We start from the raw sequence: 115,343 nt of genomic DNA on the forward strand, positions 1-115,343 counted from the left end.
CCGTGGCCGAACGCGAGATAGGAGCCAGGCTTCAGGTTCGGGGCAATATCCTGCCGATAGATGGCCGCTTGCGCTTCGTCCGGCGCGAGAATCATGACAACATCGGACGCCTTGACGGCATCGGCCACCGGCATGACTTTCAGCCCGCTCTGCTCCGCCTTCTTCCAGGAGGCGCCTTCGCGCAACCCGATGACCACGCTCACGCCGCTCTCCTTCATGTTGAGCGCATGGGCATGCCCCTGGCTGCCGTAGCCGATGACTGCGACCTTCTTATTCTTGATCTGCTGAATATCGGCGTCTTTATCGTAGTAAATCTTCATCGCTCACTCCTTGGGTAATAGCCGTAACAAAAAACTGTTGAGACGTTGCGTCCGGGATGACGCCTATTCGCGGACAGCCTTTTTCGCCGGCACGCTCGTCGCGCGAATCGACTCGCGGGCGACCGCAACACGTCCGGTCCGCGTGAGTTCTTTGATGCCGAGTGGCTGCAGCAGGTTGATGATCGCTTCGATCTTATGGGGATCGCCGGTCACCTCAATAGTATAGGTCGCCGGCGTGGAGTCGATGACATTGGCCCGGAAAATATCGGCAATCCGCAACGCTTCCGCACGATCCTCCGGCCTCGTATGCACTTTGATCAGGGCCGTCTCCCGCGAGACAAAATCGCTCTCGTTCAAATCCACAACCTTGATGACATCGATCAGCTTATTGAGCTGCTTCACGATCTGTTCAATGATCCGGTCGTCTCCGGACGTGACGATGGTCATCTGCGACATGGAGGGATCCAGCGTCGGCGCCACCGAGAGACTTTCAATATTGAATCCGCGTCCGCTGAACAAGCCGGCGACGCGAGACAGGGACCCGAATTTATTCTCGACGGTCACCGAAATAATATGTTCCATACCCAATCTGTACTCCTGCCACCGAAAGTTAGGCCGTGAGAATCGTGTCCGAATCCTTCGGAGTCACCTGCCCCGATCCAGCCTGTTTCGTTTTCAAATGCGGCGGATCTTCCAAAATCATCTCATGATTGCTGCCGCCGGCAGGAATCATCGGATAGACGTTTTCATAGCGATAGGTCGGCACATCGACGATCACCGGCCGGTTCACCGCAATCGCTTCCTTGAGGACATCGTCGATCTCCGACGGCTTGCTAGCCCGGAGCCCGACCGCTCCATAGGCCTCAGCCAACTTCACAAAGTCCGGCGTCGTCTCCAGATCGCTCGAGGCATACCGTCCTTCGTAGAAGAGATCCTGCCATTGCCGGACCATCCCGTGGAATCGGTTATTGAGCACGATGATCTTGACCGGCAGCTTATGCACCACCGCCGTCGCCATTTCCTGCATATTCATCTGAATACTGCCGTCACCGGCAATGCAAAGGACCAGCCGGCCTGGAAAGGCCGCTTGCGCCCCCATGGCGGCGGGGAATCCAAAGCCCATGGTTCCGAGCCCGCCAGAGGTCAACCAGCGATTGGGCTTCGCCAATTTAAAGTACTGGGCGGCCCACATCTGGTGTTGTCCGACATCGGTCGAGACGATCGGGTCCATATCCTTCGTCAGTTCATAGAGCCGCTTGATGACATGCTGCGGCTTAATCGGCCCCTCCGCTGCCTGCTGATAGGCCAGCGGATTCGCCTGCTGCCATTCGCGGATCTGATTCCACCAGGGCTTGCGCAATTCCCGTTGATCGCCGTTCACTGTAGCGCGCAAAATCTGGATCAGCTCGCGCAACACCGTTTTGCAGTCGCCGACGATGGGAATGTCGACATTGACATTCTTCCTGATCGAAGTCGGATCGATATCGATATGAATGACCTTGGCATGAGGACAAAACTCGGAGACCTTGCCGGTGACGCGATCGTCAAACCGCGCGCCAATCGCCACAACCAGGTCGGAGTAATGCATGACCATGTTCGCCCAATAGGTACCATGCATGCCCAGCATGCCCATGGACTGGGGATGTTCGCCGGGGAAGGCCCCCAGCCCCATCAAGGTCATGTCGACCGGCATATGAGTCAGTTCGGCCAACTCCATCAACTCTTGCGAGGCACCGGAGAAGACGACGCCGCCGCCGACATACAACACCGGCTTCTTCGCCTTCGTCATGGCCTCAGCCGCCTGCTTAATCTGCCACTTATTGCCTTCATACACAGGATTGTAGCTGCGGATGGAGACGGAGCTCGGATAGGTAAATTCCGCCTTGTCCATGGAGACGTCTTTCGGAATGTCCACTAACACAGGACCGGGCCGCCCCGTCGTCGCAATGTAGAAGGCTTCCTTGATCGTCGTCGCCAAATCGGCCACGTCTTTTACGAGAAAATTGTACTTGGTGCAGGGGCGGCTCAAACCGATATTATCCGCCTCTTGGAACGCATCGTTCCCGATCAGGCTGGTCGGAACTTGGCCCGTAAAACAGACCAGCGGCACAGAGTCCATATAGGCATCGGCCAACGCCGTAATCACGTTCGTCATGCCTGGTCCTGAGGTCACCAGGCAGACTCCGGCTTTCCCGGTCGCCTTGGCATAACCTTCCGCCATATGGCCGGCGCCCTGCTCATGGCGCGTCAGGACCACCTCAATATCCTTTTGCTGGTGCAGCATATCGAAAATCTTCAGCACGACACCGCCAGGAAGCGCGAAAATCGTCTTCACGCCTTCCCGTTTGAGACATTCGATGAGGATTTCAGCGCCTGTGAGCTTCATGACAGAACCTCCATCCATCCCGCCCGTGAAAATCAGGCGGAGGAATCGATACAATAGGCAACGAAACGGCTTGGCCTAACAGACCAGACACGAGTCCCTCGATATCTCAGAACGTTCTGAAAAATCAGGGATAAAGATCCATAATCCTATCACCACATATTTCACCGCGTCAATAGTGCCGCGGCTTTGGCCCCTCTCCTGACAGTCTCCCTCTTAGCATGATATCCTTCGTGCCCACCCTCATCCGTTGGTCTGAGTCGCGACAATATGAGCCTGCCAGTCCATATCACCATCCTGTCCCGCGACGAATGCCATCTCTGCGATGTCATCTACCGGATTGCGACCCATCTCCAGTCCGAAATGAACATCACGACGAGCAAAGTGAGAATTGAGGGAGATCAGGCCCTGACGGAACGGTACGGGGCAAGGATTCCCGTCGTGCTACTCGATGAGATCGAGTATTGCTCGGGGAAAGTGACAGAAGGGGAACTGCGCCGAGCGATAAAAAAAGCGCGGTGGAGAAGACCTATAAGCCGGATTCTGTCCCGCATGGGATATGGTCCCACACGGGGGTGATCATTTCTCTGGGATTCGAGTCACCTCGAACCTCAAGCGACCTACCCGAAGACCTCGGCCGGGCCAGCCGGTCGCCGACTTTCCGAAGAAAGCCGACAGGTGTCTTCCTATTTGGCCTTGCATCAGGCGACGCTTACCGTGCCAGTGATGTTACCACCACCGCGGTGGGCTCTTACCCCGCCGTTTCACCCTTACCTGATCCGCAGCGACAAGACTTGCATCTCATCGCCTCGGCCATCGGCGGTTTGTTCTCTGTGGTGCTGGTGTCGGATCGCTCCGCCTGGGAATTACCCAGCGCCCTGCCCATGAAGTCCGGACTTTCCTCTAAGAGCGTTGCCGCCCCAAGCGATCACCCGGTCCTCTCCCTCGCGCAGCTTGAGTATAGAAAGGAACGGGAGCCGGTTGCAACCGGCCCCGCGGAATTAGTGCAGCGCCGGCAAGGCCGCAGTTGGCACCGCCTGCTTGGATTGATATAGGCCCATCGCCTCCGGCATCCACTGTTTCAGCTGGTCGATTCTGGTCTCATGGCTCGGGTGAGTCGAGAGAAACTCGGCCGGACCGCCGCCTTTGGACATCTGCCCCATCCGTTCCCAGAGTGAGACGGACTCCCGGGGATCATATCCTGCATCGGCCGCCAGGAGGATGCCGATATAGTCTGCTTCCGATTCATGCTTCCGGCTGAAGGGCAGCAACACCCCGACCTGCGCCCCCGCACCGAGCGCCGCCATCGCAGCCTGGGACACCATCCCTCCGCCGCCTGATACCCCCGCCGCAGCCTCTGCCACCTGCAAGGCCGCATTCGTCAATTGCCCCTGACTCATCCGTTCCGCGCCATGACGGGCCAGCGCATGGACGACTTCATGGCCTAACACCGCCGCCAAGCCTGCTTCGGTCCTGGCCACGGGGAAGATCCCGGTATAGACCGCAATCTTCCCTCCAGGCAGGGCAAAGGCATTCATGGTTTTATCGTCCTTGATCACAATCACTTCCCACTGAAACTGCTTCGCCATCTCGGCATATTTCGATCGCTTTGCCGCCTCGATAATCCGCGCCGCCACCCGCTTGACCGGTTCGATCTCGTGGGGATCTTGCGACTGCCGCAGCTTCGGGTCGTTCTTTACTTGGGCATAGGCCTGGGCGCCCAGTTGCATTTCCTGCGACAGGGACGTCATCAACAACTGTGACCGTCCGGTATAGGGATTCGTTTCACACCCGCTGACCGCCGACAGACCGAGCCCAGCGGCCACCAGCAGCACTCCACGTGAGAACGACATCCATCTCTGCATCGCCCACCCTCCTTGATGAAGGCCCCTGCCCACGATCTGAGAAATTGACCGCCTATTCAGCCTCTGTTAGATTACCGCGGCTCCGTGAAAATCTCCACCAGAGCCTCGAGCCTGTGACCAAGACAACAGCCAAAACACCGATCGAACGAATCGGCATCGATGAATCAGGCAAGGGGGACTACTTCGGCCCTCTGGTCATCGCCGCCGTCTTCGTCGACGCCACGACGCAGGGCGAACTGGCCCTCATGAATGTCCGGGACAGCAAGAAAATCTCGGACGGTCGCATCCTCGAAATGGCGCCGGACATTCGAATGCTGTGTCCCCACAGCATTATCGCGATCGGCCCGCAACGATACAACGAACTCTATCTCAAGATCCGGAACTTGAATCGCCTGCTGGCCTGGGGGCATGCCAAAGCATTGGAGACCCTCCTTGAAAAGGTCTCGTGCGGGCGCGCCATCGCGGACCAGTTCGGCGACGAGCGGTTGATCCTGAACGCCTTACAAGAAAAAGGACGCACGATCGTCCTGGAACAGCGGCATAAGGCTGAATCCGACATCGCCGTGGCTGCCGCGTCGATCCTGGCCCGCGCGGAATTCCTCCTCCGCATGAAGCGCCTCTCGGATGAAATCGGCACGACGCTGCCCAAGGGGGCCTCGCCTGCCGTCGAACTGGCCGGACGTATGATCGTGAGAAAGCACGGGGAGGAACGGTTGGGATCGGTCGCGAAGCTGCACTTCAAAACGACGCAGGCAGTGCTGGGAAAAACGAAAAAAACGGACTAGAACGATTCGCCGATCTCAAGGACCGACGTCTTATCAAGCTCGAGCACTGACCCTGTTTCGACAGGAATTTGCCCATCCCAGTAAAGCATCCGACGGCAGTAGGGACAGGTCAGGAGATCTTCCCCGCGCTTCACCTCGGAAATCAATTGCGGCGGGAGCTGTAGCCGGCAGCCGGAGCAGGTCCCCTCTTTGATCTCCGCAAGCGCTTGATCCTTCCGCGCCGCCTTGATCGAGTTATAACGGACGAGCAGCCCCTTCTCGACATGAGCCGAATGGGCTTGCTGCTGCGATTCGAGATCGGCCAGCTCGGCCGCGAGCTTCTTCTCCAGTTCGTCCAGCACCAGCTTTTCCTGCGCAAAGGCCTTTTCGACAACACTCACCTTGGCTTGCGCCTCTTTTGCGGTCTGCTGGAGCTGCTCCATCTTCTCCATGCACAAGAGAATCTTTTCCTCGAAGTCGCCCTTCTTCTTGTTGGCCACCTCGATCTCGAACAGATGCGCCTGGTACTCCTTGTTGGACTTCAACTCGGACAGCCGCGACTTCATCTTTTCCGTGTGGGCTTCGTGCGCCTCAAGATCTTTTTCGTGCGACCGCCGCTCTTTGACCAGGGCCTCCATGGCGGCACTGGTCTGCTGGAGGAGCTGCTGGGCTTCTCGGAGGGGCGCTTCAACTGCTTGGAGTCGTTCCGGGATTTTCCGGCGTTGAGTGTTAATCTCCATGACGCGGAGATCCAACTTTTGCAGCGCAATGAGGGGGGAAAGATTATGCTTCAACGAACTCCTCTAGCTGTTGTTCTACACAACGTTCTCAATCGATGAGTTCTGCGGCCGTGCTGGTGGGCCCACTAGGACTTGAACCTAGGACCAGCTGATTATGAGTCAGCCGCTCTAACCACCTGAGCTATGGGCCCGATCAGGCGGATGACTCCCTCGCGCCTGTTCCGCAGACACGAACAATCAATTCTAGGCTGCCCCAGGGAACGGAGTCAAATCTCAGGCAGCACCTCTCCGCGTTAGAGCGTTTCCACGAAGCTCCGAAGCTTCTTGCTCCGGCTCGGATGGCGCAATTTCCGCAAGGCTTTGGCTTCGATCTGTCTGATACGTTCGCGGGTCACCTCGAAATCCTGACCGACTTCTTCGAGGGTATGGTCGGTGGCTTCGCCGATGCCGAACCGTTTCCGCAGAACCTTCTCTTCTCTCGGCGTGAGCGTTTCCAATGCGCTGTTGATCTGGCGCTGGAGATCGTACCGGATCGCCGCCTCCAGAGGAGAGACCGCTTTCTTGTCTTCGATAAAGTCGCCCAAGTGGCTATCTTCTTCTTCGCCGATCGGAGTCTCTAGCGAGATCGGCTCGCGCGCGATCTTCAAGATCTTCCGCACTTTGTCCAGCGGCAGGTCCATGCGCTCGGCGATTTCTTCCGGCGTCGGTTCGCGACCGAGCTTCTGCACCAGATGACGGGACGTCCGGATCAGCTTATTGATCGTCTCGATCATATGCACCGGAATCCGGATCGTCCTGGCCTGGTCGGCGATCGCGCGGGTAATGGCCTGGCGGATCCACCAAGTGGCATAGGTGCTGAACTTGTAGCCGCGCTTATACTCGAACTTATCCACGGCCTTCATCAAGCCGATATTGCCTTCCTGGATCAAATCCAGGAACTGAAGACCGCGGTTCGTATACTTCTTAGCGATGCTGACGACGAGACGAAGGTTCGCCTCGACCAGCTCGGCTTTCCCGCGCTTGACCTTTTCCTCCGCCACATCCAGATGCTTGACCGCATCCTTGATCTCTTCCGCAGACACCAGCGCTTCTTCGGTTTCAAGGGTTCGAATCCGGCCCTTCGCCGCCTGGGACACTTTCTTAATCTCGTTGAGCGCCTCTTCCGTGCAGCTCGTCTTGCGCTTAACGGCGAGAAAATCTTTCCTGTCACCACGGGCGAGCTTCTTGAGGGCCTCCGCACCGGCTTCGCCGCTGATCCCCATCCGACGCTGGCAACTGATGATCTCCCGCTCTGCCGTGCGAATCTGAATGGCCAACTCCCGCACCCGCTGCACCATCCGGTCCTTCAGGACGCCATGCAGGTTGACGGACTCCATCTTCTCCACGACCTGGTCGCGAATCGTGTCGATCTGCTTCTTGATCTTCTTCTGTTTCGCAGGATCGCTGTTGGCATGCCGCGCCACTTCGTACAGGCTCTTGAGCGAGGTCGAGATTTTCCGGACGGAGTTCAACCCTTCGAGCGTCTTGACCCGCAGCTCTTCATAGTCCCGCTGAATCTGTTCTTCCTCGAACTCTTCCTCGGTCTCGACGATCGGCACGATCTCACGCACATCAATCGTCCCGTTTTTGAGCTGATCACGCAGGGCGAGGACGAACTCGATCGTCATCGGCATCCCGTAGATGACCGCGGAGATGTCCTTCTTCCCCTCTTCGATGCGTTTTGCGATCTCGATTTCCCCCTCGCGGCTCAACAGCGCCACGCTCCCCATCTCCTTGAGATAGAGGCGAACCGGGTCATCGGTCCGGCTGAGCGCCCCGGGAGTTAAATCGATTTCCTTTTCTTCTTTTTCTTCTTTCTCGCTCTCATCTCCGGCGCCGGAATCGGACCCCTCGGCGTCCTCGCTCAATTCCTCGGCATCCCGGGCCTTCTTGATCCGCTCCCCCTCGGGCGCATCGACGATCTCGATATCCATTTCGCCGAACATCGTCATGATGCTGCCGAACTGTTCGGACGACACCACTTCCGCGGGCAAAGTGCTATTCAACTCGTCATAAGTCAAAAAGCCCTTCTCTTTGCCGATCGCAATCAGCTTCTTGACTTCGCCGAGCAACTCTTGTTTCGCCATGACTACTCCTTCACTAAAGACAACATCCCGGCAGCAGGCCGACCGGCCTTTTGCATTCGCAATTCATTCACTTGTGCGTTCAACACCTGCGCATCCTCCACTCGGCCTTCCCGTTCGGCGGCCTTGAGTTGCGCGATCAAATCCCGAAACAGGGCCTCGGCCCGCTTCCGCTCTAACGTGTCCAAACAGCCAGCGACATGGGCCGGCACGTCGTCGAAATGGTCTTCCCGCATGGAGAGCTCGGTCGCCAACGACCCGCAATCCGGATGATCGACCACCGCATCCAACAACAATCTGAGTCCAACCCGGCCATCGTGATCGAGATGGGTCAGCGCCGCCTCGACGAGGATCCGGCAGGCCGGAACCGAGAAGGCCGCGGGCTTCAATCGCTGCACATCGGCGGGCATCAAATGCCCGTGCAGCAGCAAATACACCAGATCCCGCTCTTCGTTCGCACCCTTGAACATCGCCGGGGTCACACCAGCCGATTGTACGGCCACCGAGCGCCGCCCCTCGGTTTGCACCAACGCCGGATACCGCTCGATCAATCGCTGCTGGCTAATCCCCAGCCGTTCGGCTACCACACGAATCCGCTCTTCCCGCTCGATCGGATGCTCGCTCTTTTGTAAGATCCGCAACACATCGTCCACGCTACGGATACGGCCTTCGATCGTACTGGATTCCGCCGTGCTCAAACTATGCTCGAGGGAAAAGTCCAAAAGACTCGGCGCCTGTTCTTCCAACCGCGCAAAGGCCTCCGGCCCTTCCTTCCGCACATAGGTATCGGGATCCTCGCCAGTCGGCAACGTGACCACTTTCACGCCAAGCCCGCTGTTCACGAATAGATCGAGCCCTCGCAATGCGGCACGAACCCCGGCCTGATCCGGATCGAACAAGAGCACGACCTTCGAGGCAAACCGCCTCAACACCTGAATATGCTCCGCCGTCAGCGCGGTCCCCAACGTCGCAACCGTATGGGCCAGACCGGCCTGATGCAGGGCAACCGCATCGAAATACCCTTCCACCACAATCACGGTCTTCAGCCTGGCGACGGCTTCCCGCGCCAGATCCAACGCATAGAGCGTCTGCCCCTTCTTGAATAGGGGAGTATCCGGGGAATTCAGGTACTTGGGATTCCCCTCGCCAAGGATACGCCCGCCAAAACCGACGACCCGCTTGCGCAAGTCCGTAATGGGGAACATCACGCGTGCGCGAAAACGGTCGTAGGACCCGGAGGCCTGCTCCCGCGCGATCGTCAATCCCGCAACGGCTAAATCATCCGGAGAAAAACCCTGCTTGCTCAGCGCCCTGACGAGCCCGTCCCATTCAGCCGGCGCACAACCGATTTCAAACCGTTCGATCGTCCCGGCCTGAATACCACGGCTGGCCAAATAGTCCCGCGCCGTCGCGCCGGTCGCACTGTCCCGCAAATTCTGCTGAAACCAAGCCGTCACCGCACGATTAAGCGGTTCCAGGCGGCTCGCCTGCGCCGCCTGAGGCCCAGAACTAGGCCCGCTGTCCGGCACATCGATCCCGAGTTTCTGCCCGAGCTCACGAACCGTCTCAGGAAAGTTCGCGCCGGTAATCCGCATCAAAAACGTAAACACGTTGCCGCCCGCGCCGCAGCCAAAACAATGAAAAATCTGGCGGGAAGGACTGACGGTAAAGGAGGGCGACTTTTCCTGATGGAAGGGACAGAGACCTTTCAGGTTCTGGCCTGCCCTGGTCAGACTCACATGATGTCCGACCACCTCGGCAATATCGGCCCGATCTCTGACCTGATTGATCACATTTTCAGAAATCAAACCTCGGCCCACGGGAGTCGCGGCTCCTATTCCCCCACCTGCACCGGCGAGGAAGGTAAACGTAAGTGGTCGAAAAATTGAACGTTCAGGGTAACAGACGGGGAAGAAACCTGTCAATGTGGTGAAACTACGTTAGCCGGGAGGCCAGGCGAGATGGCGCCCGCCCAAGACATGAAGATGGAGATGAAATACGCTTTGGCCTCCGTGAGACCCGGTGTTAACGACGACCCGGTACCCGGACTCGGCAATCCCCTTCAGTTTCGCGACCTTACTGCCAACCAGCAGCAGCCGTCCGAGCAGCTCAGCATCAGAATCTTGCAGCTCAGCCAGCGAGACCACATGTTTTCGGGGAATGACCAGCGTATGGATCGGCGCCTGAGGATTGATATCGTCAAATGCGACCACCAGATCGTCCTCATAGACGAGGGGTGCCGGAATAGTCCTCGCGACGATTTTGCAAAAGAGACAGTCGCTCACGGGGCAGTTTCTTTTCTCAAGCCGGACTTCCCGAACCGGGTCGCCAACTCCTGATAAATTTCTTGCGGCGTGATGCCATGGTATCCCAGCGCCACCAGGGTATGGAACAGGAGATCCGCCGTTTCATAGACGATCTCCTCCTTCTTCCCACCCTTCCCGGCAATCGCCACCTCTCCTGCTTCCTCGACGACCTTTTTCAAGATGCGATCGACCCCGCCTTCCAGCAACTTGGAGGTGTAGGACTCGCTCGACGGCTGCTGTTTCCGTTCTTGGATCATCTGATAGAGGCGCTCAAGAATTCCACCCCAGGACTCTGACGTCTTCGTCTCAGGCGAATCCAGCCGGGAGAAGAAGCAGGACCGTTCTCCCGTATGGCAGGTCGGACCGACCGGCTCGACCTTCACGAGGAGGGCATCGCCATCACAATCGAAAAACAAGTCCTTGAGCTGCAGCTTATGGCCGGAGGTCTCGCCCTTCTCCCATAATGCCTTGCGCGAACGGCTCCAGAAATGCACCGACTTGGTCTCGATGGTCTTCTGCAAGGCCTCCTGGTTCATGAAGGCGACCATCAGCACCGTGCCATCCCGCCAGTCCTGCACGACGGCCGGAATCAGCCCCTGCCCATCGAATTTCAATTTCCCTATATCCATCATCGAACCGCCACTCCCTTCTGACGAAGATAGGCTTTCGCCTCAGGAATCGTGTGAGTCCGGAAGTGGAAAATCGACGCGGCCAGGACCGCATCCGCCTTGCCCCTGACGAATCCGTCATAGAGATGGTCCAAATTCCCCACGCCTCCGGATGCAATCACCGGAATCGAGACGGCTTCCGACACGGTAGCCGTCAGCGCAAGGTCATAGCCCTGCTGTTGCCCGTCTTGATCCATGCTCGTGAGCAAGATCTCGCCTGCTCCATACTGGGCCATCTGCTTCGCCCATTCGACGACATCCAGACCGGTCGCCTTGCGGCCTCCGTGGGTGAAAACTTCCCACCCGGTTGCCGGAGCAGGGCGATGCTTGGCATCGATCGCCACGACGATACATTGCGTCCCGAATCGCTCCGCCGCTTCCTTCACAAATTCAGGCCGCTGAACCGCCGCCGTATTGATGCTCACCTTATCGGCTCCCGCGTTCAAGAGAGCCCTGATGTCCTCAAGCGTCCGCACGCCCCCTCCAACGGTCAAAGGCATAAACACCCGTGCCGCTGTCTGCTCGACCACATCCAAAATGGTCTTGCGATTTTCATGGGAGGCCGTGATGTCCAGGAAACAGAGCTCATCGGCTCCTTCGCGGTCGTAGGCCGTGGCCACTTCGACCGGGTCTCCCGCATCGCGCAAATTCACAAAGCTCACGCCCTTCACGACGCGGCCGTCTTTGACATCGAGACAGGGAATAATACGTTTGGTCAACATGGCAGCTCGTGAAACGTGAAAGGCAAAACGTAAAATCAGCCTGGGATCCCTTACGCCAGACCCTTACTGAGGGCCAAGAGCCGCGACTGCGGTCCGATAGTCTAACTTGCCATCGTAAAGGGCCTTCCCGACAATCGCACCTTCGACCCTTGGACCGAGCGCCTGCACGGCCAGCAAATCTTCGACGCGAGAGATTCCGCCGGAAGCGATCACGGGGAAGGACGACAACTCGACCATCTCCCGCAAGGCCGCCAGATTCGGCCCGCCCAACATGCCATCGCACGCAATGTCCGTATAGATCACGGCGCCCAAGGCATGGCCCGCCAGCTCCTGGAGCAGATCGGTCGCCTTGGTCTCCGAGACCGAGGTCCAGCCCTTGACCGCCACCTTCCCGTCCCTCGCATCCAATCCCAACAAAATCTGACGAGGAAACTCCAAACAGGCCTTCTCCAGAAACGACCGATCGGTCAAGACAACGGTGCCAAGCACAACCCGGCTCACACCGGCGCCGAGATAACGGCGCACGGTTTCGATCGACCGGATTCCTCCCCCCACCTGCACCTTCACGCTCACGGTGCGGATGATCGCTTCGATCTGGGGAAGATTGCGCGGCTCACCCTCCACCGCTCCGTTCAGATCCACCACATGGATCAACGTTGCGCCGCCCTGCTGCCATTGCCTCGCCATAGCCGGCACGTCATCGGAATAGACCGTTTCGGCCGCCATATCGCCCTGCCGCAACCGCACACAGCGGCCATCTTTTAAATCAATCGCAGGAATCACGAGCATAGAAAAAACCGTCCCTGTTAACGTTCCCCTGCCGTGCCAAACGGAAACTCGAGGAGCATATGGTCAACCCCGTAGCCCGCCAGCTCATCTGCTGTGACGAACATGCCCCAACGCTCAAAAAATCCCAGCATGTCTTCAATCATCGGCCTCTGCCGCTCGTAGTAGTTCCCTTCCCAGAGCACTTGCCCGTCCGCCGCGACCAGCTTGGCTTCAAACCCCACTGTAGCCGGGGGATTGGCGCCAAAGCGACCACCGACTCGTTCCTGATAGACCAGTACCTGACCGATCAGCGCAGCATCTGCCTTAAGTTGTTTCGCCACCGTCACGGCCTGTGCCGGACCAGCGGGAGATTGCACCGCCTGGGATGCCAAGACTTTCGCTGCCTCGCCAGGCGACAGCACCGTCACGCCCTGCCGGGACTTCAACCGGCTCCAAAGCAACTGTGTGACCGTGCCCCCCGCGCCGATCGGCACGATGGAGGTCTGACTCCGAAGCTGTTCCATTTGCGGCGGCACCGCGAGCGCCATATCAGACCGACGGGCCCCGGGCGGGGCCGAGAAGGTCTGAGCGACGACATCCCTCACCTGTGGCGTCGTCAGCGTCGTAAACGGGACCAGCGCAATGGTGCGCACCTGATAGCGCGGCAATTCCGCAGACGACTTCGAGGTCACCTTGGACCCGCTACAGCCGGCCGTTGCCAACAGAGCCAATCCCACCAAGGCCATCGACCATCCCTTGTTGTTCATCATGCTCATTTCCATGATCCAAAATTGTTGATCAACTGTAACCCGACGGCCTGACTCTTTTCAGGATGGAACTGACAGGCCACCACATTATCCCGCCAGATGCTCGACACAAACGTTGTCCCGTAATCCGTCGTGGTTGCCGCCACGGTCTTATCAGAGGGATCGACATAAAAGGAATGGACAAAGTACCAGTAGGACCCGTCAGAAATTCCGTCGAACAAGGGACAGGGCTTCTCCATCGTCACGTTGTTCCAGCCCATATGCGGCACCTTCAACCCCTGGCCCGCAGGAAAACGCCTGACCTTGCCGGGAATAATGCCGAGCCCCTTATGAGTTCCGAACTCCTCGCTCTCCTCAAATAACAATTGGAGTCCCAGGCAGATTCCCAGAAATGGTTTCCCCGATTGAATCGCGGCGCGAATCGGCTCTGCCAGCCCATACCGTTCAACATTGGCCATGCAGTCGCCGAAAGCTCCAACCCCAGGCAACACCACATGACTCGCATTCCCGATCATGAGCGGGTCACGAGTCACGACCGCCTGATGCCCCACCGCCTCAAAGGCCTTGGAGACACTGCGGAGGTTGCCCATGCCATAATCGATAATCGCAATCATAGCCGCTCTCTAGCAGGTTGCTGAAAAAGTCCGCCAGCTTCGTTCTCGCATCGTTCAGACCCTCAACGTACCCTGAAGGGTACGCCTCGGATCTTCACTCGCTGCAGCCTTGCTGGACGGCATTTTTGAGCAGCCTGCGGAACATTCTCCGATGTGGAGCAAGACCGGACCGTCGAAATACCGGGCTCTAAGCCCTTACGCTCCTAGTCTGGCCGTAAGACCGTAACCATACCGCAACTGCTGCCGTCCTGCCACTGTCAATCTACAGAGCCTACCTGCGCCCCACAGTCTCAGACCGCTCGTAAAACAAAAGGGGCAGGCTCCTTTTCAGAAACCTGCCCCTGTAGACCAACATATGTCGACCGCTCGCTTCGACTTACAGCAGCCCCTTCGTCGAGAGAACCTTTCCTGCCAACCGCTCTTCCGGCGTCGTAGCCTGATCGAGCGCCTTGGCTAAGGCCTTGAAGATAGCTTCCATGATGTGGTGCGGATTGCGGCCATACATCAGATTCACATGCAAGTTGAGCCCGGCATGGGTGACGAAGGCCTGAAAAAAGTCTTCGAACAAACCGAGGTCGAAGGCTTTGATCTTCCGGTCCGGCAACACCACGTTATAGACGAGGTAGGGCCGGCCGCTGAGATCGACCGTGACCTGCGCAAGGGTTTCGTCAAGCGGAGCCGAGGCAAACCCGAACCGCTTGATCCCCGCTTTTTCACCCAAGGCCTGATGTAGAGCCTTGCCCATAACGATTCCGACGTCCTCCACCGTGTGGTGTTCGTCGATATCGATATCGCCCTTGGCCTTGACCGTCAGATCGAAGAATCCATGCTTGGCCAACAACTCCAGCATGTGGTCGAAGAACCGGATACCGCTGTCGATCTTCCCTTGGCCGCTGCCGTCCAGCGCCCAGGAAACCTGGATATCGGTTTCCTTCGTGGCCCGATGGATCGTCGCCTGCCGATGAGTCACAGTTTTCTTCATGAGAACCTGCTTTGGGCTGATTTTGCGTGGGCGTCGAACCCTTCCATGTGGGCCAATCGAACGAGATGATCTTTCACCTTGCTCAGCTCCTCTTTCGTATAGTGCACGATGTTGCTGACTTTGAGGTAGTCGTGAACGGACAAAGCCGAAAAGAAGCGCGCGGTCCCGCCGGTCGGCAAGACGTGATTCGGACCTGCCACATAATCGGCCACAGAGGGGGGCGTATACCGGCCCAGGAACAGAGCCCCGGCATGGCGGATCTTCTCTAAATAATCGAAGGGCTCGTCCACCGAGAGGGTCAAATGTTCCGGGGCAATCTCGTTGGCCACATCGATGGCTTCGTCCATCGTCGTCACCACGAAGGCCACCGCATGGCGCGCAATGGACTTGGCGGCAATCTTTTCCCGCGTCAGTCCCTTCAACTGGCTGCCGATGAGCTTCACGACATCCTTCGCCAACTGCGCCGAAGTAGTGACGAGATAAACCTGGGCATCTTCGTCATGCTCCGCTTCGCAGAGGAGATCTGCCGCGACATGAGCAGGCTTGGCGTCGCCATCTGCCACCACGAGCAACTCGCTCGGGCCTGCCACCATGTCGATCCCGACCGTGCCGTAGAGCAGCCGCTTGGCCGTCGCAACATAGATATTGCCGGGGCCCACGATTTTATCGACCCGCTGGATCGTCTTGGTCCCGTAGGCCATCGCACCGACGGCTTGCACGCCCCCGACACGATAGATCTCAGTGACGCCGGCAATGTCGGCTGCAACCAGCAAATAGGGATTGATCGGACCTTTTTGCGGCGGCGTACACATCACCACGCGGGAGACGCCCGCCACCTTGGCCGGGATCGCGCACATCAAGACCGACGAGGGATAGACCGCCTTGCCGCCCGGCACATAGACTCCGACCGCATCGACCGGCGTAACCACTTGCCCCAGAGTCGCCTCATTGTCCTGATACATCCAGGTCTTGATGCGCTGACGCTCGTGGAACGACGTAATCCGCTTGGCGGCAAACCGGAGGGCGTCGCCCTCCTCTTTTCTGATATGGAAATAGGCTTCTTTGATTTCTTCGGGGGTGACGCGCAGCTCCGTCGCTTTCATGGAGACGCGGTCGAACTGTTTCGTATAGCGGAGGACGGCCTTGTCGCCGCCCCGTTCCACGGCTTGCAGAATCGACTTCACCGTCTTCTCGACGGCAGCCCCTTGCACGCGGGCACGCGATGCGACTTTCTTGAGTGCAGGGAGAAAGGCTCGCTCACTGGAGGACACAATCTTCATGTGCGCGTCCGCTTGACCGTTCGACGTACCCCGCGCGAAGATGTGCGCGGAGCGGTTGCTCGAGACCCGGTTGCTGGGCGGCTGACGGCCCGGAGCTTTTTGATCAGCTCTGTGACCACCGCATACTTCAGCTTCAAACTCGCCCGATTGACGACCAGCCGGGCCGTGGACTGCGCGATGCACTCCACTTCGACGAGGTTATGCGCCTTCAACGTGTTGCCGGTCTCGACCAGATCCACGATCCGATCGGCCAACCCGACCAACGGCGCCAGCTCGATCGAGCCGTACAGCTTAATGATCTCGACCGCCACGCCGCGCTGATTGAAATACCGCTCGGTAATCTTCGGATACTTGGTCGCGACCCGAATTTTCGAGGACAGCCGGTCCCGTGAGGCCTGGCCCTTGAGCGCAGCGACGGCGATTCTACACGCTCCGAACCCTAAATCCAATGGCTCATAGACGTCGCTATCCTGCTCCATCAAGACGTCTTTTCCGACGATCCCGACGTCCGCTGCGCCATATTCGACATAGGTCGGCACATCGGTCGGCCTCACGATCAGGAAGGTCATGCCGATCTCCGGACAAGGGAACACCAGCCGTCGGCTCTCCGTCGAGAGGCTGCCCATGGCATAGCCGGCCCGGCGAAAAACCTCTAGCGTGAGGTCCAACATTTTCCCCTTCGACAAGGCAATCGTCAGCATGGTGTCAGCGAGTCCCGGCCGGAGCCGCTCCCTCTTTATGGCGGGTGATCGTCGCGCCCAACCCGCGCAGTTTTTCTTCCATCCGCTCATAGCCGCGATCCAGATGGTAGACCCGGAGGATCTCCGTCGTGCCTTCCGCCGCAAGACCGGCCAGCACCAATCCGGCGCTCGCGCGAAGGTCGGAGGCCATCACAGGAGCCCCAGTCAACTTGGTCGGCCCGGTCACCACAGCCCGAGTGCCTTCGATCTTAATCTCAGCCCCCATCCGCCGCAGCTCTTCGACATGCATGAACCGGCTTTCAAACACCGTTTCCGTAATCACGCTCGTGCCCTCAGCCGCCGTCATCAAGGCCACCATCTGCGCCTGCATGTCGGTGGGGAAACCCGGATAGGGTAACGTCCGGATATCGATCCCCTTGAGCCGCGAGGCCGCATTGAGGTGAATCCGGTCCTGCTCCACCTTGATCTCGGCGCCGGCTTCCCGCAGCTTCATCAGCAACGCATCCAAGTGATTCGGACGGCAGCGGTTGAGCGTCACCGCTCCCCTCGTAATGGCCCCGGCCACCAGATAGGTTCCCGTTTCAATGCGATCCGGAATCACATCGTGATCGCTCCCGTGCAACTCACGGACCCCTTCGATCGTGATGACATCCGTCCCGGCGCCCGAGATGCGAGCCCCCCGCTTCACGAGAAAATCCGCGAGGTCCACGATCTCCGGTTCCTTCGCGGCATTTTCAATGACCGTGGTCCCCTCGGCGAGCGACGCAGCCATCATCAAATTTTCCGTTCCCGTGACCGTCGGCGTATCGCAATAGATCTGGGCGCCCTTCAACCGCTTCGCCTTGGCGCGAATATACCCATGTTCCATCGAAACTTCTGCACCCATTTTCGCCAGTCCGGCCAGATGGAGATTGACGGGCCGCGACCCGATCGCGCAGCCGCCCGGCATCGACACCGTCGCTTCTCCCCATCGCGCCAACAGCGGCCCCAACACCAGCACGGAGGCCCGCATGGTTTTCACCAGGTCATAGGGGGCTTGGGTCGAGCTGATCGTGTCGGCATTGATGACCGCGCGATTCCCCTCATGCTGCACCTTCGCGCCCAGAATCCCCAAGAGCTTACCCATCGTGAGGACATCTACCACGCGGGGCAGATTGATAATCACGCATTCGCCGCCGCCCAGAATGGTAGAGGCCAAGATCGGCAGCGCGGCATTCTTTGCCCCGCTGATCTCAACCTCTCCTCGAAGTGGTATCCCGCCGGTGATAACCGTACGATCCATCGTCTATACCCCTACTCGCTCGACGATCACCACCCGTTCAAGTCCCGCTTCATCGTAGACCAGCCGGTGAAATTTATAACCAGGCATCTGCTCGACAATCCGGCGCATCCCACGAGCCTGGCCTGCGCCAATTTCCATGATCACGGCTCCGCCGGGAGCCAGGTAGCAAGCGGCCTCTTGCAGCAACCGTTCGTGCAGTTCCGTCCCCTGAGCTCCTGCCACCAGCGCGCCTCGCGGCTCGAACAGTTTCACTTCCGGCTGAAGCGTCGCCCAATCAGCTTCAGGAATATAGGGGGGATTCGAGACGATGATATCCACCAGCCCCTCTAACCCCTGCTCCGCCAATGGCCCCAGTAAATCGCCTTCCAACCAGATAATCCGCTCGCCCACCCCATGACGGGCGGCATTGCGCCTGGCAACATGGAGCGAGGGACCAGACAGATCGATCGCCATCACCCGCGCATTGGGTCTCAATCGCGCAGTTGCCACGGCAATGCAGCCGGATCCAGTACAGACATCGACAATCGTAGCCCGGCGCTCGGTGGAAATCCGCTGCGTAACATATTCCACCAGCAACTCGGTCTCCGGCCTCGGAATTAGCACCGCCGGACTCACCTCAAACTCCAGCCCGCAAAACTCCTGGGTCCCCAAAATATATTGCAAGGGCTCTCGCCTAACCCGCCTCGCAATCAGTCCTCGCGCTGCTGCCAGTTCGGAAGAAGACAGCAATCGGTCCCGGTCGGTGATCACATGATGCGCGGGAAGACGGAGCACATGCTCCACAATCCACAGGGCTTCCTGCTCCGCGCTCTCGATACCGGCTTGCTCCAGCAGCCGGCGCGCCTCGGCAATCAGCTCGCCGAGCGTGGCCTGGCCTGTCGACTGAGGGATCGGAGCCACTGCATCCATGTTACGCCGCCCCCACTTCCTGCTGACGCTGCGCCTTCAAAGCCTGAACGAGTTCATCCAGGTCGCCCTGAAGCACCTGCTCTAACTTATGCAAGGTCACACCGACACGATGGTCGGTCACCCGATTCTGCGGGAAATTGTAGGTGCGGATCTTCTCGCTCCGCTCGCCCGTGCCCACCTGCGCCTTGCGATTCTGCGCGGTTTCCGCATCCTGCCGTTCCCGCTCCGCCTCGACGATTCTGGCCCGCAGGGTCCGCATCGCCTTGGTACGATTCTTCAGCTGCGACCGTTCGTCCTGGCAACTCACCACTACACCGGTCGGAATATGGGTAATCCGCACCGCCGATTTGGTCGTATTGACGCTCTGGCCGCCGGCGCCGGACGAACAAAATGTGTCGATGCGAAGATCCATCGGATCGATATGCACATCCACCTCGTCCACTTCCGGCATGACGGCCACGGTGACAGTCGAGGTATGAATCCGTCCGCTAGCTTCCGTCACAGGGACCCGCTGCACCCGATGGACCCCTGCCTCGAACTTGAAGTGGCTATAGGCGCCCTTGCCTTCGATCAGCGCCACAACCCCTTTATAGCCCCCGCCCGTCGTTTCCGTCGCTTCGACCACATCGACCTTGAAGCCTTTGGCCTCCGCATACTTGCTATACATACGAAACAGATCTCCGGCAAAAAGCGCCGCCTCATCTCCGCCGGTTCCGGCGCGAATTTCGAAAAGCAGACTCTTTTCGTCCCGCGGATCCTTGGGAATCAGCAGCTCCTGGGCCTGCTGTTCGATCTCCTGCTGCTGGCGTGTGAGCTGGGCGCTCTCCTCCGCCGCCATCTTATGCATCTCGCCCCCGGCCGTGGGATCGGCAAGAATTTGCGCGGCTTCGTCCAACTGCTTGGCATTGTCGCGATAAGTGGCCAGCAGCTTGGCCGCCGGCTCGATATCCGTCCGCTCTTTATTGACTTTGTGCAACTGCGAGGGCTGGCTCATCAGAGAGGGGTCCATGAGTTGATTGGTCAACTCGTCGTAACGAGTGGCCAAGACTTCCCATTTTTTCAGTAAGACGGCTTCCATGACCCCGTTTCCTCTGCGGCGCGTTCACCCGTTACCGCACAAAAACAAAGGGACCCTGCCCCTCAGCGAAGCAGGGTCCCTTGTATGACCTCTTCTCGAACTACTTTTCTTTCTTCGCGTACTTCTTCTTGAATCGCTCAACGCGACCTTCGGTATCAATGATTTTCTGCGTCCCCGTGAAAAACGGATGGCAATTTGAACAGATATCAACATTGATATCGCCGCCCGTTGACCGGGTCTTATATTTATTGCCGCAGGCGCAATGCACCCCGACTTCCCGATACACGGGATGAATACCCTTCTTCATAGTTCCCACTCCCCTGACGTCAAAATCATCGACCTTCGCCCATTCGAAGGCCCGCTACTCTACCCTGTCTCTACAACCAGATACAAGTCTGGCGTTACCGGTTCATCGACTGGAGAAATTCCTGGTTGGTCTTGGTGCCGTGCAGCTTGTCCATCAGGAACTCCATCGCTTCCATCGTCCCGAGCGGACTCAGCACCTTGCGCAGGATCCACATCTTGTTGAGACGATCCTTGTCCACCAACAATTCTTCTTTTCTCGTTCCGGACTGGCTGATATCGATCGCCGGAAAGAGCCGCTTGTCGGCCAAACGGCGGTCCAGATGGACTTCCATGTTACCGGTTCCTTTGAATTCTTCAAAGATCACATCGTCCATGCGGCTGCCGGTATCGACCAGCGCCGTCGCCATAATGGTCAGACTGCCGCCATGTTCGATGTTGCGGGCCGCCCCGAAGAACCGCTTCGGGCGCTGGAGCGCGTTCGAGTCCAACCCTCCCGACAAGACCTTACCGCTAGGCGGGGCAATCGTATTGTAGGCGCGGGCCAAACGGGTAATGCTGTCCAACAGCACCACGACATCTTTTTTGTGTTCGACCAGCCGCTTCGCCTTCTCCAGCACCATTTCCGCAACTTGCGCATGGCGCTGGGGCGGTTCATCGAAGGTGGAGCTGATGACTTCAGCCTTCACCTGCCGTTGCCAGTCGGTGACTTCTTCCGGCCGCTCATCGATGAGCAGCACGATCAAGGTCACTTCTTTATGGTTTTTGATAATGGCCCGGGCGATGGCCTGCAACATCATCGTCTTTCCGGTCCGGGGGGCCGCAACGATCAGCCCGCGCTGGCCCTTGCCGATCGGGGTCGTGAGCTCCATGACGCGGGTGCAATATTCTTCACGGTCGAACTCGAGATTGAGCCGCTCTTCGGGATAGAGCGGGGTCAGGTTGTCGAAGAGGATCTTGTCGCGGGACACTTCTGGATCTTCGAAATTGACCTTCTCGACCTTGAGCAACGCGAAATACCGCTCACTCTCCTTCGGGGGCCGGATCTGCCCGGAGATCGTGTCGCCGGTGCGCAGATTGAACCGCCGGATTTGCGAGGGGGAGATATAGATGTCGTCGGGGCCCGGGAGATAGTTCGAATCGGGAGCGCGTAAAAAGCCGAATCCGTCGGGGAGCGTTTCCAGCACGCCCTCGCCGAAGACCACGCCGTTATTTGCGGTCTGCGCCTGCAGGATCGCAAAAATCAATTCCTGCTTCCGCAGGTTCGGTGCGCCGTCGATCTTCAGATCGCGCGCCACCTCATTGAGATCGGCGATAGATTTCTGCTTCAGCTCCGCGAGATGCATAACCTCCCCCTTTGTTTGCGTCATGAGTATCCTCTCAAGCCCTCAGCTGCATCATCGTTGGCAGCGCTCGCACGTGGTGAACCATGGGAAATTGTCCTGAAACTCAATGAATAGCGAATAGCAATACAGTTGATGATCTCTGTCGTGTGTGTCAGCTAAAGAGGGTGACCTGTGAAGGACTTACTGGTTTGCGCCTGGTATTAATCAGGATACGACTCTGTCTCATAACTGCGGATATTGTCGCAAGCAGGAATTCATGCCGAGCTGATTCATCTCTATCACTTGAGCAGTTGTGGCTTGTTTCGAGATGCGTCCAGAGAGTCTTGTGTGTGGAGAGAACACTGAACCGAGCTGAGATGTTAGCCAGAGGATAACGCGGGCGGCGCGCCTTGTCAACAGGAATCACGCTCTTTTTCGCCAGCCTCCGGTTCTTCCTCTTTCCCCTCGTCCAGCCGGCGGCGCGGTTGCAGCAGAAAAGACTGGTGTGCTACATGAGGAGATCCTTCATCGAGGCCCACGGTCTTATGGAACACGACAACGAACAAGAACAACACGAGCGCATGTTCACGCTGTCCGAGGCGAACCGCCTGATCCCCCAGCTGAACGCCAAACTGATCTCGATCCAACAAGCCAAGGCCGTCCTGGCCCGCACGAAGGAAGAGATCAAGAAGGCCAGCGCGAGGTCCGAGTATGGCGGCGGCAGCACCGTGGGGCATCTCTATATCTCAGGCCTGCAACAGGTCAGCACCAATCTTCAAGCGATTCAGGAGCTCGGCATCCTGGTGAAGGATCTGGATCTCGGCCTCTGCGACTTCCCCCATCTGCATGACGGCCGGGTCGTCTATCTCTGCTGGAAGCTCGGCGAACAGGAAGTGCGCTGGTGGCATGAAACGACCACCGGCTATAAAGATCGCTCCCCGATCGAAGACCTGGCCTGAGCGCAACGGCACACCCCACCCGCGAGACATCCATGAAATTCGTCATTCTCGGATTCGACGGTCCCGACGGAGAGGCCAAGCGAAAAATCTATCGCCCGGCGCATCTCGCCAATATGGAACCCCTCGACGCGCAAGGCCGCGTCGTGCTGGCAGGTCCGCTCACAGATAAAACCGGAAGCCTGATCATCATTGAGGCAGACTCGCTAGAAGAGGCGCAACGGTTCGCGAACGAAGACCCCTATACAGTCCATGGCGTGTTTGAACGGGTCGAGGTCCACCCCTTCACGCAAGTCTTCCCCAAAGAACGATAGGCCAACGGCCCACCGTTACTTGCCAGATAGAGCCCATGTACAGCGTGAGCTCCTTTCACTGACCCCCTCGCACGGCACACGATTGCGCAAGCCCCGTAACATGCTGAATACAGGCCAACAATCAGCCAGATATCACAGAATCCTGTGGCAGACTGCGGCCTCACGCCTGGTTTGACAGGACAAAAGAGCCAATCTTATAATAACCGACGCTTTGCTGCCGTGATTGGCACCTGCCGCCAGCGCCCGCATTGTTAGGACGAAAGGCCTAAGCCTTCTTAGTTCGATAGCCCAAAATTTCGCATCGGTGGGCCTTCTGCGAGGTTGCGGGTGACTTGGAAAAAGCTTAGAGTAAAGAAAGTCTAGATCATCAGAAAACCTGTATTTCTCGTTCCTTAACCCCTTGCCGGAGAGTAAGCCGCAATGACTCAGTATCGCGTCCTTCCAGGCCCGGAACATTTCCTTCCTCCATCGGCTGCAAGCATGGGGATCTGCTTGCCAAACCCTGGGGAAGCTCATATCAACGGTGTCATCGTCCCAGAGGAAAAGGCATACGAAGAAGCGGCGAAGCAATTCCTCATGGCCAAAGTGCCGACCATTTTCCCGGGCCCTTTGGTCCTGTGGGCGTGGAACGAGAAGGCGGCCAAGAAGGCCACCGCCGTCCGGCACCTCTACAACACGCTCAAAGAATGCATGCAGCCTGGGCAAACGCCTATGCTGATCCCGATGCCGGACTACCGCCCCAAATACCCCAAAATCAATCCCGAAGTCGAAATCAATCCCAACCACCCGAACCTGACTATCTGGCACAATAAAATCGATTGCTGCATGTTCATCGGGGTCCATTGCCACCAGGCAAACCTGGCGCTCAAAATCATTCGTGGCGGCACCTCCTGCTACACGATTGCCATGTGCGCGCAAGCCGGCCATGAAGACGCCATGCTGTCGTTCCGCGACGCATCGGTCGAAAAGATCATGAAATTGGCCGAGTGGGTGAAGAAGTTGAAAGGGACAGTCCAACCACGGCTGACGTCAGCAAAGAGCGGAGCTTCAAACTAACACGTTTGAAGCTCTGAAGAGAGTGAAAGGAGCTGAACCATGGCAGACACACATTCGGTCATCGGCACAAAGAATAAAAAAGGGCAGACCTTTACCGACACCTGGAAGATGATGAACGAGGCGCCACGCACGCCGTCGTTCTATACGGGCAGCGAAGTCATTAAAGAAGCCCTCCGGCGGGCCAGCTGCGACGTCATGATCGCCTACCCGATTACCCCGCAGAGCGAAGCGGCCGCCTTGATTGGCGAACTCTTTGCCGAGGGCTACATCGGCGACTACTTCCGCGGCGAGAGCGAATTCGCCGTCATGTCACAATGCGCGGGAGCGGCCTTCGGCGGCGCGCGCGTATTTACGACGACCGCGGGCCCCGGCACGATGCGCGCGATGGAGAACTTCCCGATGTGGTCCGGCGCACGGTTGCCGATCCAGATGATCGTCACCTGCCGCGGCATCAATTCACCGCTCTCGATTCAGCCCGACACACTCGAAATCGCCTATCTATTGAATACCGGCATGCTCGTCTGGCATGCGGAAACCGCGCAGGACTTCTTCGATTGGATCCTCATGGGGTACATGGTCTCGGAAGAGCCGGATGTGCACCTTCCCTTGGCGCTCTGCTGCGACGGGTTCTTCGTGACGCACACCAAGGACGTGGTCAACCTGACCCCGGCCGACATGTGCCTGCCTCCCTATGACCCCTACCGCTCGCCCGTGCCCTGCATGGACATGGAATGTCCGCCGGTCCGGATGATGCGCGATCCCTTCGTCATGAAGAGCAACTACATCAGCTACGCCACCCACGCGTCCTGGCAGCAAGAAGTCTGGGCGGCAGTGGAACGGTCCCGCAAACACACGATCAAGTGGTTGAACGGGCTGATCGAAACGGAAAATACCGACGCCGACGTCATCATCGTCGCCTCCGGCACGGCCGTGTCACAGGGCCGCGAAGCCATCCGCCTCCTCGAAGATGAAGGCATCCGTTGCGGGCTGGTCAAGGTCAAAGTCTTGCGGCCATGGCCGGGCGAAGAAATCCGCGAAGCCACGAAGAACGCCAAACACATCATCGTCCCGGAATTCAATGTGACCGGCTGGCTGGCCAAGGAAATCAAAGCCACCATCCCCAACAGCGAACGGGTGCACGCAGGCCCGCGCGTCTGCGGCGGCATGACGATGCCACCGGAAATCATCGTCTCAGAAATCAAGACCCTGCTTGGGATGACCACCGTGTCGATGGCCAGTCGAGGCTGATCGGACCGAGGCAAACAAGCACTACACGCCCTGAATAAGACGCACGTATTGAGGAGGCCATCATGAGCAAGGAACGTATCAAGATTTCTGAAGACCTGTACGACATCATGCCGTCCGACTATCAAGACCTGGTCAAGAGCGCGACCTACGGCAAAGAAGACCGGGGCTGGAAGGATATCGGCAACAGCAAGGAACTGATCGAGCAGCATTCTCTCTGCGCCGGCTGCCCGGAATCCATGGCCTTCCGCTACATCCTGGCCTCCTTGCCTAACCCCGAAGACACCGTCATGGTCGGCTCCACCGGCTGCACCAGCCTGGTGTTCCCCATGGTGGCCGTGCACAACATCCACTCCCTCTTCGGCAACCAGAACGCCATCGCCTCCGGCTTGAAGCGCGCCTTGAGCGTCCGCTTCCCGGGCCGGACGAAAGACGTGGTCGTGCTGGCCGGCGACGGCGCCACCGTCGATATCGGCCTCGACATGACGTTGCAGGCCTGGTTCCGCCAGGAGAAGTTCACCACGATTTGCTTCGACAACGAACTGTACGCCAACACGGGCGGCCAGGAGAGCGGTCTGATGCAGAAGGGCTTCGTGGCCAAGATGGCACCGGTCGGGAAGCTCTTCGACAAGGTTCGCCTGCCGGAAATCGCCCGCGAATCGGGCTGTCATTACGTGGTGCAATGCACCGTCAGCAAACCGTCCCTCATTGAGAAGGTGATCAAGAACGCGGTCATGATCGCGCGCGAAATCGGCCCGACTTATCTCCAGCTCTACACACCCTGCATTCTCGAAATCGGGAAGAACAGCATGGAAGGGCTTCAGGAGATGCGGGATTCTGAGAAGCCGACCGAGCGCTTCGCCTACAAAGAGTACATCAGCGAACCGGCCAAGCAGCTCCTGGCAGAGATGGCCGCCAAGGACAAAGAAAAGAAGGCCGCGGCCAAGCAGCTCGCCGCTCAGGGCGCCTAATCCGATTCTGAAGGAGAGACGATTATGATCAAGAAAAGACTGAACATCCGGATGTCGGGATTAGGCGGGCAGGGCGCCGTCACTGCCGCGCATGTCATGGCCATGGCCGCCAACCGCGACGGCAAGTTTTCGATCTCCAATCCCTTCTTCGGCGCCGAAAAGCGCATGGCGCCGGCGGAGAGCTATTGCCGGATCGGCATTGAGCGGATCTACGACCGCGGCGAGCTGGTATTCCCCGACGTCATCCAGGTGTTCCATCCGCAGGTCATCACGATGGGGAAGAGCTACACGATGCCCTTCTACTCCGGCGTGAAGGAAGGCGGCCTCGTCATCATCAACTCCGACCAGGAGTTGCTGTCGGCCGATGACATTGAACGGCTCAAGAGCCTGAACGTCGCCTTGTTTTACATCGCGGGCACCGAGCTCGCGATCGAGGTGGCCGGCACCGAATTATCGACGAATATGGCGATGATCGGAGCGGTCGCGGGCATCACCAAGTGCGTCTCCATGGAATCCCTGGACGGCGCCTTGCAGGAACGGTTCGGGAAGAAGTTCGTCGCCTCGGGCGGAACCGCGTCCCTGGACGAAGCAATCAAGAAGAAGTTTGCCAAGAAGGAAATGTTGCTGGCCAAGAATCTGGCAACCGTGAAGGCGGCCTATGATATCGCCAGTAAATGGGCCGAAGAGAATAAGTATGAGCTGCGAGTCGGCAATCCTGCCGTCGCCGCTTAACGAGAGAGAAGGAACCGCATGTATAACGTAGCGCAAGTCATCGATGAAAAATGCGTGGCCAAAAAGGGATGCCGCCTCTGCATCATGTATTGTCCCGAGGCCAACTGCCTGGATCTCAATTCGACCAAGATGGTGGCCGAAGTAACGATTGACCGCTGCAAGGGCTGTGAGCTCTGCGTGGTCGTCTGCGACGCGGCGAAGCACAATGCCATCAGCATGCAAGCCGTCAGCGCCACCGGGCAGCTGATTGCTCATAAGGGCGAGTCCGCCGCCATTGGGCAAGCCTACCAAGGATAATTGTTTCGTGTAGCGGGCTTCCCGCGCAAGACCCCATGGCGCCTGCGCTATGGGTTTTTTTGTTGGTGCCGCTGGGGAGGGAACAGATGGAAGCTGAAGACAACGTCATTCATGAGCTCCTGCAAGAGATTGCCGGACTGATCAACGAGTACCCCAAGGTGCTCGAACGGCGCGCCGCCGATATCCATGCCAGCGGGAAGGACCCGGACTTGGCGCAGGCGCTCGTCAAGGCTGCCGACACCATGCGCGACAGCGGCAATCTCTACCTGACCTGGGCGAAACACTACGCCTCCGTCGCCGCAGGTAATACGGATGCAAGTTCGGATGAAGACGAAACTCAGGATTTCGACGTCTAACGGAATAGCGTCCAGCAAAACAAGTTCTGCGCCGATCGAAAAAAGTCTCCCCCCCGCCGAAATCTTTTGCTAGAATGCGCAGTCCGATATGGCGGTCTCGTTCCCCGGTAGCTCAGTGGTAGAGCAGCCGGCTGTTAACCGGCTGGTCGCAGGTTCGACTCCTGCCCGGGGAGCCACCATCGCAAGGCCTTCGAGACCTCTCTCGAAGGCCTTTGTCGTTTTCGCAGACGCACTACCCGCTTCGCCGCTGGGTCACCATTCATACTGCGGAGCCATAGAAGATTCTTTATGATGACGTCTAGGGCACCTGACTGGCGCGAGTTCACACCGGCAACCCTGCTCCGCAACCAGCACCTCATGACGATCGTTCCAGGCTATTGGCCGCGCCGGGCCCTGCTATCCGGCATACCGGCCGAATCACGACTCTTCACCACCGATCCCAAGACCCAGTTGCTCGGCTTCTGCCATTGGCAGCCAAACCGGACAGGCTGCCAGACCCTGTTGCTCGTGCACGGGCTTGAAGGCTCCAGCGAGTCCCACTACATGCAGGGGATTGCCACGAAAGCCTATCGCGCAGGGATGAACGTCATCCGCCTGAACCAGCGGACCTGTGGCGGAACCGAACGGCTGACGCCGACCCTCTATAACAGCGGCCTGAGTCAGGACTATCGAGCCATCGTCCAGGAATTGGCGAGCCTGGATAAACTCACCCGTATCTGGCTGGTCGGCTATTCAATGGGGGGGAATCTCGTCCTGAAAGCAGCAGGCGAACTCGGCTCGTCAGAGGCGGCTCTGGCCGGGGTGATCGCAGTCTGTCCGAATATCGATCCCACCCAATGCGCCAAAGCCTTGGAAGAGCCTCGCAACTGGCTCTACCACTATCACTTTTTGACCAAGCTCAAATCGCGCATGAAGCGCAAGGCAGCGCTCTTTCCAGAGAGATGGGACCTCACAGGGCTGGACCGCATCCACATCATCAGCGAGTTCGACGACCGATACACGGCCCCGGACGGCGGCTACGCCAGCGGGCCAGACTACTACGATCGCGCAGGGTCGCGGCACGTACTGGAAAAGATTGCCGTGCCGACCACCGTCGTCACAGCGCAGGACGATCCCTTTATTCCCTATTCGATGTTTGCCCTTGCGGCCATCAAGCGGAACCCCCTCATCAGGCTGATGGCCCCCCACCATGGAGGCCACTGCGGGTTCCTTCAGGGGGCACGGAACAATGAAGACAGGTTTTGGGTGGAAAACCGAATCGTCGAATCGATCAGAACAGCAGGAGAGAGCGATCAGGCAGTCTGAAGATGGGTCCGTACTTCTTTCGCGTAGGTCTTAAACGGATCCGGCATGGGGAAGGGTTCCTGCCCGCGCAATTGGAAGATCGACCAGTTGATCACATAGGAGGGAGAAAACCGCGCGTCCAGCGAAGACCCAGCCGCCTCAACCGGAAGTCCCGAAGCCAATAAATGCCGTACGAGTTCACCGCGCCCAAAGGCCCTGGTATTGCGGGGTGGATGGTCCATGGCTAAGGTAATCGCCTTGTCGGTCGTGAGCCGAGGAACCCGCCCCTCTTCCATCAGACCGTAATAGAGCCCCTTGCCTTGATGGAGATTGTGATACTCCAGGTCGAGGCTCTTCAGCGCCGGATCTGCCCAGGTTAGTTGTTCCGCCTCGCGAAAGGTTTCCAGCAGCCAGAGTTTCGAGGCCCAATCCACCCGGCCCACCAGATTCGTATAGTCCCCGCGAAGGTCACGCAACACCGCTTCCCATTGATCGAGGACCCAATCGGTTTCGTCGTCCTGCCCCCGATAATGTTCCTGCGCCGCTGCGAGAAAGGCTTCCTGAATATCGATCGCCGAGATCGACTTCCCCGATTGCAGCCTGACGATCCATTGCCGCTCCTGATCCTGCGACAGTTCCTGCATCGTTTCGACCGGCTCATGGAGCTCCAGGCCGCGCGGCGCATGGCCCTCTTCGATCAATTGCAGGACCAGGCCCGTCGTGCCCAACTTCAAGGCCGTCGCCACCTCGGCCATATTCGAATCGCCGAGTAACAGATGAATGCGGCGGTATTGATTCGGGTCTGCCAGCGGCTCATCTCTGGTATTCACGATGGCGCGATTCTGCTGCACCCATTCGAAGAAGTCGTTCACGATGTAGTCGGCCCGCTGAGAAATCTGGAACGGCATGGCAGGCTGCTGCCCATGGCGCATGTTTGCTCCACGCGGCACGATGAGCCGATCCATCTGGATCCAGGCATCCTGGGGACCGGCCATACCGACACGTCCTGCCCCGGTAAAGATCTGTCTGGTGACCAGGAACGTCACGAAAGGCCCGAGGCCGCGCCTGGTAAAGGGGAAACCGCGCGTCACGAGATAGTTCTCGTGCGACCCGAAGGTCGCATCGGTTTCATGGTCCACATTGTTCTTGATCAAGGACACCTGGTCGGCCAAACCGAGCTCGTGAACGGCGTCCTGTAGCAACTGATCGCCGGCCCGGTCGGCAGCCACCACATCGCTCAGCGATTCACATTCCGGCGAAGCCCATTCCAGATGGCCCATGTCGAGATACATACGCCCGGCGTTGGTGAGAAATCCTCCGTTGCCGGGCGGTTCATCATGGCCCCGATGGTGCAGATCCAGGACGCCACGCCGTTGCACGTGAAAGAGATGGTCGCGAATCTTGTGGGCAAACCAGGTGGGAGAATGGTCCGGCGGGTCTTCATTCACCAAGAGTCCGTATTCGGTTTCCAATCCGAAAATACGGTTCAACATTTTAGTTCGCCACGACTGATTGAAGCGCCTTCGGCAGGAGCCGTGACAGATCGGCTGGCTTGAGCGAGCGGTACTTGGAGGTGCCGGGAGCCTGCCGCTCAAGGACCGCACATTCAAGCGTCCGGCCTCCCGCAATGCTCCGCACATGTTCCATCAGCACGTCGGCACTCGGAATCGCAGCGGCCGCTGAAGCGGTTCCGCTTGCCTGTGGCTCGGTTGCAGCCTGCTGCTCCGCCTCTTCCTGTTGATGCGCGAGGGAACCAATCGCCCAGGCACGCAAGGTCAGATCCAACGCCTGCTCCAATGACAGAGTGGCAGGCATCTGCGCCTTGAGATAGGCCGTCATTTTCGTCTGGGCAGCGGGAGTAGCAGCCAAAACCGCGCACCCGGTCATTTCCTCGAACGTGCCATCGTAGTTGATCGTCAGAAGCGCATCCTTCTCCGGCTTCTGCCCCAACTCCGCCACCAGAATACGTACGATGAACGGCGCCTTATAGACTTCCTCAAAGGCCTGTTTGATGACGGGGGCAATGCCGTATTTCACCAACCGCGAGCCAGTGACATCAGAGGGCGAACGGTTGAACCCTTCGACATGCGCCATTTCGAGCAGGCTGAAGCGCAGTTTTTCCAAATCGGTGGGGTGCCCCATTCCGCCCAATGCCAGCCGATCATAGATCTCGTAGAGCTTCGGAGTCCCTTTGCTCACCGTGGCCAGAAGGATGCCGCCCTCATAAGTCAGAGCCACAACCGGGCTCCCCTGCTTGAACTGCTCATCCAGATACTGGCGGCGATTGCCGACTGCTTCTACCCAGCGATAGGGTTCTTCATACATAACGCACCACCTGTGATTCATAGAGGGGTTTCAAAGTCGCATCCGGCACCGTCTGCACACCGGCTCCTGTAATCAGCTTGATCACGGGATAGAGGCTCGCCTCCCGGTTCACGCCGCCGGTCGCCGAGTCGAATTCCGCCGCGCTGGTGAGCAATCGCAAGGCCTGCACCATCGCCTGCTCTTCCGGCAGCTGATTGAGGGGCTGATCGCCCCAGGTATTCAAATAATGCAGGATGCCCCTGATCGTGGGAGAACCGGACCCGGACACGGCATATTCCACCCCTTCGAACTCCGCCCCGAGGATGTCGTAGAAATAGATCTTAGCCGAACCCTGCTCCAGATCGTAGCCGGCAAACACCGGGACGACCGCGCCGGTCCCGGCCAAGGCAGCCGGCACATTGTCCTTCAAGAGCTTGGAGATAGCGCGCAGCTTGCCGTCGAAACTCAATTCCTGGAGCTGCGTTCTCCGGTAATATTTGAAGGAATGTTCCAGGACCCGCACCATTTCATAGGCTGTGGCAGGAACTCCGGCAATGGCCATCACACTGTGCCGATCGATCTCCAGCACCTTGTCCGTGCGATCGTACATCACCATATTGCCGGCGGTCGCGCGACGGTCGCCTGCCACCAGCACACCATCGCGATACTTGAAAGCCAGAATCGTCGTGGCATTCGTCAATGCATGGCCGGCCCCCATCGCCGCCGGCACACTGAGCGTATAGCCCTGCTCTTTCAACAGCTGAAGAAAATCCCCTTGCATCCCCATTTTTCCCCCTTCTCCCCTATTGAGCGACGGCCTTACCTTCCATGAGGGGTGGGCGGGCGGTCCTCCACTGCGCGCGTCCAACGAGGGCCTTCCCAGGCCGCGCGTTGCGCGAGCACAGAGGACAGCCCTCCTACCCCTCTCAGATCTTATTCTCCCGTCCGTTGCCGATACCGCTCCGCCTGCTTCGGATCCACCTTCCGCATACGCTTGAGCAAGTTATCTTTGTCCGGAGACCCGGTCTCAGGCCTCTTCGGCCCCCCGCCCTCCTCGGACGGACTCGGAGCCTTCGGCATCGGATTGCCAGGCCCTTCCCGGCGTTCCGGCATTGAGCTGTAGTTCATGATCGGGACTCCTTTTCTCTATTCCATGCAGTCAGCGCATCCATCGGGGAGGCCGCTCGTTCAAAAATCTGCGCACAGGCTTGTACATCCTCCGGTTTAAAGAGGTCGCCCATCTCCAACGTTCTCGATAGCAGCCCCCCGCTGAACTGAATCCGCTCCCACTGCATCGATTTGATCTGATCAGGGAACCGCCTGATACAGAGGCCGCGAATACCCGCCCTGGTATCGGCCGGACCAGCCACCAAGGCCGATTCAATGTCCTGCTCCAAGGTCATCCGCCAGGCCTTCCCCTCTGCCTCCAGCCCCAGAAAGAGCCCGCGCTCCGGATTCACATTATGGTACTCCAAATCCAAACTGGCCAGCCAGGGGTCCTCCCAGCCGAGCTTCTCTTCCTGCATAAACGTTTCCAACAGCCAGAGCTTGGTGACCCAATCGAGCTTCCCGACCAGCTGCTGTCGATCACCGGCCAGCAATCGCAACGTGGCAGCCCATTCGCGCAGGATCCAATCGGTCTCTGCATCAGCCCCGGCCAAATGTTTCTGAGCCGCGAGATAATACTGTTCTTGAATGTCGAGGCCCGTGATGGTACTGCCGTTTCTCTGACGAACCGTGGCCTTCAAGTTCTGATCGCGAGAAAGCTGCTTCACTGCGGTAACAGAATGTTCCAATTCAAGCACCGGGGCAGCCCCTCGCGCGATCAACTCCAGGGCCAACTGCGTCGTCCCAACTTTCAGGGCCGTGGCGTATTCGCACATATTGGCATCGCCGATGATGAGATGGAGCCGCCGATATTTTTCCCGCACCGCGTGCGGCTCGTCCCTCGTATTCAGAATTGGCCGGTTATGCATCGTATCGACGCTCAGATCCGTCTCCATGAAATCGGCCCGTTGGGAGAGCTGATAGGAGCCTGGCACGAATCCGCTCTCCTGCCCCTCCACCCCGACTTTGCCGGCTCCGGCAATGATTTGCCTGCTGACCAGGAACGGCAGCAGCCCAGCGGTCAGCGCAGGGAAGGGAATCGAACGTGAGAGGAGATAGTTATCGTGGCAACCGTAACTATGGCCGTGGAAGTCCGTATTGTTCTTGTAGAGCTGCACCGGAGATCCGCCGAGCACCTGGTTGCGACGCTCCGCCGCCCGCTGAGCGATCCGCTCCCCGGCCCGGTCATGGGCGAGAAGATCTTTCAACGTCCGACATTCCGGCGTGGAATATTCAGGGTGCGTATGGTCGTTGTAGAAGCGGGCTCCGTTCGGAAGGACCAGGTCGCTCTTCATCTCATGAAACGAAAAAGGCCGATGGGCATCGACCTTGGCGAACTCGTCTTCTTCTTTGTCCTGTTGCAGACCTAAGACCCGGAACCCCCGCGCATCCTCATGAGGGTCTTCCCCCCCATAGTCCCAGCGCCTCTCGAACGAAGCAGTCAGATGGGCCCGCACCAGCTCCATCGACTCCACGACCGGATCGACCGCCTCCTGGTCTTCCCTCGTGATCCCATACTCTGTTTCGATCCCGAACAGCCGCATCTTCGTTCCCGTACTCCTCGCCCCCCAGGGACAGAATCACGACAAGGTGGCTGGGGTGCTCTCAACTGCGCCCATCGAGCGAGCACATTCTGATCGTGCGCGCTCTGGGAGCAAAGAGAGCCCCCAGCCACCTGTCCCTTTAGATAATCTGTCCTATCAATTTTTCTTCTGTCTGCCGCCCTCTCCGGAACGAGGAGACTCCGACGACCTGCTCCGGATGGTGATCGAGGAGCTTAAGCCATTCTTCCGCTGCATCGTCGGGCGGCAACATCTCGCCCTCCCGGAACTCTGCATGTACGGAGCTGACCAGATCGTCCAGGGTCATGCCGCCTGGCTCGCCCGCGCCTGACGCAATCATCCGGTCAATCGCCCGTTCCTTCGCCCGTTGCACAATAGAAGACAAGATCGCGCCGCTGATCAGATCACCCCGATAGAGCACCTTATTCTGTCCGCTACGGAGCCTGATCGAGAGGAGCCGGTTTTCATCGACGCGCGAGAAGATCGCAGAAAGCGCATGGTCGATGAGGTCGGCGCAGGACTTCTTCCGGTCCCCGCCGTGCTGGTCGATCCATTGCCGGTCCAGAGGCAGGTCCTCCGTCAGATACACATTCAAAATCGCGGCAGCCGAGTCACGATTGGGACGGCTCACTTTGATCTTGCGATCGATGCGGCCTGGCCTGAGCACAGCCGGGTCGATTAAATCAGGCCTGTTCGAAGCCAGAATGATCACCACATCCTGCAGCGATTCGATTCCGTCCATCTCGGAACAGAACATCGGCACGAGGGTGCTGGAAATATTGAAGGACCGAGAGGCCCGTCTCGTGCCGAGCACCGACTCCGCTTCGTCGATGAAAATAAATGGCAGAGCCCCTTCCTTCCGACGAGCGCGGGCCTGGGCGAAGAGATCACGGACCATCCGCTCCGATTCTCCCAGCCACATATTCAAAATTTCCGGCCCCTTGATATGGAGGAAGGCTCCGCGAGTCACCGGCGGTTTATCGCCCTTCGCGCCGACCGTAGCCTTGCTCGCCTCCCCCACCAGCTTGGCGAGGCTGGCGGCAGCCGCCTGTCCGATCAAAGTCTTGCCGCAGCCGGGAGGACCATACAATAAAAAACCCTTCGGCTGAGTAAACTTAAAGCGCTGAAACGTGTCCGCATGGAGCAGGGGATACTCGATCGCCTTCTTAATGGCGGCGATCGCCTCCGTTTGCCCGCCGATCTGCTCCCACGTGACGGTAGGAACCTCGTCCAGGAGGTGGGACTTGGACTTTTTATCTTCAAGTTTTTCAATCGCCACATGGAGGCTTGGCTCGATCCGCACCTCATCGCCCGCTTTCAGGTCCACCCCGAGCAGATCGCTCGACCGTTGGAGGATCAAGACCTGCCGACCCATCTCCTGCTCGAACCGAAGTCGCCCATCCGGCAAGGCTTCCGCGACTTTCAACACGGGGCCATTCCGGTCATAGCCCAGAATCTTAATGACGGCGAAGGCTTCGTTGACGAGAATCTGCGCGCCGATCTTCAGCTCCGTAGCCTGCACCCTGGGATCGACGCTGGCATAATACTCAGCGCCCCCCACCAGGATCCTGGCAAGGCCATCGCCCGGCACCTCAAGCAAGGTGCCGATCCGGTTGGCCGGCGCGATAAGCTTCGCGATGACGTCAGCGGCTTTTTTGAATTCGACTTCTCGCTGCAGTTGCGCCGCTTGGCCAAGAGTCACGGCATGGCGCAGCTTGTAGAGGATCTTCTGCCGGGGGTCACTGTCGGGAAATGAGGCGAGACATTCTTCTATCAGCTCAAGCGGGTCGGACCCCATGCGCATCGACGGATTCGCAACGTCCTCCGGCTTCCTGTTGAGTTCTGGGTCCTGTGGTTCAGTGGGTCGGCGATCACTCATCAATGGTCCTCCATGCGGAACAGATAAGTAATCCTAGCATAGCGACATCATGGATTGCCGCTACTCACGCCACCGCTTAATTGACGGCTTGCAGGGTCACGGAGACCCGTTCCCGGCTGGTTCCCCGTAGGATTTCGACCGTGACCCGGTCGTTGACCTTGTGCCGTTCCATCACATCCATCAGTTCGTCCAGCGTCCCAACCTGCTTGCCGTCGACCGAAAGGATGATGTCGCCCAATTCCACCCGACCGGTGGCGGTTTCACGCGCGCCCTTCAACCCTGCCTGCTCCGCCCCGCTGCCAGGCGACACCTTGCCGATAATCAGCCCCTTGATCCCCCACCGCTTGGCCATCGCATCTGGCACGAGCGAGACCCCGAGCCCAGGACGGATAAGCTTGCCGTACCTGATCAGCTCCGGCACGATGCGGTTGACCGTATCCACCGGCACAGCAAAACCAATTCCCGCGAAGGCCCCGCTGGGGCTCATGATCTGCGTGTTCACTCCGATCAAGCGTCCGGCGCTATCCAGCAGCGGCCCGCCTGAGTTTCCCGGATTGATGGCGGCATCGGTCTGGATGACCCCTTCAATCGTCCGGTTCGTCAAGGACTTGATCGTCCGCCCCAAGGCGCTCACCACGCCGGTCGTCAGCGTATGGTCGAGGCCGAAGGGATTCCCGATCGCCAAGACCTTCTGCCCGACTCGCAGATCCCGCGAGGTCCCGACTGCGAGGGGCGAGAGCGCTTCTTCCGACGCGCGGACCTGCAGCACCGCCACATCGTGATCGGGATCGGCGCCGATGAGCGTGGCCTTATGCTCCGTCCGATCCGCCAGCGTGACGGTGATCGAATTCGCCCCGTAGACGACATGAAAATTGGTGACGATATGCCCCTGCTTGTTCCAGACGAATCCCGATCCGGACCCCTGCGGGACTTCAAAGAGATTGAACGACCAGGGATCCCGTTGAATTGCGGTGTTTGAGATAAAGACGACGGATTTCGTGGCCCGCTCGAAGACAGCCATCGTGGCCCGCTCGTCCTCACCCAACTCGGCTGGCGGGGGCGCTACGACGCGCGGCTTCCCTTCAGGACCATCATAGGTTCCACCTAGCGGCTTCCCCCATTCTCCTGTCGACAAACCAGGCCAGAGACTGAGACCCAAGAGTCCCGCCGCCACGAGAGCTCTGCCTGCCACATGCCCCTTCGCCATCATTCACCCATGATTTGGATAATCAATTCCCTGGTCCTGGCTCTGGTATCGAAATCGATGACGACAATCTGTTGCCAGGTCCCCAACAGGAGCGCGCCGTCCTGAAAGGGAATGGTGACCGACGGCCCTTGCAGCTGACCACGCAAGTGGCTGTGGCCATTGTCTTCACCGGCATTTCTCGTATTGTGCTGCCAGGCAGGATCGCCCGGCACAGTCCGGTCCCAGAAGGCTTTGGTATCGGCCCTGATGCCTGGCTCATCTTCGATGATCATCACCGAGGCAGTCGTATGTTTGATGAAGACCGTCACGATCCCTGCCGCCAGCTTGGCTCCGGTCAGGGCCTCGGCCACGGACTTCGTCACGTTTTCGATCTGCGCGTCTCCCTGCATAGCGAGATGCAATGACACAGTCTTGACCGTCATCGTTATGACTCCATCGCCCGGAGGGCACGGCGTTCGGCGCCCGTCAAAGCACCGCCGCGAGCCTCCTCCAGAATGACATCGAACTCGCCCTGCGCCGTCAACCGTCGCAAGGCCCCCATCACCGTACTACTCAAGATGCCGTCCCGCTGCAGGGTCTCCAAATAGGCAAAGGCATCGACCAAGGTTTCCTTTTTCCGCACATAGTAGTCCCTGCCGCGGCGCTGGTTGCTATAGGCCTCGAACTGCTCGCAGGCAACAAGGATCTCCGCCAACTGCTTGACCCAGGGCTGGGCGGAGGCCAGCTTCTCCGGATAGTAATAATAGAGCATCACCTGCTGCATCCAGGGTTTCCAGGTCACGCCCATCTTCTTGATGGTGGGCCTGACCGCGCGCAGCCGGCGGGCCAGCCTGCGCGCATAGCCCAGCCTCATCTCGACCTGTTCCTTGGCCCAGGCCGTCATGGCAATGCCGTCTGCCTCAAGATCTTTTCTGTAGCAGCGGAGGAAGGCTTCCGTCTCACGTCCGTAGGTCGTGTATTGATGAACAGCTCTCCATTCCCGCGGCCTCGTCGGAATCCCTCGCTCCTTGGCCCAGGACCAAATCTTTCCGAAGAGTTGTCGCTCCAATCCGGCACGACCCAGGTCATGGAGCAGACAGGCGATCTGATATTGGCGGACCAGCTCGGCCCCATGACCCAGCTCTGCCGCCACAGCCGCGCACATACGGGCCGTCCGCACCGCATGGGGCCGGTCGTAACCGCGAATAATCCGGCCCGAATGATCCGGGTGCGGATAATCGTAGAGTTTCATGAGCTGAGAGAGGAGCGCACGGGGGACCAGCAGCGGAGCATCTGTATGGGAAGATGGCATCATGAATGAGACTGCCTGCAAGCCTAGGGGTGACAGATCAAGCCGCGAGGAGAATACGTTCGCCGACAGACCCTGTCAAGACGCGGCAAGGCTCGATGAAAGTCCTGATCTCTGCTATGCTCCGACAAAAGCGGAGGTCCCCTCGACCATGACCAATCCAACCTGCAAAGCCTGCTCGACCAACTGGCCCGACAAAGACCGTTTCATCGCAGACCTCAGCCTCACCAGGGTCTATCTGCATGAAGATCAATTCTTCCCCGGCTGGACCGTCCTCTTCCTCAAACGCCATGCGACCGAACTGTTTCAACTGACCAAAGACGAACGGTCGCAATTGATCGAGGACGTCAGTCTCGTTGCCCAGACTCTGGCCCAGGTCTATGGGGCCAGGAAGATCAATTACGAGCTCCTCGGCAACCAGCTCCCTCACATCCACTGGCATATCATTCCACGGCTGGCCACAGACCCAGCCCCTCTGGAACCAGTCTGGCGGGTCGAGCACGAACCGGTGCAGCTGGCACCATCAGACTTACAGACACAGATTCAACTGATTCAAAAACAGCTCCGGTCCTGAATGGTCACTTCGGCAGGAACCACGATTCCCGCGACTCCCCGCTACCATCCAGATCAATCCCGTGTATAATGCGCCCGACACTCAGAGGCTGGAGCATCCTATGTCTCCGATCACACATCGAGTCACGCTCCCCATCCTCCTCTCTACCTGCCTCCTCCTGTTCCCCTCCGTCCCTTCGTCGCTCGCAGAGACAGCCGCCGAGCCTGACGATGCCGTCAGGGCTCTGAGTCACTTGCGTGAACAGGTCCGCGCCGCGCCCCAAAGCCTCGACCATCGGCTCAAACTGGCGGACGCCCTCTATCGGATCGGCGATCTCGACACAGCCATCGACGAATGTCGCGTGGCCCTCGCGCTGAAACCGGATCACGCCCTGGCCCATCTCCAGCTCGGCATCGCCCTCATGGCCAAACAGGACTGGCGGCCCGCGCTGACGGAGTTGCGAGACGCGGCCCGGCTCAATCCTGCATTGACTCAGGCCCACTACAATCTCGGCACCGCCTACTACACGACCGGCAATCTCAAGGGAGCGATTGAGTCCTATCGGCAGGCGCTGGCCTTACAGCCCTCCCTGCTCGACGCCCGCTACCGCCTGGCTCTGGCATTGAAATTCAACCATCGCGACCAGGAATCCATCCAGTTCATGAAAGAAGCGGCAGCGGGCGGCGTCCCGCAAGCGCAATATGCTCTGGGTCAGGCCTACCGCACGGGCCAGGGAATCGAAAAGAACGGAGCCCTCACCATCTATTGGTGGAGCAAATCGGTCGAGTTCGGCCATCAGCCGGCCGCCTCCTCCCTCTCTCTGCTCCGCCAGCTGGCCCTCTCCAAGGTCCAACCGGAACAGAGCCGCCTCGAAGCCCTGAAGGCCTTTCAAGGCTATCGCGAAACATTATGGGAGAACGTTCCAGACCTTGCCCGCAGCGGCAACGAGACCCTGGGGACCACGTTGCTGAAACAGAACCACGCCAACAAGGCCGTCTCCGTGCTGCTGCAAGAATGCTACGCCCTCAGCGACGTGGCGCTGGCCGAGCTGGCCAGGATCTATGAGACTGGCTGGGAGCCCCAGCTTCCTCCCTTCGACAAGAACATCCTGGCCTGTATTGAAACCACCGCGGGCGACAGCTTCATGCCGGCCAAGAAAATTCTCGCCCGCATCTACGGCAAGGGTCTCGGCGTAAAACAGGATAAACAGAAGATGGAACTGACTCTCAAGGGGTTACCGAAGGATGAGATCAAAAAAGTCCTCAACCAGCTGACTCCCGCCCCCTAAACACTTCTTCACATGACTGACCCAACATCTCTACCCAGCTCCAGACCAGTACGATGGAATTGGGAGCGAGGCTCAGTCTCCGCATGAGGCCTGAACGGATTCCCAGAAATGTGTGGGTGGCCGGATGGGTCAGCTTCCTCATGGACGTCAGCTCCGAGATGGTCTATCCCCTCGTGCCCCTGTTTCTCTCGTCCGCGTTCGGCGCGAACAAATCGGTCATCGGGCTGATCGAAGGGATCGCGGAAGCCTCGGCCAGTGTCCTGAAACTTTTTTCCGGCGTCCTGGCAGATCGGTTCGGCCGGCACAAACTCTTGATGGGGCTTGGCTATGGGATCTCGACCCTCTCCCGCCCCGCCTTGGCCCTGGCGGGCGGGTGGGGACTCGTGCTGGCCTCCCGGTTTGTCGACCGGGTCGGGAAGGGCATCCGCACCGCGCCCCGCGACGCCATCATCGCGGCCTCTACGCCGGCGACGCAGCTTGGCGCATCCTTCGGCTTGCATCGAGCCATGGACGCGGCAGGAGCGGTCGTGGGGCCTGCCATCGCCATCCTCATCCTGGCCCTCTGGGAAGCCAACTATCGGCTGGTGTTCTGGCTCTCCATCCTGCCAGGAATCGCGGCGGTCCTCTTAATCGTTCTGTGCATCAAGCCAGATAACCGGGAGCAGAAAGTCGCGAAGCCCATCTCCTGGTCTCTGGAAGGATTCGACCGGCGCTTCGTGCAATTCCTCTTCGTCATCGGCCTCTTCTCGCTCGGCAATTCCAGCAACGCCTTCTTGATCCTCAAGGCTCAAGCGGGGGGCATGAGTCCCGCCTGGATCTCCGTCGTCTATCTCCTGTTCAACGTATCCTATGCCCTCCTTTCGATTCCAGGCGGCCTGCTCAGCGATCGGTTCGGCAGACCCTGGGTCATCATCGGAGGGTTCAGCCTCTCCGCCCTGGTCTATGCAGGATTCGCCATGGCAGACAACCCCTGGCCCATCGCGGCCCTCTTCATACTCTACGGCTGTTATATGGGCGTGACGGATGGAGTACAGCGGGCCTACCTGGCCACGCTGGTCTCGGAGCAGCGTATGGCCACAGGGTTCGGCCTCTATCACATGGTGGTGGGACTCGCGATTCTCCCGGCCAGTCTGCTGGCAGGGTTGCTCTGGGACCATATCAGTCCCGCAGCCCCCTTCTGGTTCGGCTCAGGGATGGCGGCCCTCGCGCTGCTATTGTTCGTCAAATTTTCCTGGCAGGATCTGAGAACAGGAAGGGAAGCGTAAAGGGTCTGAGCGCTCCGACTATGCAGCGGTGCGTTTACGCACCACTCTCTTGAGAGAGGCATTTCCTCTGCGCGGACGTTTGGATACCCCTGCCGCAGGACCAACAGCATTAAGCAATGCACGGAGCGCCCGGTTCACGGAGTTCGCATCAGGAAAGGCCTTCGTCAAGTCTGGCTCAACAAGCACAAGATTCGTCCCGGCCTGTGCCCGCTGATAATACTTACCCCGGACACCACCCTTGAGCTTCGTCAAATCATATTCAGGCCGAAGATCATCCTTCATCGATTTAGCTGAAATCTTCCGCATATTGTCTCCTTTCTTTCGGTGTCGCCCTTCTGGCGCTTATGATCCGAATCCCATTTCCACGAGCACAGTGCGAGAGAAACAATACCCGGCCTCTTGCCGAGAGCCCGATAGTAATTTCGCGGAGCTCTCTATCCGAATGGTCCGGATCATCGAATGTAAGCGCCACTGTATCCTGAAACACCGAAGCCGCTTCTTCAAATGAAACACCGTGCTTCCGGCGGTTGGCTTGAGCTTTCTTCGAATCCCACTCGTATATCACGCTACTACGATAGCATGGCTCGGCACCCTAAGGTCAACCCGCGACACACCGCATGAGCGCGCCCGCACTCAACTCACGTCAGCAGCAAGTCGGATCGGCGGAGGCGGGGTCGAACGATTCCGCTCGGACGTCCAAGATCAGTTCATAGGGGGCCATAGGCGAAAAATTCGAGCGGAGATTCACGCACTTCCCGACCACATTGGCTTGCACGCTCCGCTCGATGAACGTCGCGAGGCGGAGCAAGTCCGCCAAGGGACCGCCGATCCATTGCTCGGTGATTTCCGTTTGATGCGAGGTGCCGATTTCGAGATTCATGGCCGGTCCAAGCTGGGTATATTCCGACAGCCGATCGTTCGCCGGATTAGACGCATACGAACGGATCTCAGCCGCAAACTTCCGCAAGCCCGTCACCGATCCGACAATGCGCCATTCCTTCGCAACATCGCTCTTACCGCAATAAAAACCCAACTCGCGCCAAGCCCGACGCGTTGATTCTTTCGCTGCATCACTAGCCATTCCATAACTCCTTTGGTCGGATGCTGAAAAAGCCCGCCAGCTTCGTTCTCAGCTCATCGAAATCCTCAACGTACCCCTGAGGGTACGCCTCCGGTTTCGACTCGCCTACGGCCTCGCTGGACGACCTTTTTGAGCATCCTCCGAATCAAGAAAAGATTCCCCTTTTAATGTCCCACATCGAAAAACAATTGGAGCATTAAGAATTTGGTGCATCGTGATTTTCCTCGAAAAATAATTCCCCATCACGATCGCCGAATTTATAAGAGCATCTTTTAGGCCGATAAAGAGTCCTGCCGACAATCAAAACCTTCAACAAGAACTCGGACCCCTTCAAAGCCCTACTCTCTCCTTTATATGGAAGCGTCACTTCTATTTGCTTAGAGAGAATTGTACCTTGATCACTCTTGTCGATAGTCTCGCGAATAATTCCCTGCCTAAACGGCTCGCCAGGACATAAGTGGATCGCTCGAAAATCTCCAGCGGGTAATAGTGAATATGCTTCAGGACTCTTCTGCACAACACTAATCTCCTCGCAATAAATTTCCACATTATCTATTTGATTCGCACTGGTATTTTCAATCACGATACAGATCTGCCGGAAGAACCTCCCTGACTGAACCATCTGGGGATACATAACGGCTGCGGCTGCAGACTGGAGAGTAGTTGGCTCATGCGTCACATCTGGCGCGCAGCGCGCATCATTTATATCAAACAAGATACTGATGTCTGATTTTTTAAGTATCTGAAGCTCGCTCGAAAGATCCTCTACTAGCTCACACTTCTTACGATACAGCGAATACGGAGCCACCAGAAACACAAAGAATATTGTGGCAAAAATACCAATTGCCGTAATCGGAAATACTTGTGTCATGACCGTAGGCCATATCCATTCAGACGCCTTCGCTCTCCCGTAATTTGAATAAATAAGGTAATCCGCAATAGGGAGACAGAAATATGAAATAGCAATGGTAAGCCAATGCGCCTTAAAGGCAGACCACATGAGACAAAAAACTTCCTCGCAAAACAATCGATAGGTGATCTTTCCTCTCATCACTTAATGGCCCTTGCAAGCAAGCTTAAGGGGGCCGACTCCTTTGTTTCTCATGTACCGTTCCATGCGCTAACTAGGAGCCTCCACGTAACTTGACGCGTGCTAGCGTTTCCGATGACTCAAGCACCTCAATCAGAGACTCCGTTGAAGGCGAGTCAGAGGATTCGCGCAAGCTGGAGACAACGTGAGTGAACTCCTGAATGAAAATCTCACGCTGTTGTCCGTCCTCAATGGTGAATTGAACGAACGTTCCACTACGAGTCTTCACTTGGATGAGAAATGCCGCCTGTTTGACATCCGTTACCTTCTTCCGCTTTTTGATCAGGTGTTCATAAGCAGCCCACAACATGCCTCCAACCTCGATGAGGTCTGCTGTTATACCAAGAACAGCAACCCAGTCGAACGCCGCGCCCGCAATAACGCCAGGCCTAGGCCTCCACTCGTAGACCGGAAGATCTGGAGATTGCTCCGCAAGGAATCGCGGCAGTTCATTCAACTGAACATCGGCACGAATTGATGCACCAACAAGACTCAGCTCTTGCGGCATTGAGACTCCCAACTGTTGAATATGCTAACCAGCATAAAACGCCGAGTCAGGCTACACATTGCGCGAGATTGTCGCGTGACTTCACCAACTTGTCAACGCACGCCAGCACGGTCAACATACTGCATGAGCTATCCCTTGCTGTGCGCATCCACTGAACACACCGTCCCCGCAGGAGAAATCACCTCAGGCTTGTTCATTTTCTCTTCACGGGGGCGGCCTGTTGATCTCCCACTGCGCGCGTCCAACGAGGGCCTTCTGAGGCCGCGCGTTGCGCGAGCACAGGAGATCAACAGGCTGCCCTCCCAATCTTTCTGAGCGTACGCGTTCCGCGAGCAAGAAGGATGGCCTGGCGGCGCCCCTCTCTCTTGGAGAGGCCGCTCACTCCGAACCAGACACTAGATGGTGATAACAGGGGAAAAGGTGACGGGATGGAACTTGCGAGGTGTGGAGCCGGCGATCCGGATTGAACGGACGACCTGCTGTTTACGAAACAGCTGCTCTACCAACTGAGCTACGCCGGCCCTCGCGAAGGAACCCACAACTTACACGGGTTTTTTCTCAGCCTCAAGAGGTTTTTCGTTCCATGGCGGAACAGAGGCCGGAACCCGTTGCTTTGATGACGATTATTTAAGCTTGGCGACCGGTTGCAGCCTGGCCAGAGACCCCTGGCCCGCCCCTGGGAGACAAAGAGGCTCCTGCTCCTTGCCGTACTGCTCACGAGCCACCTTCAACACCTGCCCCCTCGTATAGGTACAGAGTTCGCCAGCCAGGATCGTTCCGTTTTTATCCAGGTCTGCCGCCCCCCCCATCCCTTTGAGCAATTGATAGGCAAACAGGCCATGCTGGCCCGGATCGTAACTATAAGACTCCTGGATCGACCGGTTGCCGACCATCCAGAGAATCCTTTCCTTCCCGCCCCCCTGCTGCTCCCACAAAGGCCCGATCGCGCTGGCCACCTCCTTGCCAGGCGCCAATTCAAGCGTGAGGTCGAGCATCACGATGGCCTGCTGAATCGGCAAACTCAGCAAAGATTCCTGCAACCGGCGTAGCGAATAGAGTCTCGCGCTGGAGGTCGGCGTGCTGTCGAACAGCAACAACGACACGGCCCCGGTCGTGGGGTCCACGACTCCCCGGCCCGTGACCGAGACATAAACCACGGTGGTCGGGTCCAGATGCATCGGCAGCCACTCGTCCAAGACCTCGACCAGGTCGCTCTTGAGGGCATGGGCATCCAGAAGGGTGCGCACTCGCTCGTGAGGAATGCCTCCGACCGATTTGAGATAGCTGGCCATGACCTCCGCATCCCTCGTGGCATACTTGACCCGGGCCAGGCCGCTCTCCCGAAACTGCCCCACGCCAATGACAATACCCACGGCCTTCGGCTGTTTGAGCAGGCCCGTCCACTTCGGAAGTTGATCGACATCCACCGGCTGCGCCTGAGCCTCCTTCGCGGATTCAGGCTTCATGGCCACCAGAAACTTCTTGGCGTTGGGCAACTGGACGGACGAGGACCCGGCACGCAGGATCAGCGTCAATTCCGCCTGCACCGCCTCTTTGACCAGGCCGACCTTGCCATCCACCGTCACGCGCTTGACCTCGCCTGGCTGGAGATCGCCGATGGAGACCAGGCTGGGAATCCGCTCGATCAAGGGAGGCATGGCGGTCACAGACAATTCGACCGCCTTGGCAATTCCCGGCCCTTCATTTTTGACTTCCAGTTCGATCGCGATGGCTTCCCCGCTATGGACCACCTGATTGCGGTTCTCGTCTCGGACGATCGCCCGGAAGATCACCTTGGCAGACTCGTCCAATGGAACCGGCGCAGATCCTGATGCAGCCGATTGCGGCGCGACTGGCTTGGGTGCAGGAACGGAAATCCCGCTGCCTGCCACAGGAGAGGGAGGAGGAACAGCCGCCGCAGTAGCCTGGGCGCGTCCGGCCTTCCGTGCATCTGCTGCATTGAGGATCTTGCTCGATGTCCCCAGTTGCTTGGCCATGCCGTCCGTCACAAGGCCGAAGGCCTCTTGAGCAATCTTGTCCAGGCCCTTCACTTCGCAGGAAACGGCAGTGACCTCAACCTCGCCTCGGCCGATGCTTTGAATTTTCTTACTGTGCAGGACCGTGCCATCGGCAGCCGTATAGGCGAAATCCAATCCCACTATGACGGTGGCGGGATAGCTTCTATTGGCCTGTCGCACGACCGCCAGATCGAGATGGATGATGCCCAGCGCCACATCGACATAGCCGTCCGGCACAGACGAGGGGCCCGCCTCGCCGGTCAGGACCTTTTCAAAGACGCGGCCGGTTTTATGTTTGAGTGCATCCTGCAATGGAGCGGCGAGCAACAAGGATTGCGGCTGGCCGCAGGCATCCTGATAGGAGAGCTGCGCCCCGGCGATGCTGGCATCCGCGCGAAGCTGGACGGTGAGCGGAAGATAATAGCCGATGGTCGCGCCATTCCGATTTGAAAAGAGCGAGCAGCTCGTCAACGTCGCAATACAGAGCCCGGCCCCAACCCATGAGGCGGCACGAAATAGAAGAGATGGTCGCGTTGAATCAATCACATGCACCACATTCTTATACAGAAAATCACTCAACTAGCACAACCAGCACAGTTATTTCCTATAGGCCACAACGAGCGGCTAACGAGATAGCCGCCACGTTCCTCAGCCTCTTTCCAGAAAGGGCCAGGGCCTTTCCCTCTCAACACCTCTCCTCAAGGGAGTGGCCAAGGTTGCCCTTTACTGCGCGCATCGAACGAGCACCTTCCCAGCGTGCGCGTTCTGCGAGCAAGAAGGGCACCTGGCCGCGCCCTCCGCAATTGACAGCCCCTCACCCCTCGGCTAAGTTCAGGCCCATGATTGAATCTTCTTCACCGGCGCAGGGGCCGAAACTGTCCTGGTCTGCCATCAGCCGACTCATCCGCCTACAGAGCCAGACCGGAACCTGGCTGCTCCTGCTCCCGACCCTCTGGTCCCTGGTCTTGGCGGCGCGCGGCCTGCCGCCCCTCCACTTGCTGGCCATCTTCGTCGCAGGGTCTTTCGTGATGCGGAGCGCCGGGGTCGTGTTGAACGATTTGGCGGACCGCTCGTTCGACCGGCATGTGACCCGCACGCTGGTGCGGCCCCTCGCCTCCGGCGAACTCAGCGTCCCTCATGCCCTGCTGGTCCTCGGCTTCTTTCTCGCTCTGGCTGGCCTGCTCGTGCTGCTGCTGGACCCTCTGACGATCCTCCTGAGCCCGATCGCCATCCTCCTGGCTGCCCTCTATCCCTTTGCAAAACGGGTCATCCATATTCCGCAAGCCATGCTGGGCATCGCCTTCGGCTGGGGCACCATCATGGCCTGGGCCGCCTCGCGGGGTGCCATCGACGCGCCTGCCTGGTGCCTCTTTGCTGCGACGGTCTGCTGGGCGATCGGATACGACACGATCTACGCCCTGCAAGACAGGGAGGACGATCGCAGGATCGGCGTGAAATCATCGGCCCTGCTGTTCGGCCCATCCACCTGGATCGCCGTCGGCACGGTCCTCTGCGCGATGCTGTTGCTGCTGGGACTGGCTGGCTGGCTGGCCCAGATCGGCTGGGTCTACTATGCAGTGCTTGCTGCTGTGGGAGGTTGGTGTCTGAGGCAAGCAGGACAGATCAGGGGAGTTGTCTCGGCCCCTACCGCCTTCCACATGTTTCAACAACATGTGTGGGTAGGAGCCGTAATCTTGATTGGAATGATCGCGGGATTTCTGTTCTAGCAAGAATGCTGAAAAAGTCCGCTAGCGTCGTTCTCGCTTCGCTCAGCCCCTCAACGTACCCTACGGGTACGCCTCAGAGCTTCACTCGCTGCGGCCTTGCTAGACGGCCTTTTTGAGCATCTTGCGGTTGCGGCGATCAGCCAGCCGGCTTTTCGATCGGGGCATCCGGCTTCGGCGCGCGCAACGTACCCAAGTACATCGTTACGGCCTTGGCATCGGCATCGCTGAGCCCGAGCGCCGGCATTCTGGTTTCTGGCTTCATCGCCTGAGGATTCTTCACCCAGCGATAAATCCAGGTCCCGTTCAAACGAAATCCTGCCCGGTCGAGCGCCGGTCCGACTTTGCCGCCTTCTGTGCCGATGCTGTGGCAACCGTTGCAGCCGTACTTGTTCGAATAGAGACGTTTGCCGTGCTCCACCATCTCCGCCACCTGCTCCGCCTTCACGGTCAGATCGGGACGGGCGACGTTCGCGCCTTTCCCAGGTCTGGTGGTGAAATTGGTCACAGCCGCCTGAGCCACGTCGAGTTCTTTTTTCGCCTGCACCATGGTAGCCAGTTCTTTGGCATAGGTGGACTCGTCTGCCTCAACGTCCTTCTTCAACTCTTCGCTCTTCTTTTCTGCTTCGTCGCTCGCCTTCTTTTCGGCCGCTTCGTAGGCCTGCTTGGCCTGGTCTGACTTGCTCTGAGCCGCTTGGAGCGCTGTCGCCAGCTCTTTCTTCCGTTCCTCGACTTTAAACTCCAGCTTCATGCCGTGGAGGCCGCGGACATAGCCGACGATCGCCCAGATTTCGTCTTCCGACAGGGTGTACTTGAAGGTCGGCATGGTGGGCACGGCGAAATCGTCGTCGCCGATCTTGTCGCCACCGGGACTCGTGTCCTTCATGTCGCGGGAAATCGTATTGAAAATGTCTTCGTCCTTGAAGGTGCCCATCTCCGACTTGTTCGAGAGATCTTTGGGCTTCGGATCCGGCATCGACGACCAATTGAATCCTTCGTTCTGGCGTCCGTTCTCTCCGTGACAATGCATGCAGTAGTGGCTGTAGAGTTCATGCCCCTTCTGCTGTTGCTCGCTGGCGCAGCCGCCTGCCACCATGGCCCACAGGCCGATCAGTCCACCTACCGTTCCTAGTGCAAAGAGCCGAGCCGCCTTCATGCTGATTGCCCTTTCTTTAGCTTGCGGATCAGAATGAACTGAAATCCGAGAGCCAGGCCCACGGCGAGAGCCGCGTAATAATAGCCGGAGTAGTCCGGTGGCGCTTCTGCGCGGAAATACCACCAGGAAGAGACCGCCTTTTGCGATCCCTTCTCTTTCAGCTCGCCGCTTGCGTCCTTCTTCCCGTCCCAGACGGCGAAGGCGATGTTGATGAAGCCGCCGGTCGTGATCTGCGTATCTTCCTCCGGATGTCCGGTGGCGAGTGGCCTGGTGAAGACCACTTTCCAGGTGCCGTTGGCATAGGCGCCCTTGGCTTTCACGTCCTGGTGCTGCTGCACGCTGAGCGTGCCGAAGCCCTTGGCATTCATATCCACGCCTTTGGCGTCTTTATTCTTCCAATACCAGATGTTGACCGGGCCGCCTTCCACCTGCGCCATGGGCTGGCCATGCGCGAAGTGGGCTTTCTTGTCGCCCACCATGAATTCAATGGCGGCGGCATCGTCCGGATCTTCCGAGGGATCGGCATATTCCAAGAGAATGGCGACGTTCGTCCCGTCATGCAGGGCGCGCACGCTCAGGTCCCGGACCGTCGCTTCCAGAATGCGGTTCGGCCAATGGACTTGCGGCGACATCGGGAAGGTGGCCGGAATCGCGCTGCTCCAGACCGCGGCATTCGGGTCATCGGCCGGCAAGGAGCCCTTCACCATCGGGGCGCGAACCGCGATGCCCTCTTGAGCTGCAACAGGTTCCGCAACGAGGGATCCCATGGCCAGCAATACACCGGCAACAACGCCCGTGGCGATTTTACTCAGTCCATGCTTCATAAGTTTCGTCCTCTCTCTACTCACTTCTCAGAGGGTGGGGCTTTGTGCCTTCCACTGGCGTCCACCGAGCGCCTTCCGAGCCTGCGCGGTGCGCGAACACAGAAAGCCTAGAGGCCTACCCTCGTCTACTCCCACGTTCTGGGAGATTGATGCGCGCCATCATACTCGCCCATGATGATTTTCCAGATCCACTCGTCGGGCAATTCGACTTCCCAGCGCGGCATCGCAGACTTCCACGGCATGCCCTCGATCGGGAGGCCGACGCCGCCCTTCTTGATGCGCCAGAAGAGATAGCTTTCCTGGAGCATGGCGATCGTCGTGGGATCGGAGAAGTTGGCCGGAGGAGGATTGAATCCTCTGGCGGCCGGGCCCTTCCCGTCGAAATTTCCGCCGTGGCAGGGGGAACAGAATGCGGCATAGAAGCCCTTCCCCTGCTGGATGGTGTCTGGTGTCTTGGCGACAGGATTTGAGAGGCCGGTATATTCGCCTGGCGGAGCCGGATGGATCGTCCGGTTTTCGGCAGGCGGCGCATCGCTGGTCGCCGTGCTGTTATAGGTCTGCCAGCCGACGATCAGGGGGAACAGCAAGAGCACTCCGTACCGGAGCACTTGCAAGCTGCCGATGTTCTCTCCGGTCAGGAACCGCTGGATCGGACCCCAGAAGGCGTCTTTGGACTCTCCGCTCAAGGTGGCGAAGATCACAATGCCCGACGTCGTCAGCATCAGATACAGGAAGATCAGACTGGCTGGCAGCGGCGCCGAGCCAGGGATATTCGGCACAACGAACTTCAAGATCGTGTAGACGATCCCGATCAAGATGACCGGCTTGAGCAACGAGCCCCCCATACGTTCCTCCTAGTGCGCTTGCGCCACGTCTACTGGACCGGACTGAGCGACCTTCACCGGGGCGGCAGACGCCTGTCCCGGCACTTCGAGTTCAGCGACATTGACGGAAATCGGTTCCCCGCTCATTTGCTGCAGGAAGGCGATGACCGACAGAATTTCATTCTTGGACAGCCCGATCGGGTTCTTATTGATGTAGGGCATCCGGGCCGGATATTCCTTCGGCTGGCCTTCGTGGCGGTAGTCGAGATAGATGTAGGCCTGCGGTTGCGTCAAACTTTCAAAGAGAAATTCGCGGCTCAGCTTGGCGCCGATCCCTTTCAGGTCCGGGCAGCGGGCCGATTCGCTGGGCCCGATCGTATGGCAGAGCGCACATTGGCCCTTGCTGAAAAAAATCTTCTGCCCGATGGTCGCCATGTCGGTCGGCGTTTTCACCGTGGCAATGTCGAACTTCTCCTCGACCGGCGGCAGGGATGCCATCTGCGGCACCGACAGCGCGACGAGCGTGAAGAGGCCGAGAACGATCGCGACGAATCCGATGACCCGGACGAACTGGGCTCGAATCAGGAGTAGGATCAGGGCTCCGCTCCCCACAATCATCAGACCGATCAACTGCAATTTAGCAACTTCGCTCATAGGACTCCTCTTGCGAAATCGATCGCCTCAGCTATGCGGCGCCTTCGCCTTATCGCTCATCGTGGCTACCCAGAAGATGAACGCGACAATCATGCAGAAAACAAATGTATTCAAAGCCATGATCGCAGCGGCATACCCGAGCGCCGGCGAAAATGCGTATTGCGACGAATCCCGGAGCACACCGTACACGTGCCAATGGACGCGCGAGGACGACCTGGCGTAACCCATCAGCGTCATGAGCAGAATGACCATGATCGCATTAAGAACGAGGGCATAGCCGGCGCGAGGCGGCATCTTCCCCCAGACCATTTCCGTCGTAGTCTTGGCGCTCTTCAGCAGCAGGGCCGTCAGCGGCGTGATCGTCAACATGACGAAGAGCACGATCAGCACTTGCGACGTCGAGAAGTAGTTGATGCGGACGATGGCCGGCACGAAGTAGCCCCAGACGCCCAGGACGACGACGGCGATTCCGGCGAGGACCAGCAGGGAGCTCATGACCGCTTTCGCGGCCTTCGCCCATCCGGCAGTCTCTTCCTTACCCGCGCGCCAATACATGATGAAGCTCATGAACGTGACGAGAATCATCAAATTCGACACGGTCATTTTCGCTGACATGACGCCGAAGACTCCCAACAACGGATGGTGGGTGCCTCCCATCTTTCGCGCTTCTTCCAAACTCGCCACGAGCGAGTGAGGCGTCATCCAGACACCGAGACACAAGAGCAGAATGATCAGCATCGACAGCATCGGCTTCCGGTACTTCAGCTCGGAGCCGGGAATGCGATAGGTGATCCCCAGCCAGAAATAGTAATTCGAGCCGAGGAAGAGCACACCGATGAGCATGGCCTGAAGAATGAAGAGCCAGGAGAGGAAGCCGCCCATGAGCGTGATGCCCATCTGCTGGTTGTACTGATAAATTTCGCGCATGAGCCAGTAGCCGGCAAAGGGGAGCGGCAGGAGGCCGAACACCCCGATGAAATTCCCGACATAGCCCATCCAATCGTAGTGGTCGCGTTCTTCCGCGTTCCTGGCGGACAGGTAGCGAATCCCGGCATAGGCGCCGCAGATGTAACCGCCCAGCACCACGTTCGCGATCAGACGGTGAATGTTCACCGGCCACCAGGTCGGATTCCAGGTCGCGGCCCAGGCCCTGGCAAGGTCCGAGCCCTCGGCGAGCACGACCGGACTAGCCTGGAACGTCGCCCAGGAGTTCGGCACGATCATGATGAAGAAGGCGAAGAAGTTCAGCATGAAGCCGAGGAAAATATGGAACTTCTTCTTGCCGCCGTCCTGCATCGCATCCCAGCCATACCAATAGAGGTACAGGGTCGCGGTCTCGACCAGGAACAGGAGGCAATAGACGATGAACGAGGGAAAGAAAATATCGGTCAGATAGTTCATCAACTTGGGATAGAAGGAGATCAGCAGGAACAACAGAATGCCGCCGAAGAGCGCCGTCGTGGCATAGGCGGAGGTCAAAAGCTTGGTAAACTCCTTGGCGAGTTTGTCGTAGCGCTTTTCGCCGGTCTTCCAGGCGACGACTTCGCACAACCAGGCGAATATCGGCACGCCCAACACAAACCCTGCGAGCAGCAAATGGAGCTGCGCGACAACCCAGACGAGGTTGCGGCTGCCGATGTAGGGAATATCGCGATATTCGGTCGCGGCGGCCGGTGCGACATCGGCCCCGAAGGCCAGCGCGGGAAGACTGAGGAGGCCCACGGCCCACAACAGCCCTGAGAGCATCCCCCCCTGGCCTTTGACGGCCTGGAGAAGTCTCTGAATCCATCCACCCTGTTGTTGCATGGCCCTCACCTCATCATCTCCCACGTTACGGTTTCTTGGCGGCAGGCGGAGCCGGCGCGGTTGCTGCCGACGTTTTCACTGCATCTGTGCCTGCCTTACCATTGCCCTTGCTCTTCTTCGTATTGGCCGCGTCGGCTTCTGCCTTCTGTTTTTCCAGCGCCTCGACTTGCGCGGTGAGCTGCGCCAGCATCTTCTCATCTTTATTGAGCGTCTCGACCGGCTTGAAGACGTGCGCCGCCTTCACTTCCGGCTTCTTACAACATTCATGCGGATGAGGCGTAAAGACCGGCAAGGACGACCAGAACAGAAGCGACAAAACCACCGCCCCTCCGGTCAATGCCGTCAACATCAACCCTTGGTCCGCCGGCACCCGCATCAGGTCCCAGCGGGTAATCAGCTTTTGATAATTCTCCGACGCAGGAGCGGCCGACTCCACCGTGCCGCGGATGATCCGCCCCACGAGCCACAGACCGGCGACTGACAGGCCCAGCAACATCCCTGTGGCCACCGTGCCCCAGAGGACCAGCTCAATACTGATTTTTTCCGCGACCGGCACGAACTTGAGAAAGTCCATCTCGAACATCGAATGGGACGCCGCAATCGCGGTTTCTGTCGTGAAACTCACCGCGACCCAGAGGACCGGCAGAAAGAGCCCGCCGACCAGCGCGCATTTCCACCAGAGCGTCAGCCCTAATCCCTCTTGTGGTTCACGCTTCAGCTGTTCGAGGAAAAATGTGCGGCCCACGACCCCGAGCGCCCAGATATCGATCGGAATCGACAAGAGGAACAACAACGGAATGCCGACCCCTTCGCCGAGGTGCGACTCCAAGCCGAGGGTAATCGTGGGAAGCGCAAACACGGTGACTGGACTCGTCAGGAGCATCAAGAAGGCGAGACCGATTCTCGTCTCAAAATGCACCATCCCGAGCGACAGAAACAGGAGCACGAAGGCCAGCTTGATGGGCAAGCCGGTCCAGAAGGCGGGCCAGAGAATGCCGAGCCCGAGCTGCGTGGGACACATTGAGTCGCGTTCGTTGCTCATAGCAGGCCGAATCCGTTCTGCGAGATCGCCACTAATCCAAAAACTCTCGGTTGATAATGGCGGAGATCGTGAAAATCAGGATCGCAGCCATGACCACCACCCATCCGATCAGCGCAACAGGCCGTTTGAAAATATTCCGCTCCGGATCCCGGTCGATGAAGGGCAACGCGGCCAGCAGGGCCATGAAGGCGCCAGGCAAGGCCATCGCCCCGACAAACTGTCCGAACTCGCCGGAAAACATCTTCAGACGCAGCAGCTGGAACAAGAAGAGGAAGTACCACTCCGGCTCCGGGTGATAATCGCCCGGGTCAGGCGTCGCCTCTTCCAGCAAGACCACCGGCTCCCAGAAGGCCAGGGCGCAGATGCAGGCAAACACGGTCGCCATCCCGACGATGTCTTTCCAGATCTGTCGCGGGAAGAAATAATCGGTCTTCGCCTTCAGCTCTGCCGGCGTGCCCCGGAATGGGCCGGCCGGTCCGGCCGTTCTGAAGAGGAAGAGATGCAACCCGGCCAACCCCATCAGGGCGGCGGGGAGCACCATCACGTGAATGACAAAGAATCGGCTCAACGTCATTTGGCCTGGCGTCGCGCCTCCCTTGAGGAACCGCGCCATGAAGTCGCCCAGCAAGGGCGTCTTGTCCATGATCTCGACGCCGACGGTCGTGGCCCAATAGGCCCGCTGGTCCCACGGAAGCAGATAGCCCGTGAAGCCAAATCCCATGACGATGCCGAAGAGCGCCAAGCCCACCAACCAGATCAGTTCGCGCGGCTTCTTGTAGGCGCCCCAGAGAAAGACTTGGGACATATGGGCGAAAACGCAGACCACCATGGCCGTGGAGCCCCAGAAGTGGTAGCTCAGCAGGAACCAGCCATAGTCGACGTCATGCAGAATATACTGAGTGCTAGCGTAGGCATGGTCGGCGGTGGGCACGTAGTAGAACATCAACAGCACGCCCGTGATGGCCTGCATGATGAAGATGAACAACAACACCGACCCGAAGACATAGGCCCAGCGAGAACCGCCAGGAACCGGCTCATTGAGCATCTTGGCTGCGAGCAGTTTCAGTCCGACTCGCTCATCGACAAAGTCGATGATTTTTTCGACGATCGTTGCCTGCGCGTTAGGAGAAGGGGTGTGGCTCATCTAGACAATCCGCGTTTGGGACTTCGTCCCGGCTTTGAATTCCATATCGATAATTTGCACTTCTCCGCTCGCGGATACCTGAATCGGCAGCGGGTCGAGAGGGCGCGGCGCCGGGCCATCCAACACCTTGCCTGCCGCATCGTAGATGCTCAGGTGGCAGGGACAGAGGAACACTTGCCCAAGGACTTTATGCTGGCGCCATTTAAATCCGCATCCGAGATGGGGACATTTGCCGGAAAAAGCGACGTAGGGCACGTCCTTCTTATTGGTCCAGATCGTCTTCCCCAGGACATCACGGAATTCCATATCTTTGCCCTGGTACACTTTTTCGAGGACCGCAGGGGTCGCCTTTAACACCCACACGTTCTTTTCGATCTCGGCTTCCGGCAGATAAGCCTCTTTGACCTTGCGCTTATACTTGAACTGGGTCCCTGCGTCATCCGCCTTGATCTTCCCGACGTTGCCGATCTTCAGCCAGCCGTTGTCGAACGGGGCATACATCGGCTTCATCAAGTACTTCAGCACGGGGTAGGCCAGCGGCAACCCGATAAAGAGCCCGATCACATGGGTCAAATTTGTGAAAAACGTCCGCCGCTTAACGTTACGCTCCAGCTCAGGGAACGGCACGAGCACTTCGCCCGGCGTGACCTGCAGATGGTCCTCTAAATGCGGGATCTCTACTTCATGGGTCGTGACATAGTCCTCGCGCTTGAACGGAGCGAACTCCAGGAAATCCGCCTTGGACATCCGCAATTGCACCAGGCCGTCCGTCACGGTCTCGACCGCGCACATCGGCACCTGCCGATCCTCTGTGCCGCTGACCGACACGACAAGGTCGCTGATCTCGTGAGACAGCGGGTCGACGATGACCTTGGTCACTTCTCCGATTTCTTGATCCGCGCCGCGGACTTTTGATTTCAGTTTAGGCTGCATGCTACTTCTTCTTAATCGGCTTTGGCGTGGCCACCGAGGTATTCTTAAAGGTCCCCAGCCAGGAGGCGAGCGCCACGACGTCCTTCTCCTCCATGAGGTCCTTGTACTTGTCCGGCATCTTGCCCTTCTCGTACTCCTTCTCGAAGCCCTCGGCCATAAAGCTCTTGGGGTCGAGAATCTTCTGCTTGATCTCGTCGACTGAGAGATAGCTGGCGATGTTGTCCAACTCAGGACCGCGCTTCTTGCCGCCCTCGCCCTTCAGCTTGTGGCAGTTATAACATTCTTGCAGCTGCCACTGCTCTTCGCCCAACTTCATGAAGTCCCCGGATGCCGCGCCGGTCGTGGCCGGAGGCGCGCCTGGCCCGCCTGCCGCCTGATCCTTCGTCGCCTGGTCTCCGCCCAGATCCTTAAGCCGCGCCGACAACACCTTCACTTGCTCGTCCAACGCCTTAGCCCGCGCGATCAATTCATCGGCCTTGCCCTGCTCGGTCGCGGCCCGCTTCGGCTTCAAGATCTTCTCGATCTTGCCCTTTTCGTCCTCCGGGTCATATTGCGGCCACATCGAGGCGCCGGAAATATAGACCGTGCAGAGCACGATATAAAAGGCCACCAAGACCGCCACGGACTTGATCCCGCTCATCGGCTTGACCGCCGGCGCATCCAGGATCATGAAGACAACGGCCCCCAGCATCGCATAGGCGAAGAACATCATCTGGAAGATGACGGGGAACTCGAACGCCCTCGTAAAGCCTACGAGTGCGCCTCCCACCACCAGGCCGATCACCAGCTTCTTAATCACATTCCCCATACAAATCCTCTTTCCTTCAGTAGGCGTTCCACACCACGGTTACGTGGCCCCGGCAGGGACTGGACTACCCTCAGGCGTGCCCCTTCGAATCGGAAGGCCGCAGGGTCACGAGAATGGCGAAGCTCACGACTGCGTAAAAGACGACCGTAATCCCGGTGATCCACCAGGCGGAGTACGACAACGTCGGCGTGAAGGACTCCGCGGTAAAGTCGGGCAACAAATTGTACGTGTGGTAGTACTTCCGCAGCAGCGAACGGACGGCGCCCATCAAGCCCATCGTCCAAATCGCGCTGAAGGCCAGGAAGATCAGGACGAACTGGGAGATGAAATCGATCTTCCCCCAGACGATCGTGCCCTGGCTGATGGCCCGGTTATAAATCACATAATTGACGACCGTGACGAACACCAGCGTGAAGGCCGCCGAGTTCTTGGCCGGCATCAACGCCAGGAAGTTCCAATCAGACGGCAGCTCCAACTCCGCCACCAACTTGGCGCCGGTGGGCACGAATCCATGAGGCGTCAGCCAGATGGCATCGCCCACGACAACCATCAAGAAACCGACCTTGATGACCGTGCTCGCCGAAACAGTCAGCGGGATAAAGCGGCCGATAGTGAACGGCGCCAGCAGCATGGGCAGCAAGAACGCCAGCGACGTCGGGTCCGGGACCGGATAGTCTGTCAGCACCTTGGTCATGACCAGTGGGAGCAGCACCATCACGACGGGAGCCAGGATCGTCATCCGAACCTTCTCGACTCCTTCGATGCGCTTCATACTGAGCCAGATATAGTAGTTACTGGCCAGGAAGATGAGCCCGATCATCGCGCCCTGCATTTCGAAGAACATCGAGAGCTGGTCGGCCATCATGTAGGGGCAGATCGAGGCATCGTAATCGCAGAGCTCATAGGCCAGCAGATAGCCCATGAAGGGCAGGAACAGCAATGCGCCCACGCCAATCAGATTGCCGACAAAGCCCATCCAATCGTAATAGGCCCGCTCTTCATCCTTCTTCGCCCCCATAAACATGTAGGCCGCAATCAAGCCCGCCACAAACCCACCGAACGTCACGTTGCCAACGAGGCGGTGAAGATTAAGCGGCATCCAGCTGTAATTGAAGATCTTGTCCCACAGGGACGCGGTGGCGAGGAACTCTTGCGGCGAAATCCCCTCGGCTTTCACCGGAGTATTCATAAACGACGTCGGCCCGTCGATCACGAAGAGCGTGATCGTGCCGATCAGATTCAAGAGCACACCCAGGGCGATATGGCGGGCCTTCTTCTCACCCTTCCAGGCGTCCCAGGTATAGAAATACATGTACAGCAAGATCGTTTCGCTGATGAACAACAGTGGATAGATCACTGCGAACAACAGATAGAAATGATTGATGAGCCATGTCGTGAACTGCGGATAGGTCGCCAGCAACACGAAAATAAAGAGGCCCCCGGTCAGGGCAGTCATACTGTAGAGGATGACCGTCACTTTCGTGACCTCTTTCGCCAGGCGATCGTACCGGGGATCCTGCTTCCGATACCCCAACCATTCTGAGATGACGACGAAGATTGGAGCGCCGAGAATAAACCCGGCAAATAGAATGTGAAGCTGGGCGACGACCCATACCGCGGTCCGGTTCCCCGTGTAAGGGAACTCCACGGGTGGCGCGCCGGGAGCCTGGGCATATGCCGCTCCTCCGAACAACGCCAGAAGCGCGAATGCCGCCACGAGACTGCGCTGCCACGTTTTCATGATGTTTCGCCGCCCCTCCTCACGTGATTGAAATCAGCTTACTTGCCTGCCGGAGCTGCTGGAACTACTGCTGGCGCTGCAGCCGGTGCCTCTGCTGGGGCCGCTGCCGGTGCTGCCGCTGCTCCTGCAGCCGGCACGCTCGCCGCATCAACCCAGGCATTCTTCTCGGTGTCCCAGCCCTTGCCGGCTAACCCGAAGTTCCGCTCAAACAACACAAGCTTCCAGCGATCTTCGTCTGACAACTTGCTCTTCCAGGCCTTCATCTTCGTGTTCGGCACCCCTTCGGAAATCCGCCAGAACCACACGGAATCGGAATAAAGGCTCATCCGATCGCCCTTCCGGAAATCACGGGCGCCCGCCTTGACCGGCTTGCCATCCTTGCCGTGGCAGCTGGCGCAATTCACATCGGGATTCGTCTCGCCGATGAAGAGCTTCCGCCCTTCTTCCAGCTTGGCCGCATCGGTCCACCAACCGGCCGGCATATGGTTTGCCGCATACTCAGCAGGAGCTGGCGGAGGCGGAACGACCGGCCCTTCGCTTTCTCCCCCACCGCAGGCCACCATGAACAGTCCCATTCCTAACACAACCGCCAACTGCGTAGCCTTCATCTGCTTCATAACTCTTGCTCCTTTGTTCCAGACCCTATCGATCACGTGTCACTTTCACACCAAGACGAAAAAAAGCGCTTTCACCAGGGGGATAATCACCCCTGCAAAAGCGCTAATCCTAACGAATCCTGTGACGCCACTCGTACTCCCCCGCCACTTTATTGACCGACCCGGCGAGGCGCACATCAGCCCCACGGACCGCTTAAATTATGTTCGTCGCTTCCCCTGAGACTGTCCTCGTTTCTGTTCCCGCTTCCGCCGTGACCGGAGTATTTTCGCCCCGATAAACCCGCCGACTACGACCGCTACAGCCCCCAACCCCAGATAGACCCACTGAGGAGCCCGCTCTCTGTCGTGAATACAACCGGTCCCGAAATTAACCTGGATCTTGCGTTCCGCCTCGAGATCCTTCGGGTCAAACCAAATTTTCTGCTGCTGCTGCTCTTCCCTGGCTTCAATCAACAACGGATCGCCAAGATTATCGTTATGGAGGTGAAACGTCGCTTTATAGTACCCGTCTCCATCCGTCTTGACGATCTGTCCGTAGGAGATTCTCGTATCCTTGACGAGCACGTCGATATTCGACGCCCCTCTTCCATCGGTCCCGCACACGAAGCCTTCGACCGTAAACCGATGGTCCGCCTCATGCGTCGCAAACACGACCGACGGGAGGCCACCCACCATGACAATGGCCAGGATCCAATCCCGCCATCGCGACTCACTCTGTACGGTCTGTCTACGCCTCACGTGCTCTAAACTGATGCCTCTTTCCGTCGCCGAGCTCTTGGATCCGCCTCACACAACAGAAAGTTCGATCACCAACGAATCCGGCCATTTTGAGGCCGACCCTTTTAACATAGCCCCTACCCTTTGTCAACGAATTGACAGCATGATCGAACAGGGAGTAAAGCCCCGTTCCACGCGCCCTGAGAGGGCCAGCTGCGATGAGTTGGGTATAGGAAAACGAAGAAGAAATGATGCGGTCAGTCGGCGGAGAACCTACAGGATTCCGCGTGCTTTTGCGTCGGCTGCAACCCGTTCTACTTCGGCTCGCCGCTCCGATTCTTTCTTGGAAATCCAGGTCTCCCAGGATTTCCCTGTCGCCGTGTCTTCGCCGGTAAAGGCGATCGTCGCGATCTGGTCATAACGAATTTTCTGCGCAATGGAACTATCGGAGGGAAACAACTCCAGAGAGGATTCGGAGCCGCTCACTTGCCGGTTGAACAGATATCCAACGAGGGACTCGCCGGACTTCAATGCAATCGTCACATCGCCGCGATAGTCGAATGCCAGCTCCACCGCTTCCGCCAACTCAGCGAACGAGGCCGGTCGAAACACACGGCCCTCCAGCGAGCCTGCCACTCTGTCGACGCTATGGTTTTTCGTATCAGTCATTGCGCACTCGTCAAACCTAAAATGTGAAACGTAAAACAGGACAGGCTGGTGAACGCACAGCGACACGGCCTGCAATCTATCACCGCGAAGTCGGACTCATCGTCAGCTTGACAGTCCGGCCGAACCCGGACAATGTGCCAAACGTATCTTCGACGGCAGAGGCTTCGTAACCGCAATGCACCATACAGTCGGCGCATTTCTCATTCCGCCCTGTTCCGTAACGATCCCACTCCGTGCTCTCCATCAGCTCACGGAAAGTCTTGGCGTAGCCCTCTTGCAGCAAATAGCAAGGCTTCTGCCACCCGAAGACGTTATAGGTCGGATTGCCCCAGGGCGTACATTCATACTCCCGCCGGCCCATTAGGAAATCCAGGAATAGCGGTGACTGATTGAACTGCCACCCCTTCTTCGGGCTCCCTAAAATACGGGAAAATAACTCTCTCGTGCGCTCCCGTTTCAAAAAATGCTGTTGGTCCGGCGCCTTCTGGTAGCTATAGCCTGGCGAGACCATCATGCCCTCGACGCCGAGCTCCATCATGGCATCGAAAAACTTCCGCATCCGCTCCGGGTTGGCATCGTCGAAGAGGGTCGTATTGGTCGTGACCCGGTGTCCCCGCTTCAGCGCCGCCTTGATCGCCTTCACCGCCACGTCATAGACGCCATCGCGGCACACGGCCAAATCGTGCTCGTCCTTCAAGCCATCCATATGGACGCTGAACGTGAGGTATTTTGACGGCTGATACTCGTCGAGCTTTCGCTCCATCAAAATCGCATTGGTGCAGAGATACACGTACCGCTGCTGCGCAACCAGCCCGCTGACGATCGACGCCATCTCAGGATGGATCATCGGCTCACCGCCGGGGATGCTGACGATCGGGGCTCCGCATTCCTCCGCCGCAGCCCAACATTCTTCAGGCGTCAACCGCTTGTCGAGCACATGGTCGGGATATTGGATCTTCCCGCAACCGGCGCAGGCCAAATTGCAACGGAACAGGGGCTCCAACATCAACACGAGCGGATACCGCTTCACCCGATTCACTTTCTGGGTGAGCACGTACTTCGCGACGGTAAACATCTGGGAAATCGGAACGGCCATTCCGCTCTCTCCTCTTATTTATCCTGCGTCTGTATGGTGAGCAGCTGCGAATCGCAGCTGGACTTGCGCTGAAAAAAGTTTCGTAACCCTAACATTATCTTCCATGAGCGTCAATTTTCCCCACCTGCCCCGCCGCAACATTCAACCGGCGAGAAATAGGCGGGGCGAAATTCCGAGGGTATCGAAAACCACGCGCCCTCACAGGACCGGGGATCACGCATACGAGGATTGGAGGCGCCGAGCGGGGTCGAACCGCTGCATCGCAGTTTTGCAGACTGCTCCCTTAACCACTTGGGTACGGCGCCCCGCGCGCATTATAGCGAGCCTTGTTCCCGTATCTCAACTTACCATTTAACGGAATATCGAATAGCCCGCGACAGGCATGCGATCAGCGGTTGGGCAATACGGGGATTTCTTTCCCGAGCGTCGAAGGTTCATCCGACGGCGGAGTCATCGGCTCCCATCCTTCGTTCGACGAAGCCACCGACTCCCCATTTCCTTCAGCTTCCTTTTCCTTGGCCATCTGCTCGACCTCTTGAATCAAGGTGTCCATCAACTCTTCGATGGGCACCTTGCGGACGAGCTTGCCCTTCTTGAAGAGGATACCCTTGCCTTCACCACCAGCAATCCCGATATCCGCTTCCTTGCCCTCGCCGATCCCGTTCACGACACAGCCGAGAACCGACACATTGAGCGGGGTCTTGATATGACCCAGCTTCTTTTCCAATTCGTTGGCCAACTTCACCACATCGATCTCGACACGACCACAGGTCGGACAGGCGATGACATTGATCCCGCGATGGCGCAGCTCGAGCGACTTCAGGATCTCGAACCCCACCTTCACTTCCTCGACCGGATCAGCGGCCAGGGACACACGCAAGGTGTCGCCGATGCCCTGCGAGAGCAAGTAGCCAAGCCCCATGGTCGACTTAACGGCCCCCGTCATCAACGTTCCCGCCTCTGTAATACCGATGTGCAAGGGATAATCGGACTGGTGCGCAAACAACCAATAGGCATCAATCGCATGGTGCACGTCGGAGGCCTTGAGCGAGACCTTCATGTTCGTGAAGCCCACATCCTCTAACGCATGTACGGCATTGAGGGCCGACTCGGCCAAGGCTTCCGGCGACGGCCAGCCATACTTATCCAGCAGCGGACGCTCGAGCGAGCCTCCATTGACGCCGATGCGTAAGGGAATGCCTCGCTCGTTGACGGCCTTAATGACTTCTTCAACTTTCCACCAGGCCCCGATGTTGCCGGGGTTGATCCGGACGCAATCGACAACCTCGGCAGCCTTCACCGCCAGCCGATGGTCGAAATGAATATCCGCGATCAAGGGCACCGTCATCGCCGCTTTGATCTGGGGCAGCACCGCCGCCGCCTCATCGTCCGGCACGGCCACACGGATGACTTCGCACCCGGCCGCCTCCAGCTGACGAATTTGCTCGATCGTGGCAACGACATCGCGCGTATCGGTCGAACACATCGACTGCACAGAGATCGGCGCGTCTCCACCGATCTTCAGCTTGCCGACCGTGATCTGCCTGGTTTTCCGTCTCGTAATATGCATGACTGGTGTTCGTCCGGTACTTTTGCCTTTTTACTTATTCATTTTGACTTGCACTAGCTTCCCTGCTCATCTCCATGCGGCAACCGATCGGCCAAGGACGCGAGCGTGCGCTGCTCGCGCGAGGGAGCCGGCGCCTGACCGATCAATTCCTTCACGCTCTGATAAATGCCCTCCGCTGTCAGCCCGTACCGTTCGCGCAGGAAATCCTGCGGCCCCTGCTCGATGTACCAATCAGGCAACCCGAGGACCCTCGTTCTCACATCCGTGACGCCACCGTCGGACAGGGCCTCGAGGACCGCGGACCCGAACCCGCCCATCTTACAGCCCTCTTCCACCGTCACCACATAGCGAACCTTCTTCGCCACCTCGACGATCAAGTCCTGATCCAGCGGCTTCACAAAACGCGCATTCACGACCGCGGTGGAAATACCTTCCTGCTCAAGCCGCTTCGCCGCCGTCACCGCATGCCAGACCGGCACACCGATCGCGATGATGGCGACCTCCGTGCCTTCCTGCAGCAGCTCGCCCCTCCCCATCGGCAAGGCCTTCGGCTCCCGATCCATCGTGACGCCCAGGCTCAGTCCGCGCGGATACCGCACCGAGGCAGGCCCGTCATGCTGAACACAGGTTTTCAACATATGCTGCAACTCATTTTCATCCTTCGGCGCCATCACGACCATGTTCGGCATGTGCCGCATAAACGCATAGTCGAAGGCCCCGTGATGCGTCGTCCCGTCTTCCGCCACCAGCCCACCTCGGTCGATGCAGAAGGTTACCGGCAGATTCTGTGTCGCGACGTCATGCACCACCTGGTCATAGGCCCGCTGTAAAAATGTGGAGTAGAGCGCCACGACCGGACGAAGGCCCTGGGTCGCAAGACCGGCCGCAAAGGTCACCGCATGCTGCTCGGCAATGCCCACGTCATAGATTCGGTCCGGAAACTCTTTCTCGAAAATATTCAGGCCGGTTCCCTCGCACATCGCAGCCGTAATCGCGACGATCCGCTTGTCCGCTCGGGCCAGCTTCACCAATGATTCGATGGCAATCTGCGTATAGGATGGACGGGCCGCTTTTTTCGCGGGGACTCCGGTCTCCCGCACAAAGGGAGGACAGGCATGGAACCACACGGGATTCTTGACCGCCGGCTCGTAGCCCAACCCCTTTTTCGTGATGACATGGAGCAGCACCGGCCCCTTCATCTTCAGCACATTTTCCAAGGTAGGCAGCAGATGCTCGAAATTATGCCCGTCGATCGGTCCCGCATACCGGAACCCCAACTCTTCAAAAAGCAGCCCCGGAAGGATCGCGCCCTTGGCCAACTCTTCAGCGCGACGAGCCCACTTCTGCATGTCATGCCCGATGTGAGGGATTTTCCCCAGCAAGTGGCCAGTTTCCTCCCGCATCTTGGTGTAAAACTCTCCGGTAAAGGTCCGGTTCAAATAGGAGGAAATGGCGCCCACGTTCTTCGAAATAGACATTTGGTTGTCGTTCAGAATCACCAGGAAGTCTTTGTCCAGGCCACCTGCATGGTGCAAACCTTCCAGGGTCATCCCGGCCGTCATAGCTCCATCCCCGACCACACAAACCACTTTATGCTTCTGCGCCAATTGCTCACGGGCTGCGACCATTCCATAGGCGGCAGACACACCGGTGCCGGCATGGCCCGCATTGAACGTGTCGTAGACGCTTTCCTCGCGCTTGGTGAAGCCGCTCATGCCCCCGTACTGACGAAGCGTGTGGAATTGCTCCCTGCGGCCCGTGAGCAATTTATGGGCATAGGCTTGATTGCTGGTGTCCCATACGATCTTGTCCTTGGGCGTATCGAGCAGGTAATGCAGGGCGACCGTCAGTTCAATCACTCCGAGGTTCGAGGCCAGGTGACCTCCGACGTTAGAGACCACGCCGATAATCTGTTCCCGCAACTCCTGACACAAGACAGGAAACTGCGCCGGCGATAGCCGCTTCAGATCGGCAGGGCTTTGAATGGTCTTCAAGATCGACATAGCAGATGCTCCTTTGCGTATATGCAGGGGCTCGCACAACGAACTGGACTCAGATGAGTATGGCGCAGCAGCATAGCAGCTTAGACACTAGCAAGGGCATCCTCACACAAAAGTCACGTATTGTCAAGCAGTTAGCTGGCTCAGTCGTGAACCCACGTCCCGTATGGCTCGAATCGGGAGTGCGCGTCCGATCCCTCGCAATGGTCGATCAATAGGGGAAGTCCAGGCCTGCAAAGATCGCTCCCCCCTCCCGGCTATAACCATAGTCGACCCGCCCGACGACATTAGGCCGAACGACTCCGCGAAATCCGATACCAGGAGTCAATCGATAGCTATGAAAGCTGACTTTTTTATAGTCGTTGAAGACCTGTCCTGTATCCAAAAACGGGGCAATCTCGAAGTCCGCATTGACGCCCGCCACCTTTGCGCGGGCCAAATGAATGCGCTCCTCGATGCTGAGCGACAGGAGGTGCTTGTCAATGAAACGATCGCCGCCGAATCCGCGCAGGTTGTTTTGCCCCCCCAGCGAACTTTGCTCGAAGAACGGGACTTGCGACCCGATCGTCGCCTGTAGATCCCCCCGCACGACCAGGATCGCGCGCTTCGATTCGCTGGGGAACAGCTTCTTCACCTCGATCTCATAGCGGGAGTAGACGGGATGATCGCCGTTGCGGAGACTCTGGTTGAGCTCCGCGTAGGCCGTCACGGCCATCCCATCAGTCGGCGACACGAGATTATTGCGCGTATCATAATAGAACGTTGCCCGGTGCCCCAGAATAAGCGACTCGCCCTGCACCCCATCCACCTGAGGAAATCGGTCGCCGGTAAAGGGGAGATCCGTCGCGCCTTTTTGCAGATGCACGTCGCGAAGCCGCTGCCCGACGGCAATCTGCGTCACTTCGTTCGCATGGACCCCGAACCGCCAGTTCAGCCTCGTTTCACGCGCCGTGTAGTTCGTTTCCTTCGACTCCTGCGTGGCTTGCCCGATGTCAAAGAACCGCGAGGTGGCATTTTTGAAAAACGAAGCGCCGAAATTCAACGAGTAGCGGCCCTGATTAAACGCCGGATCGGCGTAGCTGAATACCACCTTGCGCTCGATCCGTTCCGTGAAGGAGCCGATGAATCGCAGCTCCCGTCCGCCCGGCTCGTAGCGAAACACATTGAGCGCGCCGCGCGTCCCGACGATAGAGTTTCGAATAAGCATCGGCGCGACGATATACTTCAACTCTCCGTCCGGATCCGTGATTAGAATCGGCACGAGCAGGCCGGCGTCACTCCCATCGTTGCGGGTGCTCGACACGGAAGGAACCGGAAAATATTCGACGCCGGCTGTGACCTGCTCCGGCAGCGCGATGAGACTCGCCACACAGGACACGAACACAACGGCGATGAGGCCGCGCAGGCTGAGCATGGAATTCCTGAAGCGAGTTACGGAGCTTTAATCTTATCGGATTTCTTGCGAAGCTGGTCCACGAGGTCGGCATACGACGAGTCGCGAAGAATCTTTGAAAACTGTCCGCGGTAATTATTCACCAGGCTCACCCCGTCCACCACCACGTCGTAAACCCGCCACTCCACACCCTTGTTGAGGAGCCGGTAGTCAAGAGGGATTTCGGTCTTACCAGTGAGCACCTTCGTGCGCACCTCGGCATAGTCTTTTTCCGTCCGTTCGTTGATGTACTGCACGCCCTCACCGGAATAGGTCTCAATCTTGTCCGCATAGGAGTTGGTGAGCAGCGTTCTGAACAGTCCAACGAACTCCTGTCTGTCTTTGTCGGCCAATGTTTTCCACGGAGCCCCGAGCGCCCGGCTGGACATTTCTTGATAGTCGAACCGGTCCCCGACAGCTTTCTCCAAGCGTTGCCGACGCTCTTCCGCTCTCGGCGATTGCTTAAGCTCCTTGTCCTGGATAATTTTCAACACGTCATCGATGGTGCCTTTCATGGCCTCAGTTGCGCCACCAGCCACTGCCGGCTGGACGGCCACCCAACCAAACAACGCGAGCGCACAGACCACTCCGCTCGCGACCCTGCCCCAGCTCCATCTCTGCGCCTGCACCACGGCAGATCCCTTGATCTCCATATCGCCTCCCTTATGAGCGTCCAATCCAGCGCCGCCGCCGGCCCATCAGTTCACTTTGCCATGCACATACTGGCTGACCAATTCCTCCAGATCGAGACCCGATTCCGTATCGCGGATCGTTTCACCAGGCTTCAGCGGATCGCCCCCTCCACCCGGAGACAGGGCCAAGAACTTCTCGCCGATGATTCCACGAGTCTTGATCGAGGCAATGGTGTCCGTGTAGAGCTTGACGGTGTTGTTGACCGCCAGCTTCACCATCGCGCGATCCTCGTTGAGCGTAATCCCGCGGACCCGCCCGACTTCGACGCCGGCGATTTCAACAGTCGACCCGGCCTTGAGCCCCGAGGCGGTATTGAACTGCGCGTCCACTTCATAGACGTCGCCCCCGACCAGCTCGAGCTTTCCTAGCTTGATCGACAGGTACCCGAGGCATAAAATACCGACGAGCACGAAGAAGCCGACCATAATCTCTAACTTGGCTTTTTCCATTCTTGCTACTCCTCCCTCACCCTACGTGCGACCCTGGCAACACCACCGTCCCGCCGACGGAAATGAATTCTTGAATGTTCGGATCGGTAATCTGCTGGAACTCAGCGGCCGGGGCCATCGCCGCAATCTTGCCATTCCGGAGCATCGCCACCCAATCGGAAATCGCGAAGATCTCCGGAATTTCATGGCTGACCATGACCGCCGTAAAGCCGAACCGTCGTTGCGTCGCGACGATCAAATCATGAATTGATTTCGCCATCAAGGGATCCAGTCCGGTTGTCGGCTCATCGAACAGGATGATCTCCGGCTCCATGACCAACGCGCGCGCCAAACCCGCCCGCTTGCGCATGCCTCCGCTCAACTCGGCGGGAAACTTGTGGCCCATCCCCACCAACCCGACTTGCGCCAGCTTTTCCTCGACCCGCCGCGTCACCTCCGGCCCCTTCATCCGTAATTTCTCTCGCAACGGAAACGCCACGTTCTCAAAAACGGAGAGGGAATCGAACAGGGCCGCGCCTTGGAACAGCATGGCAAACCGCTTCCGCACATCGTTCAACTTCGTGCCGGATAAGCGGGAGATCTCCACATCGCCGATCCAGACTTCGCCGCGATCCGGCTGCAGGAGCCCGATCATGTGCTTAAGGAGCACGCTCTTTCCCGACCCACTCCCACCGATGATGGTCGTCAGCTTGCCGACGGGAATCGAAAGATCCACCCCTTGCAGGACCGGCTGCCCACCCAACTTCTTTTCGATGCCAATCAGCTTGATCATGGGTGTCATAACAAAACCGAGGTGAGAAAATAATCCCACACGAGAATGACCACCGAGCTCAGCACCACCGCTTCCGTAGTGGCCGTCCCCAGCCCCTCTGCGCTCTGTCTCGTATGGTACCCTTTATAGGAACAGATCCAGGTGATGATCAGCCCGAAGCTGATCGACTTGAGAATTCCGCCGTAGATGTCTTTCCATTCCACGGCCGACTCGATCGAATTCCAATAGGACCCCGCGTTGACTCCCAGCAGATCCACCCCGACGACATAGCCGCCATAGATACCGACCACATCGAAGATGGCCACGAGCAACGGCACCCCGATCAACCCGGCCACCAGCTTCGGCGCGATCAAATACTGCATCGGATTGATCGCCATGGTATCGAGCGCATCGATCTGCTCGGTAATCCGCATGATGCCGACTTCCGCCGTCATGGCCGAACCGGCCCTGGCGGTTACCATTAATGCGGCTAACACCGGCCCCAGCTCCCGGATCATGCTCAAGGCCACCGCGGAGCCCAGCAACCCCTCTGAGCCGAACTTCCGCAAACTATAGTAGCCTTGCAGCGCGAGGACCATGCCGGTGAACCCGGCGGTCAAGACCACAACGAATGTCGATTTGTATCCGATAAAATGGAGCTGCTTCAGCATGTGGGAAAACCGGAAGGGAGGCCTTGTCAGCCAGGCAAAGGCCGACAAGACAAACAGCAGCATGCGGCCCATCTCCTGCACGCGAGTGACCACCGACGCACCAAGCCGTTCAACCATATTCAATACCATCACTTACCTGAGCTCACGACGTAAGCCGCCGCCCGCTTCCGCATAATGTTGGAACCATTCCGTCAATCGATCCGCGGCTACCCGACTCTGTTGCCGAAGCCGATTTAACCCCGCCAAACTGGACGGACGGCTGATGAGCGACCATATACCTTGAACCCAGCCAGTGGGCCTGAGAAAGAGATTGAAGTCAAGCGGAAGATCTTCATCCTCGAGATCGGAGACCGTCCGCATGATCGCCATGGGCATTCCTTGTTCCCGAGCCGCCGCTGCAATGGCGGCGCTTTCCATATCAAGTCCGGTCGCACCGGTCAACTGGCGCAGTCGACGCTTCTCCTCGGCCTGCCACAGTACGATCGGCACAGATACGACCGCTCCCGTTCGCACGACCATCCCTGCATCCTGCGCTACGGCAAAACAGCCCGACAGCACAGCCTCATCGCACAGCAGAGAATCGCCCTTCATCATCCCGGCCTCTTCGATATCGAGAGGGAAAACCTCCGTGCCCAACATGAGGTCTCCCACCTGAGCCGGTGCGAGCGCACAAGCGAAACCCGTTGATATGACCAGCGACATGGCCTGCGTCGCGAGCACCTTTCGCGCGACCCTGCCAGCCGCCTCGGGACCGACGCCGGTCTGGATCAGCCAGTAGGCACGATCCCCGCTCTGCCCGATATGACAACGGACGCCCGCGACCGTCGCCACACGATCCGTGGGAAGTGCGCGCCTGACAGCCTGCAGTTCCCAGCGAGTCGCGGCAAAGATGCCAATGGGAAGTACCGAAGATTCTGAGCAGGATGGCCCCGCGCCAACGACGGAAGTCGAAGAAATGCTCACGGATTGGCTCGATGGCACCCAGACGCCACCACCTGCTCCCGCACTTCATCCGCCCGCATTTTCCCGCGCGTCCGCAAATTCCGATACATCGCCAAGGCCCATAAGGGAAAATATTGGCAGTACCAATGGTAGCGGAGATAAAACACCCGGGGGAATCCGGTGCCGGTATGGCGGACCTCTTCCCAGGAACCGTCTTTCATTTGATGGCGCAGCAGATACTGGATGCCGCGCGCAACGCTGAAGGCATCGGTCATCCCAGCCGACATCAGCCCCATGATGGCCCAGGCTGTTTGGGAGGGGGTGCTGTCCCCCTTCCCGCTCCACTCAGGATCGTCGCCGTAGGAATGACAGGACTCGCCCCATCCGCCATCGGGATTCTGCTTCGACTCAAGCCAGGCGACGGCCCGACAGATATAGGGTTCCGAAAGGTCTACGCCGATCGCGCGAAGGCCGGCCAGCACAGACCAGGTGCCATAAACATAATTCACGCCCCACCGGCCGTACCAACTGCCGTCAGCCTCCTGCTCTCGCTTGAGGAACCGGAGGGCCGGCGCCACGGCTGGATGGGTCTGATCGTAGCCCAACGCCGCCAGCATCTCGAGACAACGTCCGGTCAAATCTGACGTGCTGGGATCGAGCAGCGCATGGTGGTCGGCAAAGGGAATGTAGTTGAAGACGATGCGATTATTATCCTTGTCGTAGGCCCCCCACCCGCCATCGGACCCTTGCATGGCGAGGACCCAATTCGTCCCCCGCTGAATGGATTCTTGCAGATCGGCAGCCTGAGCCATCCGGACTTTCGAAAGCGCCATCAACACCACGGCTGAGTCGTCCACGTCGGGATAGAGCTCGTTTTCAAACTGGAAGTACCAGCCGCCCGGCTCCGCGTTCGGAGACGAAAACTTCCAATCGCCGACCAGCTTCGTCTGGCGCGAGGCCAGATAGACAGCCGCTTTCTGAAGCGAGGGATGATCCTGTGACATCCCGGTTTCGATCAAGGCGTTCATGAGCAAGGCCGTATCCCAGATCGGCGAATGACAGGGCTGAAGATGCAGCGCCTCGACGCGCTGCTCGCCGATCGACACGGTATCGTAGACTTCCAGCGCTTCGATTTCCTGAAACGCCTTTCGCACCAAGGGATCGTCGACCTCATAGCCTAGGCAGCGAAGGGCCACGATCGAATTCGCCATGGCCGGATAAATCGCCCCCAGTCCTCCGCTGCCCTTGATATGGTCCAACATCCAAGTGGCAGCCCTGTGCAAGGCCTTCTCTCGCAGCCAACTGAGCGGCATCTTGTCGTAAAGTTTGAGCACCCCGTCCAATTGAACGAAGAAATTATGCGGGGTGAACCATCGCTGGTCCTTATTGAAAGGCGGCACGTCGCGATAACGAATCTGCGCCCGGGGGAAGAGATACAGTTCGTCAATCCCCTGCTCCGTGGGAATACGGCAGACGGGCCGATTCGCAAACACCACCAACAAGGGAATCAAAACCGCGCGAGACCAATAGGAAATCGCATAGATGCTGAAATAGAACCGCTTCGGCAGGAGCATGATCTCCGGCGGCATGCTCGGGAGGCCTTCCCAATCGTACTGCTCGAACAGGGCCAAGGTGATTTTCGTAAAAACGTTCGCGGAGACCACGCCGCCCTTGGCATGAATGCAGTCGCGGGCCCGCAGCATGTAGGGCTCGTCGGCCGGAATTCCACTCAACTTCAATGCGAAATAGGCCTTCACCGACGCGCTGATCTCCGAGGGGCCTCCGTAGAAAATCGGCCAGCCACCATCGGGCAATTGCATGGCACGGAGATAGCGGACAGCCTTGCGCTCCCGCTCAGGATCGACCCGATCGAGAAACCGCCGCAACAGGATATATTCAGAGGTCAAAGTCGTATCGGCTTCGAGTTCGGCAACCCAATAGCCTTCAGACTCATGTTGTCTGAACAAAAACCAGGCTTGACTGCGTCTGACCGCGTCATCGAGCGCATCCACCTGACTGACTGAGTGGCTGGTGGGGCGGCGGGCCGCAATGTCGAGCGGTACGGAGAGCGGAGACTTATCCGACACCAACCGCAACGGTGGGGCCTTGGGCGACTCGGTCGCCAAGCCCAACTTCTCCGGAACGGAGACGAAGAGACTATCCGATAGGCGGCCTAGAAACGCTCGAATCAGGTTCATTATCGTAATGGTCTATGGAAAATGTAGGTGGATGGAACAGCGCAGGTACTCTGCGTTGCGCCCATGAGGTTCGAGCGACGAGCGGCATATTTATCGCATATACCCGCATACGGGTATATACCAGACCCCCCTGCGTCGAGTCAAGAAATGCGGAACGGAAGTCCTTTGAAACACGAACGTTTTTGCCCGTCCTGTCTGTTCAAACGGACTGCAAATTTCCGAGTCTCACCGACACGATTTTCGAGATGCCTGGTTCTTCCATGGTCACCCCGAACAACGAATCGGCGATGGCCATCGTCCGCTTGTTGTGAGTAATGACCATAAACTGCGCCCCCTCGGAGAGCTCACGCAAGACGCCGGTAAAACGTCCGATATTCTCTTCGTCCAGCGGCGCGTCGATTTCGTCGAGGATGCAGAACGGCGTCGGCCTGATCAGGAAGCTCGCAAAGAGCAGAGCCATCGCCGTCAGGGTCTTCTCGCCACCCGAGAGCATCGTGATGCTCTTCAACCGTTTGCCCGGCGGTTGCACCACGATATCGACTCCAGGCTCCTGCGGTCCGCGCCCTTCCGTCGTCTCATCCGCCAGCACTTCAACCAACTGAAGTGCGGCCCTGCCACCGGGGAAGAACTTGACGAACACCTCACTGAACTTCTGTTGAAGCTCGGCGAACGTAGTGGCAAACATATCTTTTGTCGTGAGGTTGATCCGCTGAATGATTTCCTTCAACGAACTGATCGACGTGGAGAGATCCTGCTCCTGCGTCGTCAGGAACCGATACCGCTCATCCAACTCTTGATGCTCATGAATAGCCGCCAGATTGATCGGGCCGAGACGGTCAAGCTTCTCGCGAAGCTTCTGCAACTGCTCTCTCAGCGCCACCTCGTCCACGACCGGTTGCTCTTCCGGCACAGGCGCCTCCCCGAGGGACAGTTGCTCATCCGTCATCTCTACAATTGGCGCATTAAGCAGCGTCGCAAGGTCAACCTGGTAGGTTCCAAACAGCGTGGATTCGACCGTGCCCAATTGCACCCGAACTTCCGCCTTCTTGACCTCCAGCGCCATGCGGGACTCGCGAAGAGACGAGACCACGTGGCGCACCTCCTCCAATCCGGCATCGAGCTGATGCGCCAAGGCCATGTCCTGCGCCTGAGCTTCTTGCAGCTCGACCAACTGGGCCTTGACCAGGGCGGACGACTCACTCAGCCCACGGCAACGCTCTTCTTGCTGCTCCCGTTCAATCCGGCTCTGCTCGATCGAAACCGCGAGTCCCTCGACATGGCGCGTCAAGGCCTCAATCCGCACGGTCGCGTCCTGTTGCTGCTGCGAAAGCCGCAGGAGGTCGCGCCGGTGATGTTCGCGGGTCGTTCTGATTTCCTGCGCCACCAATTGCGCCTCGGTGAATCGCTGCTGGAGCCCTTGCGTATCCTGGTCGATCTGCGCCACCCGGTCGCGCACGCGACCGACCTCGGCTTCCTGGCCTGCCTTCTCCGCCATCCACTGGGCGAGCTGCGCCTGCGTGGATTGCACCTCATGATTGAGCCGCTGCACCTCGGCTGAGCCTCGCTGCGCATCATTCGTCAAGGTATCGATCCGCCTGGTCAAATCTCCCAGCACATGCTGGAGCCCGGCTTCGTCTTTTTGCAGTGAGAGCCCGCGCATTTCCGCGTTCCGCAGCGACTCCACCAGTTGCCGGCTCTGCTCGCGCAACTCCTGTCCCTGCACCAGCAATCGTTCCCGCCGCTGTTTGCCCTCTTCAACAGCCCCGGTCAGAGCGGCGCGCTGCGCGTCCAGGTGCAGCACCTCTCGGCGCCGCTGCAACAGACCTCCGGTCTCACTGACCTGTCCGCCCGTCATCACTCCGGCTGCATCCAACACTTCCCCTGCGCGCGTAACAAGGACTGGCCCATCGGGAGCCGCATAGGATTGCTGCGCCCACAAGGTCGTGGCATCCGTGAGCGTCTCCACGAATAGGATCCGGTCGAACAGATAGTCACGGGCCGCTTCACGCTCACCCTGCACAGAAATCAAATCGACCGCGCGGCCGATCACCCCGGACTGGCCCTCCAACGCAGGCCACCAGGATTGTGACGCCGCGTCCCGAGCGGCCCAACGAGGCTGCTGCGGAATGAAGGTGCCCCGACCGAGATCTTTCCCTTTGAGAAACGCAATCGCCTCACAAGCCGCGGCAGGGCTATCGACAAACCAGCCCTTCACCCGCTCGCCCAAAATCGCTTCCACCGCCCGGTCCCAGCCTGCGGGCACGACCAGCCATTCGGCAATCGCATCACGAACCCCGGCACAGGCCTTGAGGGCCGTGGACTCTTCGTCGCCGCGCCGCCCATATCCCATATCTTCCTGCAACACGCCTTGCAACGTCCGGAGATGCGAATCGACTGAGGCCAGCTCTTCCGACTGGCGCAAGACCGACTGATCGACTTCGACCAGCTCGGCCGCGACATGCTCGCTCGACTCCTCTACCGCCTGCCGCTGCCGGCGCAGATCCGCAACCAACTGCTCTGCCTCCTGGCAGGCCTGCTGGAGCGTCTGGCGCTTATCCGCGGCGGTCACATGCTGCAGACGAAAATCTTCCTGTTCACGAACCAGCCGCGCCTCACGATCCGCCGCTTCTTGAATGCGCGTCGCCAATTGCACCAGCGTCTGTTCGGTATTGGCGACCAGCACCGCCAGATTGAGGACGTCCCGACGCCCTCGTTCCTCTTCAGCCAGGGCAGCGGTTCGTTGCTGAACCAGCTCCTTCATTTCCCCCTCGAGCGTGGCGAAGGCCTGCTCCCGCTCCGTACATTCACGCTCCAATGCGACCAGCATGTCCTCGAGGGCTGCCGCTTCCACTGCGCTCTGCTGCTGCTCCTGGGTCAGGCGTTCGAGTTCCTGCCCTCCCTGGCTCTGCTGCTGCGCATAGAGCTCACCGCGATTACGCTCGACTTCCGACGCCGTCAAGGCCTGACTCTGTTGCTGCTCGAGCTTCGACAGCTCATCCCGCCGCTGCCCGATCGCCTCGCTCGCCGTGGCAATTGCAAATTTGACCTGCTCAAGCTCGGCATTCAAACGCGCCAGCTCAGCGGCCTGTCCTGACTCGCGATCCTCCAGCTGTTGCAGCTCCGCCTCGACATCCGTGATCGTCGCGCGAAGGACACGATATTCGTTCGTAAGCAGCTGGATCTCCAGCGACTTGGCCTCTTGATGCAATGTTTGATAGGACCGCGCCTGCCGTGCTTGCCGCTCAAGCGAATTCAACTGCTTCTTCACCTCGGCGATAATGTCCCGCACGCGCAAGAGGTTTTGCTGCGTCGAATCCAACTTGCGCAATGCCTCCGCCTTTTGCTTCTTATAGCGAATGATGCCGGCAGTTTCTTCGATCAACTCGCGCCTATCTTGTGGCGAGGCATTGAGGATCTGATCGATTTGCCCCTGGGCAATGACCGTGTGCCCCTTGGTCCCGGCCCTGGTGTCCAACAGGATGCTCCGGACATCCTTCAACCGGCAGACAGTCTTATTGATGAGGTATTCGCTCTCGCCATTCCGATAGAGACGGCGCGTAATCATCAGCTCCTGATATTCCGACAGTTGGCTCGACAAATTGGACTGGGGGTCCACATTGATCCGGTCCAGTCCGCTGATCACGAGCGAAACCTCGGCCATACCGAGCGGCTTCCGCAACTCAGTGCCGTTAAAAATCACATCTTCCATCTTCTCGCTGCGCAGCGCCTTCGTGCTCTGCTCACCAAGCACCCAGAGGATCGAGTCCACGACATTGCTCTTTCCGCTCCCGTTCGGCCCCACGATGGCGGTGACGCCATCCGGGAATTGAATCTTGGCTTCAGCGAACGACTTAAACCCCAGCATCTCAAGGGATTTCAGATACATCGGCGACTCCTTCGGTAGCGTGTCTCGAAAGAACTCAAGCGGGAGAATGTCGAATTTTGTAGCACAGGGCTAACAAGAAATCAAAGAAAAATACTGCCAGTGGTAGGCAGGCAGACGAGGACCTACAACATTTAGGGAGAGGGTGCTATGGCGACGAAAATCTGCTACCCGGCCTGAACCCCGACAGACTTGTTGGAAGACTCAATAGTAATCAGCTCTTTAGGGAGGAGAAACTCGACGTCTTCTTCGACCACGGTCAGGTCTTCGACCTCTGCCGGGCCGAAGGTCTTGAGGTAGGTCACCACCTCTTCAACTAAGACTTCCGGAGCCGAGGCACCGGCGGTAATCCCAACCGCTTTCACATTCGAAAGCCAAATGGGATTGATGTCGGAGGCGGCATCGATCAAGTAGGAGGCGATCCCGCACCGCTCCCCTAATTCCCGCAACCGGTTGGAATTCGAACTATTAGGCGACCCGATGACCAGAATGACATCCACCAGCGAGGAGAGCGCCTTCACCGCATTCTGGCGATTCTGTGTCGCGTAGCAAATATCTTCCTGATGGGGCCCCTTGATATGCGGAAACCGTTTATTAAGCGCACCGACGATATCCCGGCATTCATCGACGCTCAACGTCGTTTGCGTGACATAGGACAAATCGTGGGTATTCTCGACCTGCAGCTTCTCGACATCTTCCACCGAGGAGACCAGATGGAACTTGTCCGGGATCTGCCCGAGCGTTCCGATCACTTCGGGATGGCCGGCATGGCCGATCAGGATGAGGTCATAGCCCTGTGTATAGTCGCGATTGACCTCGTTATGGACCTTGATGACCAGCGGACAAGTGGCATCGATCACATGCAGCCGGCGCCGATTCGCTTCGTCCCAGACCGACTTGGCAACGCCATGGGCACTGAAGATCACGACGGACCCTTCCGGCACTTCTCCCAATTCTTCCACGAACACGGCACCCTTGGTGCGAAGCGAGTTCACCACATGCCGGCTATGGACGATTTCGTGCCGCACATAGATCGGCGCGCCGTACTTCTTCAACGAGAGATCAACGATATCGATCGCGCGGTCGACTCCGGCGCAAAACCCGCGTGGATTGGCGAGATAGATCTTCATCAGGATACCTTCCCTTCGTCCCCATATACGCACAAATCATTGCCGTTCACCTTACGTCAGAGCAGCCGGCTCCGTCAACATAATTGGCCCCGATCGACAGGCCCTGTCGGCCTCTGATCGGCCCCCGGCATACCAGTCCTTCCCGCCAGTCTTGACAGTCTGCCCCCTCACCCGTAGGCTGGCGCCACCAACCATGCCAAGCCCTGGACACAAAAAAATCCTCATCGTCGAAGATGAGCAGGACATTCTCCAATTGATCACCCTCTACTTAGAGAAAGAGGGCTTTCGAACCGTATCGGCTAAAACTGGAGCAGAAGGCCTCCGGCAAGTGAAACAGGAAAAGCCGGATCTGGTCGTCCTCGACTTGATGCTGCCAGAGATGGACGGCCTGGAGGTTTGCAAACGCTTGAGATCCGCTCCGGACACGGCGCTGCTCCCCATCATCATGTTGACCGCCAAGGCGGAGGAGTCCGACACAATCATTGGGCTGGAGCTGGGAGCCGACGACTACGTCACCAAACCCTTCAGCCCCAAAACTTTGGTCGCCCGCGTCAAAGCCCTCTTCCGGCGGCTGGAGCGAAAACCGAGCGAGAACCCCGCCCAATATCACTATGGCGACCTCGTCATGGATCTGGCGCGGCACGAAGTCCGGGTGCAGAGCACCGAGGTTCCCCTCACGGCGAAAGAGTTCGGCCTGCTCGAACAGCTCTTGCGCAATCCCGGCCGGGTCCTGACGAGGGAAATCCTCCTGAGCACCATTTGGGGGTACGACTACTACGGGACGACAAGGACCGTCGATGTCCATGTCCGCAGACTCAAACAGAAGCTCCCCTCGCTCAACGACGCGATCATGTCTGTCAAATCTCTAGGCTATAAACTCAAAGAGTTGGATCCGTCAGCATGACCCTCTCCATCCGGTGGAAGGTCACAATTGGAACCCTGCTGGTCCTCGCCTGCGGACTGCTCATCGCCCGCACCCTGGCGATTCGTTCCCTTGAACAACAGGAAATCGTCCGCTCGAAACAGATACTGGAGACGCGAACCAGCCTCGTCGCCTACGGACTGCAACCGTTTCTGGCGCAACCACGCACCCCGGCTTCGACCGCCCAGCTACAAACAGCCATACGGGATCTCAGCTCGCTGGCCCTCGCGCGTATAACCGTCGTCGCTCCCGATGGACAGGTGTTGGCCGACAGCGCCGTGCCGGACAGCAGCCTCGCGGCGGTGGAGAACCATCTGGCGCGGACGGAAATTCAGCAAGCGATGGCCACAGGACGAGGGACGGACCTGCGCAGGAGCCACACCACCGGTGAGCGCACTCTTTATCTGGCGATCGGATTGCCCAGCCAGAATCAGGCGGCGCCCTCCGTCTTCTTGCGGCTCGGGCTGCCAATGACCACCTTCGACCGTGAAGTGGACAAGTTGCACAAGAACCTGGCCCTCGCCTTCGGGATCGCCTTCCTGATTGCCATCGCGCTGAGCGTGGGGCTCGCGCGCAGCATCACGAAGCCCCTCTCCGATATTGCAATCGCCGCGCGGCAGCTGGCGGGCGGCGATCACGACGTTCGCATCAGAACCGGATCGCGGGATGAGGTCGGCCTCCTGGCCGACACGCTCAACCAGATGACGGACCAGCTAAAAGCCAAGATCCATGAACTCTCCGAAGACCGGGGCCAACTCCTGGCCATGCTGACCTCGATGGTCGAAGGCGTGATGGTTCTGGACGATCGTGGCCGCATCCTCCAAGTGAATCCGGCCTTGGAACGCATGTTCGCCGTCACACGATCGGAGACCCGCGGACGCCCCTCGTCCGATGTATTCAGACATCCCGAGTTGAATACGCTGATCGCAACCGTGCTCGCCACGAGAACCGGACAGCAAGACGAGATCGTCCTGCTGCCGGGGGGGCAATGTCTCCACATCGAAGCGGCGATCGCAGGCGGAGAGCGGGAGAACGACGCCTGCGCGATCCTCGTCTTCCACGACATCACCGAACTCCGGCGGCTGGAAACCATTCGAAAAGATTTCGTCGCCAACGTCTCACATGAACTCCGAACCCCCCTCACCTCGATCAAGGGCTATGTCGAAGCCCTGCTCGACGGCGGGAAAGACGATCCGGCGACCAGCGCCAAGTTCCTGGATATCATCCTCAAGCAAAGCGACCGGCTGAATTTGATCCTGGAAGACCTCCTCCAGCTCTCACGAATCGAATCGGGAAAGATCCAGTTCAAGCGGGACCCCCTGCCGATCCAGCGAGTCATCGAACGGACGCTAGCCATGATCAAGCCCGTAGCGGACAAGAAGGGGCACCAACTCGTGTCGCAGGTGACTGACGGTCTGCCTCCGGTGCTCGGCGATGAAGACCGGCTGATGCAAGTCCTCTCCAACTTGCTCGATAACGCCGTCAAATACACCGTCGAGCGAGGCACCATCACCGTCGCGGCCCGCCCGGTTTTTGACAAGACCGAACGGCCTACGCTGACCACGGCGGTCGAGCTAAGCGTGACCGATACCGGCATCGGCATCCCCGAACGGGATCGTCCTCGCATCTTCGAACGATTCTATCGAGTCGATAAGGCCCGCTCGCGGGAATTAGGCGGCACAGGGCTCGGGCTGGCGATCGTCAAACACATCGTCGAGGGGCTGGGAGGGCGGGTGTGGGTCGAGGCAAACATTCCAACCGGCAGCCGCTTTGTCGTCCGGCTGCCCGCGCAACCGATCAATCCACCGGTTAGCTGAATCTGGTCACAATCACATAGATGAGCGACCCCAGCAGGGCGGAGCCAGGCAGTGTGAAAACCCAGGCGTAGAGGATTCTGGTGGTGAGCCCCCAGCGGACCGCCGAGAGCCGTTTGATCGCGCCAACCCCCATGACCGAGGTCGTGATGGTCTGAGTCGTACTCACCGGCAGACCGATGTGGGCCGTCACGAGCAGCACCGCTGCCGCGCCGGTCTCCGCCGCAAACCCGTGCACCGGCTCCAGCTTCACGATGCCCATCCCCAGCGTCCGGACGATCTGCCACCCGCCCACCGCCGTACCCAATCCCATCGCCACCGCGCAGGCGCCGATCACCCATCCCGGCACCTCACCGGAAGGAATCTGCCCGGCAGAGAGCAGGGCCAGCGTAATGATCCCCATGGCCTTCTGCGCGTCGTTGGCCCCGTGACTGAAGGCCATGAAACAGGCGGACACGAGCTGCAGCCGTTTGAACAGCCGCGTGGCCAGGCTCCTGGTCACGCGAAAACAGACCCAACTGATCAGCACCATCAACGAGAGTCCGATGGCAAAACCGAAGAACGGCGCGAGCACCATGGCTTCCATCACAGGCCGGAGCCCGGACCACTTCACCATGGTCCAGCCTCCATGGGTCACCGCCGCCCCGACCAGGCCGCCGATCAAGGCGTGAGAAGAGCTGGTCGGCAAACCCAACAACAACGTAAAGAGATTCCAGAGGATCGCACCGGCCAAGGCCGCCGCCACCACTTCCTGGGTGACTAAAGCCGGATTGACGATTCCCGACCCCACCATCTTGGCCACAGCAGTCGACATGAAGGCCCCGGCCACATTGAGGACGCCGGCCGCCATGACCGCCACAAAGGGACTCACGACTCTCGTCGAAACGACGGTCGCAATCGCATTGGCGCTATCATGCCACCCGTTCGAAAAGTCGAACAGGAGCGCCAGCACCACGACCACCAATAACATTCCGGTCAGTTCAGGCATGATCCATCCGTGAAACGTGAGACGTAAAAGGTGAAAGGTCCGGAATCATTTTGGCAGGGACAGAACGATCATGACGCTCTCTCTTGCCTCCACGTTTCACCTTTCACGTCTTACGTGCATTAGTGGTGTTTGATCGCAATCCGCTCAAGAATGTTCGCGACATCTTCGCAGCGGTCGGTTCCCGCTTCGAAGTTCTCGTAAATTTCTTTCCACTTAATCACCGCGATCGGATCGGTTTCTTTTTCAAAGAGGGCCGAGATCGCATCGCGGGACACTCGGTCCGCCTCATTCTCCAGGCTATTCACGCGCACGCTGCATTCTTTCAACTCGGGATGCGCAAGCCCCAACCGGTCCACTCCGCTCCCCACGGCCACAGACGCCTGATACAGGATGTCCGCCAGCTTGATCGCCATCGGGGTCGGCTTCGTCACTTTGTATAACACGAAGCGGTCGGCGATCGCCTCCGTGACATCCAGAATATCGTCGAGGGCGCTGGCCAGATCGTGAATATCTTCCCGATCGATCGGCGTAATAAATGTCCGGTTCAGGCGAAATGCAATGTCATGCGTGATGCCATCGCCAATATGCTCAACGTCTTTGATCCCCTGGGCCTGTTCGATGGGGGACCGAAAGTCTTCCATCATCACCTTGAGGAGGCGGCTCCCCTCAATCATATTATGTGCGGCCTTCTTGAACAGCTCAAAGAAGGCCTCTTCTCGAGGGATCAATCCAAATAACATCGCAACACTCCTCGGTTCAAATACAATGAGCTTTGTGCGCGGCCGGATGATGGCCTGCACACCGAGCCGTCACAGCCTTTTACCAACGAACCAACCCTGTCGCCCACGTCACGCCTCCGCCAAAACTGCCCAGGAGGACCATGTCATTAGGCGAAATCTTCCCCGACCGAACGGCGTAATCGAGCGCAATCGGCAAGGAAGCCGACGAGGTATTGCCATAGCGGCCGATCACGGAACAAACCCGTTCCGGCGAGACCCCCAGCCGCTTCGTGAGCTGACCGAGAATCCGCCCGTTGGCTTGGTGCAAGACCAGTTGCGCAAGATCTTGCAGATCGACACCGAACTCTTTCACGATCTCCTGGATCGCCTGCTCCAACCGCTTGACGGCCAGACGAAAGAGCGGCGCCCCCTGCATCCGCAACGTATGACGCTTCCCCTCAACCGTTTCCGCCGTCGTCGGCATCCGCGAGCCTCCGGCTGGGATCATAATCAAACCATGCTGAGACCCGTCTGCATGGAGGCGAATCCCCAAAATGCCACGCCCGGGCGGGCAGGTCTCTGGCTCGCCCCGCAAGACCACCGCACCGGCTCCATCGCCGAACAAGAGCACGGTATCGCCATCAGCTGGGTCGATAGAACGGGACTTCACCTCCGCTGCCACAACTAGACAGGTCCTGACCTGGCCACTCCGAATCATTGCATCGGCCATCGAAAGTCCATAGAGAAAGCCCGAGCAGGACGCCGCCACATCGAAGGCCGGGATCGTGCCACAACCGAGCATTCGCTGCACATGGCAGGCCGTGGAAGGAAAAACCGAGTCGGGAGAGGTCGTCGAGAGCACGATCGCCCCCAGCTCCGACACCGGGAGCCCTGCCGCGTCAAGCGCCTGCCTGGCTGCCTTCACCGCAAGATCGGAAGAGGCCTGGGAGGCAGAAGCCCAGCGCCGTTCCTCAATCCCTGTCAGGCGAAAGACATCCGCCGGGTCGAGGCCTAACGAAGCCCCCACCTCGCGATTCGACACCACCCGTTCCGGGAGGTATGAGCCAGTCCCAATAATCTTCGTCCGTATCATAGGTCTGAGTACTGCTATGCGATTCGTGACAATGTCGGCGGGATTATAGGTCTCGGTGCCACAGGGGTCAACTCGTCGGCCCACATCATTGCATTCAACTCGCGCTCCTGTTACATTTTCACGCAGTGATGGTACGTTCCTTTCCCATACTGACCTCTACTTCACGACTCGCAACGGCCCTCGGCTTGTGCGCGGTGATCTTTTGCGTCGTCACCGCCTGCTCCAGCACACCCAAGACACAAGATGCCGCGAAGAAAGCCCTGAGCGGCACCGACGAACAGATCTTCCTGGGCGATACGATCGAAAAGAACTACGACCCCAACGTCATCATGAAGCGGGGCGAAGCCTTCTTCGAAAAAGAAGAATACGCGGAAGCGATCACCGAGTATAACCATTTCCTCGACCTCCATCGCACCCATACCCTCGCCTCCTATGCCGCATTCCGGATCGGCGAAAGTCAGATGAAACGGGGCAAGGGAATCGATCGTGACCCGGAACCTGTCCAAAAAGCCATCGAAGCCTTTGAACGGCTACGGAAAGATTTCCAGGGAAGCCGGTACGACGGCCAAGCGCTCGAGAAGATCCAGGAATGCCACGACCTCCTGGCGCAGATGCATCTCTTCGTGGGCGAATTCTATTATCGACGAGGCTCCTATCTGGCCGCCGCCCATCGTTTCGAACAGATCATGAAATTGTACCCGGACAAGTCGGTCGCGCCAGACGCCTTATACTTTCTGGCGCTCAACTACCATGACCTTGGTGCAGACGATTGGGCCCGTGAACAGCTGACCCTGTTGGCAGAAAAATACCCTCGCAGTAAACATTCCCAAGAAGGCGCCAGCCTGCTCGCGAAAATCAGCGGAGGAAAATCCGCGACCTTGCTGGCCAAACATACCGAACCAGCGCCTGCTTCCAGTACACCGACGACGCCCCCATCGAGCGATCAGCCGAGTCTAACATCGGGGCTCATCCCCTCTCTCACGGCCGAATCGTTCCGTCTTCCTTCCGCCACGGCATTGGGCCAATCTTTCGTGACCTGCCGCCTCGGCGCCTGGTGCTAATCAATAACAGCTTTGAAGCTAACTGCTGAAGGCTGATTGCTGACGGCTAGCAGGATGCTCAAAACGTTCGTCCAGCAAGGCCGCAGCCGATGGAAGCACCGGAGGCGTAGCCCCTGGCTACGTTGAGGATGCTTTCGAGGCGAGAACGAAGCTGGCGGACGTTTTCAGCATCCTGCAGCTCACTGGCCGAGGTACCAGCCAACCCCATGCTGTTCCAGGAAGCTGGTAATCATCGTGAGGGTATTGGCGTAAATCATGATACCCACGATGATCAGCAAAACCCCGCTCACAGTCGATACGCCCCACAAATATAAACGCGCCTGCTTAAAGTAGGCGAGGAAGCGATCCACTCCCAGCGCGGTCAGAAACAACGGCAGCCCCAAGCCCAAGGAATAACTCGTCAGCAACAGGACCCCGTTCATCATCGAATCGGTCGTACTGGCATACAATAAGATCGTTCCGAGCACCGGCCCGACGCAGGGAGTCCAGCCAGCAGCAAAGGCCACCCCGATCAAAAACGATCCCACATACCCAACGGGCCGACTTCTGAATTGGAACCGATGCTCCATTTTCAGAAAACTGATATTCAAGACCCCCAATAAATAGAGACCGAAGATGATGATCAGGACCCCGCCGATCCGTCTAATGTGGTCTTGATAGGTGATCAAGGCCTGGCCGATGAAGCTGGCCGACGCGCCGAACGACACGAAGACTACGGTAAACCCTGCAATAAACAGCAGCGCGTTGACGATAATGGATTTCTTAAACTTCGACCGCACCGTCGCATCAGTGAGTTGCTCGATGGACAGGCCCGTGATGTAGGAAATGTAAGAGGGCACCAGCGGAAGCACACAGGGGGACACGAACGAGAGGAGACCGGCCGAAAAGGCCGCGACGAGAGAAATGTTCGTGATCGATTGCGACAATGTCGGACAGGCTCCTAGCAGGCTGCGGAAATACTCTGTAGGTACGCAAGATGCTCAAAAAGTCCGTCCAGCAAGGCCGCAGCGAGCGAAGAGGCGAGGCGTACGCTTCGGTACGTTGAGCCTCTGAGCGATGCGAGAACGAGGCTGGCGGGATTTTTCAGCATCCTGCTAGGACTTCATCAACAGCTGCACCAGCTGATGCGCTTCCGGCGCGCCCCAGTCACGCGCGCCGAAAATCTGGTGGCGGACGATTCCCTGCCGATCCACCATGAAGGTCATCGGGAGGCTCCTGGCCCCATAGGTCAATCCCACGCGATAGTCGGCATCGTGGAGGATGGGAAAGGTCAGACGGTTCTCCTGCTGAAACGGCCTGGTGATCGAGGCCCCTTGCGCATCGGTCGATACGGCAAGGATCTCAAAGTCATTCCGAGAAAACGCCCGATACAATTTTTCCATCGCCGGCATCTCCACCCGGCAGGGACCGCACCAGGTCGCCCAAAAATTCAGCAGCACGACTTTGCCACGCAAATCCGACAGCGCGACTTGGCGTCCGTTCAAATCGCGAAGCTGGAAATTCGGGGCCAGCTCACCCAATCTAACGACCGTACGCTCGGCAACCGGCAGGAAATCCAACGCAGTGGCACTCCCCATCCCTGTCAGAGCAACCATGAAAGAGAAGACTGTTCCAGCAATGGCCCGCTTCGTCATCCTCTCCCCGCTCCGCGATCCAAGGATTGCGCGTCCGTCGCCTTGGGTGTCACATTCAGCAGCTTGGTCAAGATCTCCAAACTGTCGAGCCTTGTCCAATCCCGCGGCCCGATGACAATTTCACGGATGACGCCTTCCCGATCAATGATGAAGGTTTCCGGCACACCCATGCGTTTGTAGGGTTTATCGGTCTTGCCCCAGGAATCGATCAGCACAGGGAAGGTCAAATTCATGCCCTTGATGAAGGGGGGAATGTCCTTGGTCGTCGTGACGCGATCGATGCTGACCGCCAGAATCACCAACCCGTCCTTTTCGAAGTTCTTATGGAGCACTTCCATCGAGGGCATTTCTTCGCGGCAAGGCTTGCACCAGGTCGCCCAAAAATTCAGAAAGACCACCTTGCCTCGAAAATCCGAGAGCCGCTGAGGCTTGTCGTTCAGATCGGTGAGGACGAAGTCCGGCGCCTGCTTGCCCACGGCCAGCAGCTCATATTTGGCGCTCTGCATCCAGACGATGCCGAAGACCACGGCAAGAATGACGGCGCCGACCAGGAGGATGGCCACGCGCGACGAGCCCTGCTCGTCTGCCTCGCCGTTCACGCTGTGTTCGGACTTATGCATACGCATGCAGGCCTGAAAGCAGGAAATTCACGCCCCAGAAACAGAAGATCACCATCAAGAAGCCGAAGACCGCGTAGATGGCGGCACGGTGGCCTTCCCATCCGCGCGTCATCCTGGCATGGATGTAGGCGCCGTAAATCAACCAGACGATCAGAGACCAGGTCTCTTTCGGGTCCCAGCTCCAGTAGCCACCCCAGGCATAGTTGGCCCACATGGCCCCGAGGATAATGCCGAAAGCCAGCAAGGGAAACCCGATCGTGATCGCTTTGTAGCCCAACTCGTCAATCGTTTCGAGGTCAGGGAAGGCCGCATAGAAGCGGGAGGTGCTGCCCCGCCGCTCCGCCCGTTCCTTGAAGAGATACATCACACCCAGGCCGCCGGCCATCGCAAAGGCCGCGTAGCTGGTCAACGTGATCGACACATGGATGTAGATCCAGTAGCTGTTGAGCGCCGGCACGAGAGGCTCCGCTGTCTGATACCGGTAGGGCAACAGGGAGGCCGCGCCCATGGCAATGAACCCGATACCCACCACGAAGGCGCCGATGGCTTTGATCTTGTACCGCAGCTCCAGCAGCACATAGCCCAGGATGATCGCCCAGGATACATAGGCCATGGCTTCGAACTGGTTCGACCAGGGGGCAAAGGTCCCGGAGGTCTGCATCCGCTCGAAGGCTCGCGTAAACAGGGCGCCGGTATTGACGAGCCATCCGAAGACCGTAATCAGGGTGGCAATCTGGCCCAATTGCGTAGCCCAGGCTCCGTCCCGTTCATCGAAGTTATCCGCCGAATGGCCGGCAGGAGCCAAGGTCATAACCGGACGGCGCGCAAACAGATAGGCGATGTAGAGGGTCAAGGCTGCGAGATAGAGCCAAAACGTCATGTCGAACAGAAACAAAGATCGGACCATCATGTCCTCCGTCGAGCAGTTCAGGCCAATGTGCGTATCGTTATCATACTCAAACCAAAGACGGTTTGACTACCAGCCCTCAGGCCCCGCTGATTCGTGAGGGGGAGGCCGACAAGCTCTGAAGCTTCTCCGTCAACTTTCGAAATTCCCTCTGGAAATCGATCTGGCTCTTATGGGTCGTACCGCCGATATAGACCGTCACGCCCTCCGGGGCCGGAAGGATCTTCATCCAGATCCGACGGTGGAAGATAAACGAAGAGAGAGTAATGCCCACCACGATCATGGTCGAGCCGGTCCAGACGATATTGATCCCGGGATTCTTGGCAATCTGCAGACCGGTGAACTTCTTCGGCTTATAGCCCACTAATTCGAACTGATACTTCGATTCTTTGATATCGAAGAGGTCCGGGAACTGATAGAAAATCCAGGGCGTCGACTGGACCGTGCTCCGTTCATTGACGGCCAAGCGGATCGCGGGATTCGCATGTTCCACCGTCTTGGAGAAGACTTTTTTCTCGGTCGAGTTGAAGGCAAAGTCCGCCACGAAATCCGTAATCGAGAGTTTCAGGTCGAGCTCAGGGACCGCCTGCTCCTTTTGCCATTCCAGATCGACGGTCTTGAGGACCTTGTCCGTTTCTTTGTCCTTGATATTGATCCGCGCCACTTCAATCTGATCCCAGGAGTCGCCGTAGCTGGATTGATAAAACCAGATGCCCTTGTACACGAGGGGGTCGTTGACCGAAATCGTCTTGGTAACGACAGACTGGCCCCCGTCGATGACCGTCAAAGTACTGTTGTAGGACTTCACGGACCCGTTCTCGTGATAGTCGATCCAGAACTTATCGACCTTGAGATCGAAGTTGCCTCGCGGGATATGATAGGTCTGCCCTTCGAGACAGACCCCGAACTCCTGGAATCCGTAGTAGGTGCCGATCAGGCCGCCGATGATGATGACCGTCGCGCTTAAATGAGCCATATGCGCGCCGACGCGTCCCAAGACGCCCTTCGTCGCATAGAGGGTCACCTCGCCCGGCTCATTCTTCGCCAGCACCTTATAGCCCTTCTCGATGAAATGCTGCGCCAGCTGCTGCGCCACGACCTCCTTGCTGTTTGCGATCGAAACCTCGGCCTGCTGCTTCATCCCCTTCACGAAATCCAATGACACGCTGACGCGGTCCTGCTTCATCGACCGCCAGACACCGGGGAACCGCTTATAGAAACAGGTGAGGGAGTTGACGCAGAGGAGGCCGAGGAGACTGGTGAACCACCAGGTGTGATAGACGTCGATGAAGCCCAGCCGGAGAAACCACCGGTAGGTGTTCTCTCCGTATTCCTGAATATAGGATTCCGGCCGCTCGTTTTGTTGGATCACCGTCCCGATCGTGGCGGTGATGGCAATGAACAGAAAGAGGAACATCGCTAGCTTGATCGAAGCGAAGAACTCGACCAGCTCGCGAGAGAACTCCTCCCATCCCAGCCCTGGAACGGGTGATCGTGGACTCTTCTGTTCGGGAATCGCGTCCGGCTGGCCATTCATCGTATTGACAATCCCTTTTTCGTCACGAGACACACCTTAGTCATTGCCCACTGGATACAAAGACACGGCCTTGCGCATAGCACGATCATGGTCCCGGGAGACGGGGCCTATCCCAAACGCGCCCCTATGGCGTCGTAGATAAAGAAGGCGAGGACCGCGGAATTCGGTCATCTTACAAGTGCCAGAAAAGGGGTGTCAAGCAAGCAGGCCGCGATGCGACTCCACCATTCTACACAGTAAAAGAAATAGACAACAGAAGCCTAGTCATACTAATATCCCTTGGGAATCCGTTAGGTTATTGCCAACTGAACCTTGAGGAGCCAATGAGAAATAACTACCTGTTCACGTCAGAGTCCGTGACCGAAGGGCATCCGGACAAAATTGCCGACCAGATCTCCGACGGGATCCTCGACGCGATCATTGCCAAAGACAAGTTTGCCCGGGTAGCCTGCGAAACGATGCTGACCACCGGCATTGCCTTCGTGGCCGGTGAAATCTCCACCAAAGCCTACGTCGAGATCCCCGACATCATCCGCGAAGTCATCAAGGATGTCGGCTACACCGATGCTTCCTGGGGATTCGACTACCACACCTGTTCCGTCCTCACCGCCATTCACCATCAGTCGAACGATATCTCCATGGGCGTCGATTCCGGCGGCGCCGGCGACCAAGGCCTCATGTTCGGCTTTGCCAGCGACGAGACCTCCGAGCTCATGCCCATGCCGATCGTCCTCGCCCATCGCCTCACCAAGCGGCTGGCCGAAGTCCGGAAGAAAAACATCCTGCCCTGGGTCCGCCCGGACGGCAAATCCCAGGTGACCGTGGAATACAAGAACGGCAAACCGGTGCGGATCGACACCATCGTCGTCTCCACCCAACATAGCCCCGACGTGACGAACAAGCAGATCACACGCGACATCATGGAAAAAGTCATCAAGCCGGTCATGCCGAAAGGGCTCTATGATTCGGCGAGCGTGATCCACCACATCAACCCCACCGGACGCTTCGTGGTCGGAGGTCCGATGGGCGACACGGGATTGACGGGCCGCAAGATCATCGTCGACACCTATGGCGGCCACGGCAGCCATGGGGGCGGCTGTTTCTCCGGCAAGGATCCCACGAAGGTGGACCGGTCAGCGTCCTACATGGCCCGCTACATCGCCAAAAACATCGTTGCAGCCGGGTTGGCCAGGAAGTGCGAAGTGCAGCTCGCCTATGCCATCGGCGTGGCAGAGCCAGTCTCTGTGTTGGTCGACCCGATGGGCACGGAACGGGTGGCGGCCGAGAGCCTGGACAAGCTCGTGCGGAAACATTTCCCCATGACCCCGCGCGGCATCATCGAGCATCTCAAGCTCCGCCGGCCGATCTTCAGACAGACCGCCGCCTACGGTCACTTCGGCCGGAACGAACCGGGTTTCACCTGGGAAAAAACCGACAAGGCCAAGATCTTGCGCAAGGACGCAGGCCTGTAGACTAGACTGGACCGATGACAGGGGGGACGGATTGAACAATCCGTCCCCCCTGTTTCCCCTGACTCCCCATCACCAATCACGCATCACGCAGGAGGTTTTCGTGGAATACGATGTGAAGGATATGAAGCTCGCAGACCAGGGCAAACTCAAGATCGAATGGGCCGAAGCCACCATGCCGGTGCTGCGGCTAATCAAGAAGCGCTTCCTGAAGGAAAAGCCCTTCAAGGGCCTGCGCATGACCGCGTGCCTCCATGTGACGACCGAAACCGCCAATCTGATGAAGACGCTCCAGGCCGGCGGCGCCGATGTCCGGCTCTGCGCCTCCAATCCCCTCAGCACGCAGGACGAAGTCGCCGCGTCGCTCGTCAAGCATGACGGCATCCCGACCTTCGCCATCAAAGGCGAAGACAACAAAACCTACTACAAGCACATCCAGTCGGCCATCGCCCACAAGCCGCAAATCACGATGGATGACGGAGCCGATGTCGTCTCGCTCATTCATTCCAAGCGGAAGGACTTGCTCAAGTACGTGATCGGCGGCACGGAAGAAACCACCACCGGCGTCATCCGGCTCCGCAGCATGGCCGAAAAGAAAGTCCTGAAGTTCCCGGTGATCTCCGTCAACGACGCCGACACCAAACACCTCTTCGACAACCGCTACGGGACCGGCCAGAGCACGATCGACGGCATCATCCGCGCGACGAACCGCTTGATCTGCGGCACCACCTTCGTAATCGCCGGCTATGGCTGGTGCGGACGAGGAATCGCGATGCGCGCCAAGGGTCTGGGCGCCGACGTCGTCGTCACCGAGATCGATCCGGTCAAGGCGATTGAAGCGGTCATGGACGGGTTCCGCGTCATGCCGATGGAGCAGGCGGCATTGATCGGAGATTTCTTCGTCACGGTCACCGGCAACCTGAAGGTCATTCGCCGCGAACACTTCGCCGTGATGAAGGAAGGGGCCATCGTCTGCAACTCAGGCCACTTCAACGTCGAACTGGACATTACCGCCTTGGAGAACCTGAGCAAGAGAAAGCGCCTCATCAGACCTGGCGTCGAGCAATTCACGCTGAAGACCGGCCATCGGGTCAGCCTCCTCGGCGAGGGACGGCTCGTGAATCTGGCGACGGCCGAGGGCCATCCTTCCAGCGTCATGGACATGAGCTTCGCGAACCAGGCGCTCGGAGCCGAGTACTTGGTGAAGAATTACAAGAAGCTGGAGAAGAAGGTCTACCCGGTTCCGCCGGTGATCGACAAGGAAATCGCCCGGCTCAAACTCGCGGGCATGGGGATGAAGATTGATACGTTGACGAAAGAACAAGTGAAGTATCTCGCCAGCTGGGAAATGGGGACATAGCAGGAATGCTGAAAATGTCCCCCAGCGTCGTTCTCAGTCGCCCGTCTCCCTGCAACGTACCCCAAGGGTACGCTTCGGTCGCCGAGCTCCCTGCGGCCTTGCCGGGATGCCATTTTGAGCATCCTGCATTCGGACAGAGTTCGGTGAATGCGCGGAGCTGAGAACAGTCTTCACAGCACCTCAGCAAGAGAATAAACGGAAAGGCCACTGGAAACGGTGGCCTTTTTGTTTAGGCTCAAGGGAACGGCGCCTGACACCTTCTTCCACAACAGAAATACTGATCGATACAGCAACTTGACGAGTTTGTCACTTAGCCTTTAGTCTTTCCCTCAAGACTCTTATGAATCCCAGAGAACAACCCCTGCTATCATGAGAAACAAGACACTTGGAGCCCTAGTTCGCCGAATTGTTTACCAGTTTGGATATGACTTTTGTGCCCATTATAAATATCCGTTGACAGCATTCATCTCTGCGCAGACAGAGTCCACAGACGTACGCGCAATCGCTTCCCGTGGGTGGTCTCAAGAGGAGATACAAGCCAGCCTCCGAAGTATTCTCTCGCAAGATGTTCATCTTCTGAAGTGCTGCGGTGATCCCTGGCATTTGGCTCAAGCTATCGACATTCTTTTCCTCCGCAAGTTAAGCAGTATTCACTTTACCGTGGGTGATGCGCTACCTGATACGGAGCCAGACATTCTGGATACCGCAATTGCAGAATTAGACAACCAACTCTACGAACAGGGAGAGTTTCAAAAGTTTGCGTGCTTTCACCTGTTCAATGTGAAGTTTCTCCCAGAACACCTAATCCAACCGCCCTATGACGGGTGGGTAATAAAGGAGCTCGACGGCACAGCAGTCCCTCGCCTGCTTGGAGAGTCATCCCTTCATAGCTTTATCAGTCCTCCATCAACTGGCACATGGTTCTTGATCTGCAAAGATACTAATGGATTTGAGACTGAACGACTTTACGAGTGGCTTGTCCGACGGTGGAAAGAGGCTCAGCCATTTCGTCAAGTCTTTCAGTATGCCGTCGACGGCATTCTGGACATTGACTATGTGGCGCCTCACTTTTCACCAGATTGGGTTAATGAAATTCAGAAATCTGGCTTGTCCTATCTAGGGCTCCCTCGCCAAGATACCGTTCCCTCGCACTTGATCCCCCATCTAACCGGGAATGAGCAAGAACAAATTAATCGAATGTGGCGAGTTTACACTCGCCATCGGACCCGTATTATCGAAGTAAATCACTCGCTCCGGAAAGCTCTTAGGATCGCAGGCGAGTTCTTTGAGGATTATCATCGAAAAGCTAATAGGGTGGAGCAGTTTACAAGTCTCATGATCGCACTTGAAGCTCTATTCACTCCATCAGATCAAGCCGAGCAGACCTTTCGTATTTCTCTGAGCTGTGCGCTACTCGCGTGCGAATCTCATGACAGTGACGGAAGGCAGGCGGTGTTCGAGTTCTTGAAGAAAATGTTCAAGCGCAGAGGAAAATTGTTCCATGGACAATTCGATAGTTCGGAGGAATCCCCAGATAAACTTGCATCTGATGAGGAGATAAGCCAGCTAGCTTCTCTTGTACGAAAGTCAATTCTTCGATTGCTAACAATGTACCTACAGGGCGACAACGACTTAGAGATTCTCAGAAAGAACTTGCAAAAGGCAGCACTGGATGAAGGCTTACGTAATGAGCTATTGAGAAAGGGTGACTACAAAGAATTCATGGATGACAGTCAGGGTCTCTTACTGTCACTGCCGGAAAAAGGAAATCAGGTACAGAAAACAGAGCCACTCTAAATTTCCTAATGCCGCAGGTGGTGGTACTGGCGGGGGCGGAGATCACTGGGAGCGCGGGGCCCCGCCGATGATCTTAAGGCGGAAACTGACCGAGCCTGCGAGGGAATTTCCGAAATCGCTCTGCCTCCCATTCTGGTGCCTTGTCACGGAAAAATTACTCAGCACTGAGGATCGACTTATTTCAGCCCCCTCGGTTTGCTCTGAACCATACGCCATCGGCTATCAGCCATACGCTCTTCGCAAAAGCCCCCCAATCTTCGCATCCGTTTGACGAGCCAGGATCTGCACTGTACAATGTGCATCACTATGATGCACCTATGATGCACGGAGGCCTGACGCCATGAAAGCCATTACATTGCGGAACCTTCCCCCCGACGTTGCCCGTACCGTTCAACAGCGGGCCAAGCAGAAGAAGACCAGTGTGAATAAGGCCGTCATTGAGCTGCTGGAAGAATCGGCAGGAGGCAAGGGGAAAAAGAAAACACCGGTCCGCTACCATGACCTCGACTATCTCGCCGGAACCTGGACGAAACAGGAAGCCGCCGCGATCGATAAACTCATTGCCGAGCAACGCACGATCGATCCGGAGCTCTGGAAATGACCAGGCTACTGCTGGATAGCTCCGCATATATCGCGTTCAAGAAAAACCACCCCGACGTGATCACCACCCTTCCACAAGCTGAAGAGATCTGGATCAGCCCGATTGTCCTCGGAGAGCTTCGCGCGGGATTTCTCCAAGGAAGCAAACGAGAAAGCAATGAGCGCGAGTTACGAATGTTTCTGGAATCCTCGCGCGTTCGCCTGCTGACAGTGGACGAAGAGACATCGGAACGGTATGCGACCATTCGTGTCGCCTTGAAAAAGGCCGGCACTCCGGTTGCCGCCAACGATCTCTGGATTGCCGCCAGCGCCATGCAACATGGGCTTCCAATCCTGACGTCCGACCGCGACTTTCAAAAAATCCCCCAGGTCATCGTTCTCCACTTCCCATCAATCTGAAAGCGACGAACCACACACCCTCGCTCTGCTTTACTCCAAGCCATTAGCCATACGCTCCCCTAAGAGGCCTAATCTGCCGGTTGCTAGGCAAAGAATGCCTGGCCCCTACGGAACAGATCCCGCGAAATAGACGGATCATGGGCTTTTTGATGGGTCCATCCTCTATTGTGCGCGGCACGGAAGTTGAGATGACTTTACCTAATCTTGCCGCTAACTGAGTCCATCATGCATGAATTGAGGATGCGATGATCACGACGTCCAGCCTGTGGGAATTTTTGAGCCGCGATGCCTCCTTCTTCGGAGGGCCCCAAAGCCCGATGCTGAGCTGGATCGGATCGTTTAGCATCATCTTCTTTTTTCTCTGGCAGGTCCTACGATTACGCAGGGAAGTCGCTAGCGCGCAACGACCCTTCGATCGAGTCCGCCCGATGCTGACGGCTCTGGCTCATGACCGCGGCGACGGCGATCGTGAGCGATTCACAAGCCGCGCGCTGGTGGGATTCTCGGCTCAGGCTAGTCAGCCGGCATCCTCCTCTACCCGTATCGATTGCGACGACCTGCAGACCCTTGAAAAGGGTCTGCAGAAAGAACCCATGTTCCGGCAGGCCTGGGCGCAGTTCCGCAAGACCTTGGTGCTCGAACATGTGCCCTGGTTTGTGGAGCCTCGCATTTTCAGCACCTGCCGGGCGGAAGAAATCTTTACGCAGGATATGCTTCTGAGCCATCGCGTGAACCTGGCCTTCTACAGCCAACTGCCTTCCCTGGTGACCGGCATCGGGTTGCTGCTCACGTTCCTGGCCCTATTCATTGGCCTCAGCAAACTCCACGCAGACGGTCATGACATTGACGGCATTCAGGGGCTGATCAACGGGCTGGCGGGAAAGTTCCTCACCTCCATCGTCGGACTGATTGCCGCGAATCTCTTCACGCTCATTGAAAAACCGATGGTCTTTCGGCTCATGAACGAGCACCACACGTTCCTCGGTCTCCTCGACGAGCTCTTTCCCCGCAAGACCATGGAACAGATGTTGGAACAACTCACGCCGATGCACCGCGCGGCGGGAAGCAACCGGCAGGCCCCGGGGGAAGAGCTTGAGGAGCGCACCGAAGACAGGGGCAAGGACAGTCTGGCGGCCCCCATTGCTGAACTGGCTGCGGCTGTCCGGTCCTTGATGCAATGGAAGCAGGAGGAACAGGCAGCGGGACGACGGATGACGGCAGAACTGCCGCAAGTTATCCGTGAGGAATTCACAGCTCCGATCACAGCGCTGAACGCCTCGATTCAGCGCCTCACCACATTGCTGAAAGATATGCCACGACAGAAGGCACAAGAACCGAGGACCCTTGATGAACTCATGAGCCGCCTGACGGACGGGCTCGCGAAGCAGCGAACGTCTCCCGGGGCCGCGCAGCCTGAGGAACACCGATTTATACCCAGACGCTCGCTCGTATCCACGGAGGGGCCGACCTCATGAAACGCACAACCACGCAGGGCACCGGGCCCTCGCAGACGACCCTCGGCATCACCGATCTCATGACCTCCCTCGTGGTCGTCTTCATCCTGCTCTTCGCGGCGCAGTTCAGCAAAGTCTCTTCTGCTGCGCAGTCTGAATTACAAGACAACAAAGAAGACGTGCAAACGGCTCTACGCGATCACATTCAGCGCCTGGGGCTTTCGCTTGATGCGGATCCCCGCGACCCGCTCGCGCTCGTCATCGTGGTCCCGGAGGACCGGCTCACATTTGAGTTTGGGAAAAGTACGCTCTCGCCTGCGGCGGATCAATTTCTCGTGGACGCCTTGCCCTTCTATGTACGAGCATTGTGCGGGCCGCTGCGCGACAAGATCGACTCACTCGCGATCGAAGGGCACACCGACGATTACGGCAGCGATGCGTTTAATTTGAAGTTGAGCCAGGAACGGTCGCTGGCCGTGATGGTGAAGGGGCTGGAAGTCATTCAAACCGCGGAACCATATTCGTACCAGTGTTTTCAGGAAATCACGTCAGCGACAGGACGAGGAAGACAAGACCTGATGTACGAATCCACCTCCGTCATCAACCGCGAGAAAAGCCGCAGGGTAATCTTCAAGATTCGTCTCCGCTCCGCCGAACAGCGGCATCAGACCGAGCAATCCGCCAAGGGTCTGTAATCCTCTCCCACTCTCTCTGCTCAGACATAGACAGGCCGATACGATCTTCACCCGCTGAAAGGAAGCGACTCTTGCCGATCGCGGCAGGGCTCTCACGGCGCTGAGATTTTACGGCTTGGGTTGCTGAGGAGACGCTTGATGACAGGCTGCGCTAATCGCACAGGGCGTGGCACAGGGGTGACTGGTTGCCAATTGAGATTGACTGCTCCTGCGAACCATTTCAGCGCCGAGGAGAATGATGGCGCCACCCACCACCGTGCCGGGCTGGATCGTCTCACCCAAATATACGTGGGCAAAAAGAATGGCACATACAGGGGCCAGGTTCTGATACACCGCAACGGTCGCCGGGCAGATGGTTTGAAGCGCACGATAGCGCAGGAGGAAAACGGAGGCCGTGGCCACGCCAATGTAAAGCATCGCCGATACCAGCGTCAGCGAGAAATCGTCGGTGGGAGGCTGTCCCCAGACTGACGCCCCGAACAGAAGAAACAGAGCGCTGCTGCCGAACATCACGGTATTGGCGGTCATGGCTCCAAAGCGCTTGACGATATTGGCGCTCCAGGCCAGGTGCGCGGCCATCATGACCGTAAACAAGAGAATCAGCAGATCGCCTAATCCAAAATCTGCCTGAAAGTCGCCCAACTTATCCGACATGGCAAGCCCGCAACCCGTCAATGAGAGTGCGATGCCGGCCATCTTGAGGGGACAGCTCTGGCTCTTCCCCAGCAACACACTCAGCAGTGCGGTAAGCGGCGAAACCATACTATAAATCAAAATGTAATGCGTGGCGCTGGTAAGCTGAAGCCCCCAGGCCGCAATCACATATGAACCAACCCCCAGCCCCCCCAAGAGGGTCAGCCGAAACACATCCCCGGCTGTCAAGGCGCTCAGCCCTCTGATGTCCTGCGCGAGGGTAATCGCAAATAGAAAGAAGAATCCGGTCATCACCCTGACCAGAGCCATGCCAAGCGGATCCACCGTGCTGTGTTGAAAGACATACTTCGTCAGAATCGGCACCGTGCTGAGCAGCAGAACTGCGCTGAGGAGGCACACGACTGGCTCGACGTGAGACGCCGCGCCTGCCGGACTGTTCGACTCCTCGTGGGGCGTGGCCATAAATTAAAACCCGGTAAGGTTGAGGACGTTCAGCTGCTCGATAAACTGCGAAAGGCATTGCTGGTGCTCAGGAGAAATCCTCGTAATGCGGGCGCCAAGTTGAGGAGACGCCACGTAGGTGACCTCGACGGTGCACTGGATCGGAGCCTCCTTGGTCAGAGGAAACTCAAGCTCCAAGAGGTCTCCCATGACCACAGGCAAATCAGTGCGTAATTGAAATCCCTTTTCCGTGAGGTCGAGCACCTCGCAGGAAGCGGTCTCGGCCCCTTTGGCAATCTGCCCGGTCCTCTCGATAGCGACTCTGAAGAATTCACGTTTCTGACTCATAGCGCGACCAACCTTTCGTCCCTCCTGCACACAACACATTTTCCCTTCCCCTTAGCCTGGCGGCTAATGAGAAAGAGCCATTCCTTCAAAAGTATAGCAGACGGTGAATAGGCCCCTATCTGTCGCTCCGTAGGCTGTAACCTATCAAGGGGAATTTGACGGAAAGAAACCGAATAGTGTCTACTGTACCCATCCGGCCCGCGAAGAACTTTCAATAAATTCATGCCCTTGGAGTGACACCCATGGATAGTCCATATCGCTACGACCCAGCGCTGGCGCGGCTGCTCATCCTGGATGAGCTCTTCGACCTCTCCCTCTACAAAGTGCTACGGGACATTTCGGCGGATCCCGAGGCTAGGGATACATTGAGCCAGTTGGTGGTGATTGAAACCAGACACTTAGCTTTTTGGCAAAAATTCTTCGACATGAAGCTGGAGCGCCTCAACCTGGCGCGACGACTGAAGCTTTGGAGCTTCACATGGCTCTGCCGCCTGTTCGGTTCGACGGCGATCCATCTCGTCCTGGAAGCGATCGAGATCTATGGGGTTAAAAAATACCTTTCCCTCTGGAATGCGTATAAAGATCAGCCTCTGGGCGAAGCACTCAAGGGGATTCTACGGGACGAGTTCCAACATGAAGATGCCCTTGTTGCCAAACTCACTGCGCGCAAGATCAATCCTGAAAAGATCCGCAATATCTTCCTGGGACTCAATGACGGATTAGTGGAGATTCTTGGCGCGGTGAGCGGATTCTTCGGAGCCTTCGGCGACGCCGTGACCGTCTTGATTGCCGCCTCAACCACTGCAGTGGCCGGCGCGCTGTCGATGGGAGCCGGCGCATTTCTTGCGCTGAGCTCAGAAAAAGAAGTACGGACGATGGAAGCGGCGAAGAAACAATTTCTGGGGGAAGAAACCAGCTCGAACGACATGCAGGAACAGCCGTTACGCTCGGCCTTATTTGTCAGCGTAGCCTACGTCATCGGCGCGCTGGTGCCGGTGCTCCCCGTCCTCTTCGGCGCTAAGGACGCGCTGATTTCCGTCCTGACGGCCGGCACGATGGTCGTCCTCGTGTCCACGGTCCTCGCGTTTTTGTCAGGGATGGAGATGAAACGCCGGATTCTGCTGAATCTCGCAATCATCACCGTAGCGGTAACCGTCAGCTATGGAATTGGGTTGGCAGCGAAACAGATCTGGGGAATTGCGGTCTAACGAAAAACCATCTTGCAGAATGCTCAAAACGTTCGTCCAGCAAGGCCGCAGGCGGAGCAAGAACCGGAGGCGTACCCTCAGGGGTACGTTGAGGATTCTTGCGAGACGAGAACGAAGCTGGCGGACATTTTCAGCATCCTGCCCTAGCGGGTATGGACCATGGGTAGCTCTCGCAACCCTTCTGCTTCCTGTTGAATGCGGAGCCGTTCCAGCCGAGACTCTTCCAGCACGTGATGGAGCACCTCATCCGTCATTTGCGTCATCTGCGCCGCAACATCTTTCATCTCGCCATGCTCGACGGCCCGTGAAAGCACTTCCGCCTTCGTGGCGCCTTTTTTCTGGCCCATAAACGGCTTGAGGATCAGGTAGGCCACGTCCCGAGCCGGCATAAAACGCAGGAATCGCCGTAGCAACCGAGCCGTTTGCAGGGGATAGTGCAGGAGCTTGTAGAGGAAGAGCCGCTTGAGCCCTTGACGTCGGACCTCGTTGATCACTTCGCCTGGCAAGCAGGTCGGATCGATCTCTGAGCATTTGAAATACTTGTACCAATCGGTCGTTTCGCTGACCAACCCGCGCTTCACATATTCCTGCCAGAGCGGAGTGCCCCGATAGACGCAGAGCCGATTGAAGCCGAACGTATCGAGCGGCAGCTTGGAGGCCAAGTCGAACGTCGCGTTCATATCTTCGACCGTTTCATCGGGATTGCCCACCGTGAAAAACCCGTGCACGATCTCGATGCCGGCCTCCTTGGCATTCTTAACAGCTGTGGCCACCTCCTCCAGCGTCTGCTCTTTCTTGAGCCGATCGAGAATCTTCTGACTCCCGCTTTCGATCCCGAACATGACCGTCCGGCAATGGGCCTTGGCCATGGCGGGAAACAGATGCTGGGCGACCGAGTCCACGCGCCCCTCAATGCCCCACTGGATCGTGAGCTTCTCGTCCATCACGCCTTGGCAAATCGCCTCGATCCGTTTGGGTTGCAGCAAGAAATGATCGTCCACGAAGTAGACCGACCCGTAGCCGCAGGCTTCTAGATACTTGAGTTCACTGACCACATGCGCCGCAGTCCTCGCGCGCCACTTACCTTCGTTGAAGATCGGAATGTCGCAGAAGATGCAGGGCCAGGGGCAGCCGCGAGATGTTTGCATCGTCGTGAACCGCTCCATCGAGAGCACCGCCGGTACGTCGAGCGGCATGGACTCCACGAAATCGAGCTCGAGGCCTTCGCGATCGGGAAAGGGCCATTGATCGAGATGGCGCTCCATCGGGCGACCAGGGTTCTGAATGACCTGGCCGTCCTTGGCCCAGGTCAAGCCAGCCACAGCGACAGGATTTTCGAGCTGTCCGAGAAGATCGAGGAGCAACTGCTCGCCATCGCCACGACAGACGAAATCCACTTCAGGACATTGCAGTTTGACGAGCGCAGCATTCAAGCTCGCAAAGACGCCGCCGAAAGCCAATTTGACCTTTGAATTGACGACCCGAATCTGACGGGCCAAGATCTTGGCGTAGGGGTAGCTGGTAGTGCTAAGGAAGCTGAGGCCGACCAGATCCGGTTGTTGCCGGGCGATCTCCGCGAGGATCACGTCGTTCGGCGTGTCCGGATTCGCCTGATCGAACATCACGCATTCGTGGCCGGCCTGTTTGAGCACCGACGAGAGGGACATGATCCCGATGGGCGGAAAGCCCATCACCCTAATACGGCCGTTTTTTGCGCGAGTTTTAGCTGGAAGGGCGTAGAACTGGGGGTCACGAACGTGGATGAGAAACACACGCATGCGTTCAGCCTAACATGATTCATACGGAAGGGTGAAGATAAATAACGTGGCTCAGGCCGACAAGATCCAGCAGTAGGAGCAGCAATGAAAAGTGGGGATGGGTGATCGACCACCACATCCCCACGTCCTGATTGCCTGAAGCGCGAACGAGATTCTTACTTACCGCCCGAGCGCAACCTTGACCGCATGGCCGATCTCAGCCGGGTTCTTCACCACCCGGACGCCGGCTGCTTCGAGAATTTTCATCTTCTCAGCCGCCGTCCCCTTGCCGCCGGAAACGATCGCGCCCGCATGGCCCATGCGGCGGCCAGGAGGAGCCGTGATTCCGGCGATGAAACTGACGACTGGTTTCTTCACATGCTTTTTGATGAACTCAGCAGCTTTCTCTTCCGCATCGCCACCGATCTCGCCGATCATCACGATCGCCTGAGTCTCGGGATCCTGCTCGAACAGGGCCAGCACATCGACGAAGCCCGTACCATTGACCGGATCGCCGCCGATGCCGACGCAGGTCGTTTCGCCAAGGCCTAATGTCGAGAGTTGATGCACGGCTTCGTAGGTGAGGGTCCCGCTGCGCGACACGACGCCCACGACCCCCTTCTTATGGATGAAACCCGGCATAATGCCGATCTTCGCTTCATCGACGGTGATCACGCCGGGGCAGTTCGGTCCGATCAAACGGACGTCGCGGCCATAGAGCGCGCGCTTAACCTTGACCATGTCATTCACCGGGATGCCTTCGGTAATGCAGATGATCAGCTTCACACCGGCATCGGCCGCTTCCAGAATCGCGTCGGCGCAAAATGGCGGGGGCACGAAGATTAACGACGTATCGCACTGAGTTTTCTTCACGGCATCGCGCACCGTGTTGAATACCGGAATGCCCTCGACTTCCTGGCCCGCCTTGCCCGGGGTCACGCCCGCGACCATCTGCGTCCCATAGGCCTTGCACTGCGTCGCATGGAACGAGCCTTCCTTGCCCGTGATCCCCTGCACCACCACCCGCGTATGCTTATTAACGAGAATGCTCACAATTCCCTCTTCTTTCCTTCTTCCCCAGCTACAACGGGGAAACCTTTCCGTCACTCATGGGAGGTACGGGGTTAAGTCCCCACTGCGCGCGTCCAACGAGGGCCTTCTCAGGCCGCGCGTTGCGCGAGCACAGGGACTTGGCCCCGTACCTCCCTCATCTTCTATGCCGCTTTCCCCGTCAACTTCACAATTTTTTGCGCCGCTTCCCACAAGTCGTCCGCCACTTCCAGCTTGAGACCGGACTCTCCCAACAGCTTGCGGCCTTCTTCTGCATTCGTGCCCTGCAACCGGACCACCAACGGCACATTGATCTTCACTTCCTTGGCCGCTTCAATCACACCATGCGCAATCCGCTCGCAACGGACGATCCCGCCGAAGATGTTGATGAAGATGCCCTTGACGTTCGGATCCTTGAGGAGAATCCGGAATCCTGCAGCCACAGTCTCCTTGGTGGCGCCGCCGCCGACGTCCAGAAAGTTCGCCGGCTCGCTGCCAGCCAGCTTGATCACATCCATCGTCGCCATAGCGAGGCCCGCGCCATTCACCATGCAGCCGATGTTGCCGTCCAGCTTCACATAGTTCAGATTGTTTTCGCCCGCTTCGATTTCGAGCGGTTCTTCCTCGTGGAGATCGCGCATCTGCTGCACGTCAGCATGCCGGAATAGGGCGCTATCATCGAAGGAAACCTTGCCGTCCAGCGCGATGAGCTTCTTGTCGCTGGTGATGACCAGCGGATTGATCTCCACCATGGCCGCATTCTTCTCCATAAACATGCGGTAGAGATTCCCCATCATCTGAATGAAGGGATTCACGACAGCCGCTTCTATGGCAGGCAGCCCAAGCGCAAAGGCGATGTTTCGCCCGTTGTAGCCCTGGAACCCGACAGCCGGATCGATCGCTTCCCGGATGATCTTCTCCGGCGTGTGAGCTGCGACTTCTTCGATCTCCATCCCGCCTTCCGTGCTCGCGATAAACACGGGCCAGCCGCTGTCCCGATCGACGACGATGCTCACATACAGTTCCTTGGCAATCGCAGCGCCTTCTTCGATCAGCAACCGCCGCACTTCCCGCCCCTTCGGGCCGGTTTGATGCGTGACCAACGTCTTGCCGATCAGTTCCTTGACCAGGCCAGGAACGGCCGCCTTATCCTTCGTGATTTTGACGCCACCGGCCTTGCCGCGGCCGCCCGCATGGATCTGCGCCTTGACGACGAAAACAGGAGTATTGAGCTCTGCCGCCCAAGCAGAACCGGCCTCGGGAGAAAGGATCTCTTTCCCGCGCGGCACCGGAATCCCGAACTGCCCGAACAACTGCTTCGCCTGAAACTCATGAACGTTCATGTCACCCTCACAAGAGCTGATAGCTGATGGCTAATAGCTTATGGCTCAGACTGACGGCGTTGCGGCTTCTTGCCATACGCCATCAGCTATAGGCCATAGGCTCTTTATTCTTTACGCGTATACGGCGGCAGGATCATGGGGGACACGACTCCGCTCGCGCTGCCATGCTTCTTGGCTTCGGCGCGGAACCCCTTCAGATGCCCAACCGTCAACTTTCCTTGCGGCATAGATGCGGCGCGAGCCGCAGCCGCCAACCCGGACCGTTTTCCAAACACCATCAGGTCGAGCAGGGAGTTCCCCATCAACCGGTTGCGGCCGTGCAATCCGCCCGATGCTTCTCCCGCCACGAACAGATTCTTCACGTTGGTTTCAGAATTCGTATCGATCTTCACCCCGCCGTTCTGATAATGCAGCGTCGGGAAAATCAGCACGGGATCCTTGCTGATATCGATGTTGAACCGCTCGAACTGCAACATCATCGCCGGGAAATGTTTCTCCATCGTCCCGGGGCCCTGCACGGCATCGAGCAACGGCGTATCGAGCCAGACGCCGACGCGGCCGGACATGGTGCGGATACCGCGCCCCTCTTCACATTCCCGAATAATCGACGCGGACACGACATCGCGGGTATCCAGCTCGTTGACGAACCGCTCCCCCTTCGCATTGACCAAATGGCCGCCTTCGGAACGAATCCCCTCTGTGACCAAAGCCCCGATGAGCTGTTCGGGATAAACGGCACCGGACGGGTGATACTGGAACGTATCGATGTGCACGAGCTTTGCGCCCAGCCGATAGGATAAGCAGAGGCCGTCGCCGGTCGCGCCATAGTGATTGCTGGTTGGAAATCCCTGGATGTGGAGCCGTCCGATTCCGCCTGTCGCCAAGATGACGGACTTGGCCGCCACGACGACGTCACGGTGATTGTCGAGGTCTTTGAAGATCGCCCCGGTACAGTTGCCATTTTCATCGCTCGTCAACTCGACCGCGGCGCAGAACTCGAGCAGCTGGATGTTCTGATTCAGCACCTCGTCCTTGAGCACCCGCATGATTTCAAGGCCTGTGTAGTCCGAACAGGTCAGGAGGCGCGGCTTCGAGCTGCCGCCGCCTTTTTTCACATGGAGGTTGCCGTCCCCGTCGCGATCGAACAGGACGCCCAGGCTCAAGAGCCATTTCGCAATCGAAGGACCTTCCTCCACCATCACCTTGAGCAGCTGATGGTCGTTCTGCATGTGGCCGCCCTTGAGCGTGTCCACGAAGTGGGTAACGGGCGAGTCTTCCGGCGCGACCGAAATCTGCATGCCGCCCTGAGCCATCACACTGTTGGAGTCGCCGAGACGAAGCTTGGTCGCCAGCATGACCTTGGCGCCTGCTGCATGGGCATGGAGCGCCGCTGCACAACCCGCTCCTCCGCCACCCACCACCAACACATCGGTCGTATAGTCCGGCGTCAGATCGAACCCATCGGTCACGGAGCTGTCTCCTTCCAACAAGGTCGCCAGCTCGATCGCCGTCTTGTCCCCGGCATTGGGACCAAAACGGAGCGGACGAAAGGCGCTCTCCCGAAAATCAGGATGATACTTATGGATCAGTTGATCTCGTTCAGCGGGGGAAAACTTGGGAAGGGTCTGCTTGCGTCGAGCATCCCGCGTCTGGTGCACAATCTGTTGAAGCGCATGGATGTCCACGTCTGAAACCTCTGGGTAAAAGGGGAAGCAGTCTTGTTGCGGCTATTTGACCGTCGCGCAGTGATCGGCCAGTTCTTTCTCGTTCATCTTGAGGAGCTTGGTCCATTCGTCGTTGAAACGGCCGTCCTGGATTTCTTTGATGCGGATATCCAGCCCCACCGGCTTCTCGGTGAAATGAGCCCCCTGCGCCCGGCTCACATAGAGGGCCACGAGGTTGGGAGCGATGTCCGCGATACAAACCGGCGTACACATCCCGCACATCACGCAATCCATGAACATCTCGGAGACGCTTTTGAAATCTCCAAACACGGCTTTCCAGACCCCCTCCCGCACATCGATCTTCTGCGGGCAGGCCTCGGTGCAGGCGTTGCAATTCCGGCAGAGCGGCGCTTCGGGATAGAGGTTGAAGAGATCTTGCTTGGGGTCTTTGAGCGTCCGAATATCGTAGGTAGCCTTCCGGGCCGGAAACGGAGGCATCATCGTGATCGACATGCCGTCCTGCACCGCCATTTGGCAGGCTAGACAGGTCCGCACTTTCGGATCGTCCTTAGTCCGATAGTAGGCAGCGCAAGCGCCACAGAACCCGCCGAGACAGCCGGCCCCACGGACGACTTCCTGGCCAGAATACCAGAGGGCCTTGATGATTGTGATCCCCTCCGGCACTTCGTACTTCTTGCCGGCGATCTCGACCGTGACCATCTTGTGCCGGAGGACTTCCGGCTGATCAATGATATTCTCTTTGTCTTCTTGCGCCATGGTCTCCAAAATCTGCTATCAGCCATCAGCTTTGAGCTATCGAACTTTTCCCGTTAGCTCATCGCTGATAGCTGACCGCTGAAAGCTTTCCTAAGCAATCGCATCCACGATGGCATTCAACGTCGCGCTGGGGCGCATCGCTTTTGCAGCCTTCGCGTCATCGGGGTGATAATATCCCCCGACATCGACCGGCTTGCCTTGCGCCGCGAGCAACTCGGCATTGATCTTGGCCTCGTTGTCCGCCATCTCCTTGGCAATTTTCACAAAACGCGCTTGCAGATTCTTGTCTTGCGTCTGTTGGGCCAAGGCCTGTGCCCAGTACAACGCGAGATAAAAATGACTGCCGCGGTTGTCGATCTCGCCCACCTTGCGGGCGGGAGACTTGTTGCTCTCCAGGAACTTCGCGTTGGCCTGGTCCAGCGTGTCTGCCAACATCTTGGCGGCCGGATTGTTGGCCACTTTTGCCAAATGCTCCAGCGACGCAGCCAGCGCGAGAAATTCACCGAGCGAATCCCACCGCAAATAACCTTCCTCTTGGAACTGCTGCACATGCTTCGGCGCGGAGCCGCCGGCTCCGGTCTCGAAGAGCCCGCCGCCATTCAGCAGGGGAACGATCGACAACATCTTGGCGCTGGTCCCGATTTCGAGAATCGGGAAGAGGTCCGTGAGATAGTCGCGCAACACGTTCCCCGTGACGGAGATCGTGTCTTTGCCTTCCTTGATCCGCTCCAGCGACAGACGCGTGGCATCGGCCGGATTCATGATCCGGATGTCGAGGCCCGTCGTATCGTGATCTTTCAAATACTGGTTCACCTTCGCGATCAATTGCGCATCGTGCGCGCGCGCCTTGTCCAGCCAGAAAATCGCCGGAGCGCCGGTCGCCCGCGCGCGAGTCACCGCCAGCTTGACCCAATCACGAATCGGGGCATCCTTGACCTGGCACATGCGCCAGATATCGCCCTCTTCCACCTTATGTTCAAGCAAGGCCTTGCCGGCCGCATCCACCACACGGATCGTGCCGTTGCCTGGAACCTTGAAGGTCTTGTCGTGCGAACCATATTCTTCCGCCGCCTGCGCCATCAAACCGACATTGGGCACGCTGCCCATCGTCTTCGGATCGAGCGCGCCATGCTTCTTACAAAAGTCGATAACCTCCTGATAGACCGTGGCATAACTGGCATCGGGGATCACGCACTTGGCGTCCGCCGCCTTGCCGTCAGGCCCCCACATCTTGCCGCTGTCGCGAATGACCGGCGGCATGGAGGCATCGATGATGATGTCGCTGGGCACATGCAGATTGGTGATGCCCTTGTCGGAATTCACCATCGCCATCGGAGGCCGCTTCTGATAGACCGCTTGAATGTCGGCTTCGATTGCCTTGCGCTGATCTTCCGGCAAGGCTTTGATCTTGGCATAGAGGTCGCCGAGACCGTTGTCCGGGTCCACGCCCAGCTTCTTGAGCGTCTCGCCATACTTTTCAAACACGTCTTTATAGAACACCGTCACCGCATGACCAAAGATCTTGGGGTCCGAGACCTTCATCATGGTGGCTTTCAGGTGGATCGAAAACAGGACCCCCTGCTTCTTGGCATCCTCGATCTGCTCCTCGATGAACCGGCGCAAGGCGTTCTTGCTCATGAACGTCGCATCGATGACTTCCCCGGCCTGCAGCGCCACTTTCGGCTTGAGCACCGTGGTCGCGCCGTCCTGGCCGACAAACTCAATCTTCGCATCGGTCGCCGCCGTCGTCGTCATCGACTTTTCGTTCGAGTAGAAATCTCCGCCCTTCATATGGGAAACATGGGTCTTGGAATCCGGGCTCCAGGCCCCCATCTTATGCGGATGCTTTCTCGTGTGGGCCTTCACGGAGAGGGGTGCGCGGCGATCCGAGTTACCTTCGCGCAATACCGGATTGACGGCGCTACCCTTCACTCTATCGTAGCGGGTCTTCACGTCCTTCTCTTTGTCGTCCTTCGGATTCTCCGGGTAATCCGGAAGCTTATAACCCTGGCTCTGCAGTTCCTTGATGGCCGCTTGCAACTGAGGCAGCGAGGCGCTGACGTTCGGCAGCTTGATGATATTGGCTTCCGGCTGCTTGGCCAGCGCGCCCAACTCTGCCAGGTCGTCCGCCTGCTTCTGCGCAGGCGTCAAGTAATCGGGGAACAAGGCGATAATACGCCCGGCCAGCGAAATGTCCCGCAACTCCACCGATACACCGGCCGCCTTGCTGAAGGCATTGATGATCGGGAGAAACGAATAGGTCGCCAACATGGGCGCTTCATCGGTCTTGGTGTAAATAATCCTGGATGCCTTGGTCGTCATGGGTTTTCCTCTTCTAGCTCGTTGTCAGTTCAGCGCATTCAATGCTGAACCAGCCTTGAACCACGCAATCTGCTGTTCGGTGATGCTGTGGTTCGCCTGGATGGTGAGCGAAGTGCCATCCGTCTTATGTATCGTCACCTGCACCGGTTTGCCGGGAGTCAGATTGTTCAACCCCGTCACGCTGATGCGGTCCTGTTGCTCAATCTTCTCGTAATCCTTCGGGTCAGCGAAGGTCAACGCCAAGATCCCCTGTTTCTTCAAATTCGTCTCGTGGATGCGGGCGAAGCTCTTGGTCAGCACGACTTTCACATTGAGGAAGCGCGGCGACATGGCGGCATGTTCGCGGCTGCTGCCCTCTCCGTAATTCTCGTCCCCGACAACGATGGAGCCGATCCCCTTGGCCTTGTAGGCCCGGGCGATCTGCGCGATGGTCAGATTCGACTCGCCAGTGAGGACATTGGTCCCCTTGCCTGGCTCGGGCGAAAACGCATTGTTGGCGCCCAGGAACATGTTGTCGCTGATCTTGTCGAGATGACCGCGGAACTTCAGCCAGGGTCCGGCTGGAGAAATATGGTCCGTCGTGGTTTTGCCCTTGGTCTTGATCAAGAGCGGCAACTTCTCGAAGTCCTTGCCGTCCCACCGGGGAAAGGGCTGCAAAAGCTGCAGCCGCTCGCTGGTCGGAGGAATATCGACCGTGAGTCCATCGCCGTTTTCTGCCGGAGCCACAAACCCTTCATCGCCTTTGGCAAATCCCTTCGCCGGCAGCTCTTCACCCTGCGGGGGCTGCAATTTGAATTCTTTTCCGTCGGCACCCTTGAGGGTGCCGTTAACCGGATCGAATCCCAAATCGCCGGACAGCGCATAGGCCGTCACCACTTCCGGACTGGCGAGGAACGACAGGGTTTCGTTGATGCCGTCGTTGCGGCCTGGGAAATTCCGATTGAAGGAACTGACGATCGAATCCGCCTTGCCCTTCACTCCGTCAGCGCGCTTCCACTGACCGATGCAGGGGCCGCAAGAATTCGAAAGGACCGTGCCGCCCAACTGCTCGAAAGTCTCCAGAAATCCGTCGCGCTTCATCGTGTGATAGATGCGCTCGGAACCTGGCGAGACGAGAAACGAGGCCTTGGCCTTGAGGCCCGCCTTCAACCCCTGCTGGGCAATGTGCGCCGACCGGCTGATGTCTTCGTACGAGGAATTCGTGCAGCTGCCGATGAGGGCCGCCTTCACCTCGAGCGGATAACCCTTTTCCTTCGCTTCGGCTGCCATCTTGGAGATGGGTCGCGCGAGATCCGGCGTATGAGGGCCGACCACATGGGGCTCCAGCTTCGAGAGGTCCACTTCGACAATCTGATCGTAGTACTTCTCCGGCGATTGATAGACTTCTGGATCCGCCACGAGCGACTCTTTGTGAGAGATGGCCAGGTTGGCCAGATCCGCACGGTCCATGATGTTCAAATAGGCGACCATCTTCTGGTCAAAGGGGAACACCGACGTCGTGGCGCCCAACTCAGCACCCATATTACAAATGGTGCCTTTGCCGGTTGCGCTGATGGTTTCGGCGCCGGGGCCGAAGTACTCGACGATCTTGTTCGTTCCGCCTTTGACCGTGAGTAAACCGCAGAGATAGAGAATCACGTCTTTCGGCGAGGCCCAGCCGCTCAACTTGCCGGTCAATCGGATGCCGATCAGCTTCGGATGGAGCACTTCCCAGGGCAAGCCGGCCATGACTTCGCCGGCATCCGCGCCACCGACGCCAATGGCCAAGCCACCCAACCCGCCGCCGTTCGGCGTGTGCGAATCCGTGCCGATGATCAAGCTGCCGGGAAAAGCATAATTCTCCAACACGACTTGATGGATGATGCCAGCGCCAGGCTTCCAAAAACCGATCCCGTATTTCTTCGCAGCCGAAGCGAGAAAATTATAGACTTCCTTGTTCTCGTCCATGGCGCGGAGCAGGTCCTTCTCGGAGCCCATTTCGGCGCGAATCAAGTGGTCGCAATGGATGGTGCTCGGCACGGCCGCCTGCTTCTTGTTGGCCTGCATGAACTGCAAAATGGCCATCTGGGCCGTCGCATCCTGCATCGCCACGCGATCCGGACGCAGAGACAGCATCGCCTTGCCGCGCTCCCAGGTCTGCGTATCGAAATTATCAGCGTGCGAAACCAGCACTTTCTCCGCCAACGTCAACCCGCGGCCGAACTGCTTTCTGGCCTTGGCAAACACGGCAGGCATCTTCGCATACAAATTTTTGGCTAGATCCATCGACATAGTGACCTCAATTTAAAATTGACAATTTAAAATTAGAAATTGTCATTACTTGAGCGGCGGCACTTCGCGCCGTTTGGGCGCCGCATAGTTGACGAGGTAATCGAACAGCCGGATCAGGCGGCTGTCCTGACGCTTCTGATCCACCCAATGGCCGATCAATCCGATCGTGCGCGAGAGGATGAAGAAGCCGTTCAAGCTGTCGACCGGGAATCCGATATCGACGAGCACCGCCGCCATCGTGCCGTCCACGTTGAGAATCAAATTGTCCTTCTTCACCGAGGTAACCTTTTCCACTTCGAGCGCGAAATCCAGGCAGGGGGTCTTCGTATTCAAGCTCTTGACGTACCCGACCAGCTCCTTCACCCGCTTGTCCGGATTACGCAAGCTCTTGACGCGATGGCCGATCCCAGGGACCGGGCCATGGTTCTTCTTCATATAGACGAGGAATTCATCCACCGTCATCTTGTTGTCGACGGCATACTTAAAGAACCGGCCTGCATCGGTCACAGCGCCGCCAAAGCGGGGGCCGATCATGATCAAGCCTGCTGCCACCGACTGGGACATCCCGATCCCGGCGCAGGCCGCGATGATCGTCCCCAAGGCGCCGCTGACGCAGGGCCCATGGTCGGCCGAGAGCATCATGATGCGCTTGATGATTTCGGCTTCCTGTTTGGAAATGAGCCGCTTGTCCCACAAGAGTCCCACGACATGGGGGATCTCGTAGCCCTTGTTGATGAGCTCGGAAGCCGGATAGCCGTCGTAGCAGGGTTCATCGCCCCGGTCGTCGCTGATGGTCGTGCGGATCAGCGGGGCCACCATCACTTCATCAGCCTTCATGGCCTCTTCAACCGTCTTCGGCAACTTCGGCAAGGAGGCCGGCTCAACCGGCGCCTTGACCAGACCGGACTTCAACATCTCTTGATAGGCTTCTTTGATCGCAGGCCCCAAGGCGCCGAACGTCGCAGGCACAATCGCGCCGGCATTCTTCAACGCATCGGACTTGGCACGGGCCGATCCTTCGCCCTTCAACCCTTCCTTCGCGCCGGCGTGACCGAACTTCATGCCCTTCGGCAAACTTTCCTGGCAGAAACCGGAGACGACGGCCATCAACTTCACCCGCCGCTTCTTGGCCCCGTACCATTCGGCTGCCCGCTCTTCGAGATCGCCGCCCATTTCGCCGACGATGACGACCGCCTTCGTCTGCGGATCGTTTTCGAACATTTCCAAGTAGCTGACATAGTCGGTGCCCGGATAGGCATCGCCGCCGATCCCGATGGCCGTCGTGATGCCGTCGGCAAACTGCGAACAGATCCAGATGATTTCATTGGAGAGGCCGCCAGACTTGGTGATAACGCCGAACGAACCTTCGCGGTAGAGCTTCGAGAGCACCAGATTGTCGAATGCGCCGCCAATGACACCGAGCCGACAGGAGCCGGCTGAGACGATCCCGATCGACGAAGGACCGTTGAAGACCTTCCCGAGCTTGGTCGCATGGCGCCCCAGGATCTTGGCGTCTTTTTCCGGCACACCCTCGGTGATCATGGAGACTACTTTGATGTGGGAATCGTCCAAGGCTTCCATCCCGCCCTTCATGGCCCGATCCGCGCCGATGTAGACGAGGCTGGTATTGATCTGGGGATGGTTCTTGGTGGCTTCCCCGACGGTCTTATAGATGGGAACGGCCACTAAGCCGCTGCCATAGGGGATCTCATGGCTCTTGCCTGCGTCAGGCGGATAGACGAAGGCCAGAACGTTCAGCGAGCGTTTGATCAGGTAGCAGAACTCGGCCATCCGGCGCGCGGCGTTGACGCCGGCGACGCCGCCCTGAATGACCACATAGGTATCTTTATTCGCCAGGATACTCATCGGGATCTCCCTCTTCTTTCAGTGCTGAGTGCTAAGTGCTGCGTGCTGAGTTGAAGAGCAGTTCTTACTACTCAGCACTCAGGCCTCAGCACTCGTTACTGTTTTTGTAGCGCTTTGTCGACGATATCGGTCAACGGCGTGTTGCGGTCGAAGACGTTGATGTCAAATCCTTCGTCTTTGAGCGCGCGCATCGCATCGAGCCCTTCCTTCTCACGCGGGCCACCGCGACGCACCCAGATCTTGACGCCCTTGAGCTTCCCCTCGGACTTCGCCTTGCGGAATCCATTGATGATGCCGCCAAACGTCTTCTTCACGTCGGTAAAGTTGGCAATCGCCCCGCCGACGATGATGTTCTTAATCCCGGGCAACGAGCAGACCTTGTCGGTCAAGACTTCGACTGCCCAGTCCGGCGGATCACCGGAGTACTCGGCATAGTTCGCAAGCTTGCCGCCACGGGCAACGACTGCATCGGAATAATAGACACTGGCGCCACCGCCGGCCGGAAGCATGGCCGTATCGCCGCCAGGGATCTCGATAAACTTGACCGAGCCCTTGATCTTGGAATCGACCGCCATGACTTCCATCTCATGCTTGGAATAGGCGCGGCCGAATTCTGCGGCAAAGGCAAAGTTCCAATCGGGATGCCGGAACTTGGCGTCGCCATCGAGCAGCGTGACCGCATCCAAGGCAATCAACTCGCCATCCTGCTCGCGCAGGACGACGGGGTTCACTTCCAGATACTGCGCATCTTCGCTGTCGAAGCAGGTAAACATCTTGCCGGCAAAATCGGCCATCTTCTTGACCAATGGGCCGGTAAAGCCCGCCTCCTTGGCCACCTTCTCAAGCGCCTCCGCCGAGGGCTGCTGCCCGACTTCCAGGGCCAGACGTTTCACACGCTCCCAATTCGATTCGACTTCGATGCCGCCGCAATTGGCGACCAGAATGTCCGTCCCTTCGCGGGTGGACTTCACCGCACAATAATATTCTTCCTTGTGCGGAATCATTTCAGACACAATCACTTGCGTGACGGTGATGCTGCCCACCTGGCGGCCGAGCATCTCCTTCGCCGCCGCTTCCGCCCCCTTAAAATCCAGATCGACCTTCACCAGGCCGAGCTTGAACCGGGAGCCGAGCGCTTCATGCGCCTTCACGACCAGCTTGGATTTCTTCAGCCATTCATTGGCTTGGCCGAGTTTCGTCAGTTCGTCAACCGAGGTGACGACGACATAGTTGGGGACCGTGATACCCCACTTTTTCATCAGCCCCATCCCGGGACCTTCGAGCACCTTCGCCATGACGTCACTCCTTCAGACAGAATGGTGAGGAACAAATTGTAAAGGAGGAGGATTCTAACGAAATCAGCTGGATGACTCAATACGCCAGAGGAACTAAGCCCATTGGTTCAAAAGGCCTATCGGCGAGGACAACGAACGACACATATGCCTAAATGGTTGAAACCATAGAGCAATATACAACGTGCTGCCTGGCGCACCTCGCAGGGCCAAAATACGAATTATCATGAAAGACGATTAGCCTGGCAAACCGGACAAAAAAATGAGCTGCGTTCGCTTTGGAGACGGCGAATTACCCTCCCGCAACGGTTCGGACAGGGCTGCCCTTCCTTGCCATAGACGAGATGACAGCTCTTGTATTGGCCTTCTGTGCCATCCGGCGCGAAGAAGTCCTTGACGCTTGAGCCACCACAGGCAATCGCCTCGCGCAGCACTGCCTGCATCGTGTCGTAAAGCCGGATCATCGCCGTCTCACGCAGCCTCGCCACCTCGCGGTTCGGATGGAGTCTGGCGCGGAAGAGAATTTCGTTCGCGTAGATATTCCCGATCCCCGCGATGACTTGCTGATGCATCAAGAGTGGCTTCAGCCGTCCCCGCCTGGCTTGCAGGAGACGAACGAACTCTTCGCGCGACACGGTAAGGGGATCGACTCCGAAACGGCGCGCGCGATAGGCCTCGAGCCCCGTCTGATCGAGCAAGGACATCCGTCCGAACCGCCGGGGATTCCAATAGCGCAGTTCCGATTCCCGTCCCCCTGTAAACGACAAGCGGACATGCACATGCTGCGGATGTCTCGTCTGCGTGGCATGAAAGAGCAGAAGCCCCGTCATGCCAAGCTCCGCGACGATATACCTGAGCTCGCCCTCTTTTCTGAACCCCAGCGCCACGCTCTTGCCGTATCGCTCCACATCTTCCAGCCTTGCGCCCCGATACCAGGAAAGCGTGGACAGCCCTTCCCGGACAATATCCGCCCGCCCCACCACACAGTCATTCAACTGCGCGCCGAGAAGACGGGCTCGTATCTGCCTGGCAACGGCTTCTGCTTCTGGCAATTCCGGCATTGAAAGAGATCCTTGTACGGGATTACGAGCTAGAGGCTGGATGTGACACGGAGCCCTGCTTGTCCTTCGCGCGAGCCTCGCGAAGGAGGCGCACCTGCTTGATCGCATCTTCAAGCTTGGGAAGGGGCGTGGCACCGGGGCGTCGCGCCATCACTAACTTCAAGACCTCAGCATAGGTCATGCCCTGCACACAGCAGAGATAGGCCATCACGACCGATACAGACCGGCCCATCCCGGCACGGCAGCAGACGATCACCCGATTGCCTGGATGATGTTGCTCAACCCAGCTCACCGCCTGATCCAATAACAGCGGCTCAGCTTCGGCATACTCAGAAAAGGGAACCCTGCCAGATAACAACCGTCTGGGCGGCTGTGCCGTAAACTCAGCCGCAACCTGCAGCACCACATTGATCTGTGGTGGCGGCTGGCTTATGTCGTTGATATTTCCAACCAGGAGGGTCTCGGTAATAAAATGCATCGTAGCC

At 58.2% G+C, this 115,343-nt stretch carries 107 protein-coding genes, 4 tRNA genes and 1 other RNA gene (1 of these 112 only partly in view); 26 read left to right on the top strand and 86 right to left on the bottom strand.

Going from position 1 to position 115,343, the window contains the following annotated elements:
• The 5 genes from ilvC to NT179_05375 all read right to left on the bottom strand — a co-directional run.
• Positions 1-320, bottom strand: the beginning of a protein-coding gene (ilvC, locus tag NT179_05355; GenBank protein ID MCX5721443.1) for a ketol-acid reductoisomerase. It extends 694 nt beyond the left edge of the window; only the first 320 of its 1,014 coding nucleotides appear in the window; it begins with the start codon at positions 318-320; the stop codon falls past the left edge of the window.
• A 63-nt stretch (positions 321-383) separates the two neighbouring features.
• Complete coding sequence (gene ilvN / locus NT179_05360) at positions 384-902, bottom strand: acetolactate synthase small subunit (protein ID MCX5721444.1); 519 nt, start codon at positions 900-902, stop codon at positions 384-386.
• A 28-nt stretch (positions 903-930) separates the two neighbouring features.
• Positions 931-2,706: a biosynthetic-type acetolactate synthase large subunit gene (gene ilvB / locus NT179_05365; GenBank protein MCX5721445.1), complete on the bottom strand. Its 1,776-nt coding sequence runs from the start codon at positions 2,704-2,706 to the stop codon at positions 931-933.
• 513 nt (positions 2,707-3,219) lie between these two features.
• An RNA gene (gene rnpB / locus NT179_05370) (RNase P RNA component class A) lies at positions 3,220-3,647 on the bottom strand.
• 57 nt (positions 3,648-3,704) lie between these two features.
• Entirely contained in the window at positions 3,705-4,556 is an 852-nt protein-coding gene (locus NT179_05375) for a M48 family metallopeptidase (GenBank protein ID MCX5721446.1), read from the bottom strand.
• 125 nt (positions 4,557-4,681) lie between these two features.
• Between NT179_05375 and rnhC the strand changes: the two genes are divergently transcribed.
• Positions 4,682-5,353, top strand: coding sequence for a ribonuclease HIII (rnhC, locus tag NT179_05380; GenBank protein ID MCX5721447.1), 672 nt, complete (start codon positions 4,682-4,684; stop codon positions 5,351-5,353).
• Here rnhC and NT179_05385 read toward each other — a convergent pair.
• From NT179_05385 to rho, 18 genes are all read right to left on the bottom strand, one after another.
• Entirely contained in the window at positions 5,350-6,126 is a 777-nt protein-coding gene (locus NT179_05385) for a C4-type zinc ribbon domain-containing protein (protein ID MCX5721448.1), read from the bottom strand. The two genes, rnhC and NT179_05385, sit on opposite strands and share 4 nt — an antisense overlap.
• Before the next feature lie 60 nt (positions 6,127-6,186).
• Positions 6,187-6,263, bottom strand: a tRNA-Ile gene (locus NT179_05390).
• 102 nt (positions 6,264-6,365) lie between these two features.
• Positions 6,366-8,198, bottom strand: coding sequence for an RNA polymerase sigma factor RpoD (gene rpoD / locus NT179_05395; GenBank protein MCX5721449.1), 1,833 nt, complete (start codon positions 8,196-8,198; stop codon positions 6,366-6,368).
• Between the two features lie 2 nt (positions 8,199-8,200).
• Positions 8,201-10,015 carry a DNA primase gene (gene dnaG, locus NT179_05400; protein ID MCX5721450.1) on the bottom strand — a complete coding sequence of 605 codons (1,815 nt, stop codon included), beginning with the start codon at positions 10,013-10,015 and terminating at the stop codon, positions 8,201-8,203.
• A gap of 120 nt (positions 10,016-10,135) precedes the next feature.
• Entirely contained in the window at positions 10,136-10,480 is a 345-nt protein-coding gene (locus NT179_05405; GenBank protein ID MCX5721451.1) for a histidine triad nucleotide-binding protein, read from the bottom strand.
• Entirely contained in the window at positions 10,477-11,133 is a 657-nt protein-coding gene (gene hisIE / locus NT179_05410; GenBank protein MCX5721452.1) for a bifunctional phosphoribosyl-AMP cyclohydrolase/phosphoribosyl-ATP diphosphatase HisIE, read from the bottom strand. Before hisIE ends, NT179_05405 begins: the two co-directional genes overlap by 4 nt.
• A complete protein-coding gene (gene hisF, locus NT179_05415) occupies positions 11,130-11,891 on the bottom strand; it encodes an imidazole glycerol phosphate synthase subunit HisF (GenBank protein MCX5721453.1) in 762 nt (253 codons plus the stop codon). Before hisF ends, hisIE begins: the two co-directional genes overlap by 4 nt.
• Positions 11,892-11,954: 63 nt before the next feature.
• Complete coding sequence (gene hisA / locus NT179_05420) at positions 11,955-12,680, bottom strand: 1-(5-phosphoribosyl)-5-[(5-phosphoribosylamino)methylideneamino]imidazole-4-carboxamide isomerase (GenBank protein ID MCX5721454.1); 726 nt, start codon at positions 12,678-12,680, stop codon at positions 11,955-11,957.
• A 17-nt stretch (positions 12,681-12,697) separates the two neighbouring features.
• Complete coding sequence (locus NT179_05425) at positions 12,698-13,429, bottom strand: hypothetical protein (protein ID MCX5721455.1); 732 nt, start codon at positions 13,427-13,429, stop codon at positions 12,698-12,700.
• Between the two features lie 2 nt (positions 13,430-13,431).
• Positions 13,432-14,040, bottom strand: a complete 609-nt coding sequence (gene hisH, locus NT179_05430; GenBank protein MCX5721456.1) for an imidazole glycerol phosphate synthase subunit HisH — start codon at positions 14,038-14,040, stop codon at positions 13,432-13,434.
• A 376-nt stretch (positions 14,041-14,416) separates the two neighbouring features.
• Positions 14,417-15,022, bottom strand: coding sequence for an imidazoleglycerol-phosphate dehydratase HisB (gene hisB, locus NT179_05435; GenBank protein MCX5721457.1), 606 nt, complete (start codon positions 15,020-15,022; stop codon positions 14,417-14,419).
• A complete protein-coding gene (gene hisD / locus NT179_05440) occupies positions 15,019-16,302 on the bottom strand; it encodes a histidinol dehydrogenase (protein ID MCX5721458.1) in 1,284 nt (427 codons plus the stop codon). The genes hisB and hisD overlap by 4 nt, the downstream gene beginning before the upstream one ends.
• Entirely contained in the window at positions 16,299-17,003 is a 705-nt protein-coding gene (gene hisG / locus NT179_05445; protein ID MCX5721459.1) for an ATP phosphoribosyltransferase, read from the bottom strand. The genes hisD and hisG overlap by 4 nt, the downstream gene beginning before the upstream one ends.
• Positions 17,004-17,007: 4 nt before the next feature.
• The gene (gene murA, locus NT179_05450) at positions 17,008-18,285 is read right to left on the bottom strand and encodes a UDP-N-acetylglucosamine 1-carboxyvinyltransferase (GenBank protein MCX5721460.1); all 1,278 of its coding nucleotides are present in this window, start codon (positions 18,283-18,285) and stop codon (positions 17,008-17,010) included.
• A 3-nt stretch (positions 18,286-18,288) separates the two neighbouring features.
• The gene (gene prmC / locus NT179_05455; protein MCX5721461.1) at positions 18,289-19,194 is read right to left on the bottom strand and encodes a peptide chain release factor N(5)-glutamine methyltransferase; all 906 of its coding nucleotides are present in this window, start codon (positions 19,192-19,194) and stop codon (positions 18,289-18,291) included.
• 1 nt (position 19,195) lies between these two features.
• On the bottom strand, positions 19,196-20,272 hold the full coding sequence (gene prfA / locus NT179_05460; protein ID MCX5721462.1) for a peptide chain release factor 1: 1,077 nt from the start codon (positions 20,270-20,272) through the stop codon (positions 19,196-19,198).
• A gap of 100 nt (positions 20,273-20,372) precedes the next feature.
• The gene (rpmE, locus tag NT179_05465) at positions 20,373-20,579 is read right to left on the bottom strand and encodes a 50S ribosomal protein L31 (protein MCX5721463.1); all 207 of its coding nucleotides are present in this window, start codon (positions 20,577-20,579) and stop codon (positions 20,373-20,375) included.
• A 94-nt stretch (positions 20,580-20,673) separates the two neighbouring features.
• Positions 20,674-21,921, bottom strand: coding sequence for a transcription termination factor Rho (gene rho / locus NT179_05470; protein ID MCX5721464.1), 1,248 nt, complete (start codon positions 21,919-21,921; stop codon positions 20,674-20,676).
• A gap of 524 nt (positions 21,922-22,445) precedes the next feature.
• Here rho and NT179_05475 point away from each other — a divergent pair.
• The 10 genes from NT179_05475 to NT179_05520 all read left to right on the top strand — a co-directional run bounded on the left by NT179_05475 (position 22,446) and on the right by NT179_05520 (position 29,132).
• The gene (locus NT179_05475) at positions 22,446-22,859 is read left to right on the top strand and encodes a DUF2203 domain-containing protein (protein ID MCX5721465.1); all 414 of its coding nucleotides are present in this window, start codon (positions 22,446-22,448) and stop codon (positions 22,857-22,859) included.
• Between the two features lie 32 nt (positions 22,860-22,891).
• Positions 22,892-23,170 carry a YciI family protein gene (locus NT179_05480; protein MCX5721466.1) on the top strand — a complete coding sequence of 93 codons (279 nt, stop codon included), beginning with the start codon at positions 22,892-22,894 and terminating at the stop codon, positions 23,168-23,170.
• A gap of 420 nt (positions 23,171-23,590) precedes the next feature.
• Positions 23,591-24,226, top strand: a complete 636-nt coding sequence (locus NT179_05485) for a carbon monoxide dehydrogenase (GenBank protein ID MCX5721467.1) — start codon at positions 23,591-23,593, stop codon at positions 24,224-24,226.
• A 39-nt stretch (positions 24,227-24,265) separates the two neighbouring features.
• On the top strand, positions 24,266-25,474 hold the full coding sequence (locus NT179_05490) for a ferredoxin oxidoreductase (protein ID MCX5721468.1): 1,209 nt from the start codon (positions 24,266-24,268) through the stop codon (positions 25,472-25,474).
• A gap of 62 nt (positions 25,475-25,536) precedes the next feature.
• A complete protein-coding gene (locus tag NT179_05495) occupies positions 25,537-26,442 on the top strand; it encodes a thiamine pyrophosphate-dependent enzyme (GenBank protein ID MCX5721469.1) in 906 nt (301 codons plus the stop codon).
• Positions 26,443-26,466: 24 nt separating this feature from the next.
• Positions 26,467-27,174 carry a 2-oxoacid:acceptor oxidoreductase family protein gene (locus NT179_05500; GenBank protein ID MCX5721470.1) on the top strand — a complete coding sequence of 236 codons (708 nt, stop codon included), beginning with the start codon at positions 26,467-26,469 and terminating at the stop codon, positions 27,172-27,174.
• Between the two features lie 18 nt (positions 27,175-27,192).
• Positions 27,193-27,471, top strand: a complete 279-nt coding sequence (locus NT179_05505) for a pyruvate ferredoxin oxidoreductase (protein ID MCX5721471.1) — start codon at positions 27,193-27,195, stop codon at positions 27,469-27,471.
• A gap of 86 nt (positions 27,472-27,557) precedes the next feature.
• Positions 27,558-27,827, top strand: coding sequence for a hypothetical protein (locus NT179_05510; GenBank protein ID MCX5721472.1), 270 nt, complete (start codon positions 27,558-27,560; stop codon positions 27,825-27,827).
• Between the two features lie 101 nt (positions 27,828-27,928).
• A tRNA-Asn gene (locus NT179_05515) sits at positions 27,929-28,003 on the top strand.
• Between the two features lie 112 nt (positions 28,004-28,115).
• The gene (locus tag NT179_05520) at positions 28,116-29,132 is read left to right on the top strand and encodes an alpha/beta fold hydrolase (GenBank protein ID MCX5721473.1); all 1,017 of its coding nucleotides are present in this window, start codon (positions 28,116-28,118) and stop codon (positions 29,130-29,132) included.
• Here the strand turns inward: NT179_05520 and NT179_05525 are convergent.
• The 9 genes from NT179_05525 to NT179_05565 form a co-directional block, all read right to left on the bottom strand.
• On the bottom strand, positions 29,120-30,604 hold the full coding sequence (locus NT179_05525; protein ID MCX5721474.1) for a proteasome accessory factor PafA2 family protein: 1,485 nt from the start codon (positions 30,602-30,604) through the stop codon (positions 29,120-29,122). The two genes, NT179_05520 and NT179_05525, sit on opposite strands and share 13 nt — an antisense overlap.
• Before the next feature lies 1 nt (position 30,605).
• Positions 30,606-31,436: a proteasome subunit alpha gene (locus NT179_05530; protein MCX5721475.1), complete on the bottom strand. Its 831-nt coding sequence runs from the start codon at positions 31,434-31,436 to the stop codon at positions 30,606-30,608.
• Positions 31,429-32,202, bottom strand: coding sequence for a proteasome subunit alpha (locus NT179_05535; GenBank protein ID MCX5721476.1), 774 nt, complete (start codon positions 32,200-32,202; stop codon positions 31,429-31,431). Before NT179_05535 ends, NT179_05530 begins: the two co-directional genes overlap by 8 nt.
• Positions 32,203-32,348: 146 nt before the next feature.
• Positions 32,349-32,543: a ubiquitin-like protein UBact gene (locus NT179_05540; protein ID MCX5721477.1), complete on the bottom strand. Its 195-nt coding sequence runs from the start codon at positions 32,541-32,543 to the stop codon at positions 32,349-32,351.
• A complete protein-coding gene (locus NT179_05545) occupies positions 32,540-34,066 on the bottom strand; it encodes a proteasome accessory factor PafA2 family protein (protein ID MCX5721478.1) in 1,527 nt (508 codons plus the stop codon). Before NT179_05545 ends, NT179_05540 begins: the two co-directional genes overlap by 4 nt.
• Positions 34,067-34,205: 139 nt before the next feature.
• Positions 34,206-35,963 carry an AAA family ATPase gene (locus NT179_05550; protein MCX5721479.1) on the bottom strand — a complete coding sequence of 586 codons (1,758 nt, stop codon included), beginning with the start codon at positions 35,961-35,963 and terminating at the stop codon, positions 34,206-34,208.
• Between the two features lie 76 nt (positions 35,964-36,039).
• Entirely contained in the window at positions 36,040-37,173 is a 1,134-nt protein-coding gene (locus NT179_05555; protein MCX5721480.1) for a trypsin-like peptidase domain-containing protein, read from the bottom strand.
• On the bottom strand, positions 37,170-37,592 hold the full coding sequence (locus NT179_05560; protein ID MCX5721481.1) for a secondary thiamine-phosphate synthase enzyme YjbQ: 423 nt from the start codon (positions 37,590-37,592) through the stop codon (positions 37,170-37,172). Before NT179_05560 ends, NT179_05555 begins: the two co-directional genes overlap by 4 nt.
• Before the next feature lie 2 nt (positions 37,593-37,594).
• Positions 37,595-38,464, bottom strand: coding sequence for a hypothetical protein (locus NT179_05565; GenBank protein ID MCX5721482.1), 870 nt, complete (start codon positions 38,462-38,464; stop codon positions 37,595-37,597).
• Between the two features lie 145 nt (positions 38,465-38,609).
• On the opposite strand from NT179_05565, the gene NT179_05570 reads away from it, so the two are divergent.
• From NT179_05570 to NT179_05580, 3 genes are all read left to right on the top strand, one after another.
• Complete coding sequence (locus NT179_05570; protein MCX5721483.1) at positions 38,610-39,032, top strand: HIT family protein; 423 nt, start codon at positions 38,610-38,612, stop codon at positions 39,030-39,032.
• 100 nt (positions 39,033-39,132) lie between these two features.
• On the top strand, positions 39,133-40,299 hold the full coding sequence (locus NT179_05575) for a tetratricopeptide repeat protein (protein ID MCX5721484.1): 1,167 nt from the start codon (positions 39,133-39,135) through the stop codon (positions 40,297-40,299).
• A gap of 83 nt (positions 40,300-40,382) precedes the next feature.
• Positions 40,383-41,564: an MFS transporter gene (locus tag NT179_05580; protein MCX5721485.1), complete on the top strand. Its 1,182-nt coding sequence runs from the start codon at positions 40,383-40,385 to the stop codon at positions 41,562-41,564.
• Positions 41,565-41,582: 18 nt separating this feature from the next.
• On the opposite strand, the gene NT179_05585 is transcribed toward NT179_05580, so the two are convergent.
• From NT179_05585 to NT179_05615, 7 genes are all read right to left on the bottom strand, one after another.
• Complete coding sequence (locus NT179_05585) at positions 41,583-41,870, bottom strand: hypothetical protein (protein ID MCX5721486.1); 288 nt, start codon at positions 41,868-41,870, stop codon at positions 41,583-41,585.
• Positions 41,851-42,129, bottom strand: a complete 279-nt coding sequence (locus NT179_05590; GenBank protein MCX5721487.1) for a BrnT family toxin — start codon at positions 42,127-42,129, stop codon at positions 41,851-41,853. The genes NT179_05585 and NT179_05590 overlap by 20 nt, the downstream gene beginning before the upstream one ends.
• Before the next feature lie 78 nt (positions 42,130-42,207).
• Positions 42,208-42,645, bottom strand: a complete 438-nt coding sequence (locus tag NT179_05595) for a hypothetical protein (GenBank protein ID MCX5721488.1) — start codon at positions 42,643-42,645, stop codon at positions 42,208-42,210.
• Between the two features lie 196 nt (positions 42,646-42,841).
• A complete protein-coding gene (locus tag NT179_05600; GenBank protein ID MCX5721489.1) occupies positions 42,842-43,516 on the bottom strand; it encodes a hypothetical protein in 675 nt (224 codons plus the stop codon).
• Between the two features lie 253 nt (positions 43,517-43,769).
• The gene (locus tag NT179_05605) at positions 43,770-44,243 is read right to left on the bottom strand and encodes a hypothetical protein (protein MCX5721490.1); all 474 of its coding nucleotides are present in this window, start codon (positions 44,241-44,243) and stop codon (positions 43,770-43,772) included.
• A gap of 445 nt (positions 44,244-44,688) precedes the next feature.
• Positions 44,689-44,764, bottom strand: a tRNA-Thr gene (locus tag NT179_05610).
• 102 nt (positions 44,765-44,866) lie between these two features.
• A complete protein-coding gene (locus NT179_05615) occupies positions 44,867-46,807 on the bottom strand; it encodes a hypothetical protein (protein ID MCX5721491.1) in 1,941 nt (646 codons plus the stop codon).
• 293 nt (positions 46,808-47,100) lie between these two features.
• On the opposite strand from NT179_05615, the gene ubiA reads away from it, so the two are divergent.
• Positions 47,101-47,988 carry a 4-hydroxybenzoate octaprenyltransferase gene (ubiA, locus tag NT179_05620; protein ID MCX5721492.1) on the top strand — a complete coding sequence of 296 codons (888 nt, stop codon included), beginning with the start codon at positions 47,101-47,103 and terminating at the stop codon, positions 47,986-47,988.
• 136 nt (positions 47,989-48,124) lie between these two features.
• Here ubiA and NT179_05625 read toward each other — a convergent pair whose 3' ends face one another.
• The 26 genes from NT179_05625 to ispH form a co-directional block, all read right to left on the bottom strand.
• A complete protein-coding gene (locus tag NT179_05625) occupies positions 48,125-49,141 on the bottom strand; it encodes a c-type cytochrome (GenBank protein MCX5721493.1) in 1,017 nt (338 codons plus the stop codon).
• Positions 49,138-49,965, bottom strand: a complete 828-nt coding sequence (locus NT179_05630; GenBank protein MCX5721494.1) for an ethylbenzene dehydrogenase-related protein — start codon at positions 49,963-49,965, stop codon at positions 49,138-49,140. Before NT179_05630 ends, NT179_05625 begins: the two co-directional genes overlap by 4 nt.
• A gap of 125 nt (positions 49,966-50,090) precedes the next feature.
• Positions 50,091-50,810 carry a cytochrome c gene (locus NT179_05635; GenBank protein ID MCX5721495.1) on the bottom strand — a complete coding sequence of 240 codons (720 nt, stop codon included), beginning with the start codon at positions 50,808-50,810 and terminating at the stop codon, positions 50,091-50,093.
• Between the two features lie 9 nt (positions 50,811-50,819).
• Positions 50,820-51,443 (bottom strand): cytochrome c, encoded by a 624-nt coding sequence (locus tag NT179_05640; protein MCX5721496.1) that lies wholly within the window; start codon positions 51,441-51,443, stop codon positions 50,820-50,822.
• Between the two features lie 27 nt (positions 51,444-51,470).
• Entirely contained in the window at positions 51,471-53,249 is a 1,779-nt protein-coding gene (locus tag NT179_05645; protein MCX5721497.1) for a cytochrome ubiquinol oxidase subunit I, read from the bottom strand.
• Positions 53,250-53,274: 25 nt separating this feature from the next.
• Positions 53,275-54,291 (bottom strand): hypothetical protein, encoded by a 1,017-nt coding sequence (locus tag NT179_05650; GenBank protein MCX5721498.1) that lies wholly within the window; start codon positions 54,289-54,291, stop codon positions 53,275-53,277.
• A 31-nt stretch (positions 54,292-54,322) separates the two neighbouring features.
• Positions 54,323-55,435, bottom strand: coding sequence for a cytochrome bc complex cytochrome b subunit (locus NT179_05655; protein MCX5721499.1), 1,113 nt, complete (start codon positions 55,433-55,435; stop codon positions 54,323-54,325).
• On the bottom strand, positions 55,436-56,368 hold the full coding sequence (locus NT179_05660; GenBank protein ID MCX5721500.1) for a ubiquinol-cytochrome c reductase iron-sulfur subunit: 933 nt from the start codon (positions 56,366-56,368) through the stop codon (positions 55,436-55,438).
• Between the two features lies 1 nt (position 56,369).
• Complete coding sequence (locus NT179_05665) at positions 56,370-57,176, bottom strand: cytochrome c (protein MCX5721501.1); 807 nt, start codon at positions 57,174-57,176, stop codon at positions 56,370-56,372.
• 70 nt (positions 57,177-57,246) lie between these two features.
• On the bottom strand, positions 57,247-58,917 hold the full coding sequence (locus NT179_05670; protein ID MCX5721502.1) for a cytochrome ubiquinol oxidase subunit I: 1,671 nt from the start codon (positions 58,915-58,917) through the stop codon (positions 57,247-57,249).
• A 38-nt stretch (positions 58,918-58,955) separates the two neighbouring features.
• Positions 58,956-59,534, bottom strand: a complete 579-nt coding sequence (locus NT179_05675; GenBank protein MCX5721503.1) for a c-type cytochrome — start codon at positions 59,532-59,534, stop codon at positions 58,956-58,958.
• Positions 59,535-59,732: 198 nt separating this feature from the next.
• Positions 59,733-60,272, bottom strand: coding sequence for a hypothetical protein (locus NT179_05680; protein ID MCX5721504.1), 540 nt, complete (start codon positions 60,270-60,272; stop codon positions 59,733-59,735).
• A gap of 252 nt (positions 60,273-60,524) precedes the next feature.
• Positions 60,525-60,920, bottom strand: coding sequence for a hypothetical protein (locus NT179_05685; protein MCX5721505.1), 396 nt, complete (start codon positions 60,918-60,920; stop codon positions 60,525-60,527).
• 79 nt (positions 60,921-60,999) lie between these two features.
• The gene (gene hpnH, locus NT179_05690; GenBank protein MCX5721506.1) at positions 61,000-62,016 is read right to left on the bottom strand and encodes an adenosyl-hopene transferase HpnH; all 1,017 of its coding nucleotides are present in this window, start codon (positions 62,014-62,016) and stop codon (positions 61,000-61,002) included.
• A gap of 229 nt (positions 62,017-62,245) precedes the next feature.
• Positions 62,246-62,321: transfer RNA gene (locus NT179_05695), tRNA-Cys, on the bottom strand.
• Between the two features lie 83 nt (positions 62,322-62,404).
• A complete protein-coding gene (gene ispG / locus NT179_05700; protein MCX5721507.1) occupies positions 62,405-63,586 on the bottom strand; it encodes a flavodoxin-dependent (E)-4-hydroxy-3-methylbut-2-enyl-diphosphate synthase in 1,182 nt (393 codons plus the stop codon).
• A gap of 53 nt (positions 63,587-63,639) precedes the next feature.
• Entirely contained in the window at positions 63,640-65,589 is a 1,950-nt protein-coding gene (gene dxs, locus NT179_05705; protein MCX5721508.1) for a 1-deoxy-D-xylulose-5-phosphate synthase, read from the bottom strand.
• Positions 65,590-65,797: 208 nt separating this feature from the next.
• A complete protein-coding gene (locus NT179_05710; GenBank protein ID MCX5721509.1) occupies positions 65,798-67,000 on the bottom strand; it encodes a BamA/TamA family outer membrane protein in 1,203 nt (400 codons plus the stop codon).
• A gap of 17 nt (positions 67,001-67,017) precedes the next feature.
• Positions 67,018-67,671, bottom strand: a complete 654-nt coding sequence (locus NT179_05715) for an ABC transporter substrate-binding protein (protein MCX5721510.1) — start codon at positions 67,669-67,671, stop codon at positions 67,018-67,020.
• 45 nt (positions 67,672-67,716) lie between these two features.
• A complete protein-coding gene (mlaD, locus tag NT179_05720; protein ID MCX5721511.1) occupies positions 67,717-68,160 on the bottom strand; it encodes an outer membrane lipid asymmetry maintenance protein MlaD in 444 nt (147 codons plus the stop codon).
• Between the two features lie 16 nt (positions 68,161-68,176).
• Positions 68,177-68,932 (bottom strand): ABC transporter ATP-binding protein, encoded by a 756-nt coding sequence (locus NT179_05725; protein MCX5721512.1) that lies wholly within the window; start codon positions 68,930-68,932, stop codon positions 68,177-68,179.
• A gap of 5 nt (positions 68,933-68,937) precedes the next feature.
• Positions 68,938-69,699, bottom strand: coding sequence for an MlaE family lipid ABC transporter permease subunit (locus tag NT179_05730; GenBank protein ID MCX5721513.1), 762 nt, complete (start codon positions 69,697-69,699; stop codon positions 68,938-68,940).
• 15 nt (positions 69,700-69,714) lie between these two features.
• On the bottom strand, positions 69,715-70,545 hold the full coding sequence (locus NT179_05735) for a hypothetical protein (GenBank protein ID MCX5721514.1): 831 nt from the start codon (positions 70,543-70,545) through the stop codon (positions 69,715-69,717).
• Positions 70,542-72,722, bottom strand: coding sequence for a squalene--hopene cyclase (gene shc / locus NT179_05740; protein MCX5721515.1), 2,181 nt, complete (start codon positions 72,720-72,722; stop codon positions 70,542-70,544). Before shc ends, NT179_05735 begins: the two co-directional genes overlap by 4 nt.
• Before the next feature lie 199 nt (positions 72,723-72,921).
• Positions 72,922-76,608, bottom strand: a complete 3,687-nt coding sequence (gene smc / locus NT179_05745) for a chromosome segregation protein SMC (protein MCX5721516.1) — start codon at positions 76,606-76,608, stop codon at positions 72,922-72,924.
• 164 nt (positions 76,609-76,772) lie between these two features.
• Positions 76,773-77,735, bottom strand: coding sequence for a 4-hydroxy-3-methylbut-2-enyl diphosphate reductase (gene ispH / locus NT179_05750; protein MCX5721517.1), 963 nt, complete (start codon positions 77,733-77,735; stop codon positions 76,773-76,775).
• A 193-nt stretch (positions 77,736-77,928) separates the two neighbouring features.
• Here ispH and NT179_05755 point away from each other — a divergent pair, with 193 nt between their 5' ends.
• Positions 77,929-78,639, top strand: a complete 711-nt coding sequence (locus NT179_05755; GenBank protein ID MCX5721518.1) for a response regulator transcription factor — start codon at positions 77,929-77,931, stop codon at positions 78,637-78,639.
• Positions 78,636-80,474 (top strand): ATP-binding protein, encoded by a 1,839-nt coding sequence (locus tag NT179_05760; protein ID MCX5721519.1) that lies wholly within the window; start codon positions 78,636-78,638, stop codon positions 80,472-80,474. Before NT179_05755 ends, NT179_05760 begins: the two co-directional genes overlap by 4 nt.
• Here NT179_05760 and NT179_05765 read toward each other — a convergent pair.
• The 3 genes from NT179_05765 to NT179_05775 all read right to left on the bottom strand — a co-directional run bounded on the left by NT179_05765 (position 80,467) and on the right by NT179_05775 (position 83,271).
• Positions 80,467-81,459: an inorganic phosphate transporter gene (locus NT179_05765; GenBank protein MCX5721520.1), complete on the bottom strand. Its 993-nt coding sequence runs from the start codon at positions 81,457-81,459 to the stop codon at positions 80,467-80,469. The two genes, NT179_05760 and NT179_05765, sit on opposite strands and share 8 nt — an antisense overlap.
• Positions 81,460-81,578: 119 nt before the next feature.
• Entirely contained in the window at positions 81,579-82,199 is a 621-nt protein-coding gene (locus tag NT179_05770; GenBank protein MCX5721521.1) for a DUF47 family protein, read from the bottom strand.
• 79 nt (positions 82,200-82,278) lie between these two features.
• A complete protein-coding gene (locus NT179_05775; protein ID MCX5721522.1) occupies positions 82,279-83,271 on the bottom strand; it encodes a ketoacyl-ACP synthase III in 993 nt (330 codons plus the stop codon).
• Between the two features lie 194 nt (positions 83,272-83,465).
• On the opposite strand from NT179_05775, the gene bamD reads away from it, so the two are divergent.
• Positions 83,466-84,332, top strand: a complete 867-nt coding sequence (gene bamD / locus NT179_05780; protein ID MCX5721523.1) for an outer membrane protein assembly factor BamD — start codon at positions 83,466-83,468, stop codon at positions 84,330-84,332.
• Positions 84,333-84,511: 179 nt separating this feature from the next.
• Here bamD and NT179_05785 read toward each other — a convergent pair whose 3' ends face one another.
• From NT179_05785 to NT179_05805, 5 genes are all read right to left on the bottom strand, one after another.
• Positions 84,512-85,258, bottom strand: a complete 747-nt coding sequence (locus NT179_05785; protein ID MCX5721524.1) for a cytochrome c biogenesis protein CcdA — start codon at positions 85,256-85,258, stop codon at positions 84,512-84,514.
• Between the two features lie 168 nt (positions 85,259-85,426).
• Positions 85,427-85,927: a TlpA disulfide reductase family protein gene (locus NT179_05790; GenBank protein MCX5721525.1), complete on the bottom strand. Its 501-nt coding sequence runs from the start codon at positions 85,925-85,927 to the stop codon at positions 85,427-85,429.
• 35 nt (positions 85,928-85,962) lie between these two features.
• Entirely contained in the window at positions 85,963-86,586 is a 624-nt protein-coding gene (locus tag NT179_05795; protein MCX5721526.1) for a TlpA disulfide reductase family protein, read from the bottom strand.
• The gene (ccsB, locus tag NT179_05800) at positions 86,579-87,496 is read right to left on the bottom strand and encodes a c-type cytochrome biogenesis protein CcsB (protein MCX5721527.1); all 918 of its coding nucleotides are present in this window, start codon (positions 87,494-87,496) and stop codon (positions 86,579-86,581) included. Before ccsB ends, NT179_05795 begins: the two co-directional genes overlap by 8 nt.
• 76 nt (positions 87,497-87,572) lie before the next feature.
• Positions 87,573-89,063, bottom strand: a complete 1,491-nt coding sequence (locus NT179_05805; GenBank protein MCX5721528.1) for a cytochrome c biogenesis protein ResB — start codon at positions 89,061-89,063, stop codon at positions 87,573-87,575.
• A 290-nt stretch (positions 89,064-89,353) separates the two neighbouring features.
• Here NT179_05805 and metK point away from each other — a divergent pair, with 290 nt between their 5' ends.
• From metK to NT179_05840, 7 genes are all read left to right on the top strand, one after another.
• A complete protein-coding gene (gene metK, locus NT179_05810) occupies positions 89,354-90,502 on the top strand; it encodes a methionine adenosyltransferase (protein ID MCX5721529.1) in 1,149 nt (382 codons plus the stop codon).
• A gap of 100 nt (positions 90,503-90,602) precedes the next feature.
• The gene (gene ahcY, locus NT179_05815) at positions 90,603-91,859 is read left to right on the top strand and encodes an adenosylhomocysteinase (GenBank protein ID MCX5721530.1); all 1,257 of its coding nucleotides are present in this window, start codon (positions 90,603-90,605) and stop codon (positions 91,857-91,859) included.
• 369 nt (positions 91,860-92,228) lie between these two features.
• Complete coding sequence (locus tag NT179_05820) at positions 92,229-93,656, top strand: HEPN domain-containing protein (protein ID MCX5721531.1); 1,428 nt, start codon at positions 92,229-92,231, stop codon at positions 93,654-93,656.
• 340 nt (positions 93,657-93,996) lie between these two features.
• A complete protein-coding gene (locus NT179_05825) occupies positions 93,997-94,257 on the top strand; it encodes a hypothetical protein (protein MCX5721532.1) in 261 nt (86 codons plus the stop codon).
• Positions 94,254-94,655 (top strand): type II toxin-antitoxin system VapC family toxin, encoded by a 402-nt coding sequence (locus NT179_05830; protein ID MCX5721533.1) that lies wholly within the window; start codon positions 94,254-94,256, stop codon positions 94,653-94,655. Before NT179_05825 ends, NT179_05830 begins: the two co-directional genes overlap by 4 nt.
• A 245-nt stretch (positions 94,656-94,900) precedes the next feature.
• Positions 94,901-96,130, top strand: coding sequence for a hypothetical protein (locus tag NT179_05835; protein MCX5721534.1), 1,230 nt, complete (start codon positions 94,901-94,903; stop codon positions 96,128-96,130).
• Positions 96,127-96,804 (top strand): OmpA family protein, encoded by a 678-nt coding sequence (locus NT179_05840; GenBank protein MCX5721535.1) that lies wholly within the window; start codon positions 96,127-96,129, stop codon positions 96,802-96,804. The genes NT179_05835 and NT179_05840 overlap by 4 nt, the downstream gene beginning before the upstream one ends.
• A 108-nt stretch (positions 96,805-96,912) precedes the next feature.
• Here NT179_05840 and NT179_05845 read toward each other — a convergent pair whose 3' ends face one another.
• On the bottom strand, positions 96,913-97,920 hold the full coding sequence (locus tag NT179_05845; GenBank protein MCX5721536.1) for a DMT family transporter: 1,008 nt from the start codon (positions 97,918-97,920) through the stop codon (positions 96,913-96,915).
• Between the two features lie 3 nt (positions 97,921-97,923).
• Positions 97,924-98,247, bottom strand: coding sequence for a PilZ domain-containing protein (locus tag NT179_05850; protein MCX5721537.1), 324 nt, complete (start codon positions 98,245-98,247; stop codon positions 97,924-97,926).
• A gap of 242 nt (positions 98,248-98,489) precedes the next feature.
• Between NT179_05850 and NT179_05855 the strand changes: the two genes are divergently transcribed.
• Positions 98,490-99,455 (top strand): VIT1/CCC1 transporter family protein, encoded by a 966-nt coding sequence (locus NT179_05855; protein ID MCX5721538.1) that lies wholly within the window; start codon positions 98,490-98,492, stop codon positions 99,453-99,455.
• Between the two features lie 143 nt (positions 99,456-99,598).
• Here NT179_05855 and NT179_05860 read toward each other — a convergent pair whose 3' ends face one another.
• The 11 genes from NT179_05860 to NT179_05910 all read right to left on the bottom strand — a co-directional run bounded on the left by NT179_05860 (position 99,599) and on the right by NT179_05910 (position 115,336).
• The gene (locus tag NT179_05860; GenBank protein MCX5721539.1) at positions 99,599-101,233 is read right to left on the bottom strand and encodes a radical SAM protein; all 1,635 of its coding nucleotides are present in this window, start codon (positions 101,231-101,233) and stop codon (positions 99,599-99,601) included.
• 159 nt (positions 101,234-101,392) lie between these two features.
• On the bottom strand, positions 101,393-102,265 hold the full coding sequence (gene sucD, locus NT179_05865) for a succinate--CoA ligase subunit alpha (protein MCX5721540.1): 873 nt from the start codon (positions 102,263-102,265) through the stop codon (positions 101,393-101,395).
• 161 nt (positions 102,266-102,426) lie between these two features.
• Positions 102,427-103,605, bottom strand: coding sequence for an ADP-forming succinate--CoA ligase subunit beta (gene sucC, locus NT179_05870; GenBank protein MCX5721541.1), 1,179 nt, complete (start codon positions 103,603-103,605; stop codon positions 102,427-102,429).
• A gap of 104 nt (positions 103,606-103,709) precedes the next feature.
• Entirely contained in the window at positions 103,710-105,290 is a 1,581-nt protein-coding gene (locus NT179_05875; protein ID MCX5721542.1) for an FAD-binding protein, read from the bottom strand.
• 42 nt (positions 105,291-105,332) lie between these two features.
• Positions 105,333-106,046, bottom strand: coding sequence for a 2Fe-2S iron-sulfur cluster-binding protein (locus NT179_05880; protein ID MCX5721543.1), 714 nt, complete (start codon positions 106,044-106,046; stop codon positions 105,333-105,335).
• A 90-nt stretch (positions 106,047-106,136) separates the two neighbouring features.
• The gene (locus NT179_05885) at positions 106,137-108,368 is read right to left on the bottom strand and encodes an NADP-dependent isocitrate dehydrogenase (protein ID MCX5721544.1); all 2,232 of its coding nucleotides are present in this window, start codon (positions 108,366-108,368) and stop codon (positions 106,137-106,139) included.
• Positions 108,369-108,392: 24 nt separating this feature from the next.
• Positions 108,393-110,639: an aconitate hydratase gene (locus NT179_05890; GenBank protein ID MCX5721545.1), complete on the bottom strand. Its 2,247-nt coding sequence runs from the start codon at positions 110,637-110,639 to the stop codon at positions 108,393-108,395.
• Between the two features lie 45 nt (positions 110,640-110,684).
• Positions 110,685-112,505, bottom strand: a complete 1,821-nt coding sequence (locus NT179_05895) for an ATP citrate lyase (GenBank protein MCX5721546.1) — start codon at positions 112,503-112,505, stop codon at positions 110,685-110,687.
• Positions 112,506-112,600: 95 nt separating this feature from the next.
• The gene (locus NT179_05900; protein MCX5721547.1) at positions 112,601-113,800 is read right to left on the bottom strand and encodes an ATP citrate lyase; all 1,200 of its coding nucleotides are present in this window, start codon (positions 113,798-113,800) and stop codon (positions 112,601-112,603) included.
• A 221-nt stretch (positions 113,801-114,021) separates the two neighbouring features.
• Positions 114,022-114,858 carry a bifunctional DNA-formamidopyrimidine glycosylase/DNA-(apurinic or apyrimidinic site) lyase gene (gene mutM, locus NT179_05905; GenBank protein ID MCX5721548.1) on the bottom strand — a complete coding sequence of 279 codons (837 nt, stop codon included), beginning with the start codon at positions 114,856-114,858 and terminating at the stop codon, positions 114,022-114,024.
• Positions 114,859-114,880: 22 nt separating this feature from the next.
• A complete protein-coding gene (locus NT179_05910) occupies positions 114,881-115,336 on the bottom strand; it encodes a dual specificity protein phosphatase (protein ID MCX5721549.1) in 456 nt (151 codons plus the stop codon).
• Positions 115,337-115,343: the final 7 nt, after the last annotated feature.

It is taken from the genome of Nitrospirota bacterium, assembly GCA_026387665.1.
Taxonomy (GTDB): domain Bacteria; phylum Nitrospirota; class Nitrospiria; order Nitrospirales; family Nitrospiraceae; genus Palsa-1315.

Excerpts from the sequence above, each read along its gene's own strand:
- NT179_05600 (MCX5721489.1), bottom strand. The coding sequence starts at position 43,516 with ATGACACAAGTATTTCCGATTACGGCAATTGGTATTTTTGCCACAATA.
- NT179_05480 (MCX5721466.1), top strand. The coding sequence starts at position 22,892 with ATGAAATTCGTCATTCTCGGATTCGACGGTCCCGACGGAGAGGCCAAG.
- NT179_05570 (MCX5721483.1), top strand. The coding sequence starts at position 38,610 with ATGACCAATCCAACCTGCAAAGCCTGCTCGACCAACTGGCCCGACAAA.
- NT179_05560 (MCX5721481.1), bottom strand. The coding sequence starts at position 37,592 with ATGACGGTCAAGACTGTGTCATTGCATCTCGCTATGCAGGGAGACGCG.
- hisIE (MCX5721452.1), bottom strand. The coding sequence starts at position 11,133 with ATGATGGATATAGGGAAATTGAAATTCGATGGGCAGGGGCTGATTCCG.
- prmC (MCX5721461.1), bottom strand. The coding sequence starts at position 19,194 with ATGGATGCAGTGGCTCCGATCCCTCAGTCGACAGGCCAGGCCACGCTC.
- hisD (MCX5721458.1), bottom strand. The coding sequence starts at position 16,302 with ATGAAGATTGTGTCCTCCAGTGAGCGAGCCTTTCTCCCTGCACTCAAG.
- NT179_05655 (MCX5721499.1), bottom strand. The coding sequence starts at position 55,435 with ATGAGCCACACCCCTTCTCCTAACGCGCAGGCAACGATCGTCGAAAAA.
- smc (MCX5721516.1), bottom strand. The coding sequence starts at position 76,608 with ATGTATCTGAAATCCCTTGAGATGCTGGGGTTTAAGTCGTTCGCTGAA.
- NT179_05860 (MCX5721539.1), bottom strand. The coding sequence starts at position 101,233 with ATGCGTGTGTTTCTCATCCACGTTCGTGACCCCCAGTTCTACGCCCTT.
- NT179_05725 (MCX5721512.1), bottom strand. The coding sequence starts at position 68,932 with ATGATCAAGCTGATTGGCATCGAAAAGAAGTTGGGTGGGCAGCCGGTC.
- NT179_05765 (MCX5721520.1), bottom strand. The coding sequence starts at position 81,459 with ATGCCTGAACTGACCGGAATGTTATTGGTGGTCGTGGTGCTGGCGCTC.
- rpoD (MCX5721449.1), bottom strand. The coding sequence starts at position 8,198 with ATGGCGAAACAAGAGTTGCTCGGCGAAGTCAAGAAGCTGATTGCGATC.
- sucC (MCX5721541.1), bottom strand. The coding sequence starts at position 103,605 with ATGAACGTTCATGAGTTTCAGGCGAAGCAGTTGTTCGGGCAGTTCGGG.
- NT179_05635 (MCX5721495.1), bottom strand. The coding sequence starts at position 50,810 with ATGGGGGGCTCGTTGCTCAAGCCGGTCATCTTGATCGGGATCGTCTAC.
- NT179_05715 (MCX5721510.1), bottom strand. The coding sequence starts at position 67,671 with ATGGAGATCAAGGGATCTGCCGTGGTGCAGGCGCAGAGATGGAGCTGG.
- NT179_05630 (MCX5721494.1), bottom strand. The coding sequence starts at position 49,965 with ATGAAGCATGGACTGAGTAAAATCGCCACGGGCGTTGTTGCCGGTGTA.
- NT179_05650 (MCX5721498.1), bottom strand. The coding sequence starts at position 54,291 with ATGAGCAACGAACGCGACTCAATGTGTCCCACGCAGCTCGGGCTCGGC.
- ilvN (MCX5721444.1), bottom strand. The coding sequence starts at position 902 with ATGGAACATATTATTTCGGTGACCGTCGAGAATAAATTCGGGTCCCTG.
- NT179_05850 (MCX5721537.1), bottom strand. The coding sequence starts at position 98,247 with ATGAGTCAGAAACGTGAATTCTTCAGAGTCGCTATCGAGAGGACCGGG.
- NT179_05755 (MCX5721518.1), top strand. The coding sequence starts at position 77,929 with ATGCCAAGCCCTGGACACAAAAAAATCCTCATCGTCGAAGATGAGCAG.
- hisB (MCX5721457.1), bottom strand. The coding sequence starts at position 15,022 with ATGAAGAAAACTGTGACTCATCGGCAGGCGACGATCCATCGGGCCACG.
- NT179_05555 (MCX5721480.1), bottom strand. The coding sequence starts at position 37,173 with ATGATGGCGAAGGGGCATGTGGCAGGCAGAGCTCTCGTGGCGGCGGGA.
- NT179_05775 (MCX5721522.1), bottom strand. The coding sequence starts at position 83,271 with ATGATACGGACGAAGATTATTGGGACTGGCTCATACCTCCCGGAACGG.
- NT179_05625 (MCX5721493.1), bottom strand. The coding sequence starts at position 49,141 with ATGAAGGCGGCTCGGCTCTTTGCACTAGGAACGGTAGGTGGACTGATC.
- NT179_05505 (MCX5721471.1), top strand. The coding sequence starts at position 27,193 with ATGTATAACGTAGCGCAAGTCATCGATGAAAAATGCGTGGCCAAAAAG.
- NT179_05910 (MCX5721549.1), bottom strand. The coding sequence starts at position 115,336 with ATGCATTTTATTACCGAGACCCTCCTGGTTGGAAATATCAACGACATA.
- ccsB (MCX5721527.1), bottom strand. The coding sequence starts at position 87,496 with ATGATGGTCCGATCTTTGTTTCTGTTCGACATGACGTTTTGGCTCTAT.
- NT179_05880 (MCX5721543.1), bottom strand. The coding sequence starts at position 106,046 with ATGGCGCAAGAAGACAAAGAGAATATCATTGATCAGCCGGAAGTCCTC.
- NT179_05545 (MCX5721478.1), bottom strand. The coding sequence starts at position 34,066 with ATGCGGCTGTTCGGGATCGAAACAGAGTATGGGATCACGAGGGAAGAC.
- NT179_05845 (MCX5721536.1), bottom strand. The coding sequence starts at position 97,920 with ATGGCCACGCCCCACGAGGAGTCGAACAGTCCGGCAGGCGCGGCGTCT.
- NT179_05710 (MCX5721509.1), bottom strand. The coding sequence starts at position 67,000 with ATGCTCAGCCTGCGCGGCCTCATCGCCGTTGTGTTCGTGTCCTGTGTG.
- NT179_05495 (MCX5721469.1), top strand. The coding sequence starts at position 25,537 with ATGAGCAAGGAACGTATCAAGATTTCTGAAGACCTGTACGACATCATG.
- mutM (MCX5721548.1), bottom strand. The coding sequence starts at position 114,858 with ATGCCGGAATTGCCAGAAGCAGAAGCCGTTGCCAGGCAGATACGAGCC.
- metK (MCX5721529.1), top strand. The coding sequence starts at position 89,354 with ATGAGAAATAACTACCTGTTCACGTCAGAGTCCGTGACCGAAGGGCAT.
- mlaD (MCX5721511.1), bottom strand. The coding sequence starts at position 68,160 with ATGGAAAAAGCCAAGTTAGAGATTATGGTCGGCTTCTTCGTGCTCGTC.
- dxs (MCX5721508.1), bottom strand. The coding sequence starts at position 65,589 with ATGTCGATCTTGAAGACCATTCAAAGCCCTGCCGATCTGAAGCGGCTA.
- NT179_05585 (MCX5721486.1), bottom strand. The coding sequence starts at position 41,870 with ATGCGGAAGATTTCAGCTAAATCGATGAAGGATGATCTTCGGCCTGAA.
- NT179_05855 (MCX5721538.1), top strand. The coding sequence starts at position 98,490 with ATGGATAGTCCATATCGCTACGACCCAGCGCTGGCGCGGCTGCTCATC.
- hpnH (MCX5721506.1), bottom strand. The coding sequence starts at position 62,016 with ATGGCCGTTCCGATTTCCCAGATGTTTACCGTCGCGAAGTACGTGCTC.
- NT179_05645 (MCX5721497.1), bottom strand. The coding sequence starts at position 53,249 with ATGCAACAACAGGGTGGATGGATTCAGAGACTTCTCCAGGCCGTCAAA.
- NT179_05790 (MCX5721525.1), bottom strand. The coding sequence starts at position 85,927 with ATGGTTGCTCTGACAGGGATGGGGAGTGCCACTGCGTTGGATTTCCTG.
- prfA (MCX5721462.1), bottom strand. The coding sequence starts at position 20,272 with ATGGAAGCCGTCTTACTGAAAAAATGGGAAGTCTTGGCCACTCGTTAC.
- NT179_05575 (MCX5721484.1), top strand. The coding sequence starts at position 39,133 with ATGTCTCCGATCACACATCGAGTCACGCTCCCCATCCTCCTCTCTACC.
- ilvB (MCX5721445.1), bottom strand. The coding sequence starts at position 2,706 with ATGAAGCTCACAGGCGCTGAAATCCTCATCGAATGTCTCAAACGGGAA.
- NT179_05580 (MCX5721485.1), top strand. The coding sequence starts at position 40,383 with ATGAGGCCTGAACGGATTCCCAGAAATGTGTGGGTGGCCGGATGGGTC.
- hisG (MCX5721459.1), bottom strand. The coding sequence starts at position 17,003 with ATGCTGACGATTGCCTTGTCGAAGGGGAAAATGTTGGACCTCACGCTA.
- NT179_05605 (MCX5721490.1), bottom strand. The coding sequence starts at position 44,243 with ATGCCGCAAGAGCTGAGTCTTGTTGGTGCATCAATTCGTGCCGATGTT.
- NT179_05525 (MCX5721474.1), bottom strand. The coding sequence starts at position 30,604 with ATGTTGAACCGTATTTTCGGATTGGAAACCGAATACGGACTCTTGGTG.
- NT179_05675 (MCX5721503.1), bottom strand. The coding sequence starts at position 59,534 with ATGAAGCAGATGAAGGCTACGCAGTTGGCGGTTGTGTTAGGAATGGGA.
- NT179_05485 (MCX5721467.1), top strand. The coding sequence starts at position 23,591 with ATGACTCAGTATCGCGTCCTTCCAGGCCCGGAACATTTCCTTCCTCCA.
- NT179_05535 (MCX5721476.1), bottom strand. The coding sequence starts at position 32,202 with ATGGGGATGCAAGGGGATTTTCTTCAGCTGTTGAAAGAGCAGGGCTAT.
- NT179_05665 (MCX5721501.1), bottom strand. The coding sequence starts at position 57,176 with ATGGGGAATGTGATTAAGAAGCTGGTGATCGGCCTGGTGGTGGGAGGC.
- shc (MCX5721515.1), bottom strand. The coding sequence starts at position 72,722 with ATGAACCTGATTCGAGCGTTTCTAGGCCGCCTATCGGATAGTCTCTTC.
- NT179_05885 (MCX5721544.1), bottom strand. The coding sequence starts at position 108,368 with ATGACGACCAAGGCATCCAGGATTATTTACACCAAGACCGATGAAGCG.
- NT179_05900 (MCX5721547.1), bottom strand. The coding sequence starts at position 113,800 with ATGGCGAAGGTGCTCGAAGGTCCCGGGATGGGGCTGATGAAAAAGTGG.
- NT179_05640 (MCX5721496.1), bottom strand. The coding sequence starts at position 51,443 with ATGAGCGAAGTTGCTAAATTGCAGTTGATCGGTCTGATGATTGTGGGG.
- NT179_05795 (MCX5721526.1), bottom strand. The coding sequence starts at position 86,586 with ATGCATAAGTCCGAACACAGCGTGAACGGCGAGGCAGACGAGCAGGGC.
- NT179_05375 (MCX5721446.1), bottom strand. The coding sequence starts at position 4,556 with ATGTCGTTCTCACGTGGAGTGCTGCTGGTGGCCGCTGGGCTCGGTCTG.
- ispG (MCX5721507.1), bottom strand. The coding sequence starts at position 63,586 with ATGCATATTACGAGACGGAAAACCAGGCAGATCACGGTCGGCAAGCTG.
- NT179_05685 (MCX5721505.1), bottom strand. The coding sequence starts at position 60,920 with ATGACTGATACGAAAAACCATAGCGTCGACAGAGTGGCAGGCTCGCTG.
- NT179_05835 (MCX5721534.1), top strand. The coding sequence starts at position 94,901 with ATGATCACGACGTCCAGCCTGTGGGAATTTTTGAGCCGCGATGCCTCC.
- NT179_05770 (MCX5721521.1), bottom strand. The coding sequence starts at position 82,199 with ATGTTATTTGGATTGATCCCTCGAGAAGAGGCCTTCTTTGAGCTGTTC.
- NT179_05530 (MCX5721475.1), bottom strand. The coding sequence starts at position 31,436 with ATGTATGAAGAACCCTATCGCTGGGTAGAAGCAGTCGGCAATCGCCGC.
- NT179_05730 (MCX5721513.1), bottom strand. The coding sequence starts at position 69,699 with ATGGTTGAACGGCTTGGTGCGTCGGTGGTCACTCGCGTGCAGGAGATG.
- NT179_05895 (MCX5721546.1), bottom strand. The coding sequence starts at position 112,505 with ATGAGTATCCTGGCGAATAAAGATACCTATGTGGTCATTCAGGGCGGC.
- NT179_05670 (MCX5721502.1), bottom strand. The coding sequence starts at position 58,917 with ATGAAAACGTGGCAGCGCAGTCTCGTGGCGGCATTCGCGCTTCTGGCG.
- NT179_05500 (MCX5721470.1), top strand. The coding sequence starts at position 26,467 with ATGATCAAGAAAAGACTGAACATCCGGATGTCGGGATTAGGCGGGCAG.
- NT179_05510 (MCX5721472.1), top strand. The coding sequence starts at position 27,558 with ATGGAAGCTGAAGACAACGTCATTCATGAGCTCCTGCAAGAGATTGCC.
- NT179_05520 (MCX5721473.1), top strand. The coding sequence starts at position 28,116 with ATGATGACGTCTAGGGCACCTGACTGGCGCGAGTTCACACCGGCAACC.
- hisF (MCX5721453.1), bottom strand. The coding sequence starts at position 11,891 with ATGTTGACCAAACGTATTATTCCCTGTCTCGATGTCAAAGACGGCCGC.
- hisA (MCX5721454.1), bottom strand. The coding sequence starts at position 12,680 with ATGCTCGTGATTCCTGCGATTGATTTAAAAGATGGCCGCTGTGTGCGG.
- rpmE (MCX5721463.1), bottom strand. The coding sequence starts at position 20,579 with ATGAAGAAGGGTATTCATCCCGTGTATCGGGAAGTCGGGGTGCATTGC.
- NT179_05540 (MCX5721477.1), bottom strand. The coding sequence starts at position 32,543 with ATGAACTACAGCTCAATGCCGGAACGCCGGGAAGGGCCTGGCAATCCG.
- rho (MCX5721464.1), bottom strand. The coding sequence starts at position 21,921 with ATGCATCTCGCGGAGCTGAAGCAGAAATCTATCGCCGATCTCAATGAG.
- hisH (MCX5721456.1), bottom strand. The coding sequence starts at position 14,040 with ATGATTGCGATTATCGATTATGGCATGGGCAACCTCCGCAGTGTCTCC.
- NT179_05595 (MCX5721488.1), bottom strand. The coding sequence starts at position 42,645 with ATGGCTAGTGATGCAGCGAAAGAATCAACGCGTCGGGCTTGGCGCGAG.
- NT179_05660 (MCX5721500.1), bottom strand. The coding sequence starts at position 56,368 with ATGCAGCCTAAACTGAAATCAAAAGTCCGCGGCGCGGATCAAGAAATC.
- ubiA (MCX5721492.1), top strand. The coding sequence starts at position 47,101 with ATGATTGAATCTTCTTCACCGGCGCAGGGGCCGAAACTGTCCTGGTCT.
- NT179_05820 (MCX5721531.1), top strand. The coding sequence starts at position 92,229 with ATGAGAAACAAGACACTTGGAGCCCTAGTTCGCCGAATTGTTTACCAG.
- NT179_05550 (MCX5721479.1), bottom strand. The coding sequence starts at position 35,963 with ATGAGTGATCGCCGACCCACTGAACCACAGGACCCAGAACTCAACAGG.
- NT179_05840 (MCX5721535.1), top strand. The coding sequence starts at position 96,127 with ATGAAACGCACAACCACGCAGGGCACCGGGCCCTCGCAGACGACCCTC.
- NT179_05760 (MCX5721519.1), top strand. The coding sequence starts at position 78,636 with ATGACCCTCTCCATCCGGTGGAAGGTCACAATTGGAACCCTGCTGGTC.
- NT179_05490 (MCX5721468.1), top strand. The coding sequence starts at position 24,266 with ATGGCAGACACACATTCGGTCATCGGCACAAAGAATAAAAAAGGGCAG.
- NT179_05825 (MCX5721532.1), top strand. The coding sequence starts at position 93,997 with ATGAAAGCCATTACATTGCGGAACCTTCCCCCCGACGTTGCCCGTACC.
- NT179_05830 (MCX5721533.1), top strand. The coding sequence starts at position 94,254 with ATGACCAGGCTACTGCTGGATAGCTCCGCATATATCGCGTTCAAGAAA.
- NT179_05890 (MCX5721545.1), bottom strand. The coding sequence starts at position 110,639 with ATGTCGATGGATCTAGCCAAAAATTTGTATGCGAAGATGCCTGCCGTG.
- ispH (MCX5721517.1), bottom strand. The coding sequence starts at position 77,735 with ATGAAGATCTATCTCGCCAATCCACGCGGGTTTTGCGCCGGAGTCGAC.
- NT179_05425 (MCX5721455.1), bottom strand. The coding sequence starts at position 13,429 with ATGATGAACAACAAGGGATGGTCGATGGCCTTGGTGGGATTGGCTCTG.
- NT179_05565 (MCX5721482.1), bottom strand. The coding sequence starts at position 38,464 with ATGATGCCATCTTCCCATACAGATGCTCCGCTGCTGGTCCCCCGTGCG.
- murA (MCX5721460.1), bottom strand. The coding sequence starts at position 18,285 with ATGGATCGTACGGTTATCACCGGCGGGATACCACTTCGAGGAGAGGTT.
- NT179_05475 (MCX5721465.1), top strand. The coding sequence starts at position 22,446 with ATGGAACACGACAACGAACAAGAACAACACGAGCGCATGTTCACGCTG.